This window comes from Burkholderia sp. HI2500 (assembly GCF_002223055.1).
GTDB lineage: Bacteria > Pseudomonadota > Gammaproteobacteria > Burkholderiales > Burkholderiaceae > Burkholderia.
On record NZ_NKFL01000007.1, the window covers coordinates 1,087,147 to 1,199,700 of the forward strand.

The following is a 112,554-nucleotide window of genomic DNA, read 5'->3' on the forward strand; positions in this document are numbered from 1 at the left end:
CATCGCCATAGCAGTTGACCCACACGGTGCCCGCGCGCAGACGTCGTGCCACCGCGTGCGCGGTCGAGAGGTCGGCCGACCAGACGGCGGCGGCCAGTCCATACTCCGTGTCATTGGCGATCCGCACGGCCTCGTCGACATCGTCGAACACGATCACCGACAGCACCGGCCCGAAGATTTCCTCGCGGGCGATCTTCGCATCGGGCTTCACCTCGAACACCGTCGGCTCGACATAGAATCCGCCCGTCTCCTCGCGCACGCGCAGGCCGCCCGTGACGAGTTTGCCTTCGTCGCGCCCGGCACCGATATACCCCATCACGCGCTCGAGCTGCGTGCGGTCGACGATCGCCCCCATCGTCACCGACGGATCGAGCGGGTGCCCGGGCGCGAAGCGCCGCGAGGCGTCGATCAGCTTCGCGACAAATGCGTCCTTGATGTCGCGATGCACGAGCAGGCGCGAGCCGGCCGTACACACTTCGCCCATGTTGAAAAAGATCGCGTCGGCAGCCGCCTGCGCGGCGCGGTCGAGATCGGGGCAATCGCGCAGCACGATGTTCGGCGACTTGCCGCCGAGTTCGAGCCACACGCGCTTCAGGTTCGATTGCGCAGCGCACGCCATGATCTGCTGCCCCGTACGCGTCGACCCGGTGAACGCGATGCAGTCGACGTCGCAATGCAGCGCGAGCGCCCTGCCCGGCTCCGCGCCACCCGGCACGACGCTGAACACGCCGGCCGGCATGCCGGCCTCGCACGCGAGCTGCGCAACACGGATCGCGGTGAGCGGCGATTTCTCGGACGGCTTGAGCACGACGCTGTTGCCGGCCGCGAGCGCCGGCGCGAATTTCCATGCGGCCATCAGCAGCGGGAAATTCCACGGCACGACGGCCGCGACGACGCCGATCGGCTCGCGCGTGACGAGCCCGACCAGATGATGGTCCACCGGCGCGACTTCGCCGCCGACCTTGTCGATCGCTTCCGCATACCAGTCGACGCAATGCGCGGCGGCCGGCACGTCGATCGCCGTGGTATCGGCGATCGGCTTGCCGGTGTCGAGCGTCTCGAGCAGCGCGAGCTCGTCGAGGTGCTCGCGCATCAGCGCGGCCCAGCGCTGCAGCACCGCCTTGCGCGCACGCGGATTCATGCCGGCCCAGCTCCGCGCGTCGAACGCGCGGCGCGCGGCCGCCACCGCGAGGTCGACGTCGTCGGTGCCGCAATCTGCCACGTGCGCGAGCACGCCTCCGTCGATCGGGCTCACGCAGTCGAACGTCTTACCGCCGCGCGCGTCGCGCACCTCGCCGTCGATGAACGCGCGCCCTTCGATCCGCAGCACGGCCGCGCGGGCCTGCCAGTCTTCGAATGTCGGTTGATTCATGCGTTTCCTCTTGAAAAGTCGCGGATCACGACCCGGTGACCGGATCGATCGGCGTGAAGATGCCCGCGCGCGCCTCGATCGCTTCGCCCGCGGCGAGACACAGTGCCTCCTCAAAGCGTCCGGCGACGAGCTGCACGCCGGTCGGCACGCCATCGCGGATGCCGGTCGGCACCGACAGTCCCGGCAGCCCGAGCAGCGCAGTGGCGAGCAGCGGCCCCTGCCGTTCGACGATCGCGCGCATCGCGTCGTCGCCATGCTGATCGGCGTCGATCGCGAACGGCTGCGCGCACGACACCGGCATCAGCAGCAGCGGATGGCGCGCGAAGAACTGCTGCCAGTCGCGCAGCAGCGCGGTGCGCCGCGCGAGGGCGTTCATGTAGCCCTCGAGATCCAGCGGCTTCGCGAGACGGCGCTGGCTCGCGAACGCGATACGGATCGCCGCGTCGCCGTGCTGCATGATCACGTCGCCGAGGCCGCTGCGCGCTTCGTTGGTCACCAGGTCCAGCCACAGTTCGCACGCTTCGGCGAACCGCGGCGGCTCCGCTTCCTCGACGATGCAGCCGGCCTCTTCAAGCCAGCGTGCGGCCTGCCGGATCGCGTCGACCACCACCGGATCGGACGGCACGCCCGGCAGCGCCGCGCAAACGGCCACGCGCGTGGGGAACGCGGCTTCGCGTGCATTCGGCGCGACGGGCATCCACCATGCGTCGCGCGCGTCGCCTGCCGCCATCGCGTCGAGCGCGAGCCGCAGGTCGCCTACCGTGCGCGCGAGCGGCCCCTGCACGGACGCAAGCTGCACCGCGAGCGTGCGATCCTTCGACTGCGTCGGGTTGTACGCCGGCACGCGCCCGGTGCTGGGCCGCAGCCCGGCGACGCCGCACGCGTAGGCCGGGTAGCGGATCGAGCCGCCCAGGTCGTTGCCATGCGCGATCGCGCCGATGCCGGCGGCCACCGCCGCGGCCGCGCCACCGCTGGAACCGCCCGGCGTCAGCGACGCATCCCACGGATTCGACGTGCGGCCATGCAGGTCGTTATCGGTGAACCAGCGGTACGAAAACGCCGGCGCATTGCTGCGCCCGATCACGATCGCGCCGGCCTTGCGCAGGTTCGCGGTCACCGGGCTGTCCTCGTGCGCGATCAGGTCCGAAAACGCGCGCACGCCGTTGGTCGTCGCGTATTCCGCCGTGTCGACGTTGATCTTCACGGTCACCGGCACGCCGTGCAGCGGGCCGACCGGTGCGCCGCGCGCGATCGCGGCATCGGCATCGGACGCCGCCTGCAACGCGCTGTCGGTCATCACGTCGACGATCGCGTTGATGACGGGGTTCACCGCTTCAAGCCGCTGCAGGCAGCTGTGCGTGAGTTCGGTGGCAGACACGTCGCGACGCACGACGCGCTCGGCCATTTCGGCCGCGCTGAGACGCCACAATTCCTGGGTCATGGATTGCTCCTCGTTGATCTCGATGGTTGTCCTGAACCGGCCGCGCGTTACGCGGCCGGCTGTCCGGCTTGCGGTGCGTGCGATGCATAGATCTTGCGGCACGTCTCGACGACTTCCCACGTGCCGCGAAAACCCGGTGGAATCACGAAGCGGTCGCCCGCGCGCAGCACGCGCTCGCGGCCGTCGGCATCGCGCACGATCGCGACGCCGCTCAGCATCTCGCAATACTCCGACTCGTCGTACTCGATCGTCCAGCGGCCGGGCGTGCATGCCCAGATCCCGCAGCTGAACTGCCCGCACGGGCTGATGTAGTGATGCGACAGCGTCTGCTGCGGATTGCCGTCGAGCAGCAACCCGCTCGGCACGCGGCTCTGCGTGAGCTTCGCCGGTGCGCGCATCAGGTCGACGAGATTCGTGATGTTGGTCATGAGTGCCTCCAGGGCATGAGTGATTCGAAACGTTTCGGTGCCGCGCGGCCGGTTGAACGGCCCGCGCGGATCAGAGCAGGTCCATCATCCGGTGCCAGGTCATCGCAAGCGCCAGCATCGGCGTGCGCAGCGCACGCCCGCCCGGAAAGTCGCGATGGCGAATCCGGCCGAACAGGTCGAAGCGCGTGGCCTGCGCGTCGATCGCTTCCGCGATCAGCCGCCCCGCGAGCCCCGTCACGTTGACGCCGTGCCCGGAAAATCCCTGCGCGAAATACACGGTCGGCTCGAGCCTGCCGAAATGCGGCGCGCGATTCATCGTCGCGTCGATCAGCCCGCCCCACGCGTAGTCGATCCGCACATCGGCCAGCTGCGGGAACGTCTTCAGCATGTCGCGCCGCATCGCGGCCGCGAGATCGCGCGGCGTATTCGTCGAGCTGCTGGCCTTGCCGCCCCACAGCAGCCGGCGGTCGCGTGTCAGCCGGAAATAGTCGAGCGCCGAACGGGTGTCGCAGATCGCCGCATCGGCCGGCATCGTTTCGGCCGCGCGCGCGTCGCCGAGCGGCTCCGTCGCGATCAGGTACGTCGCGACCGGAATGATCTTGCGCGTGAGCGCCGGCGCCAGCTGCCCCAGGTATGCATTGCAGGCCAGCACGACATGACGGGCATCCACGTGGCCGCGGGCGCACGTCACGCGGTGATACGGTGCGGCACGACCGAGCGCAATCGCGGGCGTGTCCTCGTGGATCGTCACGCCGGCCTCGCGCGCCGCCCGCGCGAGGCCGAGCGTGTAGTTCAGCGGATGCAGGTGGCCGCTGCCTTCGTAACGGAGGCCGCCGAAGTAGCGATCCGATGCGACGAAGCGATGCATGTCGGTGCGCTCGACGACTTCGTAGCCGCGATAGCCGAAGCGGCTCGCCGCGGTATCGCGCCACGCGCGCAGCGCATCGAGATGGCGCGGCTTGTTCGCGGCGGTGAGGTAGCCGGAGGTCAGGTCGCAATCGATGCCGTACCGCTCGACCCGCTGCCGGACTATCTCGACCGACTCCAGCCCCATCGCCCAGACGCGCCGCACGTCGTCTTCCGGCAGGTAGGCCGAGAACGTGTCGATATCGCACGCGTACCCGGCGATCAGCTGGCCACCGTTGCGCCCGCTCGCGCCCCAGCCGATCTTCGACGCCTCGACGAGCACGACCGAATGGCCGCGCTCGGCGAGCTCGAGTGCCGCGGACAGGCCCGTGAGCCCGCCGCCGATCACGCAGACGTCCGCCGTCACGGCCCCGTCGAGCGATGGATGCCGCGTACGGTTGTTGACCGTCGCTGCATAGTAGGACTGAACATGTTGCTGGTTTTCGAACTTGAGCATGTGCAAGACTCGCGAACGGCGTCGCGTCAGAACGCGTAGATGAGTTGGGTGGCGAGCAGGTCGTTCGACTTCTCGTACGACCCGTCGTGACGCAGGAACACCTTGTTGCTCGCCCAGTCGTGCCGGTATTCGACCTTCACCGTCACTTGCTGGGTCGGGTAGAACAGCAGGTCGAACGCGGCAGCCTGCCGCGTCGCGCCCTTGCACTCGAAGCCGACGCCGCCGTTCGCCTTCGACAGCGCCAGGCAATCCGCATCGATGCCGAAGCCGTTGTACGGGTCCATCCCGTTGCCGTTCAGGCCGATCGACGAGCCGCCGCCGCCGTTCTTCCGGTTCACGAGCAGGTCGTAGCGCAGCGTCGCACCCATGCGGCCGACCACCGGCGCGTTGAACTTGCGGTGCGCGAGCAGTGACAGCCCGAACCACTGTGCGAGCCCGCCGTTGAACGCGCCGTGCTGCTGCTGGCCGTAGTCGAACTCGGCGTTGTACTGCGCATCGGCGAGCGTGTAGGTCGCGTCAGCCTCACCGAAGAAGAACGCGCCGTACGCGCTCGGTGCGTTGCCGCCCACGCCGTAGCGCACGTTGCCGGTCACCGGATCGACCGCGCTCGGCAGCGTCTGGCGGCCGATGCTGATCGAGCCGCCGACGTCGAGCGCGCTGCCGCGCAGGTAATCGACGCGCGCGGTGAAGGTCGGCACCTTGTTGCTCGTCGAGATCGGGTCGCCGAGCGCGTTGACGCCGGTCTGCGTGACCGCGCCCGCGCTGCGGAACTGCTCGTTGCCGATGAAGAACTTCCACGCCCAGTGGCCATCCGCGCTCTGGTAGTTGAGGCCCGCGCCGATCGACGAGCCCGGATCGGAGAAGTCGTACAGCAGGTTGTGCGTGAGCGTCAGCATCATGCTCGACTGCTGGTACTCGTAGCCGCCGAAGCCCGTCACGAGGCCGCCGGTGAGCGCCGTCGTGCCCGACAGCGGCACGGTCAGGACGGCCGTGTTGATGATGTTCAGGCCGCTCGAGCCGCTGCCCGTCATCATCGACAGGCCCGCGCCGCGGTTCGGCATCAGCGTGATTTCCGCGGACGGCGCGGTCGGGCCGACACCGAAGGTCTTCTTGATGTCGAGGAATACGTCGCCGAACGTGCTGTTGTAGTACGTGTACGCGTTCTCGTGGTTCGCGAACTGGAACGACGACGTGCCGGCGCCCCGGTTGTACAGGTAGGTCGGGTCGAGGTAGCCCGTCACCGACAGCCCCGCGATCGGGCCCGTGCGCGCGGCATCCGTCAGAGAATCGACCTTCAGTTGCTGGTTCGCGACCTGCTGCCGGATGTCCGACACGTCGTCGTTGGTCAGCACGGCCGGTGCCTGCCCGTAGCCGGGTGCGGACGGGTCAGCCGCCGCGCCGGTCGCCGGGTTTGACGCGTTCGATGCGTTAGACGCCACCGGTACGGCCAAAGGCTTCGCGCCGAGCTGCGATTGCAGCGCGCTCATCTGCCGCTGCAGCACCGCGATCTGCTGCTGCAGCATCCGGATCCGGTCGGCGCTCGAGTTCGCCGCAGCCAGCCCCGGCAGCGCTCCGGCGATCAGCGCGCAGAGCATCTTCTTTTTCATGGAATGTCTCCTGGTCGTTCGTCACTGTTCGTCACTTCGTGGGATGCGGAATGCGGTCGTGCAGCGGCGGCGCGGCAGGCGCACGCGCGGGCGGCATGGCGGACGGCGACGCGGGGATGCCGGATACCTCGGGTGCGGCCGCCGCATGCCACATCCGCATGTCGCGCGCGTGCCGCCGCTCGCGGGCCAGCATCGCGCGGTTCACGACGACGACCCCGATCGTCACGACCGTGATGAACACCGTGGCGAGCGCATTCATCTCCGGGTTGAGCCCCATCCGCACGCGAGAGAACACGACGAGCGGCAGCGTCGTCGAACCGGGGCCCGACAGGAACGCGGACAGGATCACGTCGTCGATCGACACCGTGAAGGCAAGCAGCCAGCCGGACACCAGCGCTTGCGCGATCAGCGGCAGCGTGATCACGAAGAACACCTTCCACGGTCGCGCGCCGAGATCGAGCGCGGCTTCCTCGATCGAACGATCGAGCTCCTTCACGCGCGATTGCACGATCACCGCGACGAACGACAGGCACAGCATCACGTGGCCGATCCAGATCGTCAGCCAGCCACGCCCGGCCGGCCAGCCGAAGGTCTGCTGCATCGCGACGAACAGCAGCAGCAGCGAGATGCCCTGGATCACTTCCGGAATCACGAGCGGCGCGTTGATCATCGCGGCATACAGCGTGAAGCCGCGAAAGCGTCCCATGCGGGCGAGCACGAAGCCGGCCCAGGTGCCGATCGCGACCGACGCGGTGGCCGTCAGCAGCGCGATCTTCAGCGACAGCCAGGCGGCCGTGAGCAGTTCGTCGTCGTGCAGCAGCGCGCCGTACCACTTCAGCGAAAAGCCCGACCACACCGTCACCAGCTTCGACGCGTTGAACGAGTAGACGACCAGGCTGACGATCGGGATGTACAGGAACAGGAAGCCCGCGCCCAGCACGCACGCGGACAGGATGCGATTCGCACGGTTCATGACCTGGCCTCCGCTTCGGTCTGGCTGTAATGGAGCAGCGCCATCGGCACGAGCAGCAGCAGCACCATCGTCACCGTCACCGCGGACGCCATCGGCCAGTCCATGTTGTTGAAGAATTCATCCCACATCACGCGGCCGAGCATCAGCGTGTTCGCGCCGCCGAGCAACTCGGGGATCACGTATTCGCCCACCGCCGGGATGAACACGAGCAGGCTGCCCGCGACGATGCCGTTCCTCGACAGCGGCAGCGTGATGCGCCAGAACGCGGACCACGGCGTCGCGCCGAGATCGTTGGCGGCTTCGAGCAACGTGAGGTCCATCTTCACGAGGTGCGCGTACAGCGGCATCACCATGAACGGCAAGTACGAATAGACCATCCCGATGTAGACGCCCGCGTCGGTGTGATACAGCCGCAGCGGTGTCGCGATCACGCCGAGTGCCGCCAATACGTGGTTCAGCAGCCCGTCGTCCTTCATGATCCCGACCCACGCATAGACGCGGATCAGGAACGACGTCCAGAACGGCAGCATCACGGCCATCATCAGCAGGTTGCGTCGGGCCGGCGTCGAGCGCGCAATGAAGTACGCGATCGGGTAGCCGGCCAGCAGGCACATCAGCGTCGACGCCGCGGCCATCTTCAGCGAGCTGACGTAGGTGTTCAGGTACAGGTCGTCCTGCAGCAGCAGCGCGTAATGCTTCAGCGACAGCGCAACCTGCACGGTGCCGGCCTCCAGCCGCGCAAGCGCGGTGTACGGCGGGATGCCGAGCATCTGGTCGGCGAAGCTGATCTTCAGCACCAGCACGAACGGCAGCGCGAAGAACACGGCCAGCCACACGAACGGCACGCCGATCGCGACGCTGCGGCCCGACGGCAGGAAGCGCGACAGCGCGGCGAAGCGGCCTCGGCGCTTGTCAGCCTGGGGCGCGGCGGTCGTGCCGGTCGACACCGGAGTGGAGGGCGTGGAAGCGGAGGTTCTCATCGTGGCGTCCTCACTGCGTCAGCACGACGCCGCTGGCCGGCGACCACGACACGAACACGTCGTCGTTCCACGCCGGTGCGTTGTCGTTCATCAGGTGCGAGCTCGACAGGTTCGACACCACCGTCTTGCCGCTCGGCAGGCGCACGTGGTACAGCGAGTAGCTGCCCATGTACGCGATGTCGGTCACGACGCCGCGCGCCCAGTTGTGTTTCGAGCCCGGCTTCTCGCGCGACACGTGAATGCGTTCCGGGCGCACCGAGATGCCGACCGGCATGCCGAGCGGGCCCGTGACGCCGTGGCTCACGTACATGCGGGCTTCGAGGTCGTCGCTTTCGACGAAAATGTGATCGGGCTCGTCTTCGACCACGCGCCCTTCGAACAGGTTGGTCGAGCCGATGAATTCGGCCGAGAAGCGGCTGTTCGGAAACTCGTACACCTCGCCCGGCGCGCCGATCTGCACGATCTTGCCTTCGCTCATCACCGCGAGGCGGCTGGCCATCGTCATCGCCTCTTCCTGGTCGTGCGTGACCATCACGCAGGTCACGTCGACTTTCTCGATGATGTTCACGAGTTCGAGCTGGGTTTTCTGGCGGATCTTCTTGTCGAGCGCGGACATCGGCTCGTCGAGCAGCAAGAGCTTCGGGCGCTTGACGAGCGAGCGGGCCAGCGCGACGCGCTGCTGCTGGCCGCCCGAGAGCTGGTGCGGCTTGCGCTGCGCGTACTTGCTCATCTGCACGAGCGCAAGCGCATCGGTCACGCGCTCCTTGATCTCGTGCTTCGGCGTGCCTTCCTGCTTCAGGCCGAACGCGACGTTCGATTCGACCGTCATGTGCGGGAACAGCGCGTACGACTGGAACATCATGTTCACCGGGCGGCGGTACGGCGGCAGCGACGCGAGGTCCTCGCCGTCGACGAAGATCTTGCCGGAGGTGGCCGTCTCGAGCCCGGCGAGCATGCGCAGCAACGTCGACTTGCCGCAGCCCGAGCTGCCGAGCAGCGCGAACAGCTCGTTCTTCGCGATCGTCAGGTTCACGTTGTCGACGGCGGTGCTGTCGCCGAACTTCTTCACGACGTTTTCGATGCGCACGAAGGCGTCCGCAACCGATGCGGCAGGGAACGTATGGATCATCGTCGCCTCCCTCAACCGCCCGACTTCAGCTGCAGCCACAGACGGTTCTGCATCCGCGCGATGTCGGCGCTGCGCGGCATCGCGAGCGACGCCTTCGCGATCGTCGCGTCGGACAGGTAAATGCCCGGGTCCTGCACGATCGCCGGTGTCACGAACGGGCGCGCGGCCTTGTTGGCGCTCGGGTAGAAGATCTCGTTCGTGATCGCCGCGTTGGTCTTCGGGTCCTCGATGTAGTTGATCCACTTCAGCGCGGCTTCCGGATGCGGCGCATCCTTCGGGATCGCCATCACGTCGAACCACAGCAGGCCGCCTTCTTTCGGATTCACATAGCGGATCTCGTACGAGCGCTTGGCGTCCAGCGTGCGCCGCCGCGCGATACCGACGTCGCCCGACCAGCCGAGCACGACGCACACGTCGTTGTTCGCGAGGTCGTCCGCATAGCCGGCCGAGCTGAACTGCGTGACGTACGGGCGGATCTTCTTCAGCACATCGTAGGCCGCCTGGTAGTCGGCCGGGTTCTTGCTCTCCGGGTCCTTGCCCATGTACTGCAGCGCCGCCGCGAACGCGGCGTCCGGCGCGTCGAGCAGCGAGATGCCGCAGCCCTTCAGCTTCGCCGCGTTCGCCGGGTCGAACAGCAGCGCCCAGCTGTCAGTCGGTGCGTTGTCGCCGAGCCGCTTCCTGACCGCCTCGACGTTGTAGCCGATCCCCGTCGTGCCCCATGCCCACGGCACGCCGTACTGGTTGCCCGGGTCGGCCTTCGCGACCATCTTCATCAGCAACGGGTCGAGGTTCGCGAGATTCGGCAGCTTCGACTTGTCGAGCTTCTGGTACACGCCGGCCTGGATCTGCTGCGCGAGATAGTTCGACGTCGGCACCACGATGTCGTAGCCCGAGCTGCCCGCAAGCAGCTTGGTCTGCAGCGTATCGTCGCTGTCGTAGCTGTCGTAGCGCACCTTGATGCCCGACTGCTTCTCGAAGACGGGAACCGTGTCCTTCGCGACGTACTCCGACCAGTTGTACACGTTCAGGTGGGTGTCGTCGGCATGGGCGCACAGGCTGGCCGCGACGGCCAGCGCCGCCGACGTGACGCGCGCGGCGCGCAACGTCGCCGGTTGACGACGGATACGGATACGCATGGGGATTCTCCTTGTGATGGGGATCGGCCGTTGCGCCCGGTCCGGGTCCGGACTCGCGTCAACGCCGTCGAGCGGTGTTCAGCACAAGGGTCAATGTAGAGATCGCGGCCGGCAGCGTCAGTCCCGAAAACCGGGACAAACGGCGACGTCGATTTCCCCCGTTTGGGTAGATTCCCGCGTAGGCAGTCGAAAATATTCGTGATACCTGTAGCGCCACCTGAAAATCTTCGATACACGACGCCATGAGCGCTGCGCTGCCCGCCCCCGATCTCCCGCTGAGCCACGTCGCGTTCGTGACCGAAACGCTGGGCGACATCGCGCAAGCTGTCGGCACGCCGCAGTTCATGCGCGCCGTCTACGACACGCTCGTGCGCTACGTCGATTTCGACGCCGTGCATCTCGACTACGAGCGCAGTGCGTCTTCCGGCCGGCGCAGCGTCGGCTGGATCGGCAGCTTCGGCCGCGAGCCCGAGCTGGTCGCGCAGGTGATGCGCCACTACTACCGCAGCTACGCGAGCGACGATGCAACGTACGCGGCGATCGAAACCGAAAACGACGTGCAGTTGCTGCAGGTGTCCGCGCAGCGTGTGGCGAGCGAGCTGCGGCATCTGTTCTTCGATGCCGGCGACATTCACGACGAATGCGTGATCGCGGGCGTGACGGGCGGCACGCGCTACTCGATCTCGATCGCGCGATCGCGGCGGCTGCCGCCGTTTTTGCTGAAGGAGCTGAGCCTGCTGAAGCAGCTTTCGCAGGTCGTGCTGCCGCTGGCGTCCGCGCACAAGCGCCTGCTCGGCGCGATCTCCGCCGACGACGCACCGCGTGACGAACTCGATCTCGACCTCGTCGCGCAATGGCTGCCCGAATGGCAGGAACGGTTGACCGCGCGCGAGATGCACGTGTGCACGTCGTTCATCCAGGGCATGACGTCGGCGGCCATCGCGCAATCGATGGGGCTCAAGACCTCCACCGTCGACACCTACGCGAAGCGCGCCTTCGCGAAGCTCGGCGTCGATTCGCGCCGGCAACTGATGACGCTCGTTCTGAGAAACGCGTCGCGGCGGCACGACGCATAGCATCCCCGCGTGCCGGCCGCCGGCAGGTTGCGCGCGCACCCATCTCCGCGCCGCCTCATAACGATCCGACAATTTATTGGTTCCCTCGACGATGCGCCGTCCGTATCGTTCACCGACTCGTCAGACCAATCGACCAACGGGGGAATCCAACAATGAAACAGATCCGTTCATTCGCACTGCTCGCGCTGCCGGCCGCGCTCTACGCCGCCGGCGCGCACGCACAAAGCAGCGTCACGCTGTACGGCATCGTCGATGCGGGCATCGCGTACGTGCACAACGCGCAGAACGCGAACGGCAGCAACGCGTCGAGCCTCGTCAAGTTCAGCAGCGGCAACCTGTCGGGCAGCCGCTGGGGGCTGCGCGGCACCGAGGATCTCGGCGGTGGCCTGGCGGCGCTGTTCCAGCTCGAGAATGGCTTCAACATCGGCACCGGCGCGCTCGGCCAGGGCGGGCGCGAATTCGGCCGCAAGGCCATCGTCGGCCTCGCGAGCAGCACGTACGGCACCGTCACGCTCGGCCGCCAGTACGATCCGGTCGTCGATCTCGTACAGGGTCTTACGCAGGACAACTACTTCGGCGGCGTGTTCGCGACGCCGGGCGACCTCGACAACTACGACAACAGCCTGCGCGTCAGCAACTCGGTGAAATACACGAGCCCGCTGATCTCGGGCTTCCAGTTCGAAGGCCTGTACGGCTTCGGCGGCGTGGCGGGCGCCACCGGCAGCGGCCGCACGTACAGCTTCGGCGCAAGCTATGCGAACGGCCCGCTGTCGCTCGGCGCCGGCTTCTTCTACGCGAACGGCGGCTCCACCGCGGCGAACGGCGTGCGCACGTGGTCGAGCAGCTCGGACACGCTGTTCAACACCGTGATCAACCAGGGCTTCTCGAGCGCGAAGTCGATTCAGATCGTGCGCGTGGCCGGCCAGTACGTGGCCGGTCCCGCCACCTTCGGCCTCGCGTATTCGAACACGCAGTACGGCGCGGACACGCTGTCGGCGTTCACCCAGAACGCGAAGTTCAACAACGGCTCGGCGTTCTTCAACTGGCAGTTCTCGCCGGCGCTGCGCGCGGGCGTTGGCTACAACTACACGTCGCTGACGGGGCCGAGTTCCGCGCACTACAACCAGGTCAACCTTGGCGCGGACTACGCGCTGTCGAAACGCACCGACCTGTATGCACTGTTCGGCTACCAGAAGGCGAGCGGCAACACGCTCAACGCGAACGGCGCGGTCGTGAAGGCCGCCGCGTCGGTCGGCTCGTACGGCGTGAACTCCGGCACCGATACGCAGGAACTCGCGATCGTCGGGATTCGCCACAAGTTCTGATCGCGTCGCCGCACGGCGGCAACGACGACAGCCGGCAGGCGCGCACCTCGGTGCGAGCCTGTGGCGTTTACACTGTCGCGATCCCGTTCCGCACGACACAAGGAGGCCGGCATGCTGACCGTATGGGGACGCCGCAATGCATTCAACGTCCAGAAGGTGATGTGGCTCGTCGACGAGCTCGCGCTTGCGCATCGGCACGTGCCGGCCGGCGGGCAGTTCGGCGTACTCGACACGCCCGCGTTTCTCGCAATGAACCCGCACGGACGCATACCCGTGATCGACGATGGCGGCACGTTCGTCTGGGAATCGCACAGCATCCTGCGCTACCTCGCCGCGCGTTACGGACGCCCCGGCTTCTGGCACGACGACCCCGCCGAACAGTCGCGCGCCGACCGCTGGATGGACTGGTCGCAAACCACGTTGCAGCCGACGTTCCTGAACGGCGTGTTCCGGGGCTACTTCCGGACGCCGCCCGAACAGCGCGACACGGTGCGCGTCGAGCAAAGCATCGCGCAGTGCGCGCAGCACTTCCAGGCGCTCGACGCGGCGCTGGCCGCGCAGCCGTTTCTCGCAGGCGACACGCTCACGCTCGCCGACATCGCGGCCGGCACGCACCTGTATCGCTACTTCGAACTCGACATCGCACGACCGGACATCCCGCACGTGCAAGCGTGGTACGAGCGGCTGAAAGCGCGGCCCGCGTATCGCACGCACGTGATGATTCCGTTCGACGACCTGCGCGGGCGGCTCGATTAGCAGGGGTACGGCGGCAGCGAGTCCGGCCGCAAACACCGCCTAATGTCGCCGCATTCCACCGAATCCGCTCACCCCGCCGAACTGATGCATGCCGCCGAATCCGTGGCCGACGGTGCCGGCCGGAAACGCACCGTGGTGAAAACCGGCACCGATCGGCACGCCGATGCGGTGATGGTCCACCCCGTTGAAGTGGACGACGTGATCGAAGTGGTGGAAATGATGGAAGCGGTGGAAGCGATCGACGAACACGAAGCCCACACCTGTGCCGATGAAAAGCGGCGGCCCCCAGTACCCCAGGTCCGCATACGGATAGTCCGCTGCCGGATACCATAAAACACTACCATCGGCGCTCTGCACGAACTGCCATGTGCCATCGTCCTGCAGGCACGCACGCCCGACGATTTGCTGCTCGGTGCCGTCGATGTTCGCTCGCGCGACGACCGCCCGGCAGTTCGTCGTCTCGTCCGCCAGATCGTCGTACGTTTGCGCAAAGACCGCCGCGGAACAGCCGAGACAGACGATACCTATCCCGTATCGAAACCAGTTGCACATGATCGGCTCCTGCCTGATTGCCCCCGACCACTCGATCGCAGGGGCGGCTGACGGCGCCCGGCAGATCGGATTGCTCGCGCACGATTCATCATGCGGTGCTCACGCGCCGCCGCATCGTGCAGGGTCTCCTGACGGCTAAACGATGCAGCGCGCGGGCTTATTCCAGGGGTCTGATGTGAATGATCGACGCGGGAACCGTCGATTGGCGCCCGGCCTAGCGCCTGGCGCAGCGGTAGGCCGCCGCTGCCGTGATCCCGAATACCAGATGGGCCACGAGTGTGATCGCGCCACGAACCGGAATGAACCACGGGAAGATCGCGGTGAACGCGTACAGGTTGACGCCGTACAGAATGAGGCCGAACGCGCCGCCCACGAAGAGCGAGGCCGCGAGCGACAGGTTGCGAATCGCCTTCGCCAGCACGGCCGCATAGACCAGCGACAGCACCAGATGCACGAGGGTCGCCACCGCCATGACGAGCGGATCGAAGCCGGCGGACGCGCCGAGCACGCCGCGCCCCATCACGATGGCTGCCGTGAGGCGTGTGTCGCGCAGCAGGTTCCCGATCGCGTCGTCGCCGACGATCGGCCAGAGCAGCAGCTCGATGACGGTCGAACCGACCGCCGCACCGAACGCTGCCCAGAGAACCGGGACGACACTGGCTCGTTTCAATTGACGCTCCCGTCGCAACCGGCCGATGCATCGAAGCGACTTGCACCCCACCCGCTCCGGCGCCGGCCGCACAGCGCGTGCCGGTGAACCGGAACCCGAACCGGGCAGCCACGCAAAATTACGACGCTCCTTCGCAATCCGACCAGTAAGCGAAAGGATCGCGATGTTTCGGATAGTTCTCGTCCAGCCATTTCAGCAACGTCGCCCGCGCGTTGTCCATGTCGGCTTTCAGCGACGAAGTCGTCAGTTCGTGCACTTCGATGGACTTTTCGCGATCGATCACGAAGCAGTTCCAGTCGGGGCCATCGAGATCCGGATCGTCGGACGCCTTCGACGACTTGCCCCAGCCCAATCCCTTGCGTGCGTCGATGTAGTACCGCGGATGCACTTTCAGATACGACATTTCGCCGCCCTGCAGGCTGCTCTCCGCGCGCAGCACGTCGTGTCCGTCGACGATTTGCGTGACTTCCGGCAGCCGGCGCGCTCGCCAACCGACGGGCAGCGTCGCGATGGCCTTGACGCTGTCGTACATCCCCCACTCCAGCCCCCATGCTTCGGCCATGCGCTTCATGAACGCGTTCGCATTCGGATAGCCGCGCAACTGGATCCGGGTCGACAGCGTGACCTCGATACCGCCGCGGCCGCCCGTGCCGGCGGATGCATCGTCCGCGCTCGCTTCGAACGGATTGCCAGGACGCGACGCGCGCGTCGCATCCGTGGGCGCCATGCCCGAAAACAGCTGGTCGAGCGCGGCACGCGCTTTCGACGACTTGTCCGGCTTGTTCATTGTTGACCTCGCTTGCATCCGCACGGATGCATCCCTTTTCGAATCTCGTTCATCTCTCCACCTCATCGTTTTTCGCGGTCGCATTGTCGTCGATCCGGCGGCCCGAGCCTAGTGCCGCGTATCGCACAACGCTTTTTCGCTGCCACAGCTACCGTGGCGGGCCGACACGATACCCTAGCCAGGGCTAGCCGCCTGCCCCCACCGCCGCCCGCATCCGCTCCATCAACGCCAGCACCTCAGGCCGATTCTCCCCCTTCGCATGCACGAAGTAATACCTGAGCACCGAATCGACTTCGTGCGGGCTCACGCGCACGAGTTCGCTGCGCTTGAGATAGGCGTCGGCGAGCGGTACCCGCGCCAGCGCCACGCCGAGCCCGGCCTCGGCGGCGGCCAGCACGAGGTTGTAATCCTCGAAACGGCGATCCTGCGCGCGCGGCTTGAACGGCACGCCCAATGCATCGAACCACGTGCGCCAGCCGGTCACGTCGGAATCGTGCAGCAACGGCATGTCGAGCAACGCGGCATCGCCGCGCCGGCGGCGCGCCTTCGACAGTTGCGCGGCAAGCCGCGGATGCGCGACCGGATAGAGTCGTTCCGGCATGAACGCACGGGTGTCGAGCTGACGCCAGTTGCCGCGCCCGTACCGGATCGACAGGTCTGCTTCGCCGCCGGCGATATCCACGTTGCGCAGATCGATGCCGAGTTCGATCCGCAATGCGGGCGCCTCGCTCTCGAGTGCATGCTGGCGCTCGAGCAGCCAGAGCTGCGCGAAGGCCGGCACCACGCTCATCCTGACCAGCCGCGGCGTACGCGGCGAGCGCCACTGATCGGCCGCACTGTCGATGATCGCGAACGCCTGCTCGATCCGGCCGACGAAGCGCTGGCCGTCCGGCGTCAGGCGCACGCCGCGCGCATGACGTTCGAACAACCGCAGGCCGAGCCAGTTTTCGACAGCGGCCACCCGCCGGCTGATCGCGCCGTGCGTCACGCCGGAGACATCCGCCGCGGCCAGGAACGAACCCTCGCGCGCGACCGTGCACACCGTCTCGAGACTCGCGAGCGGCGGCCGCGAACCCGGCGCCGGCGCTGCGGCGGGCGACGCCGCCGGCGCGCGCTTCGAGCGGGTTGAAGCGCCGGCCGGCCGCCGGCTCGAGCTGTGAATCATCGTCATATCTGCATGCTGATCTGTGCGCTAGCTTAACATCTTGCCACGCCGCATCATGGTCGCATGAACACGCTCTCCACCCCGTCGTCGCGCACTGCGCGGCAGCCGCTGATCGCGGCCGGCGCGGTCGCCTTCACGATCGTCTCGTGGGCGTCCGCTTTCCCGTTCATCCGGATCGGCCTGCATGGCCTGACGCCGCTGCAGCTCGCGGCGGCGCGCTTCGCCACCGCAGCCGTGCTGATCGTCGCGTGGCTCGCGGTGCGGCGGCCGCGCGTGCCGACCCGCGGCGACGCGCTACGCTTCCTGTTGTGCGGCTTTCTCGGCATCGCGCTCTACAACGCGCTGCTCAATACCGGCGAGCAAACCGTCTCGGCCGGCGCGGCGAGCTTCATCGTGAACACGCTGCCGATCTTCACGGCGCTGCTGGCCGCCGTGTTTCTCGGCGAGCGCTTCAATCGCTGGGGCTGGCTCGGCTCGCTGGTCAGCCTCGCCGGCATCGCGGTGATCGCACGCGGGCAGCCGGGCGGCCTCGTCCTCGGTGCGGGCAGCACGCTGATTCTCGGCGCGGCCCTGTGTTCGGCCAGCTACTTCGTGCTGCAGCGGCGGCTGATTCCGGTGTACGGCGCGCTGGCCTGCACCGCGTACACGCTGCTGGCCGGCGCGCTGCTGCTCACGCCGTGGCTGCCGGGCGCGCTCGTGGCGCTGGGCAGCGGGTCGCGCGACACCGCGCTGGCCGTGCTGATGCTCGGCATCTTCCCCGCCGCGCTGGGTTACGCGACCTGGACCTTTGCACTCGGCTACTTCGGCGCGGCGCGCGCCGCCAACTTCCTCTACCTGACGCCGGCGGTCGCGACGGTCCTGTCGATGGCGCTGACCGGCGAGCGACCCGGCATCGAGACGGTGTGCGGCGGCTTGCTGGCGATTGCCGGCGTGATCTTCGTGGCGTTGCGCGGACGTTCGTAGGATCGCAGCCGAAGCGGGCCGGCTCGATCGGCCAGGCGATCCGCAAGCGAGCCGGTCGGGGCGAACCCCGGAACTTGCAAAGCTGAATGCGTGGTGCAGGCTGTCGCCCCGCGCCAGTTCACCGATGCTGCCGGGCTCGACCGTTAGTTGCATTAAAACGAGGATATCGATCGCGATGAAGCATGGCCCCGCAACCGGATGCGCAATCGAAATCGTCCAAACTGTGCAGACAAATCGACCGAACAGTTCCGGATTGACCGTGCATCAGTGTCCATGGCTTCGTCCCGGCCGCCGGCCGAATAATGGATGCGGCCGTAAGGCCGTCGACAGCGAATTGCAGCCCGTGGCCTGCCGCGGTGCACGATTTCCGGCATCCGGCGCCTTCGAATGTCGGGCGCCGGCCGTGCTGAGAACGCCCCGCTACGCGATTCGCTGCAGCGCGCAAAATCGGCTTCATATATATTCATACGAATTGCACCGTTTCAGGGCCCCGATTCGCCCGCTCACCCGGGCGGCACGTCGCGGGGCAGGACGCGATGCAGTGAAGCCCATGATGGGTATGGAGACTCGTCCGATCGCCCCGACCTCGCCGTCGGCCGGTCGAGACGCCAATAGAAAGACATTCAAATCGGAGATGGCAGATGGAACGAAGCACTGTCGGCATGCGCTGCAAACCCCTGATCACCGTCGCACTGGCTGCCGCCGCATTCGCGGCCGCGTCGACCGCGATGGCCGACCAGGTCGTGAAGATCGGCAGCGTCGAACCGACGACGGGCGGCATCTCGCACCTCGGCAAGGACAACGAGAACGGTGCGCGCCTCGCGGTCGAGGAAATCAACGCGAAGGGCCTCACGATCGGCGGCAAGAAGATCACACTGCAACTCGATGCACAGGATGACGCGGCCGACCCGCGCCAGGCCACCCAGGTCGCGCAGAAGCTCGTCGACGACAAGGTCGTCGCCGTCATCGGCCACCTGAACTCGGGCACGTCGATCCCGGCGTCGAAGATCTATAGCGACGCGGGCATCGTGCAGATCTCGCCGTCGGCCACGAACCCGACCTACACGCAGCAAGGCTTCAAGACGACCTACCGCGTGGTCGCGACCGACGCGCAGCAAGGCCCGGCGCTCGCGAGCTACGCGCAGTCGAAGGGCGTGAAGAGCGTCGCGGTGATCGACGATTCGACCGCGTACGGCCAGGGCCTCGCGAACGAGTTCGAGAAGAAGGCGAAGGCGCTCGGCCTGAAGGTGCTGTCGCACGACGCGACCAACGACAAGGCGGTCGACTTCCGCGCGATCCTGACGAAGGTCAAGGGCGAGAACCCGGACGCGATCATGTACGGCGGCATGGACGCCACCGGCGGCCCGCTCGCGAAGCAGGCGAAGCAGCTCGGCCTGCGCGCGAAGATCCTGTCCGGCGACGGCGTGTGCACCGACTCGCTGGCCGAGCTGGCCGGCCCGGCGGCCGACAACGTGCTGTGCTCGCAGGCCGGCGCCGCGCTCGAGAAGATGCCGGGCGGCGCGGACTTCCTCGCGAAATACCAGAAGCGCTTCAACCAGGGCATCAAGTTCGATGCGCCGTTCGCGTATGACGCGGTCTACATCGCGGTCGACGCGATGAAGCGCGCGAACTCGACCGACCCGGCGAAGATCCTCGCGGCGATGCCGGCGACGAAGTACGAAGGCGTGATCGGCACGACGACGTTCGATTCGAAGGGCGACCTGACGCACGGGATCATCTCGATCTACGGCTACAAGAGCGGCAAGAAGACCTTCCTCGACCAGGTGAAGATGTAACCCGCCGCGGCGCCGGTGCGACGGGAACGCCACCCGTCGGCGCCGGCGCCGCGCGGGCCGAATTCTGATTCACGGAGACGAAGCATCATGTGCGCAATGGCGTATGCGGAATTTCAACAGGAGTTGAAGAAGGCACAGCTGACGGCGCGCGAGTTCGCCCGCCTGATCCGGATGAACGAAAGCTCGATCACGAACTATTCGAGCAAGGGCACGGTTCCTTCCCACCTCGCGGTCATCGCGAAACTGATCGGCACGATGGCGGCGCACGAGATCGATTTCCGGCGCGTGATCCGGCAGATGCGGATCGAACCGAAACGGCCGCGCGGCGGCGGTGCGTTTCCTGCGGTGGAAAAACCACGTTCCAGAAAAACGGCGAAAGCCGACGCCTGAGCACAGGCATGCGTCGACGACGGCACGGGGCTTGCCGCTCGACGCTGAATCGAATGTCATCTCACGGGCAACGCGACACGCGACGCCCGACCAATCACCCCACCGCCCGCATGTGATCGAGCAGCGCCTGCAACGGATGGCGCACCTGCTTCGACGACATCCGCTTCACCTGGCTGCGGCACGAATAGCCGGTCGCCAGCGCCTCGCCTTCGTCCTCCGGCCCGTCCACGTGTGACGCCCACGACTGGGCATAGATCGTCTTCGACGTCGCGAGATTGCGCGCCTCGTGCCCGTAGGTACCCGACATCCCGCAGCACCCGGTCGACTCGACCTTCAACCGCAGCCCGTGCCGCGCGAATACCTGGGCCCATTGCTTGCCGCTGTCGGGCGCATTGGTCTTCTCGGTGCAGTGCGGCAGTAACCGGTACGACGTGGGCACGCCGCCGACACCGTCGCCAGTACCAGCCTCCGGCAACGCCTGCAGCAACCACTCCTGCGGCAGCGCAACTTTCGGCACATCGGTGAGCCCCGTCACCTTCAGGTACTCCTGCCGATACGTGAGCGTCATCGCCGGATCGAGGCCGACCAGCGCGACACCCGAGCGCGCCAGCGCGGCCAGCTGCGTCGCATTGCGGATCGCCGCCTGCTCGAACGCGCGCAGGAAGCCCTGCACGTGCAGCGCCTTGCCGTTCGGCGCGAGCGGCGCGAGCCACACCTGGAAGCCCATGCGCGCCGCCAGCTCGATCAGCGTCGCCAGTTGCTCGGTATCGAAATAGCGCGTGAAGGTGTCCTGCACGATGACGACGCTGCGTGCGCGCTGCGCATCGCTCAGTGCGGCAAGCGCCTGCGGATCGGCCGGCTTCACGCGCCATTGACGGATCACGGCCGCGAGATCGAAGCGGCTCAGCAGCGGGCTGTCGACCATGCCGACGTGCCGCTCCAGCACCGTGCGCACCCATCCCGAGCGCATCAGCCCGTTGTACAGCGCGGGCACCCGCGCCATCCACGGCATCGTGAATTCGAGCGAACCGATCAGGTAGTCGCGCAGCGGCCGCAGGTAGCGCTGGTGATACAGCTCGAGAAAACGCGAGCGAAACTCCGGCACGTTCACCTTCACCGGGCACTGCCCCGCGCACGACTTGCACGCGAGGCATCCGGCCATCGCGTCGTACACCTCGTGCGAGAAATCGGCTTCGCCGTTGCGCGCCGCGCGGCTGTTGCGCCAGCGCGTGGCAAGGCCGCCCAGGAACGGCTGCCGCGCACGCGCCGCCGCGACGACGTCGACGCCGGCCTGCCCTTGCAGGCGCAACCATTCGCGCATCAGCGACGCCCGCCCCTTCGGCGATTGCACGCGTTCGCGCGTCGCCTTCCACGACGGGCACATCGCGTCGTCCGGATCGAAGTTGTAGCACGCGCCATTGCCGTTGCAGTGCATCGCGGTGCCGTAGCTCTGCCACACGCGCTCGTCGATCTGCCGGTCGTGGTCGCCGCGCGTCGGCACTTCGTCGATCTTCAGCAGCCGCATCGTGTTTTCCGGCGGCGTCGCGATCTTGCCCGGGTTGAACTGGTTGTGCGGATCGAACGCGGCCTTCAGTTGCTGCAGCGACGGATACAGCTCGCCGAAGAATGCCGGCGCATATTCGGAGCGCACGCCCTTGCCGTGCTCGCCCCACAACAGGCCGCCGTGGCGCTGCGTGAGCTCGGCCACCGCATCCGATACGGGCCGCACCAGCGCCGCCTGCTTCGGGTCCTTCATGTCGAGCGCCGGCCGCACGTGCAGCACACCGGCATCGACGTGCCCGAACATCCCGTATTGCAGCCCGTGGCCGTCGAGCAGCGCGCGGAATTCGGCGATGTACGCGGCGAGGTTCTCGGGCGGCACCGCAGTGTCCTCGACGAACGGCTGCGGGCGCGCCTCGCCCTGCACGTTGCCGAGCAGGCCCACCGCGCGCTTGCGCATCGCATACACGCGCTTCACCGCGTCGTCGCCGGCCGCGAGCGTGTGCCCCAGGCGCTCCACGCTCGCATCGGTGCGCAGATGGTCGACGAACGCGCGCACGCGTGCATCGACGTCCTCCGCATCGTCGCCGCTGAATTCGATCAGGTTGATGCCGAGCGTCGGCCGGGCGTCGTCCTGCGGGAAATACTCGGCCACGCTGCTCCACACGAAGTCCTTCATCGCCAGCATCAGCACCTTCGAGTCGACCGTCTCGATCGACAGCGGCTGGTGCGCGAGCAGGGCACGTGCGTCACGCAGCGCGTCCATGAAGCCCGCATAGCGCACGTTGACCAGCACCGAGTACTTCGGGATCGGCAGCACGTTGAGCTTCGCCTCGACGACGAAGCCGAGCGAGCCTTCCGCGCCGCACAGCACGCTGTTCAGGTTGAAGCGGCCGTCCGGTTCGCGCAGGTGCGCGAGGTCGTAGCCGGTCAGGCAGCGGTTGAGCTTCGGAAACTTCGCTTCGATCAGCGCCGCCTTGTCGTCGCTGATGCGCCGCGCGGTGCGGTAGACCTTGCCGATGCGGTCCTCGCGCGCGCAGCGGCGCTCGAGCTCGTCGTCCGCGAGTGCTTCGCTGTGCAGCTGCTCTCCGCCCATCAGCACGAAATCGAGCTCGAGCACGTGGTCGCGCGTCTTGCCGTACGTGCAGCTGCCCTGCCCGCTCGCGTCGGTGTTGATCATTCCGCCGACGGTCGCGCGGTTCGACGTCGACAGTTCCGGCGCGAAGAACAGCCCGTGCGGCTTCAGCGCCGCGTTGAGCTGATCCTTGACGACGCCCGCCTGCACGCGCACCCAGCGCTGCTCGACGTCGATTTCGAGGATCCGGTTCATGTTGCGCGACAGGTCGACGACCACGCCGTCGGTCAGCGACTGCCCGTTGGTGCCCGTGCCGCCGCCGCGCGCGGCCACCGCGACGTCGCGATGCGCGGGCTCGGCGAGCAGCCGTGCCAGCAGCCGGACGTCGTCCGCATGCGCGGGGCAGATCACCGCTTGCGGCAGGCGCTGGTAGATCGAGTTGTCGGTGGCCTGCACCGTCCGGTTCGCATGGTCCGCGCGGATTTCCCCGGCGAATCCGGCGGCCTGCAGCGCGGCGAGAAAATCACGGTACGCATGCGCGGGCGGGCTGGCGGGACGGGGCAACGAGGCGATCGACATGGGTAAAGGCGGCAGTGTGGGTGGAACCGGCCGGCTCGCGCGGCTGAAACATGATTTTTTAGCAAGTTTCCACGCGACCGGGAATTCCAGTATCTTTGGATACTTCGCGAGAAACAAACGAATTCTGCTCCGGCGAATATTGCATAAAACTCATGAATTACCGTCGCCTCACCCCGTCGATGTCGCTGCTGCTGGTATTCGAGGCCGCCGCGCGGCATGAAAGCTACACGCGCGCGGCCGAGGAGCTGTCGCTGAGCCAGAGCGCGATCAGCCGGCAGGTCCAGACGCTCGAGGATCAACTCGGCGTGCCGCTGTTCCGGCGCGAGGGCCGCTCGGTCAAGCTGACCGAAGTCGGGCGCCGCTACTTCACCGAGCTGAGCGGTGCGCTGGGGCGCATCCGCGGCGCGACGCTGCAGGCGATGTCCCACCAGGCAGGCGCCGGCACGCTGCGGCTCGCGACGCTGCCCACATTCGGCTCGAAATGGCTGCTGCCGCACCTGCACGATTTCTACGCCGCGCATCCGGGCGTGACCGTGCACCTCCATTCGCGGATCGGCGCCATCGATTTCCTCAACGACGACCTCGACGCGGCCATTACCGTCGGCGCAGGCGACTGGCCGGGCCTGCACGCGCACCGGCTGTACAACGAGTTCCTGATCGCGATCGCGCCGCCGGACACGGGCAGCGCAAGCCGCCGCAAGGCCGACGCACGCACGCCGGCGTGGGCCGCGAAGCAGACGCTGCTTGGCGTGACGAGCAACCAGCAGGCGTGGGCGGAATGGTTTTCGCACTATCGGCTCGACCATCGGCAGATGCGCGTCGGCCCGAGCTTCGAGCTCACGTCGCACCTGATCCAGGCGGTGCGGGCCGGGATGGGGATCGGGCTCGTGCCGAAAGTGCTGGTGGAAGACGAGCTGAGCCGCCACGAGCTCGTGTCGATCGGCGACGCGATCACCAGCCAGCGCAGCTACTACCTCGTCTACCCGCCGGGGAACGAGACGCTGCCGTCGCTCGTCGCGTTCCGCGAATGGCTGCTGAAGTCGTGCTGAAATGCGGCCGGCGTCGGGCCGCTCAGGTGCGCCATTCGCCGAGAATCTGCTCGGCCAGGTAGTCGCACGGCGGGCGCGCGGACTGTGCGCTGCGCGCGAGCACGACCTCCATTTCGCCGAGCGGCGGCAGCCCGTGGCTTTCCGACAGCTGCACGAGATGATCGGGAATGCAGCAGCGCGCCAGCGGCGCGACCGCGAGCCCGGCCTCCACCATGCTGAGCAGGCCGAGGTGGCTCGGGCTCTCGTACGACATCCGGTACGGGATCTTCCGCCGGTTCAGCGCCTTGACCGCGTGATCGCGCGCCATGCTGCCGCCGTGCGTGAAAAAAGCCACCGGCAGCGGCCGCTCTTCCCACACATTGCGCTTCGGCGACCCGACCCAGACGAGCGGCTCGAGCCGGATCAGCTCGCCGGTCACCCCCTTGATCCGCGTGAGGCACGCGAGGTCGACCGTGTTGTCCTTCAGCATCGGCACGAGCGCGCTGCTCGGCTGGCCGATCACGCGTATTTCCACGCGCGGATGCATCGCGGCGAACTTGCCGAGCACCTGCGGCAGCAGCGACGAAATGTAATCGTCGGGCACGCCGATCGTCACGCGGCCGCGGACCTCCGGGCGCACGACCGACGCCCAGGCCTCGTCGCGCATCGCCAGCATCCGGCGGCCGTATTCGGCGAGCATCGTGCCGTCGTCGGTCGGCGTCACGTTGCGCGTGTCGCGGATGAAGAGCGGCTTGCCGAGCGCGTCTTCCAGCGCCTTGATCTGCATGCTCACCGCCGACGGCGACCGGTGCACGGCCTGCGCGCCCTGCGCGAACGATCCGGATTCCGCCACGGCCACCACCATCGCGAGCACATCGAGGTCGAGCTTTTTCATCATCTTCAGAAAAACTGATTAATCGATTCAGTTTATCCCGTTTTACTGTTCTCCTCCACGATCGGACAATGCATCCCGTCAGCCCTTACTCGTTGCAGGAATCATCAGACATGCATACGTCCGGATCGCTCTACGGATTTCTCGTCATCGGCGGCATGCTCGCGGTCACGCCCGGGCCGAACATGGTCTACGTGATGTCGCGCTCGATCGCGCAGGGACGCACCGCGGGGCTCATCTCGCTCGGCGGCGTGATGATCGGCTACCTGTTCTACATGTTCGGTGCGGCGTTCGGGATCACGACGCTGTTCATGAGCGTGCCCTACGCGGGCAGTGTTCTGGCCGTGGTCGGTGCGGCGTACCTGTTGTATCTCGCGTGGCAGGCCGTCAGGCCCGGCGGCCGCTCGCCGTTCGAGGTGCGTGCATTGCCGAGCGAGCGCCCGCTTCGTTTGCTGGCGATGGGCGCGACGACCAGCGTGCTGAACCCGAAGCTCGCGATGCTGTTCATTTCGCTACTGCCGCAGTTCATCGACTACCGGAACGGCAGCGTGCTCGGGCAATCGCTGTTCCTCGGTTCGTTGCTGATCACCGCGTTCGCTTGCGCGAACGGGCTGGTGGCGATCTGTTCGAGCCGCATCGCGACGTTCCTGCACGGGCGCCCGACCCTGCTGCTCGCGCAGCGCTGGGCGATGGGGCTCATTCTCGGCGGGCTCGGCGTGCAGATGGTGGTCGATGCTTCGAGGATGGCGGGCATGGCGTGACGGCCGCGAGCGAACCGCTGAACTGAAACGGAAGCGGCCGGTGGGCAACATTGCCCACCGGCCGTCATGCAGGAAACCCTTCGTCGGCGCAACCCGGTCACTTCGTCAGCAGCTCCGCCTCCAGCTCGCGCAACCGTTCCGGAAACCGGACGCGCAGCACCAGGAACCACCCGAGCCCGATCGCCAGCAATGCGACGAACACATAAGGCAGCCACGCATAGACGCCCGCCGGCACCGGATACACGCTGCCGGCCAGCGGAATCGCGAGCAGCACGACCGCCACGACGCTGATCACCACATGCCGCGCACGCAGCCGGCGCTGCCGGCGCAGATAAAGCGGCGCGCCGATCGCCACCAGCACGTACGCAAGCAGCCAGCCGTACGTCGCGATCGAACTGAGATAGCCATACGAATCGAGCAGCGCGGTGCCGCGTGCGGTGAACACCAGCGCGGTCACCAGCGCCAGCACCGCGATCAGCGCCACCGCGACGTGCGGCGTCGCATTCCGCTCGTGCGCGTGGCCCGTCGATGCATGCAGCACGCCCTGCCGCCCGAACGTATAGACGATCCGCGCCGCCGCATTGATCGACGAGAAGAATGCCGCGAAGAAGCTCAACGCCACGCCCAAGTCGATCAGCACACCGACCCAGCCGGCCCCGAGCCGATGCGCGAGCACCGCGAGCGGGCCGTCGACCTGATCGAGCGGCGGCGTCTGCCCGTGGAACGCACTCACCATCCCGTATGCGCCGATCACGAACAGGATCGCCGGCCCGACGACGCTGATCAGCACCGCGCGCGGAATCGCGCGGAACGGGTCGCGCGCTTCCGCGCCGAGCACGGTCGCGCTCTCGAACCCCGTGAAGCTGAAGAACGCGAGCACCATCCCGAGCTGCAACTGCGTCGGCTTCACGCCTTCCAGCGCCAGTTGCGCGCGATCGACCGGATGCCCGCCGAACGCGATCGTCCCGACCACGACGACGGCGATCAGCAGCAGCGTCGCGAGTTCGACGAACAGCGTGAAGCGCGTGGACAGCCGGATGTCGCGAAACGCGATGTACCACGCGGCGAACGCGGTGACGACCGTGAGCCCGAGCACCACGCCGAGCGGCGTCGCACTGCCGAGCAGTCCCGTCTCGCGGCCCAGCACCAGAAACGTGTTGATCGTCCCCTGCAGGATGCCCGCGGCAGCCACCGCATAGGCGATCAGCAGCGACCAGCCGCAGATCGCGCCCCAGACCGGCCCGATGCCGGCCGACACGTACGCGTATAGCGCCCCCGGCGACGCCGAATCGCGCGCGAACACCGAGATGCTCCACGACGCGAACAGCAGCGCAACGATCGCGAACAGGTAGGCCAGCCACGTGCCGTTGCCGGCCGTCGCGAAGACGGCGGGGATCAGCACGCCGATCCCGCCCGACACGCCGACGAGGCCGATCGACTGCGCGATCAGCTCGGGCAGGCTCAGATAGTTGCGCCGCAGGCCGCCTGCCGGCGGCACGGTATTGTGCGCAGGCAATGCCTGTGCGGTGCTTGCTGGATGACTCATCGATTTACCTCGTCAGGAATGAAGCAAGGCCGCCTACGCGGCGGTGCTGGCTGCCAATGCGGCCACCGGGTTTCCTCGCCCATGTTTCGTCGCGGGAAATACGCCGGCACGACCCGGCTAATTCCAGGAATGGCGCGCGGGCTTCACGCCGTTGAGGTAGTAGTTGCCGATCGCGTGATACTTCCAACGCACCGGATCGTGCAGCGTATGCACGCGCGCGTTGCGCCAGTGGCGGTCGAAGTTGTATTTCGCGAGCGTCGACTTGCTGCCGCCGAGTTCGAACAGCTTGCTCGCCGCGAGCAGCGACACCTCGGTCGTCGCGATCTTCGCCTCGCCCACCGCGATCGCGGCCTGCGCGACCGTTTCCTCGCTCGGCTCGCGTTTCGCCGCGTCGACGAAGCGCCCCGAGCGAGCGAGCAGCGCTTCGGCCGCGTGCACGCGGTACGCGATGTCGCCGATCTGCGCGACCGTCAGCGGATCCTCGCTCGCGCGTTCGACGCCGCTGTCGATCCACGGGCGCGCATGCTGCTGCACGAACGCGATCGTGTCCTGCAGCGCGGCGCGCGCAATGCCGAGGTCGATCGCGGCGGTCGTGATCTGCGCGAACGGGCCCGCGAAGGTCGGGCGGTCGTACGAACGCTGCGTGTGGAAAATTTCGAACGGGCTCACGCGCACGTTCTCGACGATCACCGTGCCGCTCGCGGTCGTGCGCTGCCCGAAGCCGCTCCAGTCGTCCACGACGGTCAGCCCGGGCGCACCCTGCTTCACGAACGCGAGCACGGCCTGCTCCGACTCGTCGAGCGCGAGCACCGGAATCCAGTGTGCGAACAGCGTGCCGGTCGAATAGAACTTGCGGCCGTTCAGCACGAACGCGTCGCCGTCGCGGCGCACACGCGTCTGGATATCGAGCACGTTCTTGCCGCCCGCTTCCGAGAACGCGTTCCCATAGCGCGTGCCCTTCAGCACGAGATCGAAGAAGAAGCGCTTCTGCGCATCGCTGCCTTCGAGGCGGATGTCCTCGATCAGGCAATAGTGGTTCTGCGGGATCTGGCCGAGCGACGGGTCGGCCTGCGAAACGATCGCGATCACTTCCGCGAGCGTCACGTTCGACACCTCCGCGCCACCGTATTCGCGCGGCACGGTGATGCCCCACAAACCACTCGACGAGAACAGCTCGATCTCGTCGAACGGCAGCTTGCGCTCGCGGTCGCGCAACGCGGCGTGCTCGGCCAGTCGTGCCGCGACCCGGTGCGCGACGTCGAGTGCCTCGGCATCCGAGCCGATGACGGGAACGGGAGCGTGTGGGGTGCCCGCTTGCGGTTGCACGTTTTCTTCGATGAATTCCGTAGACATGTAGATTCCGGTAAAGCGCATGAACCGGCCGGCGGTGCCGCGAAGCGTCCGCCAGCCTCCTGTTTCGATATCCGAAACGTTGAACTTGGATGACCCGCAAGAGCGGTCGATGTCACCCGTTCGATCGGACCGCGCGCGGCATGCGTGAACGCGCGCCGCGCACCGGCCTCCGCGTCACGCGGCAACCGCCTGCTGCTGCGCCTCGAGTTCGCGCACGAGCGGCAGCACGCGTTGGCCGAAGTACTCGACTTCCTCGATGAAATGCAGGAACCCCGCGAGCACCAGATCGACGCCGATCGCCTTCAGCGCGACGATGCGTTCGGCGATCTGCCGCGGCGTGCCGATCAGGTTCGTGCGGAAGCCGTCGTTGTACTGCACGAGATCCTCGAACGTCGACTTCGCCCAGTTGCCCTCGCCTTCGGGCGATGCCTTGCCGGCCTGCTTCACCGCATCGCCGAACGCGTGCACGGCCTCGACGTGCGCGTGCCGGATGATGTCGTCGAGCACGGCCTTCGCCTCTTCCTCGGTATCGCGCGCGATCACGAACGCGTTGACGCCGATCCGCACGCGATGATTGTTCGCGGCCGCCTTCGCGCGGATATCGTCGATCTGCGTCTTCAGGTTCTCCGGCGTATTGCCGTTCGTGAAGTACCAGTCCGACACGCTCGCCGCGTTGTCGCGCGCCGCCCGCGAGCTGCCGCCCTGGAAAATCTCCGGGTGCGGCTTCTGCACCGGCTTCGGGCTCAGCGTGTAGTCGTTGAAGCGGTAGAAGTCGCCCTTGAACGTGAAGTTGTCCTGCGTCCAGATGCCCTTCAGCGCCTGGATGAATTCCTTCGAGCGCCGATAGCGTTCGTCGTGCTCGAGCCACGGCTCGCCGATCGCGGTGAATTCGCCCTTGAACCAGCCGCTCACGACGTTGATCGCGATGCGCCCGTTCGAGATGTGGTCGATCGTCGCGAGCTGCTTCGCGACCACGGCCGGATGCCACGGCCCCGGCAGGATCGCGGCGAGCACCTTGAGCTTCGTCGTCGCATGCAGCAGCGCCTGGCTGAACGACACCGACTCGTGCTGGTATTCGGCGCCGTAGCCGGCCGTGAAGCGGATCTGGCTCAGCGCGTAGTCGAAGCCGGCCGCCTCGGCCGTGCGCGCGAGCTGCTGGTTGTATTCGAGGCTCCAGTCGGTGCGCTGCTCGATCGTGCTGACGACGAGGCCGCCGCTGACGTTCGGCACCCAGTAGGCGAACTTGACGCCGTCGGCGGAAGGGTCGGGATGGCTCATGAGTGTGTCCTGGTCGGAAGGGAAAACGCAGGCGGCCTACGCGGCCGCAACGGAAAGCGCATGCGGGCGCAATTGCGGCACCGCGCGATCGACGGCGAGCGCGATACGCGCGCGCAGCGCCGGGTTCGTGATCTGGTACTGGTCGAAATCGCTTTCGGACGCATACACGCCGATCGGCAGCGTGCGGGCCTGGAAGAAGCTGAACAGCGGACGGAGCTGATGGTCGATCACGAGCGCATGACGCTCGCTGCCGCCGGTGGCCGCGAGCAGCACGGGCACGTCGATCAGCGCTTCGTGATGCACGAGGTCGAACAGGTGCTTGAAGAGGCCCGTGTACGACGCGCGATACACGGGGCTCGCGACGACGAGCGCATCGGCCGTCTCGATCGCGCGGATCTGCGCATCGAGGTCGGCCGGCACCTGCGCGCGCGTCAGCGCGCCGGCCAGCCGGCCGCCGATCTCGCCGAGTTCGATCAGCCGTGTTTCGATCGGCAGCGCGGCGCCGAGCGCCGCGACGATCGCGTCGGTCAGCGCCAGCGTGCGCGACGGCCGCTGCAGGCCGCCCGATATCGCGACCACGTTGATTGCATTGCTCATCGGTTGCATTCCCATTGTCGAGTCGGGTGCCGACGCACCCGTCACGTCTTGGGTCAGCAAGGAGCGTGCCATTTCGATGATCGAGCGGGAAAACGATCGTCTGCATGACGAAATGCATCGCGATCGACCGCCAGTCGCGGCGCCGCCGTTGTTCGCGCACGTCGATAAGCGTGCCAGCCATGGCGTCACAACCATATTCCGCAGTGCGATGAACTCGGGGAAACAACGTTGCTGATGTACTGCTGCTTGATCAGCAGCGCGGCGTGCGGCAGGCAGGTTTTTCCGCTTCGACACGGATTCCGGCAGGCACGCGGCATCCATCGGCAGGCATTGACGCCCGCTTTTCGCGTTCACACGCCGGCGCGACGCGTCCCACCCTTGCAGTAGCGCCGGCATGGCTGCTGCATCGTCGCTTTGCGTGCCGCCGATCGCCGTGCGGCGCGACCTTGCCGCGCGCGACTGCGTCCAGCGCAGCAATCCCGCATTGGTTATCAGAAATCGATGTTTCCCGCGTTGCGCGAAACGTTGAACACTCTGCTGATCACGCAGCACCCGGCCAGCAACGCCCGCGCGGCCTGACCGCTTTCGTGCGGCAACCCGACACATTCATCGCCATGACACCCATTTCCGTATCGCCCCGCGCGGAAGGCCTGCGCGTCGTCGCGCCGCCTCGCGACGAACCGGCGCCCCCTGACGCGCTGCAAATCGCCGAGCACCTGGCGGCCGGCTTTGCACGCACCGCGGCCGAGCGCGACCTCCAGGGCGGCACGCCGACGGCCGAGCGCGATCAGTTGCGCGACAGCGGCCTGCTCGCGCTGAGCATCCCGTCCGCCTACGGCGGCCTCGGTGCGAGCTGGCGCACGACGCTCGACGTCGTCCGCGTGCTCGCGGCCGCCGACAGTTCGCTCGCGCACGTGTTCGGTTTCCACCACTTGATGCTCGCGACCGTGCGGCTGTTCGGCGCACCCGCGCAGTGGGAATCGTGGTTCGAGCGCACCGCGCGCCAGCAGTGGTTCTGGGGCAATGCGCTGAATCCGCTCGACGCGCGCACGGTCAGCCGCTCGCGCGGCGCGTGGCATGAATTCAGCGGCCAGAAGAGCTTTTGCTCGGGGGCGCTCGATTCACAGATGCTGATCGCGTCCGCGCACGATGCGCAGACGCGCGCATTCCTGATCGCAGCCGTGCCGACGCAGCGCAGCGGCATCTCGATCGCCGACGACTGGAACAACATCGGCCAGCGCCAGACCGACAGCGGCACGGTCACGTTCGAGAAGGTGCGCGTCGAGGATCACGAACTGCTGACGGACCCCGGCCCGCTGTCGACGCCGTTCGCGTGCCTGCGCCCGCTCGTCGCGCAGCTCGTGCTGACGAACGTGTATCTCGGCATCGCCGAAGCCGCGTTCAACGACGCGCGGCACTACACGCTGCACGAGGCGCGGCCGTGGCCCGGCGCGCAGGTCGCGAGCACCGGCGACGATCCGTACATCCTCGGCCAGTACGGCGAATTCTGGGTCGGGCTCGAAGCCGCGCGCGTACTCGCCGACCGCGCGGCGGACCGGCTCGACGCCGCATGGTCGCGCGATGCGGCGCTCACCCAGGCGGAGCGCGGCCAGGTCGCGCTCGCCACGGCCGCCGCGAAGGTGTCGGCCGCGCGCACCGGGCTCGATCTCTGTACGCGGATGTTCGACGTCGCCGGCGCCCGCGCGACGCACGGCGCGCTGCGGCTCGACCGGCACTGGCGCAACCTGCGCACCCACACGCTCCACGACCCGCTCGCGTACAAGATTCGCGAGATCGGCGAATGGGCGCTCAAGCGAACCTATCCGACGCCGGGCTTCTACTCGTGAACCACACCCCTACCGATGCGTGGCCCGACGCCGCGCCCGTCCTCACGCTGCCCGACCGCCCCGCGCTCGCGACATCCATTCGTGCCCGCGCGCAGGTGTTCGTCGATCCGCGCTCGGTCGCGCTGCTCGACCGGATTCGCCTGGTCGCGCCGAGCGATGCGAACGTGCTGATCGTCGGCGAGACCGGCACCGGCAAGGAACTGATCGCGCGCCACGTGCATGGCCTCAGCCGCCGCAGCAGCGGGCCGTTCATCGCGGTGAACTGCGGCGCCTTCTCCGAGACGCTCGTCGAGAGCGAACTGTTCGGTCACGAGAAAGGCGCGTTTACCGGCGCGTTCAGCGCGAAGCCCGGCTGGTTCGAGGCCGCGAACGGCGGCACGCTGTTTCTCGACGAGATAGGCGACCTGCCGCTGTCGATGCAGGTCAAGCTGCTGCGCGTGCTGCAGGAGCGCGAGGTCGTGCGGCTCGGTTCGCGCACCGGCGTGCCGATCGACGTGCGCGTGGTCGCCGCGACCAATGTGGATCTGCAGCAGGCCGTCGCGAACGGGCAGTTTCGCGGCGACCTGTTCTACCGGCTCAACGTCGTGCAGCTCGCGGTGCCGACACTGCGCGAACGCCCGGGCGACATCCTGCCGCTCGCGCGCCACTTCTTCGACGACTACCGCAGCCGCCTCGGCTACGGGCCGCGCAGCATCGACCCGCGCGCGGAGCGCCGGCTCGAGGCACACAGCTGGCCGGGCAACATCCGCGAACTCGAGAACGTGATCCATCACGCGTTGCTCGTGAGTCGGAACGACTCGCTGCAGGAGGCCGACCTGCATATCGCGTCGCCGGGTGTGTCGCAGGCCGCCTCGAGTACGTCAACGCCGGAACCCGACCCGGCCACCGGCGCACAAGCCGCACTCGAACGCGCGCTGCGCGAGCTGTTCGACGAGGATCACGGCAACCTGTTCGAGCGCATCGAGGACACCGTGATGCGCGTCGCGTTCGAATTCAGCCACCGCAACCAGATCCAGGCCGCACGTCTGCTCGGCATCAGCCGCAACGTGCTGCGGGCGCGGCTGATTCGCGCGAAGGAAATTGCGGCGGTGAAGTAGCCACGTATGGGGGCGCGCTGCCGCATTCCAGCATCGCGACGAGCAACCGGGCGCGCTGCGCAGTTGCTCCGTTACCAGGCATTCGGTCGCGAATCGCGCCGAGCAGCATTTCTGGATTCTTTTGTGACCGCCTTTCCATGCGCCACCCTCTCGACGTCATTTGCATGGAAGCGATGATCACTCATAGTGCCCTAACCATTGCTACGCAAATCCGTTCGACGGCAAGACAATAATCTCCGGCGGAAAAATGAGCCCGCCGACAGGTTAATTTCCACCGCCCACTTTCGATGGCATCTGCGCAAAAGACGAGCCCCCAGGTCGGTCCATCGGCCTGCGAACCGCGCCGGCCGTGGCTCACCGCTCGCTGTCGCACGCCTGGCATATCGAGCCACGAAACGCGACAACAATAGGCCGCAGCATTTACTTTATTTCCACGCCATACCGGATTTAGACGGCGCTGAAACAAGCGCAAGTAGTCCCTGTAAGGGTAATCGAATTACGTCGCCTTGCAATCCGGGCAATATCTCCGGCTTCTCGTTGCAATTCAATCGCCATGTTGTAGCCTTCTGGTTCTGCCCAGCTTTCGGTGACCCTCATGATCGACGTGCTTCGCTTCTGGCGAGATGTAGAAGTCTTCAACATCCCGGATGCCCCGAAAAACAAAGGAACCGGCGATGCCTCGCCTGCCGACGACGATTTGGACGAAATTGCCGACGACGCTTTACCGATTCCCGGCCTGGTAGAGCATCCCGAGGAATCGGTCATACAGCGATTTCCTACTTCCGCTCACCGAGCGACTCAACAGGGCAAGCAATTTCGTTCGCCCCTTCCATGGGAGCAGGCACGCTTCCAGGTTCCGCCTCCCCCTGAAGGTCAGAAGCCGGAACCGGGGCGGCTGATGACCTATGCCCACGCGGTCTATCTCGGGGTCGGGTCAAAGCACCCTTTCGTGGAATCCATCCTCTCGACCCTCAACCTGGCGTTCGAGGAGCACGAACTGGTTCAGCCCATTTCGGGCAATGGCTGGATGGCTGCGTTCATGGTGGGTGGCTCGGGTATGCCGCTATCCAGAACCTACACCGCGGCCAGCTTTACCGTCGGCGTGGAACTGCTGCGAGCAGCGCGCTCGCTGAACGACACCTCCGCCGCGCTGGCGAACCGTTCCAAGCGGTTTGACGATCGCATGGAAGAACGTGAAACGCAATCAACCCTCACGTGGGACGACCTGCTGCAGGAATGGTCGCATGTCCATGAATTGTTCATCGGGAAGCCGCCGTCCCCGACCGACCAGGAGGCTCCCGGAAACCTGATCGTGATCGAGAGCATCCCGATCTTCCAGCGCAAGGATGGAACACTCTACCCGTCGCCCGAGCAGGCCGCAGCCTTTCTGAACTCGTTCTATCTGGATGACCTGACGACGTTGGCCAACAGCGCCCCGTCGGCATTCAGTTCACCTCTTGCGCAGTACCTTGGGCCGGAAACATCAACGGAAGAGCGAATCGACCTGCTCGCCGATCCGGGCGCACTGGCCCGATGTGTGAGTCCAGACCTCCTGCCTGCCGGCCGATGGCCCGCCCCTCCGCACGAACACCTCGCACTTGCCCAGCAAGCCGCTGTCTACCAGATCCGGCACCGCATTGGCCAGGAAACAGGCGATCGATCCCACGGTCTCATGGCCGTGAACGGTCCGCCCGGCACCGGCAAGACCACGCTTCTGAAGGACGTGATTGCCGACGTCGTGGTCGAAAGAGCCAGGAGATTAAGCGCGCTCAAGGATCCCAAGGACTTGTTCGGGACGAAAATCCTCAAGGTCAGCGGCAAGGAAAAGACGTACGATCTGCCCGCCTTGAACGACGACATCGTGGCCGGTACCGAGATCGTCGTGACCAGCAGCAACAATGCAGCCGTCCAGAACATCAGCTTCGAGTTGCCATTTTCTTACGATCACGCCGCTTTCCCGGACGCGTCGTACCTGCCCGCTGTTGCCGTCAACGTCACCAAGGCCTTTGAGTTGAACGGCGCCCCATGGGGTCTGCTGGCCGGTGCGATGGGATCGAAGACGAACAGGGACAAACTCCTGAACGCGGTTTTCGGTTACGAGCCCGCCTACGATCCCGACGATCCCAAAACCCATCCGGATCCTGCCAAACCGGCTTCGTTGAAACCGTGGCTGGATCTCGCAAAAAGCAACCCCGCAGCCGCGGCGGAGAACTGGAGCGGCTCATCCGTCGGCCTTCCCAGGCATGCCGCATCGGGATCTCCGGCCACCAGATCAGTTTCCTGGCGCGATAGATGGAACGAGGCCAAACGAGCATTCGACCTGCGCTTCGCCACCGTCGAAGCCCTGAAAAACGACCTTCTCGCCATTCACGAAGCACTGGAAGAGCTGCCGGCGCTCCCGGCCAAACGGCAGCCGCTGCAGGATCAGCTGGCCAGTCAGCAGCGCGAATTCGCGGAATTACAGGCTGCCGAATCCGCTCGGGTTACCACGCGAGCGTCCGACGATGCGCAAGACCAGGCGACCTTGCAAGCGATGGAGGTCCGGCATGGTCGGCAAGTCGCCCGGTGTGAGCGCTTGCGCGAAAAACTCCGCGACGTTCGAACGGATGAAGATCCGGGTTGGGTCGCCCGCATGCTTAATAAAATGCTGGGCGTGAAAACGAAGGGATATCGGGACTGGCAGAACCTGGTTCGCGACGCACGCAGCGAGCTCGACACCGCCCAGCAGGGTCTGCAGTCTATCGAGGACGGCAGGGAAAATATCCAGCAGCAGCTGGCCGATCGTGAAGTGGACGCCGATGCCGAGAAGCAGGCATTCGACACACGCGCGGCCAATATGAGCCAACGCATCCAGGCATCGACTCGCGACATTCAGGACCTGGACGCCCGTGAATCCATGTTGCGTGCTCGATTGCGTGTCTTGCGTGACGGAGATGGCTCGACGTCAGCGCTCGAGACGCGTGAACCGATCTTGCCGGACCCGGATTTTCTGGCTCAGCCGGTACATGTACAGCACACGAGCAGCCTGTGGGTCTCCCGGAAATTGGATCATGCACGCTCTGAACTGTTTCTTGCCGCGCTGGCCTTGCATGAAGCGGCGTTGATGGTCAACGCCGCCACTTGGTTCAGAACCTTCCTGTCGGTGCGGAGTGTACTGACGGGTCAATCCAGCGTCAGGACTTCGGACGATCTTCTGACCATCTGGCGTTCACTCTTTTTCGTCGTACCGGTGATCTCGACCACCCTCGCCTCCTTCGGTCGACTTTTCCGGAACCTGGGAGCCAACAGCTTCGGATGGTTGCTGATAGACGAAGCCGGACAAGCCACACCCGCATCGGTCGCCGGGGCCATGTGGAGAGCGCGTCGCACGGTGGTGGTCGGAGATCCGTTGCAAATCGAGCCGGTCATGACGGTACCCAAGGCGCTCGTGGAGCGGCTCGGCCGCAACAACCAACTGGACGATGCGACCGTCGACCATTGGTCACCGTCCCTGCATTCGGTGCAAACGCTCGCCGACCGCACCATGCGGCTTGGCGCGAAGATCGGCGACACGTGGACCGGGATGCCGCTTCGCACGCATCGGCGATGCATGAATCCGATGTTCGACATCGCGAACCTGATCGCCTACGACGGCCAGATGGTCCAGGCGACGGGGAGCAAGAGCATCGATCCAGACCTGTTCGAAAGCTGCTGGATCGATGTTCAGGGGCCAGCGAACGACAAGGTCGTCGCAGCGGAAATCAAAGCGCTGGAGAAGATTCTCAATCATTTCCTGAGCAAGTGGCCACAAGTCGTCAGCAAGGGCGGCGACCGCCAACCCGCCTCCGTTTACATCATTTCCCCGTTTCGCAACGTTGCCAAAGCATGTAAAAAACTCATCTCCAGCGGGAGTCTGGAATCCCGTCTGAAGAAACTGAAAGTAAAGATCGACGCAGGCACGGTGCATACGTTTCAGGGCAAGGAAGCCTCCATCGTGTTCTTCGTGCTGGGCTCATCGCCGGGCGAGGCCGGCAATGGAAGCCGAGGTTGGGCCGCGAGCAAGCCGAACCTGCTCAACGTCGCCGCCACACGCGCGCAACAACGGTTCTATGTTATCGGGAACTACGTGGACTGGTCGTCGCTGCCCAATTTCAATGCGATGCACGAGTCGCAGAAGCGCATGAAGCGAACCAGGCTGGTCCTCGAATCGGCCGCACAAGTCCGTCTGGAACCTGTATCCGAAGAAATGTCACCGGCGAAGTAAGCCGCCGAGGCGAGCCGTGCTGCGATTGATCGCCCCGGCAGGCACGCGTGCAGCCGGATGCGCGCCGCGATCCGCACGAGCACCGGCTCGGACGGTGTGCTACCGGGCGCGCTGCGCGAGCTGTTCGACGAGGATCACGGCAACCTGTTCGAACGCATCGAGGACACCGTGATGCGCGTCGCGTTCGAATTCAGCCACCGCAACCAGATCCAGGCCGCACGGCTGCTCGGCATCAGCCGCAACGTGCTGCGGGCGCGGCTGATTCGCGCGAAGGAAATTGCGGCAGTGAAGTAGCCGCGTATGGGGGCGCACCGCTGCCCGGCTCCGGCGCGATCGCGCAGCGTTCTGTGCATCAACGTTCAAACCTGATGTATCGCGGCGCGAGCCGGAGCTTGAGCAGGCGATCGTACCGTAGCGGTAAACGATCAACTCAGCGTCTTTGTCGGCCATAGGTGCCCACCTCCCCAATCGGTGGACACCCATGCTCGTTGGTCAGCGCACCGTGACATAGACGTCGAGAATGGCCCCTTACGGTCGATCAACCTCAATTGCTATAGATCAGACCGCGAGCGGCGCCGTTGACGTAAATCCTGCCATACGTGTTCCAGTCGCCGGCGATCACGCCGGAGTCGCCGAATTGGTGCGCGTCATCGTTGAAGCGCGCCCACGTTGCACCTCCGTCGTCGGAATGGTAAATGCCCCAGACGCCGTTCAATGTGCCTTCCACATAGACCGCGGCCGAGTACGACGAACCGGTCGGTGCCCTGCCCAACGCGATCACGGTGGCGCCCGGGGTGTCATTGGTCGACGCAAAGACGCCGAGCTTCGTCCAGGTCGCCCCCGAGTCCACCGAGTGGTACACGGCCGTGCCGTCGGCCAGCCAGAGATCACCCTCGGCGTTCGGATTGACCGCCATCGACGTATCCCGCCACGCATTCCACGCCAGGTTCGCGTTCACGGAGCCCTGGCTGAGCGCGAACGTGTGGCCGCCGTCGTTCGAGACGTAGATCTTGCCGCGCTGCCAGCTCCACGGTGCGCCGCCGGAGTCGTAGGCATAGACCTTGTTCGGGTTCTTGCGGTCCGCGGCCAGGCGGTAGGCACGCGGGAAGCCGTTCCATGTGGCACTGAACGCCGGCAGGTTGGTCGCCGTCCAGCTGGCGCCATTGTTCGTCGTGTACGACGGCACCGAGTCCGGCGGTGCCCAGGTCACGTTGTTGCGGGACGGGACGACCAGGTTGCCCACGTTGCTCTGGCTTGCCGCGGCGCCGTTGGGCAGCGTCGCGAACGTCGCCCAGCTATTGCCGCTGTCGCCGGACCAGAAGCCCTTGGTCGCATGGCCGTTGGCGTTGTCGACGCCTGCGGCGGCGATGTACGTCGGATCGGACCACGACATGTCGGCCGAATTGCCGCTGCTCCACGTGTTCAACGGGCCTTTCGTCGGCCTCGTCGAGAGGTCCGTATTGACCCACGTGCCGATGTCGCCGGCGCTGTTGATGAAGTTGTACGACGCGCCGGGCGGCGCCGTGACGAGCGCCAGCGTCACGGTTTCCTCGAGGTTGTCGACCTTGGCGCGCCAGGTTGGCGTGGGCGACGAGGCGTTCATGGTTTCGCAGATGCCGCCGCCGTGGACGTGCATGACGTGATCGCGATTGGCCGGGTCGATGGCGACGCTCTCGACCCAGCCGGCGCAGCCACCCGAGGCAGTGCCGGTATGCGGCATGCCGGCCTCGATTTCGCGCCACGTGCTGCCGCCGTCATCGGATAGCTGGATGGTCTTGCTGGTGTCGCTCCAGCCGGTCATGCCCAGTGCGATGCGGGCGGACGCGCCCAGACCGGAGACGGACAGGCCGCCAAAGCCGTTGCTGCTGGAGCGGTTGAGCAGCGTCCAGTTGCTGTCGTTGCTTCCGCCGAACTTGTAGAGAGAGCTCGGCCCGCCGATGCCCTGGCCGACGCCCGCGTTGAACACCACGTAGAAGTTGCCGTCGGACGTGCGCACGACGTGCGGGATGTAGTAGCCGGACACCGTCGGCGGGACGGGCACCGGCGTCCACGAGAAGCCGCCGTTGGTGGACTTGTACAGGGTCGACGTCAGGCCCGCCGCGTTGGCGTAATCCGGGGCGACGGTGGCCCACATGATCCAGGTCGGCTGGCCGCTACCCTCGCCCGACGTATCGAAGATCACCTGTTCGACGCCGATCGGGGAACTGCCGCCGCTGATCGTGGTGGAGGACAGACCCGTGACCTGCGTCCAGGTCCGGCCCGAATCGGCACTCTTCCACAGGCCGGCCGTGCGCGATCCGTAGAACAGCGTCGACGGATTGTTCGGGTCGACTTGCAGGCGCTCGCCCGTGGCGCGGCCGTTGTCGTTGCCGCCCACCGGGAACGGCAGGTCGTAGTGCGTCCAGGTATCGCCGCGGTTGCTCGAGATGTAGATGCGGCCGTTGTGACCCTGCGTCACGGTAATGCCGGTCACCATGTAGACGAGCTGATCGTTGTTCGGGTCGAGCGCGAGGCTTTCGACGCCGTGGAAATCGCCCTCGCCCGAGCCGAAACCGACGCCGTCGGTGATGGGCGTCCACGTCGAGTTGGTCGCGTTCCAGCGGTACGCGCCGCCAACGTCGGTACGTGCGTACAGCAGGCTCGCGTTGGCGGGATGGTAGATCAGGCCGGTGACGTAGCCGCCGCCGCCCCACTTGACGCTGGTCCAGCTGGCCGCCGGCTGGTTGCTGCCGCTGCCATTTCCGCCGATCTGACTGCGATTGGCAGCTGAATTGGCGCCCGCATGGATCACACCTGTCGCGCTATCGGATCCGTCACCACAGCCCCATAACGCACACGCCATCGCCGCAACGGCGATCCATCGTTGAGAAAACACGGTCATCAGAAGTCCTTATAGAAATAGGTCCATCGCAGGGCCCGCCATCGGGCCCTGCGTGATCAACTCGTCATGAGCGACGCAATCTGCGCAGCGCTGAGCGCACCGCGATAGAGGCGGAAATCGTCGATCAGGCCGTGGAACGTGGCGTCGGCACCGTATTGCGATTTGCCCAGCCAGTTCTGCGTGGTACTGCCCAAGCGGAACGGCGCCTGGAACATCGCCGTGTTGGTGCCGACGGGCGTGCCGTCCACGTAGATCGTGCCGGTCGAACCCGATAGCGTGATGGCCACATGCACCCATCGCTTGCTCGGCAGCTCGGTGGGGGCGTCGATGATCTGTTCCGGCGGGCCGTCACCGGGGCCGTTGGCCGTCATGGCGAAGCGCATGCCGGCCCAGCCGTTGCGCAACTGCCCGCGCGGCGTGAACATCATGTAGCGGTGGAAGCCCGTGCCGAAGTCGAACAGGCGTGCCCACGTTTGCGCGCCGTTCCAGAACACCCAGCTGGCGAGGGTGAAGTCCGACACGTCGACCAGCAGATCGTCGGGCAACGCGACATACGCGCCCGAGCCGTTGAGCGAGACCGCGTTACCGTTGTGCCCGGCCGCCCACGTTGCGCCGTTGAGCGTGCCATTGCGCCTGTTGCCCGAGCTATCGGCGGCCGTGATGCCGCTGCCTTCATCAAACGTGAGGTGCGCGAGCAGCTGCTGCGCCGTGATCACTTTCACTTCGTTGGAGAACGCCGATTCGCCCGCAATCGTTTGCGCTGTCACGACATAAAAATACGTGCCGGCAGCGGCTGGCAGATCGGTATAGGTCAGCAGATCGGTGATCCCGCTCTGGATGGTTTTGTACGGCCCGCCGGCAATGGTGGCGCGCTTCACGTTGTAGCTGACGGCGTTGCTGCTGCCCCACCACGACAGCACCGCCTTGCCCGCGCTCGCGTAGCCGGTCAGGCCGGTCGGCGTTGCGGCGGGGGTGCCGGGGTCGAGCGTGCAAGTGAGCGTGCCGTAGCCAAGCTGATCGAAGCCGCCACTGTTGGGGCCGTAGTTGCCGCCGCCGCCTTCCGGTGCCACCAGTTCGGCAGCGCGCTTGGTGTAAGGCGCCGCCAGACCTTTGCGGTTGATGTAATGGTTGGCCACCAATGCCCAGCAGGGCCGCCCCAGGGCGTCGCCTCGCCCGCCGGTGGAGAACTGCGTCTGGGTGACGCCGGCGCTGTTCTGGTACGTGACGAAAGGCACCGTGTAGAACGCGCCGTCCGCCTGCTTCAGGTTGGCCTTGGCCACGTATTCCGCGCCCGCCAGAAAGCGATTGTTGTCATGGCCGTATAGGTCGATGCCCTGATTCCACGCCATCTCGCAAATGGCGCCCGTCAATGCAATGCCGAGCGTGCTGTGGCCCTGGTCCCGGCCGGCTTCCTGCCATTGCCCGAGGTTGCCGGGATGCAGGTAGTACACGGCTTGCCGGATGCAGCCGTTGCTGCCGCCGGTCTTGAAATGGGTGACGGCCTCGTTGACGAGCTCGGCATCGTCGCACAGCACGCCGATGGCCAGGATGCACGCGATGTTGGCCAGGCCCCAGTTGGCCCAGTAGTGCGTGTCCATCGCGGTGTCGATACGGGTCAGGAAAGCATGGCTGACCGGGTAGAAGACCTTGCGCATCATGGCCTGAAACGCGGCAAGCCCGGCCGGACTCCAGCCGCTGTAGCCGCGCATGATTTCAGCTGCGTTGGCGAATTCGTAGCCGTAGATGCCGGCGGCGAGCGCCACGTCGCTGCCGCCAAGCGTCGTCAGCGTCGACGCCCACTGGTCCAGATACTCCACGGCTTTGTCGGCATAGCGTTTGTCGTCCGATACCTTCCAGCGCAGCGCGTCGCCATAGGCGGCGGCGATGTCGTTGTAGAGCGCGCCGTAGTTCTGACCATGCGTGGGATCATTGCCGCGATAGATGCCGACCTGCGGGTTCGGTTGGTTCGTCAGGCGCGTGTGACCGTTGGCGACGAGCACGTTCCAGCTGTCGATCCACGGGGAAGCGTGGGCCCCGACTTTAGCGCGCATGCGTTCGAAATCCGCCTCGGTATGTAGCAACCCGGGATGCGTGAAGGCGCGGGTTTGGGCAGTGCCTGCCGACGCCGCCCCTGCGCCGATACCGTCCGAAGCTGGAACAACGCCGGACGCCTGGCTGATGCCGTTTGCCGAAGTACGCTCACCGCCTGTCACCGCGTTGCTTCCGTCGCCGCCGCATCCCGCCAGAAGCGTTGCACCGAGCCCCATCACGAAATGGCGTCGTGCAATATTCTCGATGTCGCCGAGTGGGACGATTTCCTCGGATGGCATCGTCGGTGCTCCGTTGTCTCGCATGTTGGGATCCCCAGTTTTTTAGCTATGGTCGAAGCGAAAAAAAAATGTACGAACCGTTCCGTATTCATCAGGAACGCGTAGCATTCTATCCAGCACGATAGGGAGGCAATCAAGCGAAAAAAAACATATTCACTCATGACACGCACTTGTCACATCTGTGATGGATGGATTGAGGGATGCGCGAAGCGGCTGGGCACCGCCATGGAACAAAACAAAGTCGAGCCTGGGCATGATCTGTTGTCCGTAGCGCGCTTACGGCGGAGCACGCCATCTCGAATCCGACGACCCACCTGCCAATAGAAGTTCGGCGTTGACGGCTGCGGCCGAACTTGCATCTCTTGTCTCGCTCGGAATACGCGGCCAAAGGCCGCGCATCTCACAACATGCATGGGCGTGCGCCGCACGCCGTGCAGCAACGTCCGAACCTGATGTATCGTGGCGCGAAGCGTGCGCGTCGCTTCGCCCCTGTGGAAGGTCGTCCATTCCATGACCGCCTGCCCCCGGCGACAGCGCCCGCACGATCCTGCGCAACACGAAAGGCCGTCCGGCGCCCGTGTAGGTCCGGCGTGCCTCGTTCACCTGTCCGGAATCCGTCGCCATGAAAAAGCTTGTCAACCGCCCGTCCGATGTCGTGCGAGAAATGCTGGAAGGCATCGCGCGGCAGTCGCCGCATGTCGCGATCCTCGGCGACGAGCACGTGCTCGTCCGCCAGCCGCTGCCCGAGCCCGCGCAGCGCCCCGTCGCCGTCCTCTCCGGCGGCGGCAGCGGCCACGAGCCCGCACACGGCGGCTATGTCGGCGAAGGGATGCTGAGCGCGGCCGTCTGCGGCGAAGTGTTCACGTCGCCGTCCACCGACGCCGTGCTCGCCGCGATCCGCGCCAGCGCCGGCCCGAACGGCGCACTGCTGATCGTGAAGAACTACACCGGAGACCGGCTCAACTTCGGGCTGGCCGCCGAACTCGCGCGCGCCGAAGGCATTCCCGTCGAGACGGTCATCGTCGCCGACGACGTGTCGCTGCGCGGCCGCGTCGAGCGTGGCCAGCGACGCGGGATCGCCGGCACCGTGCTGATCCACAAGCTCGCCGGCGCGGCCGCCGCGCGCGGGCTGCCGCTCGCCCGCGTCGCGGCGATCGCGCGCGACGCGGCGGCCGAACTCGGCACGATGGGCGTCGCGCTCGACGGCTGCACGATCCCGGGCGCCGACAAGTCGGGCTTCAGCCTCGGCGATCACGAGATCGAGCTCGGCCTCGGCATCCATGGCGAGAAAGGCGTCGAACGTCGCGCACCGTTGCCTGCCGATGCGCTGGCCGACACGCTGCTGTCGAGCATCGTCGCCGATCTCGTGCTCGACCGCGGCGAACGCGTCGCGCTGTTCGTCAACGGCCTCGGCGCGACGCCGGACATGGAGCTCGCGATCGTGCTGCGCGCCGCGCACGACAACCTGCACCGGCGCGGCCTCGTCGTCGCACGCGCGTGGGCCGGCACGTTCCTCTCGGCGCTGAACATGCCCGGCTGCTCGATCTCGGTGCTGCGACTGAACGACGAACGCGCGGTGCTGCTCGACGCGCCGACGCAGGCGCGCGCATGGCCGGGCGGCGGCGCGGTGAATACGCAGATCCGCGCGGCCTCGGCCGCCGTGCAGGAAGCGCCGTTGCCGCCGCTCGATGCGGCCGGCCGCGCGTGGGCCGCGCGCCTGCAACCGGCGCTGCACGCGGTCGCGCAGACGCTGATCGATCACGAGCAGACGCTGACCGACCTCGACGCGGCGGCCGGCGACGGCGATCTCGGCGCGAGCATGCTGCGCGCGGCGGAAGCGATCCTCGCACTGCCGGAAGGCGCGTACGGCACGCCGGCCGGCGCACTCTCGGCGCTCGGCGCCGCGTTGCGCCGCGCGATCGCCGGCAGTTCGGGGCCGTTCTATGCAACCGCACTGCTGCGCGCGTCGCGCCGGCTGGCCGAGATCGCCGAGCCGTCGGCGCGTGACTGGGCCGCGGCGTTCCGCGGCGCGGTGGATTCGATCAGCGAACTGGGCGGCGCGCATGCCGGCGACCGGACGATGCTCGATGCGCTGATCCCGGCCGTCGCGGCATTCGAGCGTGCGCTCGACAACGATCGCGATCCCGCCAGCGCGTGGGCCGCGGCAGTCGAAGCCGCCGAGCACGGCGCGCAGGAAACCGCACGCATGACGCCGCGCGCCGGGCGCGCCAGCTATCTCGGCGAACGCGCGATCGGCACGCCGGACGGCGGCGCGGTGGCGGTGTCGTATTGGCTGCGTGCGTTGCAGGCGCACATCGGGTGAGGGTCGAAGGCGCGCCATCGGTGTCGCGCCTTCAATGCATCGGCACGCGAGACGCCACACCGCGTCACGTGCCGATGTCGAGGATCGTTGCGATGTCGGGCGGCATCACCTCTGTGCCCATCCGCAATCAATCAGCCCGTCTTCGTCCGCCCGGGCAACAACGCCGCACCAACCACCGCCACGGCGAAACTCGCAAGCCAGCACCAATAGCCGATCGCGTCGAGATGCACGGGCTCGACGTTCCCGGCTTCGTCGACGGCAATCTGGTGCTGCGACAGGAAGCTCATCCCGAACAGCAACGCCAGACCGGCCAGCATGACCGCCTGCGCGCGGTAACGCTTCGCGGTCAGCAGCCAGGCGGCGAACACGAGCGGATTTGCGAGCCATGCATAGATACCGCCGAGCACGCCCATCCAGCCCGTCAACAGTACCTGCCAGCCGTCGGCCCATGGATGCGGAGCGGGCGCGCCGGTGCGGAACGGCGCGGTGAACATGGCGACCAGATAGAGCAGCACGCTGATCGCGAGCAACACGGTCGTGGCGCGGCCCATCGGCGGGCGAACGGGCGCGGTGGCGGACGTCGATGGTTTCATCGTCGGGCCGGGCGGCCGGCGTCGCGGCGCGCCGCCGGACACACCGTATGCACGTCGCTCAGACGCCTTCGACCAGCACGGCGCGATAGCGCGCGCCCTTGAAGCGGTGCTGGGCGACGGCCTGATATTCCGGGCCGTGATACCACGCGTGCGCCGCTTCCTTCGACGGGAACTCGACGATCACGACGCCTTCCGGTCCTTCGCCCTCGAGCGTTTCCTGCGGCCCGTAGGCTGCGAGCACCTTCACCGGATGCCCGGCGAGCGTTGCGCCAACCTTGCTCTGGTAGAGGTCGAATTCCTGCTGGTCCTGCATGCTTTCACGTGTAAACACGATGTAGGTGGCCAAGATGCGTGCTCCTGATGCGCTGCGTGGAAAGGGGATGGGACGGCCGCGCATCGCCTGGTCCGGCGAACGGCACGCGACCTGCCAGCAGCTTACAGGGGTTTGCCGACGAACGTCGGGGCTGGCCGGGTGCGCATCCGGCCGGCTTGCCGCGTGCGACAACGGTCACCCGCGTACGGATCCTGCCGCGCGCGGATGACCGGAACGGAGGCCGTCACGCAAGCGTCGCGGTGGCCTGCATCGTCAGCCAACCGTCGCGATCCTTCGCCCACAGCTCGATCGTCCGGCCGTCATCCGACGGCTTGCCGCACAGCGTGAACGGCTCCCCGTCGAACGTCGGGCGCACCGCGCGAAACGCGAAGCTCGCGAGCGTCGCGTCGGGCCGTTCGCGGTGCACGAGATCGACGAGCAGCGTCGCGATCAGCGGGCCGTGCACGACGAGCCCCGGATAGCCTTCCTCCTGCGTCACGTAGCTGCGGTCGTAGTGGATGCGGTGACCGTTGAAGGTCAGCGCCGAATAGCGGAACAGCATCACGGCGTCGGCCGTGACCGTGCGCGACCACGTCTCGCCTGCCGGCGCCGCGACCGGCTTCGGCGCCGGCGAGCCCGGCTGCGGCGCATCGCGATAGACGATGTCGTGCTCTTCCTCGACGCACAACGCGCCGTCACACTCGATCCGGTGCTGCACCGTCACGAAGACGAGCCGGCCGCTGCGGCCCGTCTTGTCCTCGATGTTCTCGATCGTCGATTCGCGCGTCGCGCGCCGGCCTGTACGTAGCGGCGCATGGAACGTCAGGCGGCCGCCGGCCCACATGCGGCGCGGCAGCGGCACGGGCGGCAGGAAGCCGCCGCGCTTCGGATGGCCATCGGGGCCGACTTCGGCCAGCGGCGCGACGGGCAGGAAATAGAGCCAGTGCCACATCGGCGGCACGACGTCGCCGGGCGGCGGGCGGTCAAGCGTGGCGGCTAGCGCGTTCAGCGGGAACGCGGCGATGTCGTCGCCGAGCGTTTCGGTCTTGCCCAGCCATGCGTCGAGCGACGCCTGGCCAGGGGGCTGCGAGGATGAAAGGGACACGTGCGGAATCTCCGGGTGGCTTGCAACGGCCTCAATATGCACGCCGCGCGCCGTTTCGCGAAACCGGATTTCCCGAACCCCGGCTTCGAACCTGCCTGACCTGCCGAGCGGCCCGGCCGGACGACTTTCGTCTGACCATTCGATCGCAGCCGCCAAACGCACCACCCGTGCCGGCAAAACCTTACAGCTTGACCATCCCCGGCACGCCGCCTAAATTGCTTCAAACGGGCTGGCCGAACCGCGTGCGACGTGTCATCCGGGTGACAAAAACGATAGTTTGCTATCGAATTAATTTGCCCCTATCATCTCGCCCATGACCAATCTGCACGACCTCCGCCTCGCCGTCAGCAGCCTTCTCGTGCTGTCCGCGCGCAAGTGGCGCCGCACCAGTGACGGCGTGCTGACCGCGTACAACGTGTCCGAGGCGTGCGCGACGCCGCTGCTGATCGCCGGACGCCTCGGCGAAGGCGTGCGCCAGGGCACGCTCGCCGAATACGTCGGCATCGAGGGGCCATCGCTCGTGCGCCTGCTCGACCAGCTGTGCGCGGCCGGCCTCGCGCGTCGCGACGAGGATCCGCACGACCGCCGCGCGAAAACGATCTCGCTGACGGCCGCCGGCCGCGCGGTCACCGCGAAGATGGAGGAAGACCTCCGCGTGCTGCGCGCGCAGGTGCTCAAGGGTGTCACGCGCGCCGATCTCGAAGCGACGCTGCGCGTGCTCGACGCGTTCAATGCGTCCGAGTCGCACACGCCCGCCGCACGCGCCTCCCACACCGGTGACGCCACGTCATGACCTACCCGAGCCTTCGCGACTGGCTGTTCTCGGGCAAGACGTTTGCCGCGTCGATGCTGGCGCTGTATCTCGGCCTGTATTTCCAGTTGCCGCGCCCGTACTGGGCGATGGCGAGCGTCTACATCGTGTCGAACCCGTTCGTCGGCGCGACGCGCTCGAAGGCGCTGTATCGCGCGCTCGGCACCGCGCTCGGCGCGGCCGCCGCGATCTTCTTCGTGCCGCCGTTCGTCGAGACGCCGCTGCTGTTCGCGATCATCGTCGCCACCTGGTGCGGCACGCTGCTCTACCTCGCGATCTCCGATCGCACCGCGCGCAGCTATGTGTTCATGCTCGCCGGCTACACGATGCCGCTGGTCGCGCTGCCGACCGTGACCGATCCGTCCACCGTGTTCGACGTCGCGATCGCACGTACCGAGGAGATCGTGCTCGGCATCGTGTGCGCGAGCGTGGTCGGCAGCGCGATCTTCCCGAACCGGCTCGCGCCGACGCTGATCGAGCGCACCGACGCGTGGTTCAAGGATGCCGCGTTCTATGGCCGCGAGACGCTGTCCGGGCACATCGCCGGCAAGGCGCTGTCCGCGTGCCGGCAACGCCTCGCGGCGACCATCACGGGCCTCGAATTCCTGCTGAGCCAGCTGAGCTACGACCATGCGCACCCGCGCATCCTCGCGCGGGCACAGGCGCTCGCGGGCCGGATGCAGCTGTTCCTGCCGCTGATGTCGTCGCTCGCCGATCCGTTGATCGCCCTGATGCGCGACCTGCACATCCGGCCGGCCGGGCTCGACGAGTTGCTCGCCGATGCCGCGACGTGGTTCGACGCGCCGCTGCCGGCCGTCCGGGCCGGCACCGACGGCGACATGACCGACGACCCGGTCGCGCAACGCCTGCGCGAACGCATCGCCGCGCTGCAGCCGGCCGACGACGCGCTCGCGAGCTGGGACGGTGCGCTGCTGTCGAACGCGCTATGGCGGCTGCGCCAGGTCATCGACATCTGGCAGGACTGCCGCTCGCTGCGCGCGCTGATCGGCAACGAAGCGGGCGTCTGGCAGCCGCGCTACCGGCACTGGCGGCTCGGCGGCACCGAGCGCTTCTTCGATCGCGGGATGATGCTGTTTTCGACGCTGACCGTGGTCGCCGCGATCGTGTTCGCGAGCTGGCTGTGGATCGCGTCTGGCTGGCACGACGGCGCCGCCGCCGTCACGCTCGTGGCCGTGTCGTGCAGCTTCTTCGCTGCGCTCGACGAGCCGGCGCCGCTGGTGTTCAAGTTCTTCCTCGCGACGACCGCGAGCGTCGTGTTCGCGGGCCTGTACCTGTTCGTCGTGCTGCCGCACGTGCACGATTTCGCAATGCTCGTCGTGATGTTCGCGGGCCCGTTCATCCTGATCGGCACGCTGCTGCCGCGCCCGCAGTTCAACATGGTGACGATGCTCGTCGCCGTGAACACGGCCACCTTCATCAGCATCCAGGGTGCGTACGACGCGGATTTCTTCGTGTTCCTGAACAGCAACCTCGCGGGCGTCGCCGGGCTGTTGTTCGCCTATGTATGGACGCGTGCGACGCGGCCGTTCGGCGCGGAACTCGCGGTGCGGCGCCTGCTGCGCTCGGGCTGGGAAGACGTCGCACGCTCCGCGTCGACACAACCGCTCGACGACCAGCGCAACCACGCGTCGCGAATGCTCGACCGCGTCACGCAGCTGCTGCCGCGCCTCGGTGCGTCCGACGATCATCGCCACCCGTCGATCGAAAGCTTCCGCGACCTGCGCATCGCGCTCAATGCGCTCGACCTGCGCCGCTCGCGCCGCCGGCTGTCCGGCGACGTGCCCGACGCGATCGACCGCGTGCTGGCCGGCGTCACCGACCACTACGAACGCTGCGCCGCCGCGAACGCGCGCCAGCCGGCGCCGCCCGCGCTGCTCGCGACGATCGACGACGCACTGCAACGCGTCGCGGGCCGCAACCTGCCGGGTGCCGCACCGGCAGAAGACGGCGCTGCGCCCGCCGCACCGGCCACGCCTGCCACGCATCGCCGGCTGCGCGACACGCTGCACGCGCTCGTCGGCCTGCGCCTGTCGCTGTATCCGGCCGCGGCCGGGCAGCCGCCGCAGGCGCCGGACGGAGCACGCGCATGATCCCGCTTTCCCATCCGTCCTTCCGACCGCGACCATGATCGGCGAAATCGACATCTTCGGCGTATTCGTGCCGGCCCCGCTCGTGCTGATGCTGATCGCCTACCTGATCAACATCGTCGTGCGCGCCGTGCTCGAGCGCGTCGGCTTCTACCGCCTCGTCTGGCACCGTTCGATCTTCGACCTCGGCATCTACGTATTCGTGTTTGCCGCCGTCGTGATCGTTTCCCACCATCTCGTGGCTACCTAACGTGAAAAAAACCTGGCTCTCGGCAGGGCAAATCCTGCTCACCCTGATCGTCGTCGTCGTGGCTGCCGTCGTGCTGTGGCGCATCGTCAACTACTACATGTTCTCGCCGTGGACCCGCGACGGTCACGTGCGCGCCGACGTGATCCAGGTCGCGCCGGACGTGGCGGGCCTCATCACGTCGGTGCAGGTCGCCGACAACCAGGAGGTCAAGCGCGGCCAGGTGCTGTTCGTGATCGACCAGGCGCGCTACACGCTCGCGGAGCGGCTCGCCGAAGCCACGCTCGCGCAGCGCCGCGCGACGCTCGCGCAGGCGAAGCGCGAGTACGCCCGCAACCTGCAGCTCGGCAACCTGGTCGCGAGCGAGCAGGTCGAGGAAAGCCGCACGCGCGTCGAACAGGGCGAAGCCGCCGTCGCCGATGCGCAGGTGTCGCTCGACACCGCGAAGCTGAACCTGCAGCGCACGACGATCGTCAGTCCCGTAGACGGCTACCTGAACGACCGCGCGCCGCGCGTCGGCGAATACGTGCCGGCCGGCCGCGCGGTGCTGTCGGTCGTCGACCGCAATTCGTTCCGCGTCGACGGCTACTTCGAGGAAACCAAGCTGCGCGGCATCCACATCGGCCAGCCGGTCGACATCATCGTGATGGGCGAGCCGCGTGCGCTGCGCGGGCACGTGCAGAGCATCGTCGCGGCGATCGAGGATCGCGACCGCACGCAGGGCGCGAACCTGCTGCCGAACGTGAACCCCGCATTCAGCTGGGTGCGGCTCGCGCAGCGTGTACCGGTGCGCGTCGTGCTCGACGAGGTGCCCGACGATTTCCGGATGATCGCGGGCCGTACCGCGACCGTCTCGATGCGCGAAGCCGACACGCGACGCAACGACCAGGCGAAGCCGGCGGCCGGCGCGTCGGCGGTCGCCGCACCGGTATCGACGGCTTCCGGCGCCGCCGCCAGCGCGGCAGGAGCATCACAATGAAGCGGCACGGTCTGCGTCTCGCCGCGACGCTCGCGCCGCTTGCGCTCGCACTCGGCGCGTGCAAGTCGGTCGGCCCCGATTACACGCTGCCGCAGCAGGCGTACGTGAATGCGCCGCTCGCGAACCATGCGCTCGACGATGCGAACGGCACGCTCGTGTCGCGCGACGCCGTGCCCGGCAACTGGTGGCAGCTCTACGACGATCCCGTGCTCAACGGGCTCGTGCGCGATGCACTGAAGTCGAACACCGACCTGCGCGTCGCCGCGGCCAACCTCGCGCGCTCGCGCGCGGCGCTGGAAGTCGCAAGCCAGCAGGGTGGCTTCTCGGGCGGCGCGGAGGCCGCCGTGCAGCGCGCCCAGGAATCGGCCGAGCAATACCTGCTCGAGAACAAGCTGCCGGTCGTCAACGAAGGCACGGTCGGCATCAACGTGTCGTACGAGATCGACCTGTTCGGCAAGCTGCGGCGCGGCGTCGAAGCCGCGCGCGCGGACAGCGAAGCCGTCAGGGCCGCCGGCGACCTGGCACGCATCACGGTCGTCGCCGACGTCGTGCGGGCGTACGTCGAGTCGTGCTCGGCCGGCGACGAGCTGGCCGTCGCGAAGCAGTCGCTCGCGCTGCAGAAGCAGCGCGTCGCGCTATCGCAGCGGCTGCGCGATGCCGGGCGCGGCAACCAGACCGACGTGACGCGCGGCGTGACGCAGGTGCGCACCCTCGCCGCCGATATCCCGCGCTTCGAAGGCCGCCGCAAGGTCGCGCAATACCAGCTTGCCGCGCTGCTCGCGCGCTCGCCGGCCGACCTGCCGAAGGCCGTTGCCGAATGCGAGCGCCTGCCGAAGCTGCGCCAGCCGATCCCGATCGGCGACGGCGCCGCGCTGCTGCGCCGCCGCCCCGACGTGCGCGCAGCCGAGCGGCAACTCGCGGCCGCGACCGCGCGGATCGGCGTGGCGACCGCCGCGCTGTACCCGTCGATCAGCATCGGTGCGTCGGCCGGCTCGGTCGGTGTCGCCGCCGACCTGTTCTCGTCCACGACGAATCGCTGGTCGTTTGGCCCGCTGATCAGCTGGTCGTTCCCCGTCAACGGCCAGCGTGCGCGCGTACGCGAGGCCGAAGCGGCGACGGGTGGCGCGCTCGCGCACTTCGACGGCGTCGTGCTGAACGCGCTGCGCGAAACGCAGTCGAGCCTCGCGACCTATGCCGCCGACGTGCAGCGCACGGAAGCGCTGCGCACGGCGTATGAATCGGCACGCAATTCCGCCGACGAAACGCATCGCCTCTATCTGGCCGGCCGCGAGTCGTTCATCTCCGATCTCGACGCGACGCGCACGCTGACGAGCGCGCAGGCGCAGGTGGCGGCAGCCGAAGGCCAGGTCGCGACCGACCAGGTGCGGCTCTTCCTCGCGCTCGGCGGGGGGTGGGAATCCGACGGTACGACGGCCGCAGCGGACGCCCGTCCCGCCGCGACACGCACCGCCGCGACACCCGCGACCAGCGAGTAATCACGGCAGCGCTGTCATCTTCAGTACATCACGCGCACCTGGCGAAGCGCTCGGTGGCGGCGGGCTTTCCTGATTCGCGCCATAGCGCCGGAAGGACGACGAACACCCACGTTGACGGTAAACTGGCAAATGCATTTCCATTCATCTTTCGCCGCTGAACCCCCAGCGGTATCCACCCGGAGATCCATCATGCGAACCAGCGCCCGCAACCATTTCGCCGGCCAGGTCAGCGCCGTCAAGACCGGTGCCGTCAACGACGAAATCACGCTCCGCACGCAGGACGGTCTCGACATCGTCGCCGTGATCACCCACGGCAGCGCGGCGTCGCTGGGCCTCGCGGCCGGCTCGAAGGCATTCGCACTCGTGAAGGCGTCGTCGGTGATCGTGATGGTCGACGTCGACAGCAGCAAGGTGTCGGCCCGCAACTGCGTCGCGGGCACCGTATCGTCGGTTGCGAAAGGCGCGGTCAATTCGGAAGTCGTGATCAAGGCCTCGGGCGGCGCCGAAATCGTCGCGATCATCACCAACGACAGCGTCGATCGCCTCGGCCTCGCGAGCGGCACGGCTGCGTCCGCGATCTTCAAGGCATCGAGCGTGATCGTCGGCGTCGAGTGAACGCGTGACGATCGCGATGGCGATCCGTTTGGCACGGCGCATTCACACGAATCGCGCCGTGCGGCTGCCGGTCGGATGCGTGCGATGACGACCGCGTTCGATCACGTTCGGCAACGGGCGCTGCAGTCGTTGCTGTCCGCGGCGGCCAGTGCCGACACACCCGATGCACGCCTGTTCGGCGCACTCGTTGCGGCACGCGCGCGCCGCAATGAACTCGGGCTGCTCGGCCTGTCTCGTCGCCAACTGGCCGGCCTGCTGACGCGGCAGTTTCCGCACCTGCCTGCGGCCGAGGTCGCAGCGCTCGCGCCAACGGCCGCGACGGCAGTGCTGCCATCCACTCACGCGGCGTTCGTCACCACGCTGCACACGCGGCTGATGAACGACGCGAATCCCGCCGCCGACCGCGACGACGCCGGCTGTCTCGCGTCGATCATCGCGCACGCCTGCCTGCGCCCCGATCATCTGTGGCGCGATCTCGGGCTCGACGGGCGCGACGCGGTATCCGCGATGCTCGATCGCTATTTCCCCGCGCTTGCCGCGCGCAACGTCGCTCACCTGCGCTGGAAGAAATTCCTCGCACAGGAAGTGGCCGCCTCGCTCGATGTGCCGCCCGGCCCCGCCCCCGGGTGCCCGGGCTGCGAGGATTTCGGCTTCTGCTTTCCTCACGCGCGATAACCACCACGGCTGCGTGGCCGCCCATTCGAGTCGTCGCATCGCCATCCGGAGAAACCGCCCCATAAACGGTTACCTTGCACACCGTATCGCCTGCTGTTCATGACGCGGTCAATGCCGGTGCCGGTGATGAATGTCCGGAAAATGCGCATGGCTGTGCGTGATCGGCAGATGCACATGCGGATGCGTGTGCGGCTCGTTGCCGTCGTACGCAAAATCGTGCGCGTGCTGGTGATGTTCGTCGTGCCGATGCCGATGCGTGTGCTCGAGTGGCTCGTGCGTGTGCGTGTGTTCATGCCGTTCGCGAACGTGCAGCCAGATCCCGAGCGCCATCAGCACGGCCGCGATCCAGAACGTCGCGGGCGGCAGCGCGGGCCAGATCAGCAGCGACAGCACGACGCCGAACAGCGGCGCGATCGAGAAATATGCGCCCGTGCGCGCGCTGCCGAGATGACGCAGTGCGACGACGAACAGCACGAGGCTGATCCCGTAGCCGCCGAGCCCCGTCAGCATCGCGGCAGCCGTGACCGGGACAGCCGGCAGCGTCGTGCCGGTCGCCAGCGCGATGCCGATGTTCACGGGGCCGGCGATCAGCCCCTTCGCGCACGCGATGACCATCGCATCGTTTGCGGCCACCTTGCGGGTCAGGTTGTTGTCGACCGCCCAGCACAGGCATGCGCCGACGATCAGCAACGCGCCGACCGGCACGCCTGCGTGGGCCGGCGTCCACGACAGCAGCGTGCCGCCGGCGACGATCGCGACCATTCCGAGGAACACCTGCGAATCCACGTTCTCGCGAAACACGACCCACGCGATGACAGCCGTCAGCACGCCCTCGAGATTGAGCAGCAACGCACTCGTCGCGGCTGGCGTGCTCGACAGCCCGAGCATCAGCAAAGCCGGTCCGGCCACTCCGCCCGCCGCAATCGCGCCGGCCAGCCACGGCAGGTCTGCACGCTGCAGCGGCGCGGCGCCTGCGGTCGTTGCATGCCGGTTGTGCAGGCGACGAAGCAGGATCCCGATACCGAGCCCGACACCGCTGCCGAGATAGAACAGGCCAGCGACCATGAACGGCGACATCGCGCCGATCAGCGCCTTGGCGAGCGGTGTCGCGGCGCCGAACAGCGCGGCAGCGGTGAGCGCGACGAGAATCGCGGAATGTCTCGAGTGCATGATCCGGTTCGAATTGACGTTGAAAGGCGCTGGTCGTCGCAGCGGGTTGCGTCGCGGTGGGCTTTTCGACCCTTTCGCAATGTAAGCTGCATTGCAGCCGGCCAGCTTGCGCGCGACCTGGCGACCTCGACGCGATTATCGCGCGTCGTCATGTCACGATGACCGAGTGCGATCGTCCACGCGCCAGTCGATGGCTTCGACATGCCGCTATTTTAGGAAAACGAATTAATCGAACGAAGCGTTGCCGTGTTCGGTGTAGGCGTACCGTTCATGCGCAAACGACAAAGTCGAAACAACGCGCGTGCGGCATCGATCGGCGAACTTTCTTCGTCCGGTCGCGTGGTCTGTTCGAGGTGGGATAGGTGAGAGCCCGGCACGGCGAGCCCCGGTGGGAGCAGTCCTGACCTGCCTCGGTCGAGGCAGGCCAGTCTGTCGGGTCATTCACCGCAGGCGATGTGCCTGCGGGACAGCGCCGTGCGGTATGCAGCGGCGCGGTGCGGATTACGCGTTTCCGGCCGTTTGCGGCTCGACCTGCGGCGCTGCGTCGGCTTGCGCTTCCACGTTTGCCGCTTGCGGCTCGGCGGCGGCCTCGGCCTGCTGCTCTGCCTTCGGCTGCTGCGGCGCGCCCTTGGCCGATTGCCCCGCGCCCTTGTTGCCGGGGCGACGAGCCTTCAGGCGGCGTGCCCGAGCCGCATCGTCATGCGTGACGCGCCCTGCTTCGTTACCCTGCAGATCGACCCGCACGGCGTCTTCGACGAGGCACGACCAGTAACGGTTGCCACGGCACCACGTCGACATCGCTTCACGCAGTTCGGCTTCGCTGAGCCCGACGGCCTGTGCTTCACGTGCGAGGTCGTCCCAGATCCCGACCTTGAGCGGCACTTTGGGGGCCGGATTCTTCGGGAACGCACGCGGAAACTTACGCTGCAGTTTGCCGATCGCAACGATGACCGGATCGACCGGCGCCGCCGGCTTCGCCGAAGCCGGCTTCGCGCGGTGCGCCGCTTTGCCGCCGGCCGCAGCCGGCTTGGCGCCACGCTGCGGCTGGTCGCCGGACTTCGGCTTCGCGCCGGTGTCCGCCGGCGCTGCCGGCCGCTTCGCGTTGCGCTCCTGCTTGGCCTTCGCTGCGAGCTGCGCCCGCAATTCGGCAAGTTGTTCAAAACCCATAAATTCAATCCACCAGGAATATAAGGTGTGGTTCGTGCGGTCATGCCGCGCGGCGCACAAGCTTCGCCGCCATGCGTGCGACCCGTCTGCCGCCGATGCGGAACACTACGGGGCCGCATCGCGCACGCCACTCTGTTTCAGGCACCCGGCCACGATGCCGGACAAGGCAGGAGTGGAAGTATACCGGTACGCGCGGCGGCCGGTTGACTCACTGGTCTGCGTTAGCCCGATTCGGGGTACCGGAAATGCGTCCATGCGGTCGTGTTGCGCATTATATGGATACGTTTCCGGAAGTCACGCCGTTCACTCTCGTTAGCGGAAATCGTGGCCATTTTCCGTGCTGCGATTGCCCCGGCGGCACCGGTCGACGCCCGACACGTGGTATTCCGCCTCGGGACGTCGAACGCGATCCCGCCGCACCGGTGCGTCGCGGGCCCGGGCTGCGATTCTGCATCCCGGGCAGCGGCGTCGGCTGCGTGCAAATCAACGATCACCGCGATGGAGCGGCGCAAGTGCCGTACCTATTCGACAGCATCGGTGCCCGCACACGACTCGTTGCGTCCGCATCCATCCCGTGGCGCACGAAGAGGCTGAAAAGTGCGTAGTATGGCCGGATCGATGTCGTCGGCAGCGTACCCCAGCCGGTTTCGCCGAGCCCCACCGGCGAGCCGCCGACATCCCGCTTGCCTGCCAAAAGAACGAACCGGTTGTACGAAACGGAGCAGAGACATGGTTCCCCCACACGACATCCCGCACGACGGCATCACGCGCGAGGAGATTCACCATCGGCAAATCGACATGCGCGGCTATCGGCGCAGCGACGGCCGGTTCGAAGTGACGGCCTGCCTCGCGGACCGCAAAACCTTTGATTTCACGCCGCCGGGCGGCACGCGGACGGTCGCTGCGCTGTCGCCGATCCACGACCTCGGCGTGACGCTGGTCTTCGACGCCGACATGGTCGTCCGCGCCGTGTCCACGTTCCTCCGGTCGCATCCGTATGCGCAGTGCCCGGGCGGCGGCGACTCGCTGCAGGCGCTCGTCGGACTGAGCATCGGCGCGGGCTGGAACAGCGAGATTCGCAAGCGCCTGCCGTCCTGCGATACGTGCACGCACCTGAAGGAGTTGCTCGGCCCGATCGCCACCACGGCCTATCAGACGATGGTCGGCATGCGGAAGTCGTCGCTCGAGGCGCGCGACAGCGACGGAAAACCGCTCAAGATCGACAGTTGCCATGCCTATGGCGCATCGCGCGATCTCGTGAAACGTCTTTGGCCCGAATATCACCGGCCTTCCGAGGCGGCAAAGGGCGGCTAAGGGCCGGGCATTCGGCCAGTACCGTAGCCCGCACGATCGGTGCTGCTCGAGAACGCGCGCGTCGCGTGCACAAACGTGCGTCGACCGGTCATCGCAGTCGCAGTTGCAGCGCTGGCGATCAAAAAACGCCCAGCGAGAGTCCCGCTGCAAGACCGGCGCCCAATTCGGCGCAGCGCGCGAGATCGTCGCCGTCGATCGTCTTCGCCGCGAGGATGCGTTCCGGCGTCTGCGCGTGCGTACAGACGATCAGGCCCGGCGCCACGTTCTTCAACCGCCATCCGGTCGCGATCCGGTCGATCTGGCGCAGCGCGTTCTGCCCGTCGCTTCCCGCGCAGATCATCACCGCATACGGGCGGCCGTTCACGCGATCGAGCGCCGCGTAGTAGCAGCGGTCGAAGAAATCCTTCATCAGCCCGGACATTGCCGCGAGATTCTCCGGCGTGGCGAACAGATAGGCGTCGGCGGCCAGCACGTCGTCCGCGCTCGTCGCATCGGCGCGCTGCAGCCTCACGTCGACGCCGATTTGCTCGCGCGCAGCGCCGGCGGCCGCTTCGGCCATCTGTTGCGTGCCTCCGGTCATCGTGTGATAGACGATCAACAGCGTCTTCATTCGTCGTGACTCACGTTCGGTTCAGGTGCGCTGACTGCATCGACGATTTCCGCTGAATGGCCGGAGATCCGATGAAGCAGTCCCGCATTCGCTTTCGCGGATCTGCCGGTTTGCCGGCGCGTCGTTGCGAGGCACGTTCCGATCATGCACGTTGCGCCAGGTTCGATTCGCACAAGTTCGACCGTATACACGATCAGTCCGTTACGCCGCGCGATGCGTCGGTATGTTCCGGCTGCGCGTAGTACGCGAGAAACATGTCGGCGGCGGATTCAGCGACTTTCTGTTGCGCCGGCTCCGCGAGCGGCGGCTGACCCATCGTTATCTGCGGCCAGAACGCGAATGCCTTCACGACACCGTGCAACTGATGCGCGGCAAACACCGGATCGGTGACCGACAGGCGTCCGGCCGCCGCGGCCGTCCGCACCCAGACCGTCATGTCTTCCTCGCGTTCGCCAAGACGCTCGACCATGTCACGCGCACGTTCCGGCGAATGGATGGCCGCACCGATCGCGACGCGTGCGAGCGACAGAAATGCCTCGTCGCTGAGCAGGCGCATTTTGCGATCCAGCAATGCGAGCAATTGCTCGCGCAGCGGCACATCGGCACGATAGGTTGGCGAACTGCCTGTCCGCGTTGCATCCCACAATTTTTGCAGGATGGCGGCGAACAACGTTTCCTTGCCCGGGAAGTGGTTATAGACCGTGCGTTTCGACACGTCCGCACGCGCGGCGATGCGGTCCATGCTGGTCGCGTCGTAACCCGCCGCGAGAAATTCCTCGATGGCCGCGTCGACGATGGCCGCGCGCTTTCGATCGGTCAGGCGCTGAGGGGGAGTGCTGGTATCCATTCAGAAATTTTACACCGGGTAGTTTACTTATCCCAAAAATAAACTACACTGTTTAGTGTACTTTATTCTCCGGACGAACCGACATGGCATCGCCTCTCGTTTTGATTCATCGCATTCTGGGTTTTGCGGCCGCCCGGCGCGGCCGCGCGCTGTCTGGCGGCTCGCCGCAGCACAATGGCGAGCGCTTCAGCAATGTCGCGCCCCGTCCGGTCGAAGGATTGGGCAAAACGCTCGGGATCGCCTGGAACGTGCTGTTCAACAAGCCGCGCAATACCGTGCCCGCAGGGCAGCTACCCATCGATTCGTTGACGCGCGCGGAGCTCGACGCGGCCCCCGATCGCAGCCTGTACCGGCTTGGCCATTCGACGCTGCTGCTCAAGCTGCGCGGCGAATTCTGGCTGACCGATCCCGTGTTCGCCGAGCGCGCGTCGCCGTTTCGGCGCGTCGGCCCGAAGCGCTTCCATGCGCCGCCGATCGCGCTTGAAGATCTTCCGCCGCTGCGCGGCGTGATCCTGTCGCACGATCACTACGATCATCTCGACCGCGACACGGTGCTCGCGCTCGCGGCCACCACCGGCGTGTTCGTGACGACGCTGGGGGTCGGCGACCGCCTGATCGAATGGGGCATCGACGCGAAGAAAGTCCGCCAGCTCGACTGGTGGCAAAGCGTCGACGTGGCCGGCCTGACGCTGACCGCGACACCAGCCCAGCACTTTTCCGGGCGCAGCCTGTTCGACGGCAACAGCACGCTGTGGGCGTCCTGGGTCATCGTCGACGACGACTTGCGCGTGTTCTTCAGCGGCGACACCGGCTACTTCGACGGGTTCCGGACGATCGGCGAGCGCCTCGGGCCGTTCGATGTCACGCTGATCGAAACAGGCGCATACGACGCGCAATGGCCGTATGTGCACATGCAGCCGGAAGAGACCGTGCAGGCGCACATCGATTTGCGCGGACGCTGGCTGGTCCCGATTCACAACGGCACGTTCGATCTCGCGATGCATCGCTGGCAGGAACCGTTCGAGCGCGTCACGGCACTGGCGATCGTGCGAGGCGTCGATCTGTCGACGCCCAGGATGGGCGAGCGCCTCGCACTCGACGAACCGCATCGCGGCGAGCGGTGGTGGCGCACGGTCGACGAGCGCGTGACGTCCGTTGCCACGAAATCGCGACGCTGGACGCTTTGCGCGTCGCAGGCCACGAAGTAAAACCCGCCAATCGTTGTACATTTTTCCCGGAGCGCGGCGCTGCCGCGACTCCGGCAGGCGCGTTGCCGGCGTACCCGCACGTCGACGGGCTGTCTGTAGACCCGATTACCTGAGTAGAGAAGTCATGCATCCGGCACCCGTCCGATACGCACCCGGCCACCCCGTCGACGACGCCACCCTCGCCGCATTCAACCCCGTTGCCTCCCGATCGACGAGCCGCAGCCGGGAGAACGACCTGCGGCAGACGCTCGCAGAGCGTGTCGCGAGATGGACGAAAGACGTCGATCACCTCACCACGGCCATTCCGAACCTGAGCCTCCATCGAAGGGAGGTGACAACGCAGCCGATGGATTGCATGGTCGAGCCTAGCTTCGGCCTCGTCGTCCAGGGCACGAAGCGGCTCATTCAGAGCGGCGATGTGTATCTCTGCGACGCCAACCGCTTTCTGATCACGTCCCTCGACTTGCCCGGTTCGACGCAGGTCATCGAAGCCAGCCGCGAAAGGCCGTTTCTCGGAATCGGGCTCAGGCTTGATTTTCGCGTCATGGCTGAACTGATGGCGCAGGTCGCAGCGGATCACGACGAAGCCCCTGCAGGCCGCGGCCTCGTCGTCGGCGATATGAACGAACCGCTCTACGACGCGGTGAATCGCTTGCTAGCGTTGCTGGATGATCCGAACGCCATCGCAGTTCTCGCACCGTACGTCGAGCGGGAAATCTATTACCGGCTACTAACGAGCGACCAGGGTGCCCGTCTGCGTCAGATTGCGTCCGCCGGCAGTCAGGGCAACCGCGTGTCGCGGGCGATCCAATGGTTGCGGACCCATTACGACGAGTCGCTTCGGGTCGACGATCTGGCGGCGCAGGTACAAATGAGCAGTTCGACCTTCCACCACCACTTCCGCCAGCTCACCGGCATGAGTCCGCTGCAGTACCAGAAATGGATACGGCTCAATGAGGCGCGTCGACTGATGTTGTCCGAGCGGCTCGACGCCGCGTCGGCCTCGTTCAGGGTCGGATATGCGAGCCCGACTCAGTTCAATCGCGAATACAGCCGGTTGTTCGGCAATTCTCCGCGGAGAGATATCGATAGCCTGCGAAGCGGAGCAGATGTCGTTCTTTCGGTAGCGGCGACGTATTGATCATCGGAACGGCACCGGAGATGTGAGATGCCGCGTTTGGTGGTATCCGCAGAATGCTTGGGTCGCCCCCTTCACGCGTGAAGGGGGCGACCCGCTTGAGCCCGACGCGCGCAGCGAGATGCGCGCTTGTTGTTTTCCCCAAATTGATTGCTCGGCAGCCAGCCGCGAATTCAAATTAGGTATCGAGCGGTGCGTGGGCGCCTCGCGGCGGCGGACCTGTATCCGAAATCGCAAGTATTCATCGGCTAGAGGCAGTCGTCTCCTGCCGACCTCTTGAATTGATGAGGGACTTTGCCGTCTCCGCAACCAAGTCGTCTCAGTGCCCTCCGGAGGCTCGGCCATAAACTCTGCAGTGTGGGGAGTGTCGCGCCATGCTGCGAACCACCGATGTGCGCGGTGAGCGTGTGCGTTGTCACGTGACAACTCTCGCTGATAGATCGGCGCAGACACCCAAGAAGGCGCTCGACGCCTTGTCGAGATGCATCTGATTCGCCTCGTTCGATTTATCTCGGCATCAGATCGACTGATTTCGTTTTGAATACCACAAATTACGTATCATCGATTACACATCGAGTCTTGCTCACACCGCCCCTGGCTCGAAGATTGCGAAATGGCCATACGCCCCTATTTACAGGGTTGATCTCGGCGATTTTGCGTGAAACAACATGAAGAATATAGCGCAACCCACTGCCAGATAAGGATTTCCGCGAACATCGAATTTCTTGGAAATGTTTCACGATCCGGCCCGTTTGAGTTGTGATGTGGCCATCAACACTGAAGTTCGTCGCAAACCGAAGCCACATTTGCATAGCTGGCGCGCAAAGGCCCCGGAACTCGAGGGTACGCGCGGCAAAGCCCGCACCCTCCCCTTCCGTACGACACTCTCGCAATGTTGACCCGACCACTCCAATTAAATGGGGCCATATCATTGGCGTCCATGACACTCACTCGTGGGCGCGACCCAGCAAGCTGACCGGCGTCTTTCCTCTCGCACGTGACTGCAAATAGTGAGCGATGTAGCCTCCGCGTCTGCAGACCTATTGATGACTAAGGCTCTTCGACATAGGTGCCCCGCCCGACATACGGCGCAGCGCGACGCTTCGTCACGCAAGCTCCCCGATACAACGCTTCAGTTGTCACGTGACAACGCCCCAGTCAACTCATCCAGGAAACTGCAATTGCGACGACATCGCGATGCGAATCTCTCCTTTGGCGACCCAACCGCTCACGCTCTATGAAGTTCGATCAAAACTCGTCCGGAGGGCGACTCGGCACCGACGCGACCTCCCGCTCCGAACCGATTGTCACGTGACAACTCATCGCACGAGAAGCGGTCATGCCAAGAAACTGCACCAGATTTCGAACGTCGAATGATCTCGCCATAGCTTTAAGTGCAGTCGAAGGAGAGATTTCCTGGCGCCGGATTACGTCGAGAAGGAACAAATGCCTGCTACTTGTCACGTGACAACCGAGTTCCCTTGCGACGCCTATGAAGTGACTACCGGAAACCGTGGCGATTTTTACCGCGAACACCGCGACCTCGAGGTTCTCGTCTCCATTTGCCAACACTGCCGTCGACATTGGGATTGATCGAAGTTTCGCTCGAGCTTCGTACTTACTTTTCAATCTCGGTCGTCAATTTTATTTTTACTTGACCGTCAATCGCGAATGACTCATTAGCCATTCGGCCCACTTGTCACGTGACAACCACACCGATCCTTAAGGCATACATCGCGTCGAAGGCTTTTCTGGACATTTCGACAATAACTGCATATATTACGCAAAACTCCGAGGAGGAATTTAATGGCTTTCAAGATCGCCGTCAGTAATCAAAAAGGTGGGACTGGAAAGACAACCATCTCCGTCAATATCGCGGCTGCGTTCGAAGCCGGCGGCAACAAGGTCGCCCTGATCGATGCCGACCCTCAAGGCACGTCCGTCCGGTGGGTGACGAGTGGCGAGAACACGCTGCCGATGACGGTTCTCTCTCTGGCTCCTGCCGGTCGCGGCATCGGCGGCGAGATCAAGAAGCAGGACGCGAACTTCGACGTGATCGTTGTCGACTGTCCTGGCAACCTCGAAGACCCGCGAATCGCTTCCGTGCTCGAGGTCGCCGACTTCTGCCTCGTGCCGCTGTCACCGTCGCCAGCCGATCTCTACAGCACGGTCGCGATGATCCGCATGATCGAATCGATGCGGTCCATTCGTAACCCGAATCTTTCTTCCGCATTAATGCTGAATAGTGTTAATGGAAAAACTAAAATGCGTGAAGAAATTTTAAAAATTCTACGGGCTGAAGAAATAGGGGAGCATCTGCTCGACAGCCAGATCGCGCAGCGCGAGGTCTACCGTCAGACGTTTGCGCTCGGCACCACGATCCATCACCACAATCGCTATCTGAAGGGCCTGAAAGAAGCCCGTGCGGAAATCGAAAAGCTGGTCACGGAAATGGCCCAATACATCGCGTCGACGCGCGCTACCGGAGCCGCCCATGGCTAAGGACACATCGAAAGACAAGAAGCCGACCGGCAACCTGCATCTCGCAGCCGGCCTGCTGCGCGGACTCGCGCAGGAGAATGCGGCGCTCGAAACGCGGCTGCCCGAACCGGCAGCTGCACCGAACGTCGTCAGCGAAGCGGCACCCGCCGGCGCTCCGGCCGCGGCCACGCCGGCCAGCACACCGGATCTTGGCGCGCCCCAGAAGGTATTGGTCAAGGATTGCATTCCGAACCCGTTCAACCCGCGCGTGTTCTACTCGGAGTCGAGCCTGCACGAGCTCGCCCTGACACTGAAACGGGAAGGGCAGATCGAGCCGATCAAGGTTACGCGGCTCCCGGAGTTTCCCGGCAAGCTCGTGGTGATCGACGGGCAACGCCGGCTCCGCGCGACGAGCATCAACGGCGATGAAACCATCAACGCCACGTTCCGCACGGATCACACGCCTGAGCAGCTCTACACGATCGCGTATCGCGCGAACCACGACCACGAACGCCAGACGATCTTCGACGATGCGGTCGCGTGGAAGCGTCTCCTCGACGAGAAAGTCTTTTCCGACCAGAACACGCTGGCGGAAAAGATCGGCAAGGACAAGGCATCGATCAGCAAGACGCTGTCGCTCAACGCACTCCCGAACACACTGCTGGAACGGATGGCGAGCGCGAACGACGTGGTCGGCCTGCAGGCGGCGTACTTCCTGAAGCTGATCTTCGAACGCCTGGGCGAGCCGACTGCCGACCGGCTGTTGACGGCCGTGATCGACCGGAAAAAGTCGGTTCGTGATCTGGAGAATTTCCTGCGTGCGCAAAGCGACGGCAGCAAGAAAGCGGGACGTACGCGTTACAGCGTTCGCCATGACTTCGCGCTCGAATCGCGAGCGATCGGCCAGTTGAAAACCTATCCGGACGGACGTCTGGATCTGCAGCTCAAGGGCGTCGACGCATCGCATCAGGAAGCGCTCGCCGACAAGCTCAAGACCGTCATCGACGCGTACGTTGCCGAACTGGCAACGGCCACGCAACAGTAACGCGCGAAAAGCAGAAGGCCTCGCATCCGCGTAGCACCGCGAAGCCGGACGACGACGTCCGGCGCGCGACGCACATCCGGCTGCGAGGCCTTCGTTCAGTTGCCGGCGAGACTGCTTTTCAGCAGGAATTCCAGCAAGTCGTCCGAGGTCGGTTCGCCCCATGTATCCAGTGCGAGCCACCGGAAGAAGCTGGTCTGCGCGAGCTTGCTCGCCTTCTTCTTCGGGGACAGCGTCAGGTCCTTCGAGCCTGCCACCGTCTCGTTGTAACGCTCGATCAGCTTGGTCTGGTCGTCGATCTCCAGTTCGCGGAAGTACGCGCCGGCTTCCTCGACTTTCGCCGCCAGATATTTGTCGCGAATCTGTTCCTGCTTGCTCTGCGCGGATTCCTTCGCCGGGGCTGCCGCTTCCGTTCCCTGCCCGTCGGACAGCGTGTAGCCGTGCGTCAACGCCTTGCGGAAATACGCGGCCACGTTGTCGACCGGAGCCGCATTCTTCTTCGTAGTCCGATTGAGCGTATAGGCAATCGCCGCCTTGATGCGCTGCACGCCATATTGCGTGATCAGCCGGCGCGCTTCCGAGCGCGGGATGCCGAACTTGGCGACCTCCTCGACCAGCGCTTCGTTCTTGACGTCGCCATCCTCCACCGTATCGGTGCTCTGCTTGCGCGTCACCTTGAACTGAACCGCCTCCACGCTCCGGCCGGACTTGTGTTCGATCAACTCGAGCGTGTGATCCGAAACTTCGTTCACCTCCTGAATGCACGGCACCAGGACCTTGCTCTTGAACAGCTTGTATTCCTTGTACGACTGCGACGCCTTGTCCTGGCCGAGAATGAGGTCACGAAATTTCGGCAGCGGGATCTTCGCGGTGATGCCGATCCCCTCGTAGCGCACCGTGTTTTCCCACAACGCGAGCGAGTGCGACCGCCGGAACTCGCGGGCGATCCGCATATCGATCAGTGCGTAGATCTCGGGGTTGAGCAACTCGCTGCGAATCTGGTCGGAGAAGCTGTACTTCAGCACCGATTGCTCGAGCTCCGCGCCGGCGAGCAGGCCCGACGCTTTCCAGACGGTCGACCGATCCGCGGCCAGATAGTCCCAGTTGACGACAGTACTGATCAGCGAGTTGACCGTGTCCTTCACGTACTTCGTATTGTTGCTGTTCAACCCGCTCTCGTGCGAAAGCGACGCAAGCGAAATCGAAAAGCTCGTCCGGCCTGGCTCGAACGCCTCCTGTCGAAGCGCGTTCTTGATCAGCGAGCTGAACATCTTGCGCTGCTGCAAGCCGATCTTTCCGGACTTCGGCGCGATATGAATCGCCTGGACCGCCTTGCGCAGCAAGTCGGGAGGCTCGGGTGTCTGAAACAGTGAAACCTGTTTGTCTGAGCCTTTGCTTGCGGGCTTGCGCGGCATCGTAATGTCCGGATAAGGTGACCTTGTTGAGAGCGGACTTTATACCTTTTCGCGCCGCGGAGCAACGTCCTTGTTCCGGCTTTACTTGCACTATCTCCGCTAACCTGCAGATATAAAAGGAAAATTCACAATCAGAAGAGCTATGCGTGACCCCATATCCAGCTACCTTTCGACAAAAATGCTTCCCACAAGCCGCTACCTTTCATGCCCGGACGTGGAAACCCGGCATGAGATTTGCCCTTGGCAAGGTAACCATCCATGGGAAGCAAATGAGGAGAATCGGGATCATTGGGGAAATTCGTGGTGCCCTGCAGCACAGACCGACTTTCTTCCCATAACTTGCTACCTTCACCAATTCCCACAGGAGGGTACCTTTCGACAGGCTCCGGCCGCGTTGGCAGCGCTGATTTCAGCGCTGAAGGCAACCATCGCCCCATAAACGGCAACCCATTGATTTCCCCATAAAAGGTTACCTGTCGATCCCATCGATCCTGTCCATGGGAGCCAGCCGCGGGAAATCCTGGAGAAAGGCAATCGAGCAGTCCCAAATGTGACCCATAACTGGCTACCTTTGAGGTGCCCCATAACCGGCTACCCGAGAAAAATCACTGTGCGAGGCGGCGGTCCACGGATCCCGAAAGGCGACCCATAAAAGGCTACCTACCAGCATCCCCATAGACGGCTACCCAATGCGTTTCCGGGCCGATTTCCCATAACCGGGTACGCTTGCCCCATATCCACAACCCCGATTCCCCACAACGGGGTACCCGAATCCCCAAATCCACAGACCTTTACTCCCAATCCCTTACACCTGTGCTCCCATAAATGGGTACCGAACACCCCTCAAACCCTTGTCAGGTAAGGCTGAGAGCCGTCTAAAAGTAGTTAAAGAAGTAAACGTGGTTTACAAAAGATGTAAACACACGTGCGCCTCTGCAGAAAGACGAACCCCATAAACCGCTACCAATGGGAGCCGTCTATGGTGTTGCCGGCATCTCAAACCATCGATTCACACCTGGAAACAGTGACTTGGCGCCCTGTTCTACACAGGCTCCAGGCCCGACAAGGCTTCCGAAGGAGGTGAGTACCCACTCACATGAGCCTGAAAAGTAGAAACCTATGGGAGAAAAACGGGAAGAAAGCCCCGCTTCCAGGCACAGGTTCCCATTTATGGGATCAAAAAAGCAGCTCAGTGACCTAGACGGCGCCCGTTGTCGACGCGCAAAGCAGACCAACGATCCGGAAACATGAATCTCTCTGGCTTCGTTCACAGCAGTTTCAAATCATCCCGGACGGCAGCCGAAGGGTTTTTTTGCACTCATGCTTCGCTGTCCATGGACAAGTTTTTCCGTTCGCCCGCGCACGTCTCTCGTCAAATTTAGCCTGTGGACTGTGTACAGAGGAAATAGATGCCGTTCGCTTGGCTGTCTCTGTGGTCGTCCAACTTTCTACCTTTGGAACCACCAACCGAATTTCGATGCTGTGCGCCACGGTCGCAAGGAGAGGCCTTGGAACGGCTTCCCGCAGACGAATTGGTTGGCCCGCACTGTCGACACGCATCGTCGGCTTCTGGGTCGATCTAGGGCACGTCGCGAACCAACGTGAAGATACGCGCGACCACGAAGCTCACCGCAATCGAATTCGAGCGATGATCCCGAACATGCTCACCTTCCGATAGCTTCGCATCCTGTAAAAGCTCACCAACCAGGCAAGGCCACAGGAATCGGCATGCTGTGCAGGCACCGACACCCGTCTGGATGCCGGGCAACCCAAGCTGCGGAATGAAAAGCCTGTGACTCGCGCACGTTGTGCGATGCGTTCCTGAGCAGAATCGGACGGGTCACGTGCGTTGCCGCGACATCGCGACCAACGTGCCACGGTCACCAGACGAGCGCCGCGACACCGGTGCGGCACCGTCGGTGCAGCCGTGAAGTGAATCCCGCCGATGTCTTCACCGCACGCGATGTATTCACACCATTCGTCATACGGACCACAGAACCACGCGGTGACGCGTGGTACCGGCTCAGGTAACGCTCGGCATCACAGTGCGGCGATGGGTTGCCGGATCGAATGCTGCGCGCCGTGGCGATGCAATCGTGCATGCCTTGATCGCTGCAAAACCGAATCGTGGTCGTTTATGGGAGGAACCGCCGCTTGAGCCGCGTCGACCGGCAACGCGGCACACAGTTCGACTGCTGATGCTGTGATCGCGACTGGCTTGATAACAGTCACATCAGACGTGAGCATGCCGGCGACACCACCTATGAAACAGTCCTGGGTATTTCACCTCGCACTGTGCCGCGCGTACATCGCCCATCCTCGTCGCTGAATCGCGGGGACATCGACCGCTTCCTGTCGCCGCCGCAGCGCGATCGGCACACGCATCGATACGTGCGACACAGTTCGTCCTGTCCGTGACAGTCGACCGGCGTCCACGTTTTCTCCCATACGTGTATCCCCAATTCCGTTCTCACGTTGGCGCCACATTTTTCGCGGCGCGGTTATGATGCACAGGTCCCGAACGCGGCATGACAACCGATCGGGGCAGGGGCGGTATCTCGATGGTCTTTCAATCCGTGATAAACCAGATAAGAGAGTTCAGCGATGCAAATCCAGATCAGAAAACTCACGCTGGCTGCTACCGCAGCCGCGTTCCTGTTCGGCTCGGCAGTTCCTGCGTTTGCGCAGACCGACGCCAGCGCACCCGCGGCACAGGACGCGAAGGCAGCGAAGAGCCAGGCACGCAAGGCGGCCCGGGCCCAACGCAAGGCAGAGCACAAGGCAGCGCGCGCGAAGAACAACGCCGAGCTGAAGAAACTCGAAGACGCCGGTTACAAGCCCGCGGCCAATGATCCGAACTATCCGCAGAACCTGCAGAACGCGGAGAAGAAAGCCGCCGGCGCTAGTCAGTAAGCGCCGGCCGGCGGCAAGCCACGGTTCGATCCGCGGCTTGCCACGTGCGTCGCGGCTCCGCGGCGCACAACGAAAACAGCATTCCCGGCACCGACGAAGGCAAACTCGATCCAGGCGCTTGCGTTATTTGTTTCGCATTCCTGTATGTCTTGGCGCATGCGCTCCGCACACCGACACAGTCAGTTCCGCACGCCTGGCGCGGCCGTATTTCCCGCCACCTTCAACCATTCCTTGAATGCCCGCACCGCGTCGTCGTTCGCGCGTGCCGAGGCCACGTACGTGAAGTAGCGCCACGGCGGCAGTGCCGGTTCGCTGAACGGCTGTACCAGCCGACCTTCTGCGATGTCGTCCGCGACGAGCGCGATCGGTCCCATCGCGACGCCGAGGCCGTCGAGCGCGCCTTGCAGCGTCAGGTAGAAGTGCTCGAGCGTCAGCGAGTGGCGCGGCACGAGATTCGGCTGTCCGGCTGCCGCGAGCCATTCAGGCCACATGCCGGGATAGGTGGCGGCGTGCAGCAGCGTGAAGCCGGCCAGATCGGCAGGCGCATGCAACGGCCGGCCCTCCAGCAGCTTCGGCGCACACACCGGCAGCCGTACTTCGGACAGGAATTCCTCGGCAATGTAACCGTCGATGGCCTGCGGGCCGCCGCGAACGATCAGGTCGACCTTGTCGCGCAGTTTGTCGATCGGCTCGTTCGACGTCGACAGCCGCACCTCGATGGCCGGATGGGCGACCTGGAACGACGACAGCTTCGGCACCAGCCAGCGCAACGAAAACGTCGCGGGTGCGCTTACGCGCAACACGCGCTGCTGCACATGGCCGAAATGCTGCGCGGTGGCGAGCGCGATTCGGTCGAACGACGCGCCGACCTCGGCGAGATACGCGCGGCCCGAGTCGGTCAACTCGACCCGCCGGTTATGGCGTTCGAACAGCGGCCGCCCGAGCCAGGCTTCCAGCTGTTGCACGTGCCGGCTGATCGCGCCGTGGGTCACGCACAGTTCGTCCGCGGCCAGCGTGAAGCTGCCGAGGCGCGCGGCGGCTTCGAACGCACGCAGCGAATTCAGCGGAGGGAGTCGTCGGGCCATTGCATCGTTCGTGTGAGTTTTACTCACACGATGGTTCAGGTTTAATCGTTTGATCGGGTACTCAAGCTCAGCCAATATGGCACACAAACGTCCGGCTCGGCCGAACGATTGTCTGAATTTCTCACATGGAGTGCGGAGCATGCCGAACGTGGTGGTCGTGGGCGCCCAATGGGGCGACGAAGGTAAGGGGCGCGTCGTGGACTGGCTGGCGGCACAGGCCGATCTCGTTGCACGCTACAACGGCGGCCACAACGCGGGTCATACGCTGGTCGTGGGCGGCAAGACGTACAAGCTCGCGCTGCTGCCGAGCGGTGTCGTGCGCGGCAAGCGCGGCGTGATCGGCAACGGCGTGGCGCTCGATCCGGAAGCGCTGCTCGCGGAAATCGGGCGGATGGCCGAGCTCGGGCTGTCGGTGACGCCGGATAACCTGTCGATCGCCGAGAACGCAACGCTGGTGCTGCCAATCCACCGCGCGATCGACCAGGCTCAGGAGCGTCTGCGCCGCGAGCCGATCGGCACCACGCTGCGCGGGATCGGGCCGGCCTACGAGGACAAGGTCGGGCGTCGCGGGCTGCGGGTCGGCGATCTTGCGGAACCGGGCCAGCTCGCCGCCAAACTGGATGTGCTCGTCGACCATCACAACGCGTGGTTCCGCGGCCTGGGGCTCGACGAATATTCCCGTGAAGCGATGCTGGCGACGCTGGTCGACCTTGCGCCGCGGATCCTGCCGTTCGTGCGCCCCGTCTGGGCCGATCTCAACGACGCGACCGACCGCGGCGAGCGCATCCTGTTCGAAGGGTCTCAAGCCGTGATGCTGGATATCGACTGGGGCACGTATCCGTTCGTGACGTCGTCCGGCACCGTTGCCTCGGCGGCGGCGGCCGGTACAGGGCTCGGTGCGTCGAAGCTCGGCCACGTGCTGGGCGTCACGAAGGCGTATGCGACGCGGGTCGGCGGCGGCCCGTTCCTCACCGAGCTGTCCGACGCGACCGGCGAAACGCTGCGTGCGCGCGGGCAGGAGTTCGGCGTGAATACCGGCCGGCCGCGCCGCTGCGGATGGCTCGACGCCGCGCAGTTGCGTCAGGCCGTCAGGATCTCGGGCATCGATTCGCTGGCGCTCACCAAGCTCGACGTGCTCGACGGTTTCGAGTCGATCGAGCTGTGCGTCGGCTACGAACTCGATGGCGTGCGGGTCGATCATCTGCCGGCGAGCCTCGATGCGCAGTCGCGAGCGAAACCCGTGTACGAGCGGTTCGACGGCTGGCGCGGCACCGTGAAGGGGGTACGTGAACGTGCGGCGCTGCCGCGCGCCGCGCAGGATTTCATTGCGCGCGTCGAAGCGGTCGCCGGCGCACCGGTATCGATGATCACGACCGGCGCGGAGCGCGACGACACGATCGTGTTGCGTAATCCGTTCGATGCGGCCGCCGGGGCTTAGTACGTCATCCATGCCGTGAATCGCGCGGCGGCATTGGGGTCGCCGGGTAGTTTTTGCCGATCCGATGCCGGTCGTGTGCCGGTGCGACGGGGCGCGTATGCGCGCGGCCCATACCCCGTGCGCACGGCGGCCCGGCGACACGATTCGGCGTCCGGATCACGCCGCATACGGCAAACTGGACACGTCTGCACTGCTGCTGTACTGTTCCGCACAATTCGCGCCAGACCGGCCTGCGCCGGCGCTGCCGGCACCATGGCCGCGCGGTGGCGCGACGTGATCTCAATCCCGGGGACAGGTCGATGGACACGTTACAGATGATGCGCATTTTCGTCCGGGTGGCGGAAGAGGGCAGCTTCACGAGCGCAGCCCAGCGCCTGGATATCACGACGGCTTACGCATCGCGGTCGGTCGCGCAGCTCGAAACGCACCTGCGCACGCGCCTGCTCAACCGCAGCACGCGCCGCATCGCGCTGACCGACGCCGGGCAGCGCTATCTCGACCGTTGCCAGCGCATCCTCGGTTATATCGACGAAGCGGAAGCCGAGGCGGCCGACGCACAGGCAAAGCCGTCGGGACGGCTGCACGTTCACGCGACGACGAGTTTTGGCCAGTCCTACGTGGTGCCCGCAGTCGTGCGCTACCGTGAGCGCTATCCGTCGGTTGCGGTCGAACTGACGCTGTCGCAGCATGTGCCAGACATCATCGACGAAGGCTACGACGTATCGCTGCAGTTGAGCACGACCGAGTTGCCCGATTCCGGGCTCGTGTCGCAGCGGCTCGGCGAAGTGGGCAGCGTGCTGTGCGCGTCACCCGCATACCTGAAGGCGCGCGGTACGCCGCACACGGTGAGCGACCTCGACGGGCATGCGTGCCTGCAGATCGTCACGCCGCTCTTTCCGCGCGACCGTTGGCATCTCGATGGCCCCAACGGACGCGAAACGTTCGAACTGCCATTGCCGGATTTCCAGGTGAACATCGCCGATGCGCTCGGCGCCGCGCTGCGTGCCGGACTCGGCATCGGTTCGCTGCCGATGTCGGCCGCCCTGCCCGGGCTCGCGAGCGGCGCGCTGGTGCGCGTGCTGCCCGACTACCGGTTGCAGAAGCTGACGGTCTATACGCTGTACGCGTCGCGTCAGTATCTCGACGCGAAGATCCGCACGTTCGTCGATTTCCTGCGCGAATGCGTGCCAGAGTTGCTGGCTGCCGACGAGGCTGCGCTGGCCGCTTCCTGCAAGTCCTGAAGTCGAACCTTCCGCATGTGAGTACGACGTTGCTCGTCGATCGCGCCAATAATACGCAGTCCTGTATTTGACGCGGATATCGGCCGCATCCCCACGACCGACCCGGGCAATGACGCCCGGGTGACCGGCGTGCCCTTATGAAAGCGCTTGCTTTCGATATCGAACATCGTTGGTTCGGTGCGTGGTGCCAACCCCCTAGAATCGGTTCGACCGGCTTCATCGCATGCGTGCGCGAAGCTGCATCCTCTTCATCGAACCCGATACGACATGGCAGACCAACACTCGACAACCCGCCGCCGGCTCCTGCATGCCGGCCTGGCGATCGCGGCGGGCGCCGCCGCGCATCCGGGCTTCGCGCTGGCGAGCACCGCCGGCGCGCGTACGTTGCGCATCGGCTATCAGAAAGGGCCGCTCAGCCTGTTGAAGGCACGCGGTACGCTGCAGAGCAAGCTTGCGACACTCGGCGTGACCGTCACGTGGACCGAGTTTCCGTCGGGGCCGCCGCAGCTCGAGGCACTGAACGCGGGATCGATCGACTTCGGCGATGTCGGTGAGGCACCGCCGATCTTCGCGCTCGCGGCCGGCGCGCCGCTCGTCTATTACGCGCAAACGCCGGCCGGCCCCGCGGCCGAGGCATTGATAGTTGCGAAGGATTCGCCGGTGAAGACCTTCGCGGACCTGCGCGGCAAGCGCATCGCGCTGGTGAAGGGATCGAACACGCACTTCCTGCTGGTCCGGCTGCTGCAGTCCGCGAAGCTCAATTACACCGACATTTCGCCAGTCTGGTTGTCGCCGTCCGACGCACGGGCCGCGTTCGAGAACCGCTCGGTCGATGCATGGATCATCTGGGATCCGTTTCTCGCGGTGGTCCAGCAGGCGTTCGGCGCGCGCATCGTCGCGGACGGCACCGGGCTCGTCGAGAATCGCAGCTATTACTTTGCGTCGCGCACCTATGCGCAGCGTAATGCCGACGTGCTGGACGCGGCCGTGTCGGAATTGACGACGGTCCAGCGATGGCTCGATGCGAACCGCGCGCAGGGTGCAGCCGAGTTCTCGAAGCTGTGGGGGATTCCGGAGCCGGCGGTGGCGCTCGCATTTCGCCGCGCACGCTTCGGTGTCGAGCCCGTCACGCGTGACACGCTCGCGTATCAGCAGCGCATCGCCGATGTGTTCTACCAGACTGGCGTCCTGCCGAAGCGCGTCGACGTCAGTCTGGCCGCGCCACCTGCACTTGCGTGACCGCACAGCCGGCCCGGAACGTCGGGCTCAGCGGCGGAACGGCAGCGCCACATCGTCCGGAATCGGGCACACGTACGGCCGGCCGCCACGCCGCTCGAGCAGTTCCGCCTTCGCCTGCGCAAGCGTGTCCGGCGCGTCGAACAGGTCGATCGCGGTCGCGGCCATCGTCTTCGCTGCCAGCAGCATCCCCTTGTGTGCGAGCGGTGTCTTGCCTTGCGCGACCCACTGCCACGAGTGCGGCGGCGTACCGAATGCGTAGCAGCTCGTATGGCATTGCGCGGTCGGCGTGACCCAGCTCACGTCGCCGACGTCGGTCGAGCCGCAGATCGGGCGCCCCTTGCCGGGCTCGTACGGATCGATTCCGTCGAACAACGCCTTCGGATCGCGCCACGCCTGGTTCAGCGAACGCGAAGACGTTTCGATATCCTGAGCAGTGAGCGTCTGGCGCTGATAGGCATCGGCGAGCGCTGCGTCGTCCGCGTCGAAGCCGGCGGTGCCGATCGACTGCAGATGCCGGTACATGACCTGGTTCAGCACGGCGTTTTCCAGCAGGTTCGAGCAGGCTTTGTCGAACACGATCTCGAGCCGGCAATCGGTCATCATCGCCGCACCGCGCGCGACGTTCTTCACGCGCTCGAACAGCTCGGCCGCCTGATCGTTGCGGGCCGCGCGCACGAGGTACAGCACTTCCGCATTGGCCTGCACCACGTTCGGCGACAGGCCGCCCGTGTTTGTCACTGCGTAGTGCACGCGCGCTTCGGGCAGCATGTGTTCGCGCAGGTAGTTGACGCCGACGTTCATCAGCTCCACGGCATCCAGAGCACTGCGGCCGAGGTGCGGCGACGCGGCGGCGTGTGATGCCTTGCCCGTGAAGCGGAAGTACGCCTGGATGTTCGCGAGCGAACCGGCCGGAAAGATGCCCGTGTACACGTGCGGGTGCCACGACAGTGCGGCGTCGAGATCGTCGAACACGCCGGCACGTGCCATGAACGTCTTGCCGGATCCGCCTTCCTCGGCCGGGCAGCCGTAGAAGCGCACGGTGCCGGGCTGGCCCGTGCGTTCGAGATGCGACTTCACCGCTGCCGCGGCGAGATGCGCTGCGGTGCCAAGCAGATGGTGGCCGCAGCCGTGGCCGTTGCCGTTCGAGATCTCGCCCGACGGCTGGCAGGTGAATGCGCCGGCTTCCTGGCTGAGTCCGGACAGTGCATCGTATTCGCCGAGGATGCCGATCACGGGGCCGCCGTGACCGGCTTCGGCGATGAACGCGGTCGGAATGTCGGCCACGCCGCGCGTCACGCGAAAGCCGGCTTCTTCCAGCATCCGGATGTGCAGGTCGGTCGACGCGAATTCCTCGTAGCGCAACTCGGCGAGGTTCCAGATCCGGTCGGACAGCTCGGTGAATTGCGCACGCTGGCTGTCGATGAAATCGAGGGCGAGTGAAGTCATGAATTGCTCCTGTGAAGAGACTGGCGCGGTCAGAATTTCTGCCGGAGGCCAAGGGCGAAGACGGTGCTGCTCATGCCGGGGGCGGATATGGGCGCGGAGCCGAACGACAGCGCTGACTGTCCGGTGTTTCTGAAGCCGCCGAGCCGTATGTACACACCGGTGAGTTTCGAAAACTGGTAGTCGTAGCCGAGCAGCGCACCGAGCGCATGGCTCGCCTGGCCGGCGATCGTGCGATACGCGAGGTCGGCGCGGATCGCGTGCGGGCCGCGCTGCCAGATCGCGCCGAGCGAATAGACCTGCGCGACGAGCGTGCCGGGCGCGGTGGGGCGCATCAGCGTGTACGCGAACGACGCGAGCGTCGGGCCGAACGCATACGACGCGCTGGCCATCACCGAGTCGGTGCGCGCACCGTCCGGAGCGCCGCCCGGCGTTGACGACGTGGCGGCCCACATCGCGTTGTACGCACCGCTCAGCATCACCGGGCCACGCGCGAAATTCGCGACGGCACCCGCGTTGCTGGCGATCGGGCTCGCGCCTGCCGCGTTGCGGAACGCGTAGAGCACGGTGACGTCGAGCCCGCCGTAGGTCGGCGTCTTGTAGCTGATCGCGTTTTCGATGCGCCCGGGCAGCGACGCGGCAGCGCGCCCGAGATCGCTGCCGATCAGCGCGGTGCTGGCGAACGGCGACAACTGGCCGACGAGATAGAACGGATCGGCCGCTTCCGGCACGATCGCCGGATACTGCTTGCCGAGCTTGATCGTCCCCCAGTCCGCGGAGCCGATCGCCACGTTGGCTTCGCGGTTGTAGAACGATGCCGCGCTTTGCGGGCGGCCGGACATCAGGTCGAAGCCGCTTTCGAGGCGGAAGCTCGCGCGCAGGCCGCCGCCGAGATCCTCGCTGCCGATGAAGCCGAAGCGCGACGTCGATGCACCGCCGCTCATCAGGCCGACGCTCGTCTGGCTGCCGATGCGCGCGTATTGCAGGAAGCTGTCGAGCGCGCCGTAGATCTGTACGCTGGCGCGGGCCGGCGCGGCCCACATGCAGGTTGCCGCGCAGCACGCGGCCATCAGGGTTGAATTGCGCACGTTTGTCTCGTGATGTCGCGATCGTCGGCGCGCGAATCGCAGGCGTGAAGGGGCCCGCCCGCGCACGCGTCGACGTCGCGGATTCTGTTGTCTGATTGAGGGGGCGCGGCCGGGGTCCGGCGTCGCCGTGAATGAAGCGGTGCGCCGCTCAGCGGCCGTCGTGATGCGAATCGGCCGGGCGTTCGCGGAAGCGCCACAGCGCGATCATGCTGACGGCGCCGCACGCGAGCACGTACCACGCGGGCGACATCGGGTCGCCGGTGCGATGCAGCAGCCACGTGACGTTGAACTGCGCGAAGCCGCCGAAGATCGTCACGCCGAAGCTGTAGATCGTCGCGAGCGCGGTGGCGCGCACGCGCGGCGGGAACGCCTCCATGATCAGCAGCAGGAATGCGGAACTGCCCGCAGTGGCGAAGGCCATCACGACAGTGACGATCGCGACCATCAGCCCCGCCGACGGCGCGGCGATCAGCAGCCGGAAGGCGGGATACACGCACGCGAGCGACAGCAGCCACGTGACGGCGATCAGCGGCTTGCGGCGCGGCAGGCGATCGATGATCCACAGGCCCGACACGAGCGCGGCGACGATCATCGCCAGCCCCGACGCGCAGCCCGCCAGCAGCGACGTCGCCATCGGCAGGTGAAGCGTGCGTACCGCATAGGCCGGCATGTAGAACACGAAGATGTAGAGCGTCGACGTGCCGCCGATGATCATCAGCGTGCCGAGCACGACGCGGCCGAGGTAGCGCGTGAACACTTCGCGCACCGCACTGCCGTCGGCGTCACGCGTCGACACATGCGTTTCGTCCAGATGCCGGCGGATGTAGAAGCCGACCGGGCCGAGCAGCAGGCCGAGCAGGAACGGCACGCGCCAGCCCCAGCTTTCGAGCGCGTCCGCCGACAGCACGGCCGACAGCAGCGCACCGCTGAGCGCACCGAGCAGCGCCGCGACGCCCTGGCTGATCATTTGCCAGCTCACCATGAAGCCGCGGCCGGACAGCGGGCCCGATTCCATCAGGAACGTGGTCGACGCACCGATTTCACCGCCGGCCGACAGGCCCTGCAGCAGCCGGCCGATCACGACCAGCACCGGCGCGATGACGCCGATGCGTGCATAGGACGGCGTCAGCGCGATCAGCGCGGTGCCCGCGATCATCAGCTGGATCGTCAGCGTCAGCGCCGCGCGCCGGCCCGCGCGATCGGCGTAGTTGCCGATCAGCACGCCACCGAGCGGGCGCATCACGAAGCCGACGCCGAACGTCGCCATCGCGAGCAGGAGCGGGCCGGCGCCCGAATCGACCGGAAAGAAGGTCTTGCCGATCAGCGCGGCGAAGTAGCTGAACACGGTGAAGTCGAACATCTCGAGCGCGTTGCCGGCCGAGGTGGCGATGATCGTCCGGGTCTGCGCCGAGCGGCGGCGCGGGGCTGGCGGCGCGTCGATGAGCGGCGTGGCGGCGTCTTGCATCGGGGTTGTCTCCATGGGTATCGGTATCGTGAGCGCCGCATGGATCGTCAGGCATCCTGCGAGAGCTGGCCGCATGTTAAAACCGGGCAAAACATCGCGATACGCGCAAATTTTTATCCTGATAACATTTGTTTATTCCCTGATGCCTTTCGTCTGCCCCGTTCCATTCGTCGCATGAAACTCCACCAGCTCCGCGCGCTCGTGGCCGTTGCCCGCTCGGGCAGCATCCATGAAGCCGCGCGCACCCTGCACCTCACGCAACCGGCCGTCACGCGTTCGCTGCGCGATCTCGAGGACGAACTCGGGCTGATGCTGGTCGCACGCAGTTCGTCGGGCGTGACGCTGACCGATGCGGGGCGCGCGATGTTGCAGCGGGCCGAACTGGTCGTCAACGAGGTTGCGCGCACCGAGGAGGAAATGGCGCAGTTGCGCGAGAACCGGCAGGGCCGGCTCGCGATCGGGATGACACCGCTGGCGGGCATCACGGTGCTGCCGGCTGCGTACAACCGCTTTCGCCGCGCGATGCCCGACGTCCAGCTCGAATTCGTCGAGGGCAGCCCGTCGCAGCTGGTCGAGCAGTTGAAGAACGGCGCGCTCGATTTCGCGCTCGGTGCGGGGGCGGATGCGCAGGACTTCACGTCCGTGCGCTGCGAGCACCTCGACACGTTTCCGATGTGGTTCGCGGTGAGCCGCAAGGGCAAGCTGGCCGGCGCGACTTCGCTGGCCGATCTGCAGGATGCGGAATGGCTGCATACGGGGCCATCCGCCGAATTCCGCGCGTTTCTCGCGGAGCTGTTCGCGCAGGCCGGCCTGCCGGTGCCGCGCCGCGTGACGCGCTGCGCGTCGCAGACGCTGTTCTACGCACTGGCCGTCAACAGCGACGTGGTGACGGCGTGGACGCAGCTCGCACTGCGCAGCGAAGATGCGTCCGATACGCTGAAGACGCTCGATCTCGTCGGGCAGCCGCCCGCGCGCAACCTCTATCTGTTGTTCCGCGACAGCGCGGTGCTCACGTCGTCGGCCGAGTACTTCGTCCGCTGCATCGATGAAGCCGTGCAGGCCGAGCGTGCGAATGCCGGCGGGAAGAAACGCGGCACGCGCTCGCGTGCGCCGCGTGCGTGAGATGCCGGCCTACGGCGCGACGCGCGACAACGGCACCGCTTCGTCGCGCAGCTTCAGCACATCGCGGCCCGGCGCATCGCCGAACAGGCGCGCGTATTCGCGGCTGAACTGCGACGCGCTCACATAGCCGACACTGCGGCACGCCTGCCGCGCATCCATCGCCGACAGGCACATCAGGCGGCGTGCCTCCTGCAGCCGCAACACCTTCTGGCATTGCAACGGGCTCATCGACGTGACCGCACGGAAGTGGTAATGGAAGGTCGACGGGCTCATGTCCACCTGCCGCGCAAGCGATTCGACCGTCATCGGGTCGAGGTAGTGGTCGCGTATCCAGGCGACGGCGCGCGAGATGCGCTGCGTCGTCGAATCGGCCTGGCCGACCTGCGCGACGCGCGCACCCGACGGGCCCCGCAGCAGCCGGATGAGGATTTCGTCGACGATCAGCGGCGCGAGCAGGTCGATGTCGTCGGGGTGCGCGATCAATTGCATCAGGCGCACGACGGCGTCGACGATTTCAGGCGGCGTATCGTGCGTGTCGAGCGCGCTGTAGTCGGCGGCTTTCGGCAGCCCGTGCGGAAACACGCGCGGCGTGAGTGCCGCGATGCGGTCCGGGTCGAGATCGAGTTGCACGTAAAGGAACGGCTCGGCCGGGTTCGCGCGTATCACGCGGCCGGTGACGGGCAGGTCCGCTGTCGCGACCATCATCCGCGATTCGTCGGTCACGTAGGTGTCGTCGCCGACCCGCGTCGATTTCGCACCTTGCCCGACGATGCTCAGGCACGCGTGGTGCACGCCATGGTTCCAGGGCGGTGGCGACGCGGACGCACGCCCGATGCGCATGCCACGTACCGGGAGCTCGAACGTGCCGTCGTGCGGTGCATAAGCGGCGATCAGCGCGGCGAGCCGGGCCGTGGGCGACCGCGCCGGCAACCGAGGGTCGTGATCGGGCGTGATGCGCTGAAGCGGCGGCGTTCGGGCGTCGATTTCCATGGTGCGTGAGTGGATGGCGGAGTGGTCAGTGCAAGGTGCGCGGCTGCGATTCCCTGTTGGTGTCCCGGCAGGGGTGCCGGCACGGCGGTCACATCGTACGGCGAGTCGCGTGCACGTGATTGCCTAAACCTGTGGGAAATTAGCCCGATCATCCGGATCTGCATGGCGGGTGGCCGCATCGCTGGTCACTGCGCGGTGTGCAGCGCACAAATTCGGAAATTAAGGCAAAACAATCGCAGGATCGGGCAAGCCATTTTCCGGCCGTTTTCATACCATTGCACCTGCTGAAACAAACGTGATCCAGTGCATTCCGGCGATGCGGGTATGACCGTCGCATGGCCGGTGGATGCCGCCGGCATTGCCGCAGCGAACCACTGGAAAAGACTCAGGACTGCTATTCGAATAGTCATGCATCGGGCCAGTCGAGGCCGGCTTGCGTCCGTTGCATTCCGGCTCGCGTCTGGCGCGAGCGTGCCGACCGACCCGGCGTGGCTGGCGTCGGTGCAGCCGCATTGGCCGGGCCGTTGCATGTCGGTCGCGATGCGGCGACGGAGGTGCGCGTCAAGGCAGTCGACCGCGCAGGGGAATCCGGACAAATGGACCAACTTCAATCGATTCGGGCATTCGTGACGGTGGCAAGGGAAGGCGGCTTTCGCCGGGCGGCGACCCGGCTGCGCGTGTCGACGGCGATGGCGAGCCGGCTGGTCGATGCGCTCGAGACGCGCCTTGGCGCACGCCTGCTTCAACGCAGCACCTGCCACCAGTCGCTGACGGAAATCGGCGAGCTGTACCTCGCGCGCGTCGAGCGGATTCTCGGTGCGATCGACGAGATCGACGGTCGTTTCGTCGCGATGGGCAGCAAGCCGGAAGGCGCGTTGCGCATTGCCGCGCCGGTCGCGTTCGGGCTCAGCCAGTTGAGCGCATTGCTCGATCGTTTCGTCAACCGGTTTCCGGACGTGCGGCCGACCGTCACGCTGACCGATGCCCATGTCGACCTGACATCCGAAGACATCGATGTCGCGTTTCTGACCGACGGCATGCCGGTGACAGGTGCGCATGCGCTGCACACGCTGGCCGCCTACGAATCCGTGCGCGTCGCGGCGCCGACTTATGTCGACGCGCATGGCGGCGCGGTTGCGTCGGGCGACTGGCCGGACATCACGGCCGTGCGGCTCGATCTGCCGGCGACCGGCGATGACGATGCGGCCGCGTTTCGACCCGACACGGCGCCCGGCGGCAGTTTGGGTGTCGGCCATCTCGAGATGGCACGGCGACTGGCTGTGGCCGGCATGGGCGCCGCGGTGCTGCCCGCGTATCTCGTCGACGCGGATCTGGTGGCCGGCACGCTGGTGCGCGTCGCGCCGATTCGCCCGCTCGCGCCCGTCACGCTGAAGCTCGCGCATGCGCGCACCGCGCATCTGCCGGCCGCTGCACGGGCATTCATCGAATTCGCCGGCGCCGCGTTCCAGCCGGCGAGCTAGCGGCCCGGTTGATAGCCGCGGCTATGCCCGCCCGCCAGGGCAGCGGGCTCATGGTTTTTTTCCACGGAAGCAGTTCGACGAACGAACGCTCCGCAGGGCGCAACGCACGCCCGAAATACGTGACCTCATTCGCGGCAAACAGGAAGCGACAGCATTCCGGCCGCGCGTGCAGGTCACGAGGAGATCTGGTGATTCCCATTGAAGGTCGTCTATTTGCGAGAGGTCGCTCCATGCGCGTCGAACGGGTTCCATACCGCTTAATCACTGCTGCAACAGCTGCCGTTTTCCTGGCCGCGTGCGGAAAAAAAGAATCGGCACCGCCGCCGCAAACGCCGGAAGTCGGCGTCGTCACCGTCCAACCGCAGGCCGTGCCGGCGGTAACCGAACTGCCGGGCCGCACCAGCGCATTCCTCGTCGCGCAGGTCCGCGCGCGGGTCGACGGCATCGTGCTGCGTCGTGAATTCACCGAAGGCACCGACGTCAAGGCCGGCCAGCGTCTGTACAAGATCGACCCGGCGCCGTACGTCGCCGCGCTGAACAGCGCGAAGGCGACGCTCGCGCGGGCACAGGCGAACCTCGTCACGCAGAACGCGCTGGTCGCACGCTACAAGGTGCTGGTGGCCGCGAACGCGGTCAGCAAGCAGGACTACGACAACGCGGTGGCCACGCAGGGACAGGCCGCGGCGGACGTCGCGGCCGGCAAGGCGGCGGTCGATACCGCGCAGATCAACCTTGGCTATACCGATGTCGTCTCGCCGGTTTCAGGCCGAGTCGGTATCTCGCAGGTGACGCCGGGCGCGTATGTGCAGGCGAGCCAGGCGACGCTGATGTCGACGGTGCAGCAGCTCGATCCGGTGTACGTCGACCTCACGCAGTCGAGCCTCGACGGGCTGAAGCTGCGCCAGGACGTGCAGAGCGGCAAGCTGAAAACGAGCGGCCCGGGCGCGGCGAAGGTGTCGCTGATCCTGGAAGACGGCAAGACCTATTCGGAAGCCGGCAAGCTGCAGTTCTCGGACGTGACGGTCGACCAGACCACCGGCTCGGTGACGATTCGCGCGATCTTCCCGAATCCGGGCCGCGTGCTGCTGCCGGGCATGTTCGTGCGCGCGCGGATCGAGGAAGGCGTGAACGAGAACGCGTTCCTGGTGCCGCAGATCGGCGTCACGCATGACCAGAAGGGCCAGGCGATCGCACTGGTCGTGAACGCGGCCAACAAGGTCGAGACACGTCCGTTGACGACGGCCGGCACGTACGGCCCGAACTGGATCGTCGAAGGCGGTCTGCAAGCGGGCGATCACGTGATCGTGCAGGGCGTCGACAAGGTGCGCCCGGGTGCGACCGTGAAGACCGTCGCGGCCCAGCTCGCACCGGCGCCGGACGCTGCGTCCGGCACACCGGCAAGCGCCGCGAATGTGTCCGGCGCCGCGCCGGCGAGCACCGTCGCCCATGCTGCCGCGGGTTCGACCGCTGCGTCGTCCGCGCAATAACAAGGAGTCCGTTTCATGGCCAAGTTCTTTATCGATCGCCCGATCTTTGCGTGGGTGATCGCGATCGTGCTGATGCTGGCCGGCGTCGCATCGATCTTCAAGATGCCGATCGCGCAGTATCCGACGATCGCACCGCCGACGATCCAGATCCAGGCGAACTATCCGGGCGCTTCCGCGAAGACGGTGGAAGACACGGTGACGCAGGTGATCGAGCAGCAGATGAGCGGTCTCGACAACTTCCTGTACATGTCGTCGACGAGCGATGACTCGGGCAACGCGACGATCACGCTGACCTTCTCGCCGGGCACGAATCCGGACGTCGCGCAGGTGCAGGTGCAGAACAAGCTGTCGCTCGCGACGCCGAACCTGCCGCAGGTCGTGCAGCAGCTCGGCATGCAGGTCACGAAGTCGAGCAGCAACTGGCTGATGTGGTTCGCGTTCAACTCCGACGACGGCAGCATGTCGAAGGAGGACCTGACGAACTACGTGGCGTCGCACGTGCTCGATCCGCTCAGCCGCGTGAACGGCGTCGGCCAGACGCTGCTGCTCGGTTCGCAGTTCTCGATGCGCATCTGGCTCGACCCGGTCAAGCTGACCAACTACAGCCTCACGCCGACCGACGTGTCGGCTGCGATCACGCAGCAGAACGTGCAGATCGCGGGCGGCCAGATCGGCGGCACGCCGGCGAAGCCGGGCACGATGCTGCAGGCGACGATCACCGAATCGACGCTGCTGCGCACGCCCGAGCAGTTCGGCAACATCCTGCTGAAGGTCAACCAGGACGGTTCGCAGGTGCGCCTGAAGGACGTCGGCCGCGCGGCGCTCGGCTCCGAGAACTACACGTTCGACACGAAGTACATGGGGCAGCCGACGGCCGGCCTCGGCATCCAGCTCGCGACTGGCGCGAACGCGCTGGCGACTGCCACCGCGCTGCGGGCCAAGGTCCAGGAGCTGTCGAAGTACTTCCCGCACGGTCTCGTCGTCCACTATCCGTACGACACGACGCCGTTCGTGCGCCTGTCGATCGAGGAAGTGGTCAAGACGCTGCTCGAAGGTATCGTGCTCGTGTTCCTCGTGATGTACCTGTTCCTGCAGAACCTGCGGGCGACGATCATCCCGACGATCGCGGTGCCGGTCGTGCTGCTCGGCACGTTCGCGATCATGGGCGTCGCCGGCTTCTCGATCAACACGCTGTCGATGTTCGGCCTCGTGCTTGCGATCGGCCTGCTGGTGGACGATGCGATCGTGGTGGTCGAGAACGTCGAGCGCGTGATGGCGGAGGAGGGCTTGTCACCGAAGGAGGCGACCCGCAAGGCAATGGGCCAGATCACCGGCGCACTCGTCGGCGTGGCGCTCGTGCTGTCGGCGGTGTTCGTGCCGGTGGCATTCTCCGGCGGGTCGGTCGGCGCGATCTATCGTCAGTTCTCGCTGACGATCGTGTCGGCGATGGTGCTGTCGGTACTCGTCGCGTTGATTCTGACGCCGGCACTGTGTGCGACGATCCTCAAGCCGATCCCGCAAGGGCATCACGAAGAGAAGAAGGGCTTCTTCGGCTGGTTCAACCGGACGTTCGACCGCAGTCGCGATCGCTACACGAGCGGCGTGAACCACGTGATCCGGCGCTCGGGCCGCTGGCTCGTGATCTACCTGGCCGTGTTCATCGCGGTCGGCGTGATGTTCGTGCGCCTGCCGAAGTCGTTCCTGCCGGATGAAGACCAGGGCTACATGTTCATGATCGTGCAGACGCCGTCGGGCTCCACGCAGGAAACGACCGGCAAGACGCTCGACAACATCAACACGTACCTGACCACCACCGAGAAGGATGTGGTCGACTCGGTGTTCACGGTCAACGGCTTCAGCTTTGCAGGCCGCGGCCAGAACGCCGGTCTCGTGTTCGTGAAGCTGAAACCGTACGAGCATCGCCAGCGTTCGAACCAGAAGGTGCAGGCGCTGATCGGCCGGACGTTCGCGCACTACGCGCAGTACAAGGACGCGATGGTGATCCCGTTCAACCCGCCGTCGATTCCCGAGCTCGGCACCGCTGCCGGCTTCGACTTCGAGCTGACGGACAACGCCGGTCTCGGCCACGAAGCGCTGATGGCCGCGCGCGGGCAGTTGCTCGGGATGGCCGCGAAGGATCCTGCGCTGGCACTCGTGCGCCCGAACGGCCTGAACGATACGCCGCAGTACAAGGTCGACATCGACCGCGAGAAGGCGAATGCGCTCGGCGTGACGGCTGCCGCGATCGACCAGACGTTCTCGATCGCGTGGGCGTCGCAGTACGTGAACAACTTCCTGGATACGGATGGCCGGATCAAGAAGGTGTACGTGCAGTCGGACGCGCCGTTCCGGATGACGCCGGAAGACATGAACATCTGGTACGTGCGCAACAGCGCGGGCGGCATGGTGCCGTTCAGCGCGTTCGCGACCGGCCACTGGAGCTACGGTTCGCCGAAGCTCGAACGCTACAACGGCGTGTCGTCGATCGAGATCCAGGGGCAGGCCGCGCAAGGCAAGTCGACCGGGCAGGCGATGGCGGCGATGGAAGCGCTCGCGAGCAAGCTGCCGGAAGGTATCGGCTACTCCTGGACGGGCCTGTCGTTCCAGGAAATCCAGTCCGGTTCGCAGGCGCCGATCCTGTACGCGATCTCGATCCTCGTCGTGTTCCTGTGTCTCGCGGCGCTGTATGAAAGCTGGTCGATTCCGTTCTCGGTGATCATGGTGGTGCCGCTCGGCGTGGTCGGCGCGCTGCTCGCGACGATGCTGCGCGGTCTCGAGAACGACGTGTTCTTCCAGGTCGGCCTGCTGACGACCGTGGGCCTGTCCGCGAAGAACGCGATCCTGATCGTCGAGTTCGCGCGCGAGTTGCAGGCCGGCGGAAACATGGGGCCGGTGCGCGCGGCGATCGAGGCGGCGCGCCTGCGGCTGCGTCCGATCCTGATGACGTCGCTCGCGTTCATGCTCGGCGTGCTGCCGCTTGCGATCAGCAACGGCGCGGGCTCGGCGAGCCAGCACGCAATCGGTACGGGCGTGATCGGAGGGATGATCACGGCGACGTTCCTCGCGATCTTCATGATCCCGATGTTCTTCGTGCGGGTTCGCGCGATCTTCAGCGGCGAGACGGAAAACGTCGACGACGCATGGCGTCTCGTGCAGGGCGACCTGCAGCGCGGTCACGACGACGCACACGATTCGAAGGGGCAGTAACGATGCAAAAACACGCTTTGACTACGACCGTGGCCGCCCTGGCTGCCGCGTTGTTCGCCACGGGCTGCACGATGGCGCCGCATTACAAGCGGCCTGATGCACCCGTCGCGCAGGCGTACCCGGCCGGTGGCGTCTACGCGACGCAGCCGGGTGCGGCCGGCGCGCGCAGCGCGAACGGGCAAGCTGCAACCGCCATCGGCTGGCGCGAGTTCTTCGTCGATCCGCGCCTGCAGCGGCTGATCGAGATCGCGCTGAAGAACAACCGTGACCTGCGCGTGTCGGTGCTGAACATCGAGGCGGCGCGCGCGCAGTACCAGATCACGCGCGCGGGGTTGTTCCCGACGCTCGATGCGACGGGTACCGGTAATCGTCAGCGCCTGCCGAATGCGCTGTCGGTGGCGCCGGGCCGCAACATCACGACGACCTACAACGTCGGCCTGTCGGCGTCGTGGGAACTCGACCTGTTCGGCCGCGTGCAGAGCCTGAAGGACCAGGCGCTCGCGCAGTACCTGTCGACCGCGTATGCGCGGCAGGCGTCGGAGATCTCGCTGGTGTCGCAGGTGGCTGACCAGTACCTGACGCTGCTGTCGACCGACGATCTGCTGAAGGTCACGGAGAACACGCTGAAGACGGCGCAGGACTCGTACAACCTGACGAAGCTGCAGTTCGACAACGGCACGGGCTCCGAGCTCGAGCTGCGTCAGGCGCAGACAGTGGTCGAGCAGGCGCTGTCGAACCAGCAGGCGCAAGCACGGGCACGTGCACAGGCGTTGAACGCGCTGGTGCTGCTGATCGGCGAGCCGCTGCCGGACGATCTGCCGGCGGGCATGCCGCTCGACGCGCAGAACCTGCTGACGGACGTGCCGGCCGGCCTGCCGTCCGACCTGCTGACGCGTCGTCCCGACGTGATGCAGGCCGAGCAGTCGCTGCTGGCGGCGAACGCGAACATCGGCGCGGCACGCGCGGCGTTCTTCCCGAAGATCTCGCTGACGGGCGCGTTCGGCACCGCGAGCCCGACGCTCGGCGGCCTGTTCAAGGCCGGCACGGCGGCGTGGTCGTTCGCGCCGAGCATCGCGTTGCCGATCTTCGAAGGCGGCGCGAACATCGCGAACCTCGATCTTGCGCACGTGCAAAAGCGCATCGAGATCGCGAACTACGAGAAGGCGATCCAGTCGGCGTTCCGCGACGTGGCGGACGGGTTGGCCGCACGCGGCACGTACGACCAGCAGATCGCGGCGCTCGAGCGCAACGAGCACGCGCAGCAGCGACGTTTCGACCTGTCGGACCTGCGTTACAAGAACGGTGTCGACAGCTACCTGTCGGTGCTGACTGCGCAAACGGACCTGTACAGCGCGCAGCAGTCGCTGATCAATGCGCGTCTGGCACGCTGGACCAACCTGGTCAACCTGTACCGTTCGCTGGGCGGAGGGTGGATCGAGCGGGCCGGCGAAACGCCGCGCGCGCCGGATGCACCGGTCGACTACGACAAGGCGGCCGCTCCGGCGCCTGCGTCGGCAACGGCGACGAACGGGTAAGCAAGACCAAGGGCAGGGGCGAGCCATTGCCCCTGTTCGCGGAGGCTGCCCGACGCGAAAACAAAAACGCCACGGATGAAAATCCGTGGCGTTTCTTTTTGCGCAGTTTACGTAGCCGCTCGCGCCTGAAACGGCGTTACGTTTAACCCTGTTTTTCCCAAAGCGTGCGGCCGAAGAACGTCAGCGTGCGATCCCACGCCATTTGCGACCACACCGGATCGAACTGCGTGCCGGCGATACGGCCGGGGCCGACAGCCGTTTCGTTCGCGAATGCGTGATGCGCGAGATAGCGATGGAATTCGACATTGACCTTCGCATCGGTCAGCTTCTTCTCGAGTGCATCGACCTGGTCGATCGCAAAGAACGCATCCTGCGTGCCCCAGTGGCCCATCAGCGGCACCTTGAGCTTCGCCGGATCGAGGTAGTCGAGCGGCGGGAGGCCGTACCACGTGACGCCCGCGTCCGCATCGGCGAACTGCAGCGACAGCAGCGTGAGTGCGCCGCCCATGCAGTAACCGGTCACCGCGACACGCGAGGCGAGCGTCTTCAGATGCGTCACGGCGCCCGGAATGTCCTGCGAAGCCGCGTCGCCGAAATCGAGCCCGGTCATCAGGTGGTGCGCTTCCTCTTCCTCGACCGTCGACTTGCCGCGATACAGGTCGGGCACGAGCGCGAAGTAGCCGCAGCGCGCGAGGCGATCCGCGACGCCACGGATCTGGTCGTTCAGCCCCCACCATTCCTGGATGACGACGACCGCGGGCGCGCCTTCGGTCTTGGCCGGCGTGGCGAGATAGCCCTGCAGTTCCTGGCCGTCCGGGCGTCGAAACGTGATCATGGAACCGGATGTTTGAGACATGAAACCGCTCCTTTTCGAAAAATGCGATGAGTGCGGCATCGGGGCCGGCCTGCGGGCGCGGCGACGATCGGGCAAGCCGGGCGTCGTGGTTCCGCTCGCGTTCGTTTTGGCCGGCACCGACCACGCGGCCATTCTATGCGCAAACACCGGCTGCCGTCGTGAACGGAGCCGCGCGGCACACGACTCGCGAGACCGCATCGATCGGGGCGCGCAATCCGTTCCGGGCGCGGACGACCGGAAAACAAACACCCCAAAGGTTGGATCAAAATCCAACTTTTGGGGTGCAGTTCAGAGCGGGGTGTTTCGTTTGCTGCGCGCGTATCGGAATACGCGGTCGCGTGTCCGGCTTACTGGCCGAAATACACGGAGTCGCGGCCATCCTGCTTGACTGCGATCGCGCGGCCGGCGCGTACGCCAGCGGAGGCTTGCGCGCCGTAGCCGGTTTCATCGGCGTTCGTCACGCGGGCCTGGGCGGTCTGCAGCGCGCGCGGGTAATACTGATCGGAGACTTCGGGCTTGTAGCCGGCCTGTTCGAGCTGGACGAGTTCCGCGCGCACCTGGGCACGCGTCAGCTGGCCCGACGGATTCGATTGTGCCAATGCGCCGTACGAGGCGGACAGGGCGGTTGCGGCGACGACAGCGTAGATGAACGACTTCATGATGACCTCCGGTTTCATTGATTTCGCGCTTCGCTTGTTGCGTTCAGCGGTTGATTGCATCGTAGCGATCGCGTTACCGGTCGGGAATACGCGTTCCAGCGAATAATTATTGCAACTGGGTAAACGATCCGGGGCGGCGGGCATTTCATCTGATGATTGCGAGGCTGTCCGGTGCTGGATAGGGACTGCGGACGGAGCCATGAGTGCGGCGATGCCGTCGATCGGTCGGGGCCAAAAAGCGATCAGTTAAATCGCATTCCGAAGTATGTGAGTGAGGCTGTCTAGATCGTTCTTGCCGTATTTCTGGCACACGGCCGCGTCACTCGACCAGGACCGCCTGCCGTTTCCGGTATTCGGCAGGTGTGATTCCGACGTGCCGGGTGAACGACCGCCTGAGCGTATCGACATTCGCGAAGCCGCATTTCGCGGCGACCTGTTTCGGCGTGTCGTGACCGTTCTCGAGCAAGTGGCGGGCGGCCGAAATGCGGGTCGCCTCGACCCATGCAGCCGGCGTCATGCCGACTTCCGCGCGGAACAGGCGTGCGAAGTGGCGCGGGCTCATGCCCGCACGCTTGGCCATTTCCGCCACCGAATGCTCGAGTTCCGGATTCGCGGCGATCCAGCGCTGGACCTCCTGCAGTACCGAACGTCCGGCAGGGCGCGCCTCGCCCTTGCGGCTGAACTGGAGTTGCCCGCCCGGGCGCTTGAAGAACATGACCAGTTGTGCGGCGACGCGCCGCGCGATCTCGCGGCCGAGATCTTCCTCGACCAGCGCGAGCGCGAGATCGAGCCCGGCCGTGACGCCGGCGCCGGTGCGCAGCTTGCCGTCGCGCACGTACAGTGCGTCCGCGTCGACGGCGAGCGATGGATACGCTTCGGCAAGCGCATCGGCCGCAGCCCAGTGCGTGGTCAGGTGACGACCTTTCAGCAGGCCGGTGGCCGCGAGGATGAACGCGCCGGTGCAGATCGAGCCGTAGCGCTTGCTCTGCACGGCCGCCGCTCGCAGCCACGCGAGGACGTCGGTGCGCAGTGCGATCCGGCCGGCGCTCGGCGCGCCGGCGACCAGCAGCGTGTCGATGCGCTCAGGAATGTCGGGAACGATCCAGTCGGGCAGTAACTGCGCACCTGACGAACTGCGGATCGGACCGGACTCGCTTGCAATGATCCGCAATGTATAGAACGGCTTCCCGCATTCGGCGTTCGCTTGCGCGAAGACGTCGAGCGGTGCGGAGACATCGAGCAGTTGAACGCCCGGAACGGCGAAAATTCCTACGACCTTCGGCATGATCGATGGTGTGGTGTGTCGAACGTGACGGGTAGCAGTATAGAGGCGCCAGTGGCGCACGATGCGCGCAGACGGGGCCTGTTTCCGGTGTTCTTCCCGCTGCGCGGGCGCCGTGTCCGTCCGTCGCGCAAAATGGCAGGATCTGACGTAACACGTCTATTGGAGACAACTATCGGACGCCGGAGAATCGAGGGTGTTTTCAATGGAGGTCGATCATGACTGAGAACGTTGCAGGCATCACCATTCCCGATAGCCAATTGACGCGCGAGATCACCGAGCTCGTTCGCGATACCGCGTCTCCGTTGCTGTTCCATCATTCCAGCAGGGTGTTCTATTTCGCGGCGCTTGCGGGCCAGCGGCGCGGGCTGAAATACGATCCCGAGCTGCTCTACTGCGGCTGCATGTTCCACGACATGGGGCTCACGCACAAACACAGCAGCGCCTGCGAGCGTTTCGAGGTGGACGGCGCCAATGCCGCACGCGATTTCCTGAAGGGCAAGGGCATTTCGCAGCAGGATATCGACGTCGTGTGGACCTCGATCGCGTTGCATACCACGCCGGGCATCCCGCAGCACATGCATCCGGTGATCGCGCTCGTTACCGCGGGCGTCGAGATGGATGTGCTGGGCCTGACCTATCCGGAATACAGCGATGTGGAGCGCGAGGCCGTCGTTCGTGCGCATCCGCGTACGCCGCACTTCAAGGAAGACATCATTCAGGCGTTCTACGACGGGATCAAGCACAAGCCTGACACGACGTTCGGCAACGTGAAGGCCGACGTGCTCGCAGACAAGGATCCGCATTTCCACGCAGGCAATTTCTGCAGCGTGATCCGGTCGTCCGCGTGGGTTGGCTGATTGCTCGCGGTGTGGCGCACGATCCCGGATATTGAGCGGAGGTCGTGCGCGAAAAGTGAATCGCGGTTCCTGAATGACTAGGTAGTGCGACTGTATATGGCAACTGCGCGATCGAACCTGGGCACCCGTGAGCGCGGTATCGTCCGGCGATAAGACCATCATTCGGACAGCCGGCCCGGGCGGCCCCGCACCGTTGTCGGACGCCTGGCGCGATCGCGCAGTGATCCTCATGGCGCGGGCATCGCGACGACACAGGTTCGGCTGGCGGCGTCGTCGAGGCAAGCGGCGCGGATTCGTGTTGTGGCATCGGCAGCGTCGCGGGCGGAAAGGTACCCGTGTATGGGAGCGTGATCGTAACGCTGCCGGATTTTCAACCGATACGAGCGTTCCAATGGCTTCCACACTTCACGACTTACCCGACAGCCCCTGTGTCGGCGTGTGCTCGACATTGTTCGACGATGTCTGCAAGGGATGCGGCCGAACGGCCGACGAGGTCTCGCACTGGGTGTTCATGAACGATGACGAGAAACGCGCGATATGGGAACGTATCCGTCACGAGTGCACGGCGATGCGATTCCATCGCGACGGACGGTGAATCGCCAGAAGCGGCGTTCCGGGTGACGGGGGCACGCTTGAAGAACATCTCCTTGTCCTGATCGAACCACTCGACCTTGTCCGGAAGGATGAGCCTGCGAAATCGGAGAAAATGAAATCAGTTAAAAAGTTGTTACGTGACAACCGTACGACGTTTGGCTGGACTTTATATACTGAATAATTGCATCCCATCCCCCGGGCGAATCTTCGATTCGCGGCCACAGAAGCTTGCCTCCAGGTAGATGGGGCACGTCCGCGCCTTCGCAGGCACCCCGGCGAGCACCACAGGCGCGCCCCTCATCCGCGTCCGCAGGTTTTCGGCAAAACGCCTATAATGATTGGGCAAATTGCCGGGAGAGGTCATGAGCACCATTGCTTTCCATCCTTCGGGCGTCGCGCATCCGCGTCAGGCCGAATTCACGATTCTCGAACAGCTGCTGGCGATCCGTGTCCGATCGGGGGCCGATCTTGCCGAGCTGGCGAGCGCCCGCATCGACGTCTCGGTGATCGACCGTCTGTCCGAGCGCGGGCTGAAATCCGACGAGCTGGCCTTCATCATTCCGCGTCGCACGCTGAGCCATCGTCGCCAGGCGCACGAACGCCTGTCGCAGGAGGAATCCGACAAGGCGATCCGTCTCGCGCGCATCGTCGCACAGGCGACCGCCACGTTCGGCGACCAGGAGAAGGCGATGGCGTGGCTGCGCAACGGGCTTCAGCGCTTCGGCGGCCGCACGTCGCTCGACATGGCGAGCACCGAGCATGGCGCGCGGCTCGTTGAGGAAGCCCTCACGCAGATCGACGAGGGGTACTTCGCTTGACGACACTGTGGCGGATCAGCAATTTCGCCGACCTGAAAGGGATCGGCGGGTTGCGCGCCGGCGGGCGCTGGCATTTTGCCGGGCAGCCCGTCGTGTATCTCGCCGAGCATCCGGCGCTCGCCCTGCTCGAGACGCTCGTTCATTTCGAAATCGCCACGGTCGCGCAATTGCCGAGCGGATACCAGTTGCTTCGCATCGAGGTGGCCGATTCGGTCGATATCGCCGAAATCGCGGAGGGCGACGCGCCGGAGGACTGGCGAACCAACGTCGACTGGACCCGCAGCGCCGGCACCGAGTGGCTGCATACGCAGCCGAGCGCGCTGCTGCGCGTGCCGAGCGTCGTCGTGCCGCACGCGCACAACTTCCTGCTGAATCCGCTGCATCCGGCCGCTTCCGAGGTCCGTATCGCCGAAGTCATGCATTCGCCGTACGACACACGGATTCTGCGGCTGATCCAGTCGCCGTCGGGCGAATAGGGCGCCGAGCGCGGGCCGGATCAGCGCTCGTGCGCGGCGCGGTCCGCGGCCGCATCGGGCGGCAGCGTCTGCCGGATGCGCGTGACCGTTCGCGTGCTGACGAGACCGAGCATCGCACTGACGTCGGCATGCGCGTGGCCTGCAAGCAACTGGCGGCGCGCATACGTGTTGCGCAGCACGCGCGGGCTCATGTCCGCCGCGTGGAAACCGATCGCGGTCAGCGCGTCGCGCACCACGAGCAGCAAGAACATGTCGTTCATCGCGCCACCGCCGCGCGGCGCGGGAAACAGCAACGCGGATGCCGGCATGTCTGCCGAGCGCACCCGCCATGCGGCGAGCGGCGCCAGCGCAAATTCGGCGAGCGTGATTCGGCGCGCCGGCCGCGCCCGATCGCGCGGCACGGCGAGCGCAGGCGGCTGTGCGTCGAGATCGGGCGCGTCGCAGGTCGTCGCCCGTATCTCGGCCGACGTGATGCCGCTCGCCAGCAGCAGCGCGACGATCGCGCGATTCCGGCAGTCGGTGGGCGTGTCGTTTGCCCGCGGCTGCACGTGGCGCTGCAGCGCCGCGTCGACATCGGGCGGCAGATAGCACGGCTCGGGTTCGCCGTCCGGCCATGCGAAATCGCGCGTCGTCCGGCCGCCCGGATGGATCGTGCGCACGCCGGCGTCGACCAGATGCCGGCCCAGCCGGTCGATCAGCTTCGCGTAGCGCACGCGGGTCGACGTGCCGGGCGCGCAGGTGCGATCGAGTTCCGCCAGGAAGGCCGCGACGTGGTCGGGTCCGAACGTGGCCAGCGACACGCGTCGTTCGGTCAGGTAACGCAGGAACCGTTCGAACATCGCGACGTGCTGCACGACCGATCGCGGCGCGAACGGCCGGCGATCGGCGCCGGTCGCGGCGGTTTCCTGCCACGCGCGAAAGGCGCCGACGGGGTCGTGAATCCAGCGATTCGTGTCCATGCACGATTTATAGCCGGACGCGGTCACGCCGGCAACCGTCCCGATGTCCTGTTGGCCGCCCGGCCCGATGCAAGCGACGTGTCAGTGCGCGGTATGCGTGTCGTCGATGCCGTCGTTGTTCATCGTCAGGTAGACCAGCACGAGCAGCAGCGTGATGAAGAAGCGGAACGCGTCCGGCACGCCGTTCCATTGCTTCGACATCCACATGCCGAACCACTCGCCGCCGACCGACATGAAGGCGACCTGCCACGTGAGGAAGCCGAGCGTCAGGCCGGCGATCGCATACGCCTTGGCCGCGCGGAATGCCGTATCGCCGGCGCGTCGCGCGCGCAGCAGGCGGACACCGCCGATCCAGCACAGCACGGCCGTCAGCGTTTCCATCGAGATGATGCCGACATAGCCGGCGTGATGAACCCACGTCGTGCCGATCGCGCGATACATGATCCCGTTGCCGGGGAACGTCGTGTCCATCAGGAACACGTGATGCACGAACGCGAAATTCGTCGCGTAGTCGGTGATGTTGCCGAACGCGACGAGCGACGCGAAAAAGGCCATGGCAAGCACCATGGCTGCCTTGGAAAGACGAACCATCATAATGGACTCCGAAATGAATGGGCAGGCGAAAGCGCGACCGCGCGGCGATCAGCCAGCGTTCGGAGCGATACCTGCGTGAGCGTGTCCGGCGGGGCCGGTGGTTTGCGTGCGTGGCACGGCGGCGCGGAGATCGGGACTGGAAAACCTGAAGCCGGGGCGGCGTCGAGGAGACGCACACGCCGGCTGGATCGAGTGCCCGCGCCAGGAGGGAGCGGCGATTGTCGGTCGAACGACGGGAGTCGTCAAGCGGGGCTTGCGCGCGTGTCGCGCTGCCGGCCGTCGCCGTCAGGCGTCGCGCGAAGGCGCAGTTGCCGCTGCCGTTCCCGCCTGTCCGTTCAGTCGCGCCAGCGCAGCGAACGCCAGTTGCGTTGCAATGGCCGCGAGCGTGCCGGCCGCCATGCCGTTGCCGAGCACGATCTGCACCGGCGAGCCGAAATGGCGATACAGGTTCGGCACCAGGATCGGCGCAAGGCCGACGACGAGCGCGGCCGCGAGCGTGTACTGGTTGGCGCGCGCGTGCAGGTCGACGCTGGCGAGCAGCCGGATGCCCATCACGCCGATCATTGCGAACACGACCAGCGCGGTGCCACCGACCACGGCGGCCGGAACCGCATAGGCGAGCCGCGCGAGCGGCGCGAACAGCGCGATGACGATCAGGATCGCGCCGGCGGCGGCCGTCACGTAGCGCGAGCGCACGCCGGTCGTCTGCACGACACCGATATTTTCGGCGCTGGTCACGATCAACGGCGTGCCGAACAGCGCGCCGGCCAGCGACGCCAGCGCGTCGCCGCGTATCGTCTTCGGCACGTCGCGCGACAGCGAGATCGCCTTGCCGCACGTTTCACCGACGGCGACCGTCTGCGCGGTGGCCTCGGCCATCGAGATCGCCGTGAAGATCAGCAGCGGCAGCGCGGCCAGCACGTCGAAGCGCGGCATCCCGAACGGCAGCCACACCGGATGAGTGAACAGCGGGCCGTGCCACACGTCGGCGAGCACCGGCATCGCATCGAGCGCCCAGCCGAGCGTCGCACCGGCCGTCAGGCCGATCAGCACCGCGAGACGCCCGAGCGTGCCGCGAAACGTACCGGCCACGACGACGGTGGCGACGATCGTCGCCAGCGCGAGACCGAGCGCGCGCGGCTGGGCAAAGTCGGCCGAACCGGGCTGGCCGACGACGATCACCGCGTAGATCCGGATCAGGTTGACCGACACGAGCAGCAGCATCGCGCCGACGACGATGCGCGGAAAGAGCCGCAGACAGCGCGTGAAGACGGGCAACAGCACCCAGTAGAACGCGCTGGCGAGCAACGCCGAGCCGGCCGCCGTCGGCAGGCCCGATTGCGCGGCGATGCCGGCGAACAGCATCGTCGGTGCACCGCCGGGCACCATCACGAACGGCATGCGTGCGCCGATCGCGCCGACGCCGAGCGATTGGACCAGCGTGCCGATCCCGCACGCGAAGAACGTCGCGCCGATCAGCTGGACCGTCAGGTCCGCCGGCAGCGCGAGCACTTTTGCGATCAGGAACACGGCCGTGATCGGGGACGCGGCCATCGACAGCACGTGCTGCAGCCCGAACAGCGCGAGCTGCCAGGCGGGCAGCCGTGCGTCGATGGGTGTTGAGATCGGATCGTGCGACACGGCAGGCCCCTTCGAAGCGAACGGCGACGAGCGCCGGAAACCGGCGGTGAACGAACGGTCAGGCCCGCAGCCAGGGCAGTTGCGCGGCGCTGTAGCGGAACGTCTGGAATACGCTGTTGAGCTGCCCGGGGCCGGTCTTGCGCGCGGCTTCGTCCGGGTATTCGGCGAACCACGGAATCACGTATTCCCAGACGACCTCGCCGGCGGGCGTCACTTCGAACAGCCGGCCCGTCGACGATTCGGTGACGTGCGTGTTGCCGTTCGGCAAGCGTTGCGCGTTGCCCATGAACGGCGTGTAGAACAGGTTCACGACGTCATCCGCATACGACCACACGACGCGCTGCGTCGCCGGATCGATCTCGACGACGCGCGAGAACACGACGTGCGCGCCGTGGCGGAAATTGCCGTTGTCGAACGCAAGGATGTTGCCGTTCGGAAGCGGCACCGGCGCATGCTGGTGCGACACGACGTCGGGCCCGATCCGCAGGTCGACGCGGCCGGTTTCGCGATTCACGCCGATGATGCCCGACGTCGTGCGCAGGCTCATCAGCACGCGGCCGTTCGCATCGACCGCGAGGCCGTTGACGAGCGGCCAGTGATAGCGCCCGAAACCGGTCGCGATCGGGAAATCCTCGGGCCGCAGATGGTCGCGCGCATGCCATTCCCAGACGATCTGCCCGGCCCGGTTCACTTCGCGGATCACGTCCGCATACATCACTTCGTCGTCGCCGTGCGGCGTGCCGCCGGGCACGCGCCGCGCGAACGCGGCGTCGACCGGTTCGCACGCGGCATAGAGCAGGTTGCCGTTCGGCAGCCACTGCGCATCGTGATGGTGCGCGGGATCCTCGTAGCGCCATACGGTTTCGCCTTGCGGCGTGACTTCGTAGAAGTCGCCGCCATGCCACATCGACCACGGCGCATAGCGCGATTCGGATTGCGGATGGTTGCCGTTGTAGCCGAGGTTGCCATTTGGGAGGATCACCGCATGGCGGCCGGGGCGCACGGGCATCTTCCACTGATGGACGACTTCGCCGTCGATGCCGACGAGATAGACGTTGCCGTCGGCCGTCTGCGGCGCGATGAGCGTATAGCCACCCGCGGACAGGGCGGGATCGTGGGCGATGAGGCCGACGCCACGGCGGCGCTGGGTAATCTGGTCGACGGTTGTCACTGCGGTCTCCATTCGAATCGGATGCGGGGATGCAGCGGAATCTAGACGATCCGGACGGTCAGTAAAATTGGATTATTCTTGACGGCCTGTTCGGAAAAATCTAACGGACCTTGCATGCGTTCGATATCGCAGACATTCCGCTGTTTCGACGAGGTCGCGAGGCGCGGCTCGATTCGCAAGGCGGCCGACGCGCTGCACCTGACCGCTGCGGCGGTGCACCAGCAGATCCGCAATCTCGAGGATCAGGTCGGCGTGCCGCTGTTCGACCGGCTGCCGCGCGGCATGCAGTTGACGCTCGCCGGCGAGATCGTGATCGCGGCCGTGCGGCGCGGCCAGCGCGACTTCGACAACGCGCTCACGCAGGTCGAGGACCTGCGTGCGCTGCGTCGCGGGCACGTGAACCTGGCGGTACCCGCGTCGACCGCGGAAAGGCTCGTGCCCGACGCGATCCTCGCTGCGATGCAGCGCTATCCGGGCGTCACGTACAGCGTGCGTTCGGGAAACGGCGAGAGCATCGTGCGCTGGGTCGAGACAGGCGAGGCCGACATCGGCTATGCGTTGCGCCGGCGCACGGCGGCGGGCGTCGTCGAGGTGCGCGCGTTCGCTCAGCCGCTGGGTGTCGTCACGGCGCCCGGCCATCCGCTCGCGGCGTCCGGCGGCAAGGTGCGGCTGCGCGACTGTTTCGCGCATCCGCTGATCCTGATGACGCCCGACACGGAGCTGCGCGCGATGTTCGACCAGATCGATGCGCGGCAGCCGCGCAACGTGCGGCCGCTGATCGAGACGGGCTCGGTGCCGATGGTGCGGCGCCTCGCGGCCGAAGGTGCGGGTGTCGGCTTCCTGATCGCCGAGAACGTCGCGGACGACGTGGCCGCCGGCCGGCTCGCGTGGACGCCGCTTGCCGATGCGGGGGCGCGTTCGTTCAGCTGCATCTATCAGCGGGCCGACATGAGCGCGACCGTCGCGATGGCGATGTTTCTCGATTTCTTCTCCGAGGCGATCGAAACGATGGAGAGCGGATTCGCGCGCGCCGGCGGCGCAGCCGGCAAGCGCCGACGGGCAGCAAAGTAACGCCATCGGCCGCGTGGGCGCATCGCATTGCGATGCAGTGCAGCACGCGAACCCGCGTGCGAAATCGGTGACGTTGCGTACATAACATCCGGCCGCGCTACGCCAATCCCTTATTGCGGAAAAAAATTCGTTCATGGGACTATCGAACGCGTTGCCGGCGCACCGAGGGGGTCGCAGGCAGTGTGATGTCCATCGCAACGACCTACGAGAACATCGGCAGACAATGAACAGAACAGCGATTTTTCCGTATGCGTCCGCGTTGCTCGCGGCCGCCCTGTTGACGGCATGCGGCGGCGACGTCGAGAACGACGCAGGCCGCACGCCGACACCTTCCACCGATGCGAGCTGTCTCGCGGTCGACAACAGCGGCGCGACGGTCGTGGTGGGCTCTAACCAGCCGGGCGACCCGTCGCTGCCGGAAGCGTCGTCGGGCTATCGCACCGGGATGAAGCCGGTCTATGCGAAGACCTATCTGGTGGCCACGTCGAACGCGTACGCGAGCGCGGCCGGCTGCGCGGTGCTGAAGAAGGGCGGCACGGCCGCCGACGCGGCGGTCGCCGTGCAGGCCGTGCTCGGCCTGACCGTGCCCGAGGCAACGGGCCTCGGGTCCGGCGGCGTGCTGCTCTACTACGATGCGCGCGGCAAGACGCTGCAGGCGTACGACGGCCGGGAAACCGCGCCGGCGGCCGCGACGGAGAACTACCTGCGCTACGTCGATGACGCGACCGACCACTCCGCGCCGCTGCCGAACGCACGGGCGAGCGGCCGCTCGATCGGCACGATCGGCGTGCCGAGGCTGATCGAGGCGCTGCAGCAGGATCACGGCCGCCTGCCGTGGCAGAACCTGTTCGGCGATGCGATCACGCTCGCGACCAACGGCTTCCCGATTGGTGGCCGGCTCGCCGACGCGATCGCGGCGAATGCCGCGAACCTGAAGCGCGACCCCGAGGCCGCCGCGTATTTCCTGAACGCGGACGGGTCGCCTAAGACGCTCGGCACCGTGCTGAAGAATCCGGCCTATGCGCGCACGCTGACGCTGATGGCGCAGTCGGGTGCGAACGCGCTGTACACGGGGCAGATCGCGCAGGACATCGTTGCGAAGATCGCGACGACGAAGGGCGCGGACGGGGCGACGCTCACGCCGGGCAAGACGACCGTCGCCGACCTGGCCGCGTACCAGGCGAAGCGCCGCGATCCGGTGTGCACGACGTATCGCAGCTACTGGGTATGCGGGATGCCGCCGCCGTCGTCGGGCGGCATCGCGGTCGCGTCGGCGCTCGGCATTCTCGAGAATTACTACCTGAAGTCGCTGAAGCCGACGGCGATCGATCTCGAAGGCGGCAAGCCGACCGTCGCGGGCGTGCACCTCATCACCGAGGCGGAGCGGCTTGCGTATGCCGACCGCGACAAGTACGTGGCCGATACGGATTTTGTGCCGCTGCCGGGCGGCACGTGGAACACGCTGCTGAACAAGCCGTACCTGAAATCGCGCGCGGCGTTGATCGACCCGACCAAGAGCATGGGCACCGCACAGCCCGGCAATCTGGGCGCGGTGCCGCTCGGCGTCGACACGACGCTGATCGAGCACGGCACGAACCAGTTCACGATCGTCGACGGCGACGGCAACGTGCTGAGCGCAACGACGACGGTCGAGTCGAGCATGGGCTCGTTCCACATGACCAACGGCTTCCTGCTGAACAACCAGCTGACCGATTTTTCCGCGAACCCGGTCGATAGCGCGGGCAATCCGGTGGCCAACCGCCTCCAGCCGGGCAAGCGGCCGCGCAGCTCGATGGCGCCGACGATCGTGTTCGGGCAGGCCGCGGACGGTTCGCGCGGCGATTTCGTGATGGCGACCGGTTCGCCGGGCGGGGGCACGATTCCGCAATATGTGGTCAAGACGCTCGTCGGCGCGCTCGACTGGGGGCTCGACGCGCAGCAGTCGGCGGGGCTCGTCGACTTCGGCGCGAGCAACAGTCCGACGACCACGATCGGCGGCGAGCACCCGAACGTCAACACGGCGAACAACGGGGCGAACGATCCGCTGATCACGGGGCTGCTCGCGCTCGGGCACAAGGTGTCGACGTCCGCGCAGGCGAGCGGCGTCAATACCGTGATGCGCGTAACGGTCGGCCAGTCGCCCGCGTTGCAGGGCGGCACCGATCCGCGGCGTGAAGGCGTCGTGCTCGGCGATACGTTCCGGCCGTAACCGGTCAGGACGCGCGGCCCCGAACTGCCTGTATGCATCAACGGGCGGTCGGGGCTGCGCATCGTGAAGGAGTCGCAATGACGAACGCGCATCTGCTTGACATGGATGCCATCCTGTCGGTGCCGGGCTTTTTCGATTTCCTCGGCGACCTGGATTGCGACCGTGCGCTGGACAGTCGCGATGCCGAGCCGTTCGATGCGCAGTGGATGGCGTCGTTCGACGAAGTCGAGGGCGATCCCGGCACAGCGGTCGACCAGCAGGCCGTGAGCGCGCTGACGGAAAAGGCGTTCAAGCTCGCGTTCGGCGCAGCGGGGGACGCCGGTGCGGTGGCATGCGTATCCGACGATATCGAACTCATCGCGAGGAGCGGGTTGTCGGGCTGCACTGATGGCTGGCCGACACACGTTCTTTGGAATGCTTATCGAAGCGGCCGGTTTCCCTGCGAGGCGTTTTGCCGGTCTGTTTTCCCGATCGGCTGCGGCGTGGTCCACGCGGCACGCCTCCAGGTTCACTCGATCCACCGCCCAATTCCGCCGCAAGCCCCCGATTGTCAAACTATGTGAGGCAATCGTCAGCATTTGCAACGGAAGTAACAGTCCCCGCAAATCAGTCGTTTTGCGCGTCCGCGCCGCTACATTAGCTCCACCTGCCGCACGTCGCGGCAAGGCATGCGACAAGCCGCACGAAGGCGGCCCGCAGCAACAACGTCTTTGGGGAGAATGACCATGAACACGATTCGTACGATTCTGGTGGGTGCTGCACTGACGGCGATGGCGACTTCGGCTGCGTTCGCACAGACGGCCCAGACCGGTGCCCAGGGTTCCGCAAGTGTCGGCGCGCAGGTTCAGACGCCGCTGCTCGGCGGCGGCGTGGGCGTGCAGGCTGGCGCCGGCGCGAATGCGGCAGGCTCGGGTTCGGGCGCGGGCAACGTCGTTGGCGGCGCGCTGAACGGCGTCGGCAAGACGGTCGGCGGCGTGGGCTCGGCGGCCGGCGACGCGGTTGGCGGTGCGACGCATGCGGTCGGCTCGGCAGCGGGCACCGCGAAGGATGCCGCCGCATCGGCCGTCCACTCGACGAAATCGCACGTGAAGCACGTCGCCGGCACGGCAAAGAGCCATGTGCAAGGCGCGGTGTCGACGGCAGGCGACGTTGCCGGCGGCGCGAAGGCGAAGGCCGGCGAGGCGCTCGACGGCGCGACGAACTCGGTGCAGGGTGGCGCATCGGTCGGCGTGAAGGGTTCGGCGTCGGCGCAAGGCGGCGCGCTGTAAGCGTCAGGCTTCCCGATAGAGCCCGGCCCGCTTCGATGCGGGCCGGGCTTCTTTATGGGCGCGCGCGGTGCGCCGTTCATCCCTTCCTTGATACCGGGATGCGTCGGCGCTCGCCACCCATCCGGCGACGCGACGGGCCTGCCCGCCTGCCGGCACGCACCGGCAAAGGGCGGCGTGTGCACCCCCAGCCCATCGCCCGCCGGCCATGCTTAAATAGCGAGGCTCCCGGTTGCCGGGCCGCCGCGATCGCGGCGCCGTCCGATACGGGCCAGCATGTCCGATCGACATCGTGACGACAGACGACACCAAAACGCCGTTCCGGCCAGTCCGGCGCGGCCCGATAACATTCCGAGGCCTCACGTCATGACCATCCTGTTCCGTCTTCTCGCGCTCGCCTGCGCGCTCTGGCTGGCCGCCTGCGCAGGGTCGCCCCCGCCGTCCGGCAGTACCAGCGCATCCGCCGCCGCACCGGACGCCAGCGAACGCCGCGGGCTCGGCACTGCATGGGGCGAGTCGGTGCGATCCGAAACCCGCCAGGTCGATTTCGAACGCGCGGATCCGGCGAAGCCGACGGATCTTGCGTCGGTCTACTACAACGACGCGTTGCCCGGACATCCTCCCGCGTCCCAGGTTCGCCGGTTGCCGACCCGCGTCGCGCTCGCCAACGGCGACATCGCGCTGTCGTTCACGGACGAAAAGGGCGCGCCGCTGCGTCTGGCACGCAGCGACGGCCGCTGGCACATGGCGGGCGTCGAAGGTTCGCGCTACATGATCGTGCTGCGCAACCAGGGGCGCCGTACGTTCGAGATCGTGTCGAGCGTTGACGGGCTCGACGTGCTGTCGGGGCGGCCCGGCAGCTATACGAACGGCGGTTACGTGCTGTATCCGGGCCGCACGCTGACGATCGAGGGTTTCCGCAAGAGCCGCGACGAAGTGGCCGCGTTCCGCTTCGCGGCGGTGCCCGACAGCTATGTCGCGAATTCGAAGTATGGCGATGCCGCGAACGTCGGCGTGATCGGCGTCGCGGTGTTCGCGCAGAAGGAGAACGACGAGGAAGCGCTGCGCCGCAACGCGAATCCGTTCCCCGGCAATGACAACGGCTATGCACCGCCGCCGGTGCCGCGCGGCGAGTGACGGCACCTCGTGGATCAGCCGCGTGCGTCGTGACGAACGACGCGCGCGGGGCGTTCCTGGATCGGGGCTGCCCGAACGGCATGCCGGCGCATGCGATGAACTTCACGACCCTCCTGCGCGATTGATGCGGACACGGATCATCCCGACGAAATCGATGGCGTTGAAGCTCGCGGCGCTGGCGCTGCTGGCCTCGAATGCCGCCGTTGCCTTCGCCGAAACGCCGGCGCCCGAATCGGTGCGGCTCGCCAACGGTCACGCGATCGAATGGGCGCGCCCGGGGTTGTTCGAGGTCGATGCCGCCCGCCACCGGAAATCGGCATTGATCGTGCCGGCCGCGCTTCGCCACGCATTGCGCGATGCATCGAGTGTTGCATTCCCGTCGGACCGTTCGAAGCGAATCGACGGCAAAGACTATCTGCTGGTCGTCGTCAACCGCTCGTCGAGCAGCCACCCGACAGGCTATTGCGGCGCGGGCGAAGAAGGGGCGCTGTACGTGCTGGAGCTGCACGGCGCCCATGCCGTGCAGCGTTTCTCGCTGCCGGTTCAAAGCTGCCTCGACTCCGTTTCGCTCGACACCGACGGTGGCGCGCAATCGCCCTACCTGGCGATCGCGTGGCGCGACGACCCGGTCGGCATCGACATCCGGTGGGAATTTCTTTCTCACGGCGGTGCAACGCATCGCGTCTATCGTTTCGTGAACGGCACGTTTGTCGAGACCGGGATTCCGCAGTAACGCGGCCGGGCTGCGGCACAATGGCCGTTCGAATTTGCATCGCGTGCACTCCCACCATCCGGATCGACGGAGAGCCTCATGTCGTTACCCGCTTTCAGGTACCATCCCGACCCGCTGGCAACGGGCAGCGTGATTCGCTCGGACGCGCGCTGCGTGTGTTGCGGCGATGCACGTGGTTACGTGTACGCGGGCCCCGTGTATGCGGTCGACGAGTACGAGCAACGCATCTGCCCGTGGTGCATCGCCGACGGTTCGGCACACGCGCGGCTCGATGCAGTCTTTACCGACACCTATGGCATCGGCGGCGGCGAATGGGATGAGGTGCCTGACGCGGTCGTCGACGAAATCGCCTGCCGCACGCCGGGCTTCCAGGGCTGGCAGCAGCAACGGTGGTGGACGCATTGCGGCGATGGCGCGCAGTTCATTGGCCGGGCAGGTGCAGGCGAACTGACCGCGCTCGGCCCGCAGGCCGTTGCATCGATTCGGGCATCGACCGGACTCGCCGAGGGCGCCGAATGGGAGCGCTTTTTCGCCGCACTCGACAAGGACGGTTCACCGACCGCGTATATGTTTCGCTGCATCCATTGCGGTGAACTCGGCGGCTACCAGGATTGCGATTGATGGCCCGGCTGGCGGCACCGCACGTCGATCGCTGGCCCCATCGTCATGAAACAAAGGAATCTTCGTGAAGTTCATCCACGCGGCAGACATACACCTCGACAGCCCGTTGCACGGCCTGAGCGCCTATCCCGACGCGCCGGCCGCGCAGTTACGCAACGCGTCGCGCGAGGCGCTGCGGCAGCTCGTGGATCGTGCGATCGAAGAGGACGTCGCGTTCCTCGTGATCGCCGGCGACCTGTACGACGGCGACTGGAAGGACCACAACACAGGCATCTTCTTCGGCCAGCAGATGGGGCGCCTGCGCAAGGCCGGCATCCGCGCGTTCGTGCTCGGCGGCAACCACGACGCCGAAAGCGAGATGACGAAGAAGCTGACGCTGCCCGACAACGTCACCGTGTTCGGCCACCGCAAGGCGGAAACCCACAAGCTGCCCGAATTCGACGTCGCGCTGCATGGGCAGAGCTTCAAGGACAAGGCTGTCGTCGACAATCTCGCGATCGGCTATCCGGACCCGGTGCCCGGTTACTACAACATCGGCGTGCTGCACACGGCGCTCGAAGGCTATGCGGCGCACGCGAACTATGCGCCGTGCACGCTGGCCGAACTCCATGCGAAAGGCTACGACTACTGGGCACTCGGCCACGTGCACGAATTCCAGCAATGGTCGGGGTCGTCCACGGTGGTGTTTCCCGGCAACCTGCAGGGGCGCCATATCCGCGAGACGGGCCGCCGCGGCGCGGTGCTCGTGACGGTCGAGCAGGGCCGCACGCAGGTCGAGCGCCTGTATCTCGACGTGCTGCGCTGGGAAGCCGTGTCGGTCGACGCGTCCGATTGCCTTACCGTCGCCGACCTGTCGAGAAAAATCGGCCAGTCGCTGGAAGCGCTGCTGACCGTCGACGGCCATGTGCCGCGCGCGGTGCGCGTGACGGTCACGGGGCGCACGCCCGCGCATGGTCTCTTTTTCGGCCGCGCGCCGCAGTTGCGCGCGGAGGTGCTGAACCAGATCGGGATCATCGGCAACGAGCGGCTGTGGCTCGAGAAGGTTCGGCTCGCGACGTCCGCTGCCGATCATCAGCCGGGCGAAAGCGAGCAGCTCGAAGCGCTGGAGGACCTGAAGCAGATCCTGGCCGACGCCGCGCGCGATCCGGATTTCCTCGAACTGCTCGAGCGCGACCTGAAGCCGTTCGTCGGCAAGGTGCGCAGCGACGTGAAGGAAGAGGTGCCGTTGTTGACGATGGCGCGCGCGGGTGAGCTGACCGCACTCGTCGAGCAGGTCGGGCCCGCGTTGCTCGCGCGGCTGGCGAGGGGGGAATAAGCGATGAGGATCAACCAGCTCGATCTGATCAAGTACGGCAAGTTCACCGACGAGACGCTGCGATTCCCGTCGGCCGGCGAGGATTTCCACGTGATCGTGGGGCCGAATGAGGCCGGCAAGTCGACGATCCGCACGGCGGTGTCGGAGCTGTTGTTCGGGATGAAGCTGCAGACACCGCTCGATTTCCTGCACAGCACGCCTGAACTGCGGATCGGCGGCGTGCTGGAGAGCGGCACGGGCGAACTCGCGTTCCACCGCGCGCGCGGGCGCAGTCCGTTGCGTACACCCGCCGACGACAAGTTGCCCGACGATTATCTCGCCGCCGTTCTCGATGGCGCCACGCGCGAATTCTTCGAACAGATGTTCGGGCTCGATCACGGGCGTCTGGTCGACGGCGGCCGGAGCATTCTCGACGCATCCGACAAGCTCGGCCAGGTGCTGTTCGAATCGGCTGCCGGTGTCGGCAGTCTCGGGCCGGTGCGTGAGGAGCTCGAGGCGCGCGCGGTCGAGCTCTGGGCGCCGCGCCGCAGCGGCAGCGCGTTTGCACTCGCCGAATCGTCGTTCAACGAAGCCGTGACCGAACTGAAGACGGTTCAGGTGCGCACGCGCGACTGGGTCGAACGCAAGGACGCGCGCGAAGCGGTCGAACAGCAGATCGAGCAGGCACGCGCGGAACAGCGTCGGCTCGAAGCGCTGCGCTCGAAGCTCGAACGCGTGCGACGGCTGGCACCGTACCTGAAGGAGCTGACGGTCAAGGACGCCGCGCTGGCGGAACTGGGCCCGGTCGTCGAGTTGCCGCCCACCGCGTATGCGGACCTGCTGAAGGCACAGGGCGATCTCGCCGCCGAACAGAAGGTGCTCGAGGAGCGGCGTGCCGACCTGCTTGCAAAACGGCAGGCGCGCGATGCGATCGACGCCGACGCCGACACGCTGGCGCTCGAAGCCGACATCGAAGCGCTCGACCGGCTGCGCGGCGCGTGCATGAATCACGCGCAGGATCTGCTGCTGCTCGGCGCGGATGTCGAGCGGCACCTGTCCGCCGCGTTTGCAGCCGCCGCCCAGCTCGGCTGGCCGACGGACGAAGCGTCGCTGCGTGCGTCGCTGCCGACCGCGTTGTCGCTGAAGACTGTCGCAAACCTGTTGCGCGAACACGGTGCGCTGCACCAGGCGCTTGCCGGCGCGCGCGAATCGCTCGACGAACGCACGCGCGAGCTTGCGCAGGTGCAGGAACAACAGGCGCGCCTGTCGACCGTCGACGTGCCGGAGGCGCTGCGTGCGGCGCTGGCCGATGCGCAGGGCTTTCGCAACAGTGGCCAGCGCGAGCAGGCGCTCGAACAGGAAATCGCCGCCGCCGAGCGCACGTTGTCCGGCGCACTCGATGCGCTCGGCCAGTGGCGCATGCCGGTCGATACGCTGCGTGCGCTCGACGTGCCGTCGGCGGCGCGGCTCGGCACGCTGCTGAAGGAAGACAGCGAACGCGCGAGTGCGGTCGCTGCTGCACGCGACGCGCGGGACGGCGCACTCGAAGAGCTCGAGCGGCTCGAACTGCAGGAAAAGCACTTCGCGGAGAACCACAAGGTCGTCACGACCGCCGACGTGCTGGCGGCGCGCGCGCGACGCGACGGCGCGTGGGGCGACATCCGCAGCGGCGCGGTCGATCTCGCAACGGGCGCACCTGCGGTCGACGACGCGATCCGCCTGGCGGACGAACTCGTCGACGCACAGCTCGGCGCGACGCAGGCGGCGGCGATGTTGCAGTCGCTGCGCCAACAGGTCGAATCCTCACGTGCCGGCGTGACGCGCAAGCAGGCCGCATTGGATGAGCGCGAGCGTGAGCTCGCCGCGCATCGCGACGCATGGGCCGCGCTCGCGACGACGGCCGTGGTGCCCGGCATGCCGCTGGCGGCGATGGGCGACTGGCTGGCGAAGCGCGACACGGTGTTCGCCGCGCAAGCCGATCTCGACCGGCTGCGCCGCGAATTCGACACGATTCGCGCCGCGCGGGCGGGTGCCGAAACCACGCTGCGCACGGCACTGCGTACCGTGTCGCGCGGCGGTGAGTCGGATGGTTTGGCGGCGCTCGTCGCGATCGCCGAGACCTTCGTACAGTCGGCCGAGAAAGCGCTCGCGCAGCAGGACAGCCTGGAGGATCGCGCACGGGAGGCGGAACGCGGATGCGCGACGGCACAGTCGCGTGCCGGCCACGCGCAGACGGCCTACGATGCGTGGCATGCGCAATGGCGCGACGCGCTGGCTGACGCAAAGCTGTCCACGAGCGCGGCGACGCTGGCCGCGGCGGAAGGTGCGCTCGGGCTCGCCAACGCGGTGACGGTCGAACTGGCCGATGCCGATGCGCCGCGTAACCGGATCGTTGCGATCCGTGCGGAGCTGTCCGCGCTCGAGTCGGGCGCACGAAGGCTCGCCGAAGCGCTCGCGCCGGAATGGTTGACGAGCGGCGACTGGCCGGACGTCGCGCGTCGGCTGACGATGCGCCTTTCGACTGCTCGGGAAATCGCGCGTGCGATCGATCGCGCCGACGAGGCCGTGCGGCAGGCCGACGGCAAGGTCGCGGATGCGGCCGCCGCGGTGGCCGGTGCCGATGCGCGTATCCAGCCGCTGCTGCAACTCGCCGGCGTAGCGTTGATCGACGCGGCGCTGCCGCTGGCCGAACGCTCGGATCGCCGGCGCCAGCTTCGGCAGGCGGTCGATGCCGCGCACGAGGCACTGGTGCGCGATGGTGACGGCCTGTCCCGGTCCGCCGTCGAAGCGGAAGTCGCGGAACAGGACATCGCCGACGTACCGGCGCATCTCGAAGCGGTGAAGCAGTCGCTCGGCGACGTCGGCAAGCGGCTGAACGAGCTTGCCCAGCAGCAGGTCGTGGCCGATCAGGCATTCGGCGCGATCGACGGCCAAGCGAACGCGGCCGTTGCCGAATCGAAGCGACAGGAAGCGCTGGCGGCGATGGGCGAAGCAGCCGAACAGTATCTGGAGGCGGCCACGGCGAGCCGGTTGCTGAAGTGGGCGACGGATCGCTATCGGGACCAGAAGCAGGGGCCGATGCTCAGGCGCGCGGGCGAGATTTTCGCGGGGCTCACGCTGGGTGAGTTCGCGCGGCTGACCGTCGATACCGAACGGACGCCGCCCGCCCTGTATGCACGACGGACGCAGGGGGCATCGGTCGAGGTCGCCGGGTTGAGCGAAGGGACGCGCGACCAGTTGTTCCTCGCACTGCGGATCGCGGCGCTGGAGTTGCAGCTCGGCAGCCGGACCGCACTGCCGTTCGTGGCCGACGACTTGTTCATCAACTTCGACGATGCGCGCGCGAAGGCCGGCCTCGATGCGTTGCGCGATCTGTCGACGCGAACCCAGGTGCTGTTCCTGACGCACCACGACCATCTGCTGCCGCTCGTGAGAGATGTATTCGGCGCGCGGGTCAACGTGGTCGAGCTCCAGCGCGCACCGGTGGGCGCGTGACGCAGGGCATGCGTGAATTCCGGCGCGCGGGCAGGGTCATCACGAACAGGTAGTATGTGCGGTTCCGAAATGCACGCGGCCGGTTCTGCCGGTCGCGGGCCAGGCCACACGAGGGGGGAATATGAAAAAGCTGGTAGCCGCCATCGCGTTCGCGGCGGACAAGCATCGCAATCAGCGGCGCAAGGACGAAGAAGCGTCGCCGTACATCAATCATCCGATCGCGCTCGCCGACGTGCTGGCCAACGAGGCCGGCGTCGAGGACGAACGCGTGATCGTCGCGGCCGTGCTGCACGACACGGTCGAGGATACGGAGACGACCGAGCAGGAACTGCTGCGGCTGTTCGGCAAGGACGTGGCGGACATCGTGATGGAAGTCACCGACGACAAGTCATTGCCGAAGGAGGAGCGCAAGCGTCTGCAGGTCGAGCATGCGGCGACCATCAGCCGGCGCGCGAAGCTCGTGAAGCTGGCCGACAAGATCTGCAACCTGCGCGACATCGCGCGGCATCCCCCCGCGGACTGGCCGCTCGAGCGCAAGCAGGCGTATTTCGACTGGGCGAAGTCGGTCGTCGACCCGATGCGCGGGGTGCATCCCGGTCTCGAGGCGATCTTCGACACCGCCTACGACGCACGGCCGGCGGACTGAGGCGCCCGCATGCGATCCGCTCGATCCTTCGGATCCGCCACGTGGCAATCGCCGGTCGTGGCGGGTGTCGATGTGGGTGGCGAAAAGAAGCAGTGCGATCTCGTGATCCTGCGCGGACGGACAGTCGTCTACCGCGAGGAACGGATCGCGCCCGAGGCGGTGCCTGCGCTGTGCCTCGCCCATGACGTCGTGGCCGTGGGTGTCGACGCACCGAGCCTGTGGTGGACGGGGAGCGGGCGTCGCGCGGCCGAACAGGCGCTCGCGCGCGAACGGATCTCGTGCTTTCCGACGCCGTCGCGGGAACAGGCGGTTGCAAGCACGTCAGGCTTCTTCGACTGGATGTTCATGGGAGAGCGTGTCTACCGCGCGCTCGCGGATGCCTATCCGCTGCTGACCGGCGCCCGCTATGCGGGCGGGCGCGCGAGCTTCGAAACCTATCCTTATGCGATCACCTGCGCGCTGCTGGGGAAGGCCGTCGCATCGGCGAAGCAGAAACGCAACCAGCGCCGGCAATTGCTGGAACGACTGGGCGTCGACGTGTCGACGTTGAAGTCCGTCGATGCGCGAGACGCGACCCTTTGCGCGTTGACGGCGCAATGCGTCATCGACGGGAATGCGCACGCGTATGGCGATGCGGAGGGCGGATATATCCGCGTGCCGATCGTGAGCGAGACGATCGTTCTCGACGCACTGTAGTCGTGTCGCGCGGCCCGGGCGAGGGGTGTAGCGAAAAGGTGAGCTTTTGCGGGAGGGCGGCGGCCCGCGTGACGGCGAAGGCTTCAGGCCGGGACTGCAGGCCGGCAAACATCGGGATGGCTGGCGCACACGACATCATGCCGGTGCGCTACGCGATCCCGAGCGGCGTCGCTCAACCCTCGAGGATGGCTTTCGGTATGCTGGACAGATCGCAGGCGTCCGCCTGTTCGAAGTAGCCTTCGGCATCGTCGATCATCACGACTGCGACGTCGATCAGCTCGTCGAGCCGTTGCAGCAGCGACTCACGCCACTCGATGTCTTCGTCGCGCTCGGGCGTCTTGTCCAGTTGCTCGATGATCGAGTCGGCCGTCTGCAGGAAAGGAATCGCCTGCTGATAGTTTTCGATCGAGACCATCGCTGCGTTGCGCGCGCCGACGAGTCGCTCGCGATGCTCGTCCGCCAGTTCGGATTCACCGCAGATCCGCGGCAATACATCCGAGATGCGCTGCAGAAGCGGTGGGGCCTGTTCTTCCAGGATGATGGCGCGCTCGCGCAGCGCTGCATATTCGTCGCGAAGGTCGGCGTCGCCGGATTGAGAGGTGCTGTCCATCGTGGATATGAATGCGTGGTTCGGTCGCGGCATGATACTCGACGGCACCCGCTTCCTTGTCCGTTCCGCGACCTCATATATAGAGGGGGACGACAGGCATACGTCACATCAATAGAGGGGGCTCGCGTTGCGATGCGTGGCCCGTCGAGCCCGAAGCCCCCGTGCGCGTCAGCGCACGGGGGCTTTTCAAAATATTTTCACAAAGGGCTTGCATAGACGGGGGTGGGTGCTTAGAATCACGCCTCTTTCGCGCTAACGGAAACGCGGCGCGGGAGAAGGGAAGCAGGGCGGGTGGTGCGCAGCAGTCTGAAGCGCGCAGCTGGCCTGGAAGTTGAACCCCGCAGTCGCAACGATGTAGTGTAAAAAGTTGTTGACGAACTGCGAAACGCGGTTCATAATCTCGCTTCTCTGCTGCTGAAAACGCAGCGCTGCCGGGAAACACGAAGTTCCTCGCAGAATGCTCTTTAAAAATTAACAGCCGATAAGTGTGGGCGCTTGATGAAAGCGAGCTGATCCTCGGATCAGATAGCGAAAGTATCAAGAGTCTCACACTAAAGTAA

Annotated in this window: 91 protein-coding genes and 1 pseudogene (1 of these 92 only partly in view); 50 read left to right on the forward strand and 42 right to left on the reverse strand. The window is 66.1% G+C overall.

Annotated features, from left to right (window positions below):
• The 9 genes from CFB45_RS36910 to CFB45_RS36950 form a co-directional block, all read right to left on the reverse strand.
• Positions 1–1,372 carry the 5' portion of an aldehyde dehydrogenase gene (locus CFB45_RS36910; RefSeq protein ID WP_089429990.1) on the reverse strand. 119 nt of this gene lie to the left of the window's left edge, so the window shows 1,372 of its 1,491 coding nt (coding positions 1–1,372); the start codon lies at positions 1,370–1,372; its stop codon lies beyond the left edge, outside the window.
• A gap of 25 nt (positions 1,373–1,397) precedes the next feature.
• Positions 1,398–2,813, reverse strand: coding sequence for an amidase family protein (locus CFB45_RS36915; protein ID WP_089429991.1), 1,416 nt, complete (start codon positions 2,811–2,813; stop codon positions 1,398–1,400).
• A gap of 47 nt (positions 2,814–2,860) precedes the next feature.
• Positions 2,861–3,241, reverse strand: a complete 381-nt coding sequence (locus CFB45_RS36920) for a cupin domain-containing protein (protein WP_089429992.1) — start codon at positions 3,239–3,241, stop codon at positions 2,861–2,863.
• A 70-nt stretch (positions 3,242–3,311) separates the two neighbouring features.
• Entirely contained in the window at positions 3,312–4,604 is a 1,293-nt protein-coding gene (locus CFB45_RS36925) for an NAD(P)/FAD-dependent oxidoreductase (RefSeq protein WP_089429993.1), read from the reverse strand.
• 26 nt (positions 4,605–4,630) lie between these two features.
• Entirely contained in the window at positions 4,631–6,211 is a 1,581-nt protein-coding gene (locus CFB45_RS36930) for a DUF3138 family protein (RefSeq protein ID WP_089429994.1), read from the reverse strand.
• A gap of 31 nt (positions 6,212–6,242) precedes the next feature.
• On the reverse strand, positions 6,243–7,184 hold the full coding sequence (locus CFB45_RS36935; protein ID WP_089429995.1) for an ABC transporter permease subunit: 942 nt from the start codon (positions 7,182–7,184) through the stop codon (positions 6,243–6,245).
• On the reverse strand, positions 7,181–8,164 hold the full coding sequence (locus CFB45_RS36940; RefSeq protein ID WP_089429996.1) for an ABC transporter permease subunit: 984 nt from the start codon (positions 8,162–8,164) through the stop codon (positions 7,181–7,183). The genes CFB45_RS36935 and CFB45_RS36940 overlap by 4 nt, the downstream gene beginning before the upstream one ends.
• Positions 8,165–8,174: 10 nt before the next feature.
• Positions 8,175–9,293, reverse strand: a complete 1,119-nt coding sequence (locus CFB45_RS36945; RefSeq protein WP_089429997.1) for an ABC transporter ATP-binding protein — start codon at positions 9,291–9,293, stop codon at positions 8,175–8,177.
• A gap of 11 nt (positions 9,294–9,304) precedes the next feature.
• Positions 9,305–10,429 (reverse strand): polyamine ABC transporter substrate-binding protein, encoded by a 1,125-nt coding sequence (locus tag CFB45_RS36950; RefSeq protein WP_089429998.1) that lies wholly within the window; start codon positions 10,427–10,429, stop codon positions 9,305–9,307.
• A gap of 242 nt (positions 10,430–10,671) precedes the next feature.
• Between CFB45_RS36950 and CFB45_RS36955 the strand changes: the two genes are divergently transcribed.
• The 3 genes from CFB45_RS36955 to CFB45_RS36965 all read left to right on the forward strand — a co-directional run bounded on the left by CFB45_RS36955 (position 10,672) and on the right by CFB45_RS36965 (position 13,586).
• Entirely contained in the window at positions 10,672–11,505 is an 834-nt protein-coding gene (locus CFB45_RS36955) for a helix-turn-helix transcriptional regulator (RefSeq protein ID WP_089429999.1), read from the forward strand.
• A 152-nt stretch (positions 11,506–11,657) separates the two neighbouring features.
• Positions 11,658–12,830, forward strand: coding sequence for a porin (locus CFB45_RS36960; protein ID WP_089430000.1), 1,173 nt, complete (start codon positions 11,658–11,660; stop codon positions 12,828–12,830).
• Positions 12,831–12,941: 111 nt separating this feature from the next.
• A complete protein-coding gene (locus tag CFB45_RS36965; protein WP_089430001.1) occupies positions 12,942–13,586 on the forward strand; it encodes a glutathione S-transferase family protein in 645 nt (214 codons plus the stop codon).
• Between the two features lie 39 nt (positions 13,587–13,625).
• Here CFB45_RS36965 and CFB45_RS36970 read toward each other — a convergent pair whose 3' ends face one another.
• From CFB45_RS36970 to CFB45_RS36985, 4 genes are all read right to left on the reverse strand, one after another.
• The gene (locus CFB45_RS36970; RefSeq protein ID WP_089430002.1) at positions 13,626–14,138 is read right to left on the reverse strand and encodes a hypothetical protein; all 513 of its coding nucleotides are present in this window, start codon (positions 14,136–14,138) and stop codon (positions 13,626–13,628) included.
• A gap of 214 nt (positions 14,139–14,352) precedes the next feature.
• Positions 14,353–14,808, reverse strand: a complete 456-nt coding sequence (locus CFB45_RS36975) for a sodium:proline symporter (RefSeq protein WP_089430003.1) — start codon at positions 14,806–14,808, stop codon at positions 14,353–14,355.
• 118 nt (positions 14,809–14,926) lie between these two features.
• The gene (locus CFB45_RS36980; RefSeq protein WP_089430004.1) at positions 14,927–15,595 is read right to left on the reverse strand and encodes a nitroreductase; all 669 of its coding nucleotides are present in this window, start codon (positions 15,593–15,595) and stop codon (positions 14,927–14,929) included.
• Between the two features lie 184 nt (positions 15,596–15,779).
• Positions 15,780–16,766 carry a LysR substrate-binding domain-containing protein gene (locus tag CFB45_RS36985; protein ID WP_089430005.1) on the reverse strand — a complete coding sequence of 329 codons (987 nt, stop codon included), beginning with the start codon at positions 16,764–16,766 and terminating at the stop codon, positions 15,780–15,782.
• A 57-nt stretch (positions 16,767–16,823) separates the two neighbouring features.
• Here CFB45_RS36985 and CFB45_RS36990 point away from each other — a divergent pair, with 57 nt between their 5' ends.
• From CFB45_RS36990 to CFB45_RS37000, 3 genes are all read left to right on the forward strand, one after another.
• A complete protein-coding gene (locus CFB45_RS36990; protein WP_089430006.1) occupies positions 16,824–17,723 on the forward strand; it encodes a DMT family transporter in 900 nt (299 codons plus the stop codon).
• A gap of 641 nt (positions 17,724–18,364) precedes the next feature.
• Positions 18,365–19,519, forward strand: a complete 1,155-nt coding sequence (locus CFB45_RS36995; RefSeq protein ID WP_089430007.1) for a branched-chain amino acid ABC transporter substrate-binding protein — start codon at positions 18,365–18,367, stop codon at positions 19,517–19,519.
• Positions 19,520–19,606: 87 nt separating this feature from the next.
• Positions 19,607–19,909 carry a DNA-binding protein gene (locus CFB45_RS37000; RefSeq protein WP_089430008.1) on the forward strand — a complete coding sequence of 101 codons (303 nt, stop codon included), beginning with the start codon at positions 19,607–19,609 and terminating at the stop codon, positions 19,907–19,909.
• A 94-nt stretch (positions 19,910–20,003) separates the two neighbouring features.
• Here the strand turns inward: CFB45_RS37000 and ydiJ are convergent, their stop codons facing one another.
• On the reverse strand, positions 20,004–23,063 hold the full coding sequence (ydiJ, locus tag CFB45_RS37005; protein ID WP_089430009.1) for a D-2-hydroxyglutarate dehydrogenase YdiJ: 3,060 nt from the start codon (positions 23,061–23,063) through the stop codon (positions 20,004–20,006).
• A 152-nt stretch (positions 23,064–23,215) separates the two neighbouring features.
• Here ydiJ and CFB45_RS37010 point away from each other — a divergent pair, with 152 nt between their 5' ends.
• A complete protein-coding gene (locus CFB45_RS37010) occupies positions 23,216–24,112 on the forward strand; it encodes a LysR substrate-binding domain-containing protein (protein ID WP_089430010.1) in 897 nt (298 codons plus the stop codon).
• A gap of 22 nt (positions 24,113–24,134) precedes the next feature.
• Here the strand turns inward: CFB45_RS37010 and CFB45_RS37015 are convergent, their stop codons facing one another.
• Positions 24,135–24,986: a LysR substrate-binding domain-containing protein gene (locus CFB45_RS37015; RefSeq protein ID WP_039364498.1), complete on the reverse strand. Its 852-nt coding sequence runs from the start codon at positions 24,984–24,986 to the stop codon at positions 24,135–24,137.
• A 110-nt stretch (positions 24,987–25,096) separates the two neighbouring features.
• On the opposite strand from CFB45_RS37015, the gene CFB45_RS37020 reads away from it, so the two are divergent.
• Positions 25,097–25,744, forward strand: a complete 648-nt coding sequence (locus CFB45_RS37020; protein WP_089430011.1) for a LysE family translocator — start codon at positions 25,097–25,099, stop codon at positions 25,742–25,744.
• Between the two features lie 97 nt (positions 25,745–25,841).
• Here the strand turns inward: CFB45_RS37020 and CFB45_RS37025 are convergent, their stop codons facing one another.
• The 4 genes from CFB45_RS37025 to msuE all read right to left on the reverse strand — a co-directional run bounded on the left by CFB45_RS37025 (position 25,842) and on the right by msuE (position 30,518).
• Positions 25,842–27,290 (reverse strand): APC family permease, encoded by a 1,449-nt coding sequence (locus tag CFB45_RS37025; protein ID WP_089430012.1) that lies wholly within the window; start codon positions 27,288–27,290, stop codon positions 25,842–25,844.
• Between the two features lie 117 nt (positions 27,291–27,407).
• Positions 27,408–28,643 (reverse strand): SfnB family sulfur acquisition oxidoreductase, encoded by a 1,236-nt coding sequence (locus tag CFB45_RS37030; RefSeq protein ID WP_089430158.1) that lies wholly within the window; start codon positions 28,641–28,643, stop codon positions 27,408–27,410.
• 174 nt (positions 28,644–28,817) lie between these two features.
• Positions 28,818–29,921 (reverse strand): dimethylsulfone monooxygenase SfnG, encoded by a 1,104-nt coding sequence (gene sfnG, locus CFB45_RS37035; protein ID WP_089430013.1) that lies wholly within the window; start codon positions 29,919–29,921, stop codon positions 28,818–28,820.
• A gap of 36 nt (positions 29,922–29,957) precedes the next feature.
• Positions 29,958–30,518 (reverse strand): FMN reductase, encoded by a 561-nt coding sequence (msuE, locus tag CFB45_RS37040; protein ID WP_069250299.1) that lies wholly within the window; start codon positions 30,516–30,518, stop codon positions 29,958–29,960.
• Between msuE and CFB45_RS38840 the strand changes: the two genes are divergently transcribed.
• From CFB45_RS38840 to CFB45_RS37060, 5 genes and pseudogenes are all read left to right on the forward strand, one after another.
• Positions 30,502–30,753 carry a hypothetical protein gene (locus CFB45_RS38840; RefSeq protein ID WP_144025275.1) on the forward strand — a complete coding sequence of 84 codons (252 nt, stop codon included), beginning with the start codon at positions 30,502–30,504 and terminating at the stop codon, positions 30,751–30,753. The genes msuE and CFB45_RS38840 overlap by 17 nt on opposite strands.
• Positions 30,754–31,132: 379 nt before the next feature.
• The gene (locus tag CFB45_RS37045) at positions 31,133–32,365 is read left to right on the forward strand and encodes an acyl-CoA dehydrogenase family protein (RefSeq protein ID WP_089430014.1); all 1,233 of its coding nucleotides are present in this window, start codon (positions 31,133–31,135) and stop codon (positions 32,363–32,365) included.
• A complete protein-coding gene (locus CFB45_RS37050; RefSeq protein WP_089430015.1) occupies positions 32,362–33,462 on the forward strand; it encodes a sigma-54 interaction domain-containing protein in 1,101 nt (366 codons plus the stop codon). Before CFB45_RS37045 ends, CFB45_RS37050 begins: the two co-directional genes overlap by 4 nt.
• A gap of 595 nt (positions 33,463–34,057) precedes the next feature.
• Positions 34,058–37,705, forward strand: a complete 3,648-nt coding sequence (locus CFB45_RS37055) for a DEAD/DEAH box helicase (RefSeq protein ID WP_089430016.1) — start codon at positions 34,058–34,060, stop codon at positions 37,703–37,705.
• A 99-nt stretch (positions 37,706–37,804) separates the two neighbouring features.
• Positions 37,805–37,999, forward strand: a pseudogene (locus tag CFB45_RS37060) (helix-turn-helix domain-containing protein); the annotation flags it as partial.
• Positions 38,000–38,249: 250 nt separating this feature from the next.
• Here the strand turns inward: CFB45_RS37060 and CFB45_RS37065 are convergent.
• Both CFB45_RS37065 and CFB45_RS37070 read right to left on the reverse strand, forming a co-directional pair.
• Positions 38,250–40,496 (reverse strand): WD40/YVTN/BNR-like repeat-containing protein, encoded by a 2,247-nt coding sequence (locus tag CFB45_RS37065; RefSeq protein WP_256978515.1) that lies wholly within the window; start codon positions 40,494–40,496, stop codon positions 38,250–38,252.
• Positions 40,497–40,642: 146 nt separating this feature from the next.
• Complete coding sequence (locus CFB45_RS37070) at positions 40,643–42,916, reverse strand: LamG-like jellyroll fold domain-containing protein (RefSeq protein ID WP_089430018.1); 2,274 nt, start codon at positions 42,914–42,916, stop codon at positions 40,643–40,645.
• 622 nt (positions 42,917–43,538) lie between these two features.
• On the opposite strand from CFB45_RS37070, the gene CFB45_RS37075 reads away from it, so the two are divergent.
• Positions 43,539–45,239 (forward strand): dihydroxyacetone kinase family protein, encoded by a 1,701-nt coding sequence (locus CFB45_RS37075; protein WP_089430019.1) that lies wholly within the window; start codon positions 43,539–43,541, stop codon positions 45,237–45,239.
• A 131-nt stretch (positions 45,240–45,370) separates the two neighbouring features.
• Here CFB45_RS37075 and CFB45_RS37080 read toward each other — a convergent pair whose 3' ends face one another.
• The 3 genes from CFB45_RS37080 to CFB45_RS37090 form a co-directional block, all read right to left on the reverse strand.
• Positions 45,371–45,832 carry a hypothetical protein gene (locus CFB45_RS37080; protein WP_144025276.1) on the reverse strand — a complete coding sequence of 154 codons (462 nt, stop codon included), beginning with the start codon at positions 45,830–45,832 and terminating at the stop codon, positions 45,371–45,373.
• 58 nt (positions 45,833–45,890) lie between these two features.
• Positions 45,891–46,178, reverse strand: coding sequence for a DUF1330 domain-containing protein (locus CFB45_RS37085; RefSeq protein ID WP_039369252.1), 288 nt, complete (start codon positions 46,176–46,178; stop codon positions 45,891–45,893).
• 211 nt (positions 46,179–46,389) lie between these two features.
• Positions 46,390–47,250, reverse strand: a complete 861-nt coding sequence (locus CFB45_RS37090; RefSeq protein ID WP_179255150.1) for an FAS1-like dehydratase domain-containing protein — start codon at positions 47,248–47,250, stop codon at positions 46,390–46,392.
• 313 nt (positions 47,251–47,563) lie between these two features.
• On the opposite strand from CFB45_RS37090, the gene CFB45_RS37095 reads away from it, so the two are divergent.
• The 7 genes from CFB45_RS37095 to CFB45_RS37125 all read left to right on the forward strand — a co-directional run bounded on the left by CFB45_RS37095 (position 47,564) and on the right by CFB45_RS37125 (position 54,181).
• Positions 47,564–48,043 (forward strand): MarR family winged helix-turn-helix transcriptional regulator, encoded by a 480-nt coding sequence (locus tag CFB45_RS37095; RefSeq protein ID WP_089430021.1) that lies wholly within the window; start codon positions 47,564–47,566, stop codon positions 48,041–48,043.
• A complete protein-coding gene (locus CFB45_RS37100; RefSeq protein WP_089430022.1) occupies positions 48,040–50,172 on the forward strand; it encodes an FUSC family protein in 2,133 nt (710 codons plus the stop codon). The genes CFB45_RS37095 and CFB45_RS37100 overlap by 4 nt, the downstream gene beginning before the upstream one ends.
• Positions 50,173–50,206: 34 nt before the next feature.
• On the forward strand, positions 50,207–50,419 hold the full coding sequence (locus CFB45_RS37105; RefSeq protein ID WP_011350409.1) for a DUF1656 domain-containing protein: 213 nt from the start codon (positions 50,207–50,209) through the stop codon (positions 50,417–50,419).
• A 1-nt stretch (position 50,420) separates the two neighbouring features.
• Positions 50,421–51,395 carry an efflux RND transporter periplasmic adaptor subunit gene (locus CFB45_RS37110; RefSeq protein ID WP_089430023.1) on the forward strand — a complete coding sequence of 325 codons (975 nt, stop codon included), beginning with the start codon at positions 50,421–50,423 and terminating at the stop codon, positions 51,393–51,395.
• Positions 51,392–52,891, forward strand: coding sequence for an efflux transporter outer membrane subunit (locus tag CFB45_RS37115; protein ID WP_089430024.1), 1,500 nt, complete (start codon positions 51,392–51,394; stop codon positions 52,889–52,891). The genes CFB45_RS37110 and CFB45_RS37115 overlap by 4 nt, the downstream gene beginning before the upstream one ends.
• A gap of 189 nt (positions 52,892–53,080) precedes the next feature.
• Entirely contained in the window at positions 53,081–53,506 is a 426-nt protein-coding gene (locus CFB45_RS37120; protein ID WP_089430025.1) for a TOBE domain-containing protein, read from the forward strand.
• Between the two features lie 84 nt (positions 53,507–53,590).
• Positions 53,591–54,181 (forward strand): nitrogen fixation protein NifQ, encoded by a 591-nt coding sequence (locus CFB45_RS37125; protein ID WP_089430160.1) that lies wholly within the window; start codon positions 53,591–53,593, stop codon positions 54,179–54,181.
• Positions 54,182–54,289: 108 nt separating this feature from the next.
• On the opposite strand, the gene CFB45_RS37130 is transcribed toward CFB45_RS37125, so the two are convergent.
• Both CFB45_RS37130 and CFB45_RS37135 read right to left on the reverse strand, forming a co-directional pair.
• Positions 54,290–55,351: a DMT family transporter gene (locus tag CFB45_RS37130; protein ID WP_089430026.1), complete on the reverse strand. Its 1,062-nt coding sequence runs from the start codon at positions 55,349–55,351 to the stop codon at positions 54,290–54,292.
• 501 nt (positions 55,352–55,852) lie between these two features.
• The gene (locus tag CFB45_RS37135; RefSeq protein ID WP_089430027.1) at positions 55,853–56,518 is read right to left on the reverse strand and encodes a ProQ/FinO family protein; all 666 of its coding nucleotides are present in this window, start codon (positions 56,516–56,518) and stop codon (positions 55,853–55,855) included.
• 729 nt (positions 56,519–57,247) lie between these two features.
• Here CFB45_RS37135 and CFB45_RS37140 point away from each other — a divergent pair.
• Positions 57,248–57,832, forward strand: coding sequence for a DUF2889 domain-containing protein (locus CFB45_RS37140; protein WP_089430028.1), 585 nt, complete (start codon positions 57,248–57,250; stop codon positions 57,830–57,832).
• Positions 57,833–57,950: 118 nt separating this feature from the next.
• Here the strand turns inward: CFB45_RS37140 and CFB45_RS37145 are convergent, their stop codons facing one another.
• Both CFB45_RS37145 and CFB45_RS37150 read right to left on the reverse strand, forming a co-directional pair.
• Positions 57,951–58,442 (reverse strand): flavodoxin family protein, encoded by a 492-nt coding sequence (locus tag CFB45_RS37145; protein WP_089430029.1) that lies wholly within the window; start codon positions 58,440–58,442, stop codon positions 57,951–57,953.
• A gap of 193 nt (positions 58,443–58,635) precedes the next feature.
• Positions 58,636–59,289 carry a TetR/AcrR family transcriptional regulator gene (locus CFB45_RS37150; RefSeq protein ID WP_089430030.1) on the reverse strand — a complete coding sequence of 218 codons (654 nt, stop codon included), beginning with the start codon at positions 59,287–59,289 and terminating at the stop codon, positions 58,636–58,638.
• An 83-nt stretch (positions 59,290–59,372) separates the two neighbouring features.
• On the opposite strand from CFB45_RS37150, the gene CFB45_RS37155 reads away from it, so the two are divergent.
• From CFB45_RS37155 to CFB45_RS37170, 4 genes are all read left to right on the forward strand, one after another.
• Positions 59,373–60,497, forward strand: coding sequence for an MBL fold metallo-hydrolase (locus CFB45_RS37155; protein WP_089430031.1), 1,125 nt, complete (start codon positions 59,373–59,375; stop codon positions 60,495–60,497).
• 124 nt (positions 60,498–60,621) lie between these two features.
• Complete coding sequence (locus CFB45_RS37160; protein ID WP_089430032.1) at positions 60,622–61,638, forward strand: AraC family transcriptional regulator; 1,017 nt, start codon at positions 60,622–60,624, stop codon at positions 61,636–61,638.
• A gap of 1,803 nt (positions 61,639–63,441) precedes the next feature.
• Positions 63,442–64,137: a ParA family protein gene (locus tag CFB45_RS37165; protein ID WP_089430033.1), complete on the forward strand. Its 696-nt coding sequence runs from the start codon at positions 63,442–63,444 to the stop codon at positions 64,135–64,137.
• Positions 64,130–65,161, forward strand: coding sequence for a ParB/RepB/Spo0J family partition protein (locus tag CFB45_RS37170; protein WP_089430034.1), 1,032 nt, complete (start codon positions 64,130–64,132; stop codon positions 65,159–65,161). The genes CFB45_RS37165 and CFB45_RS37170 overlap by 8 nt, the downstream gene beginning before the upstream one ends.
• 95 nt (positions 65,162–65,256) lie before the next feature.
• Here the strand turns inward: CFB45_RS37170 and CFB45_RS37175 are convergent, their stop codons facing one another.
• Positions 65,257–66,573: a replication initiation protein gene (locus CFB45_RS37175; protein ID WP_039369202.1), complete on the reverse strand. Its 1,317-nt coding sequence runs from the start codon at positions 66,571–66,573 to the stop codon at positions 65,257–65,259.
• A 2,604-nt stretch (positions 66,574–69,177) separates the two neighbouring features.
• Between CFB45_RS37175 and CFB45_RS37180 the strand changes: the two genes are divergently transcribed.
• A complete protein-coding gene (locus CFB45_RS37180; RefSeq protein WP_046547226.1) occupies positions 69,178–69,486 on the forward strand; it encodes a hypothetical protein in 309 nt (102 codons plus the stop codon).
• Positions 69,487–69,665: 179 nt separating this feature from the next.
• Here CFB45_RS37180 and gcvA read toward each other — a convergent pair whose 3' ends face one another.
• Complete coding sequence (gene gcvA, locus CFB45_RS37185) at positions 69,666–70,571, reverse strand: transcriptional regulator GcvA (protein ID WP_089430035.1); 906 nt, start codon at positions 70,569–70,571, stop codon at positions 69,666–69,668.
• A gap of 139 nt (positions 70,572–70,710) precedes the next feature.
• Here gcvA and CFB45_RS37190 point away from each other — a divergent pair, with 139 nt between their 5' ends.
• The 3 genes from CFB45_RS37190 to CFB45_RS37210 all read left to right on the forward strand — a co-directional run bounded on the left by CFB45_RS37190 (position 70,711) and on the right by CFB45_RS37210 (position 74,489).
• Positions 70,711–72,009, forward strand: coding sequence for an adenylosuccinate synthase (locus tag CFB45_RS37190; protein WP_089430036.1), 1,299 nt, complete (start codon positions 70,711–70,713; stop codon positions 72,007–72,009).
• Between the two features lie 299 nt (positions 72,010–72,308).
• Entirely contained in the window at positions 72,309–73,250 is a 942-nt protein-coding gene (locus CFB45_RS37200) for a LysR family transcriptional regulator (RefSeq protein ID WP_089430038.1), read from the forward strand.
• A gap of 267 nt (positions 73,251–73,517) precedes the next feature.
• Positions 73,518–74,489: an aliphatic sulfonate ABC transporter substrate-binding protein gene (locus tag CFB45_RS37210; protein ID WP_089430039.1), complete on the forward strand. Its 972-nt coding sequence runs from the start codon at positions 73,518–73,520 to the stop codon at positions 74,487–74,489.
• A gap of 27 nt (positions 74,490–74,516) precedes the next feature.
• Here the strand turns inward: CFB45_RS37210 and CFB45_RS37215 are convergent, their stop codons facing one another.
• The 3 genes from CFB45_RS37215 to CFB45_RS37225 form a co-directional block, all read right to left on the reverse strand.
• Positions 74,517–75,935, reverse strand: a complete 1,419-nt coding sequence (locus CFB45_RS37215; RefSeq protein ID WP_089430040.1) for a M20 family metallopeptidase — start codon at positions 75,933–75,935, stop codon at positions 74,517–74,519.
• A gap of 29 nt (positions 75,936–75,964) precedes the next feature.
• Positions 75,965–77,020: a porin gene (locus tag CFB45_RS37220; protein WP_144025277.1), complete on the reverse strand. Its 1,056-nt coding sequence runs from the start codon at positions 77,018–77,020 to the stop codon at positions 75,965–75,967.
• A 148-nt stretch (positions 77,021–77,168) separates the two neighbouring features.
• Complete coding sequence (locus tag CFB45_RS37225; RefSeq protein ID WP_373452706.1) at positions 77,169–78,500, reverse strand: MFS transporter; 1,332 nt, start codon at positions 78,498–78,500, stop codon at positions 77,169–77,171.
• Positions 78,501–78,659: 159 nt separating this feature from the next.
• On the opposite strand from CFB45_RS37225, the gene CFB45_RS37230 reads away from it, so the two are divergent.
• Positions 78,660–79,607 carry a LysR family transcriptional regulator gene (locus tag CFB45_RS37230; protein ID WP_179255151.1) on the forward strand — a complete coding sequence of 316 codons (948 nt, stop codon included), beginning with the start codon at positions 78,660–78,662 and terminating at the stop codon, positions 79,605–79,607.
• Positions 79,608–79,616: 9 nt separating this feature from the next.
• Here the strand turns inward: CFB45_RS37230 and CFB45_RS37235 are convergent, their stop codons facing one another.
• The gene (locus CFB45_RS37235) at positions 79,617–80,597 is read right to left on the reverse strand and encodes an AraC family transcriptional regulator (protein WP_089430044.1); all 981 of its coding nucleotides are present in this window, start codon (positions 80,595–80,597) and stop codon (positions 79,617–79,619) included.
• 596 nt (positions 80,598–81,193) lie between these two features.
• On the opposite strand from CFB45_RS37235, the gene CFB45_RS37240 reads away from it, so the two are divergent.
• The 4 genes from CFB45_RS37240 to CFB45_RS37255 all read left to right on the forward strand — a co-directional run bounded on the left by CFB45_RS37240 (position 81,194) and on the right by CFB45_RS37255 (position 88,307).
• On the forward strand, positions 81,194–82,078 hold the full coding sequence (locus tag CFB45_RS37240; RefSeq protein ID WP_089430045.1) for a LysR family transcriptional regulator: 885 nt from the start codon (positions 81,194–81,196) through the stop codon (positions 82,076–82,078).
• Between the two features lie 230 nt (positions 82,079–82,308).
• Positions 82,309–83,565, forward strand: a complete 1,257-nt coding sequence (locus CFB45_RS37245) for an efflux RND transporter periplasmic adaptor subunit (protein WP_089430046.1) — start codon at positions 82,309–82,311, stop codon at positions 83,563–83,565.
• 15 nt (positions 83,566–83,580) lie between these two features.
• Positions 83,581–86,772 (forward strand): efflux RND transporter permease subunit, encoded by a 3,192-nt coding sequence (locus CFB45_RS37250; protein WP_089430047.1) that lies wholly within the window; start codon positions 83,581–83,583, stop codon positions 86,770–86,772.
• 2 nt (positions 86,773–86,774) lie between these two features.
• Entirely contained in the window at positions 86,775–88,307 is a 1,533-nt protein-coding gene (locus CFB45_RS37255) for an efflux transporter outer membrane subunit (protein WP_089430048.1), read from the forward strand.
• 142 nt (positions 88,308–88,449) lie between these two features.
• On the opposite strand, the gene CFB45_RS37260 is transcribed toward CFB45_RS37255, so the two are convergent.
• From CFB45_RS37260 to CFB45_RS37270, 3 genes are all read right to left on the reverse strand, one after another.
• Entirely contained in the window at positions 88,450–89,163 is a 714-nt protein-coding gene (locus CFB45_RS37260) for a dienelactone hydrolase family protein (RefSeq protein WP_089430049.1), read from the reverse strand.
• 347 nt (positions 89,164–89,510) lie between these two features.
• Complete coding sequence (locus CFB45_RS37265; protein ID WP_226208183.1) at positions 89,511–89,822, reverse strand: DUF4148 domain-containing protein; 312 nt, start codon at positions 89,820–89,822, stop codon at positions 89,511–89,513.
• Positions 89,823–90,141: 319 nt separating this feature from the next.
• On the reverse strand, positions 90,142–91,107 hold the full coding sequence (locus tag CFB45_RS37270) for a GlxA family transcriptional regulator (RefSeq protein ID WP_089430051.1): 966 nt from the start codon (positions 91,105–91,107) through the stop codon (positions 90,142–90,144).
• Between the two features lie 215 nt (positions 91,108–91,322).
• Here CFB45_RS37270 and CFB45_RS37275 point away from each other — a divergent pair, with 215 nt between their 5' ends.
• The 4 genes from CFB45_RS37275 to CFB45_RS37290 all read left to right on the forward strand — a co-directional run bounded on the left by CFB45_RS37275 (position 91,323) and on the right by CFB45_RS37290 (position 93,852).
• A complete protein-coding gene (locus CFB45_RS37275; RefSeq protein ID WP_089430052.1) occupies positions 91,323–91,964 on the forward strand; it encodes an HD domain-containing protein in 642 nt (213 codons plus the stop codon).
• A 391-nt stretch (positions 91,965–92,355) separates the two neighbouring features.
• Complete coding sequence (locus tag CFB45_RS37280; RefSeq protein ID WP_089430053.1) at positions 92,356–92,559, forward strand: DUF1289 domain-containing protein; 204 nt, start codon at positions 92,356–92,358, stop codon at positions 92,557–92,559.
• Positions 92,560–92,920: 361 nt separating this feature from the next.
• Positions 92,921–93,376: a type II RES/Xre toxin-antitoxin system antitoxin gene (parS, locus tag CFB45_RS37285; protein WP_089430054.1), complete on the forward strand. Its 456-nt coding sequence runs from the start codon at positions 92,921–92,923 to the stop codon at positions 93,374–93,376.
• Positions 93,373–93,852, forward strand: a complete 480-nt coding sequence (locus CFB45_RS37290) for an RES family NAD+ phosphorylase (protein WP_089430055.1) — start codon at positions 93,373–93,375, stop codon at positions 93,850–93,852. Before parS ends, CFB45_RS37290 begins: the two co-directional genes overlap by 4 nt.
• A gap of 20 nt (positions 93,853–93,872) precedes the next feature.
• Here the strand turns inward: CFB45_RS37290 and CFB45_RS37295 are convergent, their stop codons facing one another.
• The 4 genes from CFB45_RS37295 to CFB45_RS37310 form a co-directional block, all read right to left on the reverse strand.
• The gene (locus CFB45_RS37295) at positions 93,873–94,811 is read right to left on the reverse strand and encodes a tyrosine-type recombinase/integrase (protein ID WP_089430056.1); all 939 of its coding nucleotides are present in this window, start codon (positions 94,809–94,811) and stop codon (positions 93,873–93,875) included.
• An 81-nt stretch (positions 94,812–94,892) separates the two neighbouring features.
• Positions 94,893–95,405, reverse strand: coding sequence for a DUF2165 family protein (locus tag CFB45_RS37300; RefSeq protein WP_089430057.1), 513 nt, complete (start codon positions 95,403–95,405; stop codon positions 94,893–94,895).
• 285 nt (positions 95,406–95,690) lie between these two features.
• Positions 95,691–97,046 (reverse strand): uracil-xanthine permease family protein, encoded by a 1,356-nt coding sequence (locus tag CFB45_RS37305; protein WP_089430058.1) that lies wholly within the window; start codon positions 97,044–97,046, stop codon positions 95,691–95,693.
• A 58-nt stretch (positions 97,047–97,104) separates the two neighbouring features.
• Positions 97,105–98,229 carry an aryl-sulfate sulfotransferase gene (locus tag CFB45_RS37310; RefSeq protein ID WP_089430059.1) on the reverse strand — a complete coding sequence of 375 codons (1,125 nt, stop codon included), beginning with the start codon at positions 98,227–98,229 and terminating at the stop codon, positions 97,105–97,107.
• 102 nt (positions 98,230–98,331) lie between these two features.
• Here CFB45_RS37310 and CFB45_RS37315 point away from each other — a divergent pair, with 102 nt between their 5' ends.
• The 11 genes from CFB45_RS37315 (at position 98,332) to CFB45_RS37365 (ending at position 111,384) form a co-directional block, all read left to right on the forward strand.
• Positions 98,332–99,288 (forward strand): LysR family transcriptional regulator, encoded by a 957-nt coding sequence (locus CFB45_RS37315; RefSeq protein ID WP_089430060.1) that lies wholly within the window; start codon positions 98,332–98,334, stop codon positions 99,286–99,288.
• 223 nt (positions 99,289–99,511) lie between these two features.
• Complete coding sequence (locus CFB45_RS37320; protein ID WP_089430061.1) at positions 99,512–101,497, forward strand: gamma-glutamyltransferase family protein; 1,986 nt, start codon at positions 99,512–99,514, stop codon at positions 101,495–101,497.
• Positions 101,498–101,574: 77 nt separating this feature from the next.
• On the forward strand, positions 101,575–102,060 hold the full coding sequence (locus CFB45_RS37325; protein ID WP_256978518.1) for a hypothetical protein: 486 nt from the start codon (positions 101,575–101,577) through the stop codon (positions 102,058–102,060).
• A 162-nt stretch (positions 102,061–102,222) separates the two neighbouring features.
• Positions 102,223–102,765: a hypothetical protein gene (locus CFB45_RS37330; protein ID WP_089430062.1), complete on the forward strand. Its 543-nt coding sequence runs from the start codon at positions 102,223–102,225 to the stop codon at positions 102,763–102,765.
• 363 nt (positions 102,766–103,128) lie between these two features.
• Entirely contained in the window at positions 103,129–103,899 is a 771-nt protein-coding gene (locus CFB45_RS37335) for a hypothetical protein (protein WP_089430063.1), read from the forward strand.
• A 154-nt stretch (positions 103,900–104,053) separates the two neighbouring features.
• Positions 104,054–104,632 carry a hypothetical protein gene (locus tag CFB45_RS37340; protein ID WP_089430064.1) on the forward strand — a complete coding sequence of 193 codons (579 nt, stop codon included), beginning with the start codon at positions 104,054–104,056 and terminating at the stop codon, positions 104,630–104,632.
• A 78-nt stretch (positions 104,633–104,710) separates the two neighbouring features.
• On the forward strand, positions 104,711–105,253 hold the full coding sequence (locus CFB45_RS37345) for a CbrC family protein (RefSeq protein WP_089430065.1): 543 nt from the start codon (positions 104,711–104,713) through the stop codon (positions 105,251–105,253).
• Between the two features lie 64 nt (positions 105,254–105,317).
• A complete protein-coding gene (locus tag CFB45_RS37350) occupies positions 105,318–106,568 on the forward strand; it encodes a metallophosphoesterase family protein (protein ID WP_089430066.1) in 1,251 nt (416 codons plus the stop codon).
• 3 nt (positions 106,569–106,571) lie between these two features.
• Positions 106,572–110,042, forward strand: a complete 3,471-nt coding sequence (locus CFB45_RS37355; RefSeq protein WP_089430067.1) for an ATP-binding protein — start codon at positions 106,572–106,574, stop codon at positions 110,040–110,042.
• A gap of 121 nt (positions 110,043–110,163) precedes the next feature.
• Positions 110,164–110,688, forward strand: coding sequence for an HD domain-containing protein (locus CFB45_RS37360; RefSeq protein WP_043185438.1), 525 nt, complete (start codon positions 110,164–110,166; stop codon positions 110,686–110,688).
• Between the two features lie 9 nt (positions 110,689–110,697).
• Positions 110,698–111,384, forward strand: coding sequence for a DUF429 domain-containing protein (locus tag CFB45_RS37365; RefSeq protein ID WP_089430068.1), 687 nt, complete (start codon positions 110,698–110,700; stop codon positions 111,382–111,384).
• Positions 111,385–111,556: 172 nt separating this feature from the next.
• On the opposite strand, the gene CFB45_RS37370 is transcribed toward CFB45_RS37365, so the two are convergent.
• Positions 111,557–111,994, reverse strand: a complete 438-nt coding sequence (locus CFB45_RS37370; protein ID WP_373558434.1) for an ATPase — start codon at positions 111,992–111,994, stop codon at positions 111,557–111,559.
• Between the last annotated feature and the right edge of the window lie 560 nt (positions 111,995–112,554).

Bases quoted from the DNA above. Each gene is read 5' to 3' on its own strand.
- CFB45_RS36915 (WP_089429991.1), bottom strand. From the start codon at position 2,813: ATGACCCAGGAATTGTGGCGTCTCAGCGCGGCCGAAATGGCCGAGCGC.
- CFB45_RS36920 (WP_089429992.1), bottom strand. From the start codon at position 3,241: ATGACCAACATCACGAATCTCGTCGACCTGATGCGCGCACCGGCGAAG.
- CFB45_RS36925 (WP_089429993.1), bottom strand. From the start codon at position 4,604: ATGCTCAAGTTCGAAAACCAGCAACATGTTCAGTCCTACTATGCAGCG.
- CFB45_RS36930 (WP_089429994.1), bottom strand. From the start codon at position 6,211: ATGAAAAAGAAGATGCTCTGCGCGCTGATCGCCGGAGCGCTGCCGGGG.
- CFB45_RS36935 (WP_089429995.1), bottom strand. From the start codon at position 7,184: ATGAACCGTGCGAATCGCATCCTGTCCGCGTGCGTGCTGGGCGCGGGC.
- CFB45_RS36940 (WP_089429996.1), bottom strand. From the start codon at position 8,164: ATGAGAACCTCCGCTTCCACGCCCTCCACTCCGGTGTCGACCGGCACG.
- CFB45_RS36945 (WP_089429997.1), bottom strand. From the start codon at position 9,293: ATGATCCATACGTTCCCTGCCGCATCGGTTGCGGACGCCTTCGTGCGC.
- CFB45_RS36950 (WP_089429998.1), bottom strand. From the start codon at position 10,429: ATGCGTATCCGTATCCGTCGTCAACCGGCGACGTTGCGCGCCGCGCGC.
- CFB45_RS36955 (WP_089429999.1), top strand. From the start codon at position 10,672: ATGAGCGCTGCGCTGCCCGCCCCCGATCTCCCGCTGAGCCACGTCGCG.
- CFB45_RS36960 (WP_089430000.1), top strand. From the start codon at position 11,658: ATGAAACAGATCCGTTCATTCGCACTGCTCGCGCTGCCGGCCGCGCTC.
- CFB45_RS36965 (WP_089430001.1), top strand. From the start codon at position 12,942: ATGCTGACCGTATGGGGACGCCGCAATGCATTCAACGTCCAGAAGGTG.
- CFB45_RS36970 (WP_089430002.1), bottom strand. From the start codon at position 14,138: ATGTGCAACTGGTTTCGATACGGGATAGGTATCGTCTGTCTCGGCTGT.
- CFB45_RS36980 (WP_089430004.1), bottom strand. From the start codon at position 15,595: ATGAACAAGCCGGACAAGTCGTCGAAAGCGCGTGCCGCGCTCGACCAG.
- CFB45_RS36985 (WP_089430005.1), bottom strand. From the start codon at position 16,766: ATGACGATGATTCACAGCTCGAGCCGGCGGCCGGCCGGCGCTTCAACC.
- CFB45_RS36990 (WP_089430006.1), top strand. From the start codon at position 16,824: ATGAACACGCTCTCCACCCCGTCGTCGCGCACTGCGCGGCAGCCGCTG.
- CFB45_RS36995 (WP_089430007.1), top strand. From the start codon at position 18,365: ATGGAACGAAGCACTGTCGGCATGCGCTGCAAACCCCTGATCACCGTC.
- CFB45_RS37000 (WP_089430008.1), top strand. From the start codon at position 19,607: ATGTGCGCAATGGCGTATGCGGAATTTCAACAGGAGTTGAAGAAGGCA.
- ydiJ (WP_089430009.1), bottom strand. From the start codon at position 23,063: ATGTCGATCGCCTCGTTGCCCCGTCCCGCCAGCCCGCCCGCGCATGCG.
- CFB45_RS37010 (WP_089430010.1), top strand. From the start codon at position 23,216: ATGAATTACCGTCGCCTCACCCCGTCGATGTCGCTGCTGCTGGTATTC.
- CFB45_RS37015 (WP_039364498.1), bottom strand. From the start codon at position 24,986: ATGAAAAAGCTCGACCTCGATGTGCTCGCGATGGTGGTGGCCGTGGCG.
- CFB45_RS37020 (WP_089430011.1), top strand. From the start codon at position 25,097: ATGCATACGTCCGGATCGCTCTACGGATTTCTCGTCATCGGCGGCATG.
- CFB45_RS37025 (WP_089430012.1), bottom strand. From the start codon at position 27,290: ATGAGTCATCCAGCAAGCACCGCACAGGCATTGCCTGCGCACAATACC.
- CFB45_RS37030 (WP_089430158.1), bottom strand. From the start codon at position 28,643: ATGTCTACGGAATTCATCGAAGAAAACGTGCAACCGCAAGCGGGCACC.
- sfnG (WP_089430013.1), bottom strand. From the start codon at position 29,921: ATGAGCCATCCCGACCCTTCCGCCGACGGCGTCAAGTTCGCCTACTGG.
- msuE (WP_069250299.1), bottom strand. From the start codon at position 30,518: ATGAGCAATGCAATCAACGTGGTCGCGATATCGGGCGGCCTGCAGCGG.
- CFB45_RS37045 (WP_089430014.1), top strand. From the start codon at position 31,133: ATGACACCCATTTCCGTATCGCCCCGCGCGGAAGGCCTGCGCGTCGTC.
- CFB45_RS37055 (WP_089430016.1), top strand. From the start codon at position 34,058: ATGATCGACGTGCTTCGCTTCTGGCGAGATGTAGAAGTCTTCAACATC.
- CFB45_RS37070 (WP_089430018.1), bottom strand. From the start codon at position 42,916: ATGCCATCCGAGGAAATCGTCCCACTCGGCGACATCGAGAATATTGCA.
- CFB45_RS37075 (WP_089430019.1), top strand. From the start codon at position 43,539: ATGAAAAAGCTTGTCAACCGCCCGTCCGATGTCGTGCGAGAAATGCTG.
- CFB45_RS37080 (WP_144025276.1), bottom strand. From the start codon at position 45,832: ATGAAACCATCGACGTCCGCCACCGCGCCCGTTCGCCCGCCGATGGGC.
- CFB45_RS37095 (WP_089430021.1), top strand. From the start codon at position 47,564: ATGACCAATCTGCACGACCTCCGCCTCGCCGTCAGCAGCCTTCTCGTG.
- CFB45_RS37100 (WP_089430022.1), top strand. From the start codon at position 48,040: ATGACCTACCCGAGCCTTCGCGACTGGCTGTTCTCGGGCAAGACGTTT.
- CFB45_RS37105 (WP_011350409.1), top strand. From the start codon at position 50,207: ATGATCGGCGAAATCGACATCTTCGGCGTATTCGTGCCGGCCCCGCTC.
- CFB45_RS37115 (WP_089430024.1), top strand. From the start codon at position 51,392: ATGAAGCGGCACGGTCTGCGTCTCGCCGCGACGCTCGCGCCGCTTGCG.
- CFB45_RS37120 (WP_089430025.1), top strand. From the start codon at position 53,081: ATGCGAACCAGCGCCCGCAACCATTTCGCCGGCCAGGTCAGCGCCGTC.
- CFB45_RS37125 (WP_089430160.1), top strand. From the start codon at position 53,591: ATGACGACCGCGTTCGATCACGTTCGGCAACGGGCGCTGCAGTCGTTG.
- CFB45_RS37130 (WP_089430026.1), bottom strand. From the start codon at position 55,351: ATGCACTCGAGACATTCCGCGATTCTCGTCGCGCTCACCGCTGCCGCG.
- CFB45_RS37135 (WP_089430027.1), bottom strand. From the start codon at position 56,518: ATGGGTTTTGAACAACTTGCCGAATTGCGGGCGCAGCTCGCAGCGAAG.
- CFB45_RS37140 (WP_089430028.1), top strand. From the start codon at position 57,248: ATGGTTCCCCCACACGACATCCCGCACGACGGCATCACGCGCGAGGAG.
- CFB45_RS37145 (WP_089430029.1), bottom strand. From the start codon at position 58,442: ATGAAGACGCTGTTGATCGTCTATCACACGATGACCGGAGGCACGCAA.
- CFB45_RS37150 (WP_089430030.1), bottom strand. From the start codon at position 59,289: ATGGATACCAGCACTCCCCCTCAGCGCCTGACCGATCGAAAGCGCGCG.
- CFB45_RS37155 (WP_089430031.1), top strand. From the start codon at position 59,373: ATGGCATCGCCTCTCGTTTTGATTCATCGCATTCTGGGTTTTGCGGCC.
- CFB45_RS37160 (WP_089430032.1), top strand. From the start codon at position 60,622: ATGCATCCGGCACCCGTCCGATACGCACCCGGCCACCCCGTCGACGAC.
- CFB45_RS37165 (WP_089430033.1), top strand. From the start codon at position 63,442: ATGGCTTTCAAGATCGCCGTCAGTAATCAAAAAGGTGGGACTGGAAAG.
- CFB45_RS37170 (WP_089430034.1), top strand. From the start codon at position 64,130: ATGGCTAAGGACACATCGAAAGACAAGAAGCCGACCGGCAACCTGCAT.
- CFB45_RS37175 (WP_039369202.1), bottom strand. From the start codon at position 66,573: ATGCCGCGCAAGCCCGCAAGCAAAGGCTCAGACAAACAGGTTTCACTG.
- CFB45_RS37180 (WP_046547226.1), top strand. From the start codon at position 69,178: ATGCAAATCCAGATCAGAAAACTCACGCTGGCTGCTACCGCAGCCGCG.
- gcvA (WP_089430035.1), bottom strand. From the start codon at position 70,571: ATGGCCCGACGACTCCCTCCGCTGAATTCGCTGCGTGCGTTCGAAGCC.
- CFB45_RS37190 (WP_089430036.1), top strand. From the start codon at position 70,711: ATGCCGAACGTGGTGGTCGTGGGCGCCCAATGGGGCGACGAAGGTAAG.
- CFB45_RS37200 (WP_089430038.1), top strand. From the start codon at position 72,309: ATGGACACGTTACAGATGATGCGCATTTTCGTCCGGGTGGCGGAAGAG.
- CFB45_RS37210 (WP_089430039.1), top strand. From the start codon at position 73,518: ATGGCAGACCAACACTCGACAACCCGCCGCCGGCTCCTGCATGCCGGC.
- CFB45_RS37215 (WP_089430040.1), bottom strand. From the start codon at position 75,935: ATGACTTCACTCGCCCTCGATTTCATCGACAGCCAGCGTGCGCAATTC.
- CFB45_RS37225 (WP_373452706.1), bottom strand. From the start codon at position 78,500: ATGGAGACAACCCCGATGCAAGACGCCGCCACGCCGCTCATCGACGCG.
- CFB45_RS37230 (WP_179255151.1), top strand. From the start codon at position 78,660: ATGAAACTCCACCAGCTCCGCGCGCTCGTGGCCGTTGCCCGCTCGGGC.
- CFB45_RS37235 (WP_089430044.1), bottom strand. From the start codon at position 80,597: ATGGAAATCGACGCCCGAACGCCGCCGCTTCAGCGCATCACGCCCGAT.
- CFB45_RS37240 (WP_089430045.1), top strand. From the start codon at position 81,194: ATGGACCAACTTCAATCGATTCGGGCATTCGTGACGGTGGCAAGGGAA.
- CFB45_RS37245 (WP_089430046.1), top strand. From the start codon at position 82,309: ATGCGCGTCGAACGGGTTCCATACCGCTTAATCACTGCTGCAACAGCT.
- CFB45_RS37250 (WP_089430047.1), top strand. From the start codon at position 83,581: ATGGCCAAGTTCTTTATCGATCGCCCGATCTTTGCGTGGGTGATCGCG.
- CFB45_RS37255 (WP_089430048.1), top strand. From the start codon at position 86,775: ATGCAAAAACACGCTTTGACTACGACCGTGGCCGCCCTGGCTGCCGCG.
- CFB45_RS37260 (WP_089430049.1), bottom strand. From the start codon at position 89,163: ATGTCTCAAACATCCGGTTCCATGATCACGTTTCGACGCCCGGACGGC.
- CFB45_RS37265 (WP_226208183.1), bottom strand. From the start codon at position 89,822: ATGAAGTCGTTCATCTACGCTGTCGTCGCCGCAACCGCCCTGTCCGCC.
- CFB45_RS37270 (WP_089430051.1), bottom strand. From the start codon at position 91,107: ATGCCGAAGGTCGTAGGAATTTTCGCCGTTCCGGGCGTTCAACTGCTC.
- CFB45_RS37275 (WP_089430052.1), top strand. From the start codon at position 91,323: ATGACTGAGAACGTTGCAGGCATCACCATTCCCGATAGCCAATTGACG.
- CFB45_RS37280 (WP_089430053.1), top strand. From the start codon at position 92,356: ATGGCTTCCACACTTCACGACTTACCCGACAGCCCCTGTGTCGGCGTG.
- parS (WP_089430054.1), top strand. From the start codon at position 92,921: ATGAGCACCATTGCTTTCCATCCTTCGGGCGTCGCGCATCCGCGTCAG.
- CFB45_RS37295 (WP_089430056.1), bottom strand. From the start codon at position 94,811: ATGGACACGAATCGCTGGATTCACGACCCCGTCGGCGCCTTTCGCGCG.
- CFB45_RS37300 (WP_089430057.1), bottom strand. From the start codon at position 95,405: ATGATGGTTCGTCTTTCCAAGGCAGCCATGGTGCTTGCCATGGCCTTT.
- CFB45_RS37310 (WP_089430059.1), bottom strand. From the start codon at position 98,229: ATGGAGACCGCAGTGACAACCGTCGACCAGATTACCCAGCGCCGCCGT.
- CFB45_RS37315 (WP_089430060.1), top strand. From the start codon at position 98,332: ATGCGTTCGATATCGCAGACATTCCGCTGTTTCGACGAGGTCGCGAGG.
- CFB45_RS37320 (WP_089430061.1), top strand. From the start codon at position 99,512: ATGAACAGAACAGCGATTTTTCCGTATGCGTCCGCGTTGCTCGCGGCC.
- CFB45_RS37325 (WP_256978518.1), top strand. From the start codon at position 101,575: ATGACGAACGCGCATCTGCTTGACATGGATGCCATCCTGTCGGTGCCG.
- CFB45_RS37330 (WP_089430062.1), top strand. From the start codon at position 102,223: ATGAACACGATTCGTACGATTCTGGTGGGTGCTGCACTGACGGCGATG.
- CFB45_RS37335 (WP_089430063.1), top strand. From the start codon at position 103,129: ATGACCATCCTGTTCCGTCTTCTCGCGCTCGCCTGCGCGCTCTGGCTG.
- CFB45_RS37340 (WP_089430064.1), top strand. From the start codon at position 104,054: ATGGCGTTGAAGCTCGCGGCGCTGGCGCTGCTGGCCTCGAATGCCGCC.
- CFB45_RS37345 (WP_089430065.1), top strand. From the start codon at position 104,711: ATGTCGTTACCCGCTTTCAGGTACCATCCCGACCCGCTGGCAACGGGC.
- CFB45_RS37355 (WP_089430067.1), top strand. From the start codon at position 106,572: ATGAGGATCAACCAGCTCGATCTGATCAAGTACGGCAAGTTCACCGAC.
- CFB45_RS37360 (WP_043185438.1), top strand. From the start codon at position 110,164: ATGAAAAAGCTGGTAGCCGCCATCGCGTTCGCGGCGGACAAGCATCGC.
- CFB45_RS37365 (WP_089430068.1), top strand. From the start codon at position 110,698: ATGCGATCCGCTCGATCCTTCGGATCCGCCACGTGGCAATCGCCGGTC.
- CFB45_RS37370 (WP_373558434.1), bottom strand. From the start codon at position 111,994: ATGGACAGCACCTCTCAATCCGGCGACGCCGACCTTCGCGACGAATAT.